Source organism: Prosthecobacter sp. (genome assembly GCF_034366625.1).
GTDB lineage: Bacteria > Verrucomicrobiota > Verrucomicrobiia > Verrucomicrobiales > Verrucomicrobiaceae > Prosthecobacter.
The window spans coordinates 403,701-518,398 of record NZ_JAXMIH010000008.1 but is presented as its reverse complement, the minus strand read 5'-3'; the positions used below and the strand labels follow the sequence as shown (position 1 = coordinate 518,398).

Sequence of the window (114,698 nt, the reverse complement as noted above, 5' to 3'; positions counted from 1 at the left end):
ATCGCCGATCCGATCCGCATGGAAGACGAATTTCTGAACTTGGACAGCCACAGTGCCGTCTGGTGTCCATTCTGCTATGCTATTGCGACGGTCAAAACAGTTGTAGCAAGCGGTGGGATTGAACACATAAAACCTTTCATTAGTGCCATCCAACGTGGCAGGAAGCACCTCTCCTGAAAGCTCGATAATCTCCCCCAGATCGCTCTCCGCCACTTGACGGTCATAGGCCAGACACCCCAAGCTCAGATAATGAAAATTGCCTTTTCGTGTACATGTGGGATCGCGAACATAAAAGGATATGTCACCCCAATCTGGACGCATGTTTTCCAACTGAAAGAGCTTTAGATTCTTCCAGATTTGACGCTGTGTTGGAAGCAATGCCCAACAATTCAAATCAGATGATATGCTATAGATTTTCACAGCCACGAAGATAGTTCCTTCGAAAAATCCTTTTGCAGCTTGGAAGCTCTCTTGTCCAGAACATCTCGGAGTGCTGCGGGCTCGGAGGCCCGCGCTCCGTTCACAGCTTCGACTTCATCCACGAGTAAAAGCTCGCGCCGATCTGGGCGTAGCCGACGGGGTTGGGGTGGACCCCGTTGTTGTTGGGGTAGCCATCGACGGGGTCGAGGTTGAGTTCGGTGGGGACGAGGTGGATGCCGTTTTGTTCGCGGTTGGAGAGGCGCTTGAGCATGAGCTGGACGATGCGGTGCTGGATGCGCTTCCAGCCCCAGCGCGGGTATTTGTCCTGGTAGTTGGCGGTGAAGCCTTCCTGGCGTGAATTCGGCGGCGTGGTCAAACCGACGGAGAGGATGGCTTTGGGCGCGGCTTTATGAAACGCAGCTAGGAGTTTGTCGGCGTTGTCGAGGACGCTGTTGATGGTGGCGTCGGGCTTGGCGGGATCGGCACCGAAGCAGTCGTTGATGCCGAGGAGGAAGGTGACAACATCCGGCGGCTGGTTGTCGCAATGCTCTTTGAAGTAGCGGTTCAAATCGAAGACACCGGTTTTGCCATCCTTGGCTGGGAAGATGAAGGGGCTGGTGGCCTTGCGGGCGAGCGGCCCGGCGGTGACGCCGGGGGCTTCCGGAGTGAATTTGGTGAGGAAGGTGGTCCAGGCCCAGCCGCCATAGCCTTCATGCGCGACGCCGGGCTGCGCGCCTGCGGGTTTGTGCGTGCCGAGCAGGGTGAACTTTGGATTGCCGGGCGTGGCAAGCAGGCGGGCGATCTCGTTCGGGTAAACGGTCGCGTTGGTGAGGCTGTCGCCGAGGATGAGGAGGCGCAGCGGTTTGGTGGAGGCGGATTTGCGCGGCGAGATGTGAAGCGTGGTCTTGCCCTGCTCCAAGATTTTTCCACTGGCGTCTTTGACGGTGATGGCGAGCGGGTGATCGCCGACATCGCGATCCGTGGGTGTGATGGTCCAGCGGCGGGGTTCGTTAGTGCCGAGCTTGCAGGTGAATTCGAAGCGATAGGACTCGGGAGTCTCGGTGAGGACGATGTTGTCGTGGTAGATGCTCATCGGCACGTCCGGCGTGGCATAAACGACGGGCGGGAGGGTGAGCTGGAGATCTCCTGCGGAGACAGAAGCCGTAAAAGCGAGGAAGACGAGACTGAGGAGTCGATTCATGGCCTCCGATTACGGAGTCCCGTGAACGAATCGTTCCATGAAGCGAAGGATGGCGGAGATGGAAAGCTGGCCGCCGGGTGTGGAGGGGAAGTAATCGGTGCCGTGGGTGCCCCAGGGGAGTTCGAGGAAGTGATGATCGTCGCGATCTGCACGCAACTGAGTGAAGCGACGGCTGTGGCCGATACCGACGAGAGAATCGCGTGTGCCGTGGATGAGAAGTGTGGGCAGGCTGTGATGATCGATGAACTCGGTGGCGGAGGCGGTGCGGTAGGCTTCGGGCACTTCATCGGGATCACCGCCCATGTATTGGCGGACAAGCGTGAGTGATTTGAGCAGATCGTTCGGCACGGACCATTCATGCGCGAGGTGCATGTTCGGTGTGCCATACACGGCGATGCAGGCACGGGCGGCGAGTTCCGGCATGCTATAGGCGCAGGCGGTGGCAATCTGCGCCCCTGCGGAACGGCCCATGAGGACGATTCGCTCGGGATCGAGACCGAGTTCGCCAACGTGATCGCGAATCCAGGCCAGAGCGCGGCGTGTGTCCTCGGCCTGTGCAGGCCAGTGATGCTTCGGGGCGAGGCGGTAGCCAAAACTGCACACGACGTAGCCATGTGAAGCGATTTCGGCATTCGCTCCGGCGAATTCACCCGGATCGCCGCTGTCCCAGCCGCCACTATGGGCGATGAGCAGGCAAGGCAGCGGTTTGTCGGCTCCGAGAGGTCGATGAATCACCATGTCGAGCGATGTATCGTCGTCCTGCCAGTAGGTGCGGCGTTCTTGGCGCACTTTGAACCTGCCAAAGTGAAACGGCTGCCACAGACGCAGCCAGGAGAAGTGCAAACTTTGGTCACGAGCGATGCGTGAAGCCTGAAAAGCAGGAATCATCAATACCAGCGCCAGCGGAACGCACAGGCTCATGGCGATGAGGCCAAACGTGCCCTGCATGTTCGATGCGGGAAACAGCAACATGAGAGCCACCAGCGCGAGCCAATGACCGAATTCGAGCGTGACGAGCTGCAGCATCCACTGCCAGCGGGTCGGCGGCTTGATCCAGGCGTTCAGCGCCAACAGGGCGAGGATGAAGAGCGCCGGGAGCATGACGATGCGTGGAGGCGGGCAAGATTGCCCGCGCTACTCAGCCAGCAATCGAGAACACCTCGCGGGCATCAGCGACGCTGCCGGTGAGGGCGGCGGCGGCGACCATGACGGGGCTCATGAGGACAGTACGGCCCGTGGGGCTGCCTTGGCGGCCTTTGAAGTTGCGGTTCGAGGACGAAGCGCAGAGCTGGTCGCCGATGAGCTTGTCGGGATTCATCGCGAGGCACATGGAGCAGCCTGCGCCGCGCCATTCGAAGCCGGCTTCGCTGAAGATTTTGTCGAGGCCTTCCTGACGGGCGAGGACATCGACGATTTGCGATCCCGGAACGGCGATGGCTTTGACGCCAGCGGCGACTTTGCGGCCCTTGATGTACTTCGCCACTTCGCGGAAGTCGCTGAGGCGACCGTTGGTGCAGGAACCGATGAAGGCGACGTCGATCTTGGTGCCCTTGATGGGCTTGCCAGCAGGCAGCTTCATGTAATCGAGCGCGTCCTGGATGGAGATGCGTCCAGGCTCGGTGGTGGCGCTTTCAGGCGTCGGCACGTTTTCGGTGACGGCGATGGCCTGGTCCGGGCTGGTGCCCCAGGTGACGGTGGGCGGCACGTCTTCGGCCTTGATGTTCACGATGTCGTCATACACGGCGTCCGCGTCAGTGGCGACGGCACGCCATTTCTCGACGGTGTCGAGCCATTGATCTCCCTGCGGCGAATACGGGCGGCCTTTAAGGTATTCGAAGGTCTTTTCGTCAGGATTGACGTAACCGCAGCGCGCACCGCCTTCGATGCTCATGTTGCAGACGGTCATGCGCTCTTCCATCGACATCGCGTCGAAGAGGCTGCCGCCGTATTCGTAGGCGTAGCCGATGCCGCCGTTTGCACCGAGGAGGCGGATGATGTGCAGGATCACGTCCTTGGCATAAACGCCGGGGCGAAGCTGGCCGTCCACGTTGATGCGGCGGACCTTCATTTTGCCAAGGGCCATGGTCTGCGTGGCGAGGATGTCGCGCACCTGCGTGGTGCCGATGCCGAGGGCGATGGCACCGAAAGCGCCGTGCGTGGCGGTGTGGCTGTCGCCGCAGGCGATGGTGGTGCCGGGCTGGGTGATGCCTTGCTCAGGACCGACGACGTGAACGATGCCCTGCTTGCCGCTGGCGAGGCTGAAGTAGGTGATGCCGAAGTCCTTGGCGTTCTTGTTCAGTTCCTGGATCATCGCCTCGGCGAGCGGATCGGAAAACGGCGAGACCTGGCTGTCGGTGGGCACGATGTGATCGACCGTGGCAAAGGTGCGGTGCGGGTAGGCGACTTTCAGGTTCAAATCACGCAGCATGCCGAATGCCTGAGGGCTGGTGACCTCATGGACGAGATGCGTGTCGATGAGAAGCTGTGCCTGGCCGTTGGCGAGCGTGCCGACGACGTGCGAGTCCCAGACTTTTTCGAAGAGAGTTTTGCCCATGATGCGTGCGAATTGGAGGTTTGGAGGGCCGCGAGCCTAGCACGCACTGCGGACGGTGCAAGAAAGCCTCTTGGCTTTTGCCGCGAACCTGCCAGCATCCGCGCCCATGAAGTGGCTGAAAATTCTCTATGTGCAGGTGCTAATCGGGATCATTCTGGGCGTGCTGCTGGGGCTTTTTTACCCCGAAACGGGCACGAAGATGCAGCCGCTGGCGGCGATCTTCATCAAGGCGATCAAGATGCTCATCGCGCCGATCATTTTCTGCACCGTGGTCGCGGGCATCGCCAGCATGGGCGATCTGAAACGCGTGGGCCGCGTCGGCTGGAAGGCGCTGGTCTATTTTGAGGTGCTGACGACGCTGGCGCTCATCATCGGCCTGCTGGTGGCCAATATCGCCCAACCCGGCGCGGGCATGCCCTTGGAGGCTTCGGCCAAAGAGACCGCGAAGATCAGTGAGTTCGCCGACAAGGCACATGACACGAGCACCCTCACCTTTGTGATGAACATCGTGCCGAAGACCTTCGTGAGCGCGTTCACGGACGAATCGGTGCTGCCGGCCCTGTTTCTCGCCATTCTCGTCGCCGTGGCGATGTGCCAGATGCAGGAGCGTGGCCAGATCGTGCTGGAACTGCTGCATGCGGTCGGGGAGGTGTTTTTCAAGCTCGTGGCGATGATCACCAAAGTGGCTCCCATCGCGGCCTTCGGCGCCATGGCCTACACGGTCGGGTCAGAAGGCCCGGGCACGCTGGTGAAGCTCGCGAAGGTGCTGGGCTGTGTCTATGTGACCTGTGGGCTGTTTGTTTTCGTGGTGCTGGGCCTGATCTGCCGTTTTTGCGGCTTCAGCCTGTGGAAGGTGCTCGTGTTCATCAAAGACGAGATCCTGCTGGTGCTCGGCACCTCATCTTCCGAGACCGCGCTGCCGCAGCTCATGAAAAAACTCGAAAATGCCGGCTGCGACAAGTCCGTGGTCGGCGTGGTCATTCCTTCCGGCTACTCCTTCAATCTCGACGGCACCTGCATCTACCTCACGCTCGCCGCGTTGTTCGTCGCGCAGGCCACGAACACACCGCTGACGCTCGGGCAGCAGCTCATGCTGCTCGGCGTGCTGCTGCTGACCTCCAAAGGCGCGGCGGGCGTCACGGGCGCGGGCTTCATCACGCTGGTGGCCACGCTTTCCACCATCGACACCGGCATCCCCGTCGCCGGACTGGCGATGCTCATCGGCATCGACCGGTTCATGTCCGAGGCACGCGCCTTGACGAATCTCGTGGGCAACACGGTCGCCACCCTCGTCGTGGCGAAGTGGGAGAGAGGATTTGATGCGGAGAAGGGTGCGATGCTGCTGAGGTGACGGACAACGAATGTGAATCGTCATCAAGAAGGAAACTCGATGCCTGTCAGTGCCCTCAAAAAATCGAAGCCTTGTTCAAACTGGCCAAATTTCCATTGATCCCGCCACCAAAATGCTTTGCGACCGCGTGTCTTGGCATTCCATTCCCGCAGGTATTTGGAAATCGTCTTCTCAGGCACGCCCCAGATGCTGGCCAGCAACGAAGGCTGGCCTAACTCGGGCTTGTCCAGCCCCCACATGGACGGCAGTGGCATGAAGCGATCAATCACCAAGCCGTTTTGATAGAGAAGATATTCCCAGGCCACATGGTCCTGGAAGAGAATCCTCAGCCAAGGATGACTTGAATGGCGTCCAATTTCGGTTTGCAACTCATGATCTTGCCCACGTGCGTTGCCACTGGCCCAGACTGCCACCGAATGAGCGTGGCTGGCTATCAAAATGTCCGCGTCATAGTCAAACTTGCGAGCATTCACCGACAGCCTCCAATCAGGATTGATCTGTGTCAACCGTCCAACGACATCCTGCGCTGTGGTCTTTGGATAGACGGCTATGCTTGAGTTGGACATGATCGCCTGAGCATCTAATCACAAATCAATCTTCATCGGCGGCGGTGGAGCCAGTTTGAGAACGGGGCCGTCATCAGCCGCTTCCACGGCATCAACAGGGATGGCTTTGCGGATCGGAGTGCCGTCGTCGTTCACGGGGCTGGCGCGAGGGACGGCCTGCTCGGCGTTGTAGGGATCCTCGCCGATGATGGTGAGCGCCTTCATGCGCACGGGCTCGACGTGAACCCATTTGGCAGCGTCCGCGATGAGCGGGGCGGAATCAATGCCGCCGACGGGCATCTGGTAGCGGAACTGCTCCATCTCCTTCGGCAGGCCCTCGCCAGTGTGCTGGCTGCAGAAGCCCTCCAGCGGTGTGCCGGGGCGCAGGTACTCAAAGTAGGTGGCGCGCAGGGATTTTTCACGGCCGTCGGGGCCTTTGATTTTCTCGTAGCAGTAATCGGTGGCGCGCTGGTTGCTGCGCTGGCACATCTCGACGCGTTCAGCGGTCTGCGGCGGGGTGATTTCCTGCGGCACGTAGCGGGCGGCGCTGGCGTTCACCATGTCCGTCCACACGGGAAGCACGATGCGGTTGGAGAAAGCGCCAGGGTAGATGGTCTTCTGCTTGTCAAAGCCGGCCCACACGCCGCAGGTGACGCGGGAGGTGTAGCCGAGGAACCAGAGGTCCTTGAACTCGTAGTGCGTGCCAGTTTTGCCGCCGGCCACGAACTCACCGAGCTTGTAGTCGGTGACCGCCGGGCTGCCGGTGCCGCGATGCAGGGCATCAACGAGGCAGGTGTGCGTCTGATACGCCGCGATGGGGTCCATGCTCTGCACACTCTGCAAGGCGGAGTCGGCGATCTGGAAGACGGCCTTTTCGTTGCTGTCGGTGATGCGCTGGATGAGGTTCAGCTTCTGCGGGCGGCTGCCGAGCGTGGGAAAATTGGAGTAGGCCAGGCACATCTCGCTCAACCGTGCCTCGCTCGAACCGAGGAAGGTGGAGGGATAATCGCGCATCTCGGAGGTGATGCCGGCCTTCTGCGCCACCTGCTTGACCATCGGCACGCCCACACGCTCGCCGAGGCGCACGGTGGCGGAGTTGCGGCCATGCACGAGCGCCTCACGGGAACTCATCGGCGCCTGCGACCACTTCGGATCGTCCACCTCCGCGCCCCATTCACCCAAGATGCCGGTCAAACCACCGATCATGACGCGGCGGTTGTCCAGCGGCGCATCTTCCACCTTCGTGCCGGGATAGATGCCTGGGCTGCTGAACGCGGCGGCATAAACGAGTGGTGTGAAGGCCGTGCCTGCCGGGCGCACGCCATCGGTGGCACGGTTAAACTGGCTGTCGCCGAAATCACGCCCGCCTACCATAGCGAGGATGCTGCCGTCCTTGTTGTCGATCATCAAAGCTGCGGCCTGCAAATACTCCGGCATCGGTTTCGGCGTGGCGGGATCGATCTCACCGCGTTTCAGGCGCGCACGGTAGTCGGAGATGATGGCGCGGAATTGCTCGAAGGTCTGATGCTCGTAGCCCTGGCGCTTTTCGAGCTCGGCCATGCGCTTGCTGATCGCGTCCTCGGCGGATTTTTGCAGATCCTGGTCGATGCTGGTGTAGATGCGGAATCCGCCGATGGAGGCACGGTCCTCGCCGACGAGGTCCACCACCTCACGCCGCACAGCATCAAAGACGTAGCTCAGGCGCGGGTCGGTGCTCTGCGGGGCGGTGATGAGCGGCTTGTTTTTGAGCTTCTCGGCCTCCTCCTCGGTGAGCGTGCCCTCGCTGACCATGCGGTCGAGCACGTAGTTGCGCTCCTTGAGCGCACGCTGCGGATGCTTGACGGGCTGGATGTTGTTCGGACTTTTGATCAGGCCGACAATGGTGGCCGACTCCTCGATGGTGAGCTCGTTCACGTCCTTGCCAAAGTAACCGCGTGCCGCCGCCTGCACGCCGTAGAAGTTCGCGCCGAAGAAGATGCGGTTCAGGTAAAGCTCCAGAATCTCCGGCTTCGAGAAGTGCTTTTCAACGCGCTGGGCGATGAAGGCTTCGAGGATCTTCCGCTTGTAGCTCTTTTCCAGGAGCTTGAAGGTCTGGCGCGCGAGCTGCTGCGTGACCGTGCTCGCGCCCTGCGTCACCTCACCGGCCTGAAAGTTCAGCCAGACCGCACGCATGAGGCCGATGTAATCGACGCCGTCGTGCTTGAAGAAGCGCGAGTCCTCCTGCGCCACCAGCGCGTCGATGAAATGCTGCGGCACGTCGGTGATCGGCACCGGGGTGCGGTTCAGCACGTAGAGGCGGGCCATTTCATCGCCATTGCGGTCGAAGATGATGCTGGCAGACTCCAGTTTCTTGAGCTCTTCGAGATCGTATTTTTCCGCATCCCGCCGCAGCGGCGCCACCACCACGCTGTACACGCCAAACGCGGCCACCACGCAGAGCAGTGCAAAGGCCGCCAGCGCGCTGAACCAGCCACGACGGTAAAATGGCAGTTTCAGGCCGGCTTCGCCGCGCCAGTTGCGCTCGGGCTTGGGATCGGGATCATCTCGATACATGGCTGGGGGGAAGAAGTTGGGCAGGCAAACTACCCGCCCTTCACATTTCGCGCCAGTTCTTTCCCGTCCTCCGCATGTCTCCCCTGCCCCAGATTCTCCGCGCCCAGCTTGCCGCCACGCCTGCCGGGAGGCTGCCCTTCGTGCAGATCATGGAGCTGGCGCTCTACCATCCTGAGCATGGCTATTATGGAGCCGGACTACGCCGAATCGGCCGACAGGGCGATTTTTTTACCAGCGTGAGTGTGGGTCCGCTGTTTGGAAAGCTGCTGGCCATGCGGGCGATTCAAGAATGGAAGGAGCAGGACGAACCAGAGAATTTCACCATCATCGAGCAGGGCGCGCATGACGGACAGCTCGCCGAGGACGTTTTGAGTGCCCTTGAGGGCAAATCCATGCGCTACCTCATCGTGGAGCCGAATCCGAAGTATCGTGAAGTGCAGACCAAACGCCTTGGTGACCGCGTACAGTGGGTGGATAATCTCGCCGCGCTGCAAACCGGCCCCAAGCATGCCTTTTTCCTCTGCAACGAGCTGCCTGACGCCTTTCCCGTGCATCTCGTGCGCTGGAACGGCGAGCGCTGGCGCGAGCTTTTCGTTGAAGCCGACGGCACCGAAGCCTTTCGTTTCGTCGCGGGTGATTTTTCCTGCGACGAACTGGCCGAGGAGGCTAAACACCTGCCGCACGATCTCGAAACCGGCCACACACTCGAAATCAATCTCGCCATGCTCACGTGGATCCGTGAACTGGCCCACGCGGCGTTTCGCGGGGCCATCTTCATTGCCGACTACGGCCTCGACGCCGAGGAATTCTTTGCCGACTCACGTGCCAGCGGCACCATCCGCCGCTACTGGCAGCATCACATGGATGGTCATGTGCTGGAAGACCTCGGCGCATGCGATTTGACCACGCACATCAATTTCACTCGCCTGGTCGACGAAGCTACCCGCCACGGCATGAAACAACGTGAATACGACCTCCAAGGCCGCGTGCTGGGCCGCATGGGGCTGACATGGATGGAGAGCCTGCAAGGCAAGGTTCCCGACAGAGCCACCGCAGCCCTCATCCGCCAGTTCAACTCCCTCACGCACCCGGCCATCATGGGCCGTTCGTTCCGCTGCCTGATTTTGGACAAACCATCCGCGCCCTGAAACGTTATGAAGGTTATGCGTATCGGCATCACAGGCGCCACAGGTTTTATCGGCGGGCATCTGGCGCTGCTCGCACAAGGCAGCGGGCATGAAGTGATCGCTTATTCACGCAGGGCAGGTTCGTTTGTCCCGATCTCGCAGGAGACCCTGTATCAGCCGAAAAAAGAGCCGCATGCGCTGCCAGAGACGAGGCTGGACGCGCTGGTGCATCTTTCTGGCGAATCTTTGATGGGGCTGTGGACACATGAGAAACGTGACCGCATCTGGAAAAGCCGTGTGGACTTCACGGAGGCGCTGGTGGCGCATCTGGGAACATGGCAGGTGGAAAACCGGCCCAAGATGCTGGTGTGCGCGTCAGGCGCCGGGTTTTACGGCAACAGCCACGACAAGCCGGTGGATGAGAGTTCGCCGCGTGGTGGCGGTTTCCTGGCCGATGTGTGCGCAGGCTGGGAAAAGGCGGCGCTGCGGGCGGAAGCGCTCGGCATGCGCGTGGTGCTGCTGCGCACGGGCATGGTGCTCGGCCGTGATGGCGGGGCGTTTCCGCTGTTGAAGCGCGTGTTTGGTTTCGGTCTCGGCGGCAGGCTGGGCTCAGGGACGCAATGGATGTCGTGGATTCACGTCGAGGATGCCGTGCAGATCATTTTGAAGGCCATTGAAACTGAAACGGTACGGGGACCGGTGAACCTGTGCGCGCCAGACGAGGTGACGAACGCGGAGTTCACGCAACAACTGGCCGCAGCACTGAAGCGGCCCGCTCTTTTCCACGCACCCGCCTTTGCGCTGCGCCTGCTCCTGCGCGGGATGGCGGATGAGATGCTATTGGGCGGACAGCGAGTGATTCCTCGCGTTGCGACGGAGATGGGCTACGGTTTTGTGCATCCGACTCTCTCCAGCGCGTTCAAGGCGTTGATCTGAGTATACGGTGGTTGATGGTCGTTTACAGTGGTTGACGATTGTCCCAAACCACTGTCAACCATCGTCAACGACCGTAACCAACCGTCAACTTCCCCGTCATGGCATCCCAACAGACCACCATCGGCATCATCTACGATTACGACCAGACGCTCAGCCCGACTTACATGCAGGATGAGACGTTGTTCCCGCACTTCGGGATCAATCCCGGGCAGTTCTGGAAACGCAGCCGCGAGCTGGTCGATACCGAGGGCTACGATGGCGAACTGGCCTATCTGAAGTGTATGCTGGACTACCTGGACATGGACCGGCCCACGAATGAGGATCTGCGGAAGCTGGGCACCAAGCTGCGTTTCTACAAGGGCGTGCCCGAGCTGTTTGACGAGTTGAACAACGTGCTGAACGACCAGCATCGGTTGCTGGGCGTGAAGATCGAGCATTACATCGTCTCCAGCGGCCTGAAGGCCCTGCTGGACGGCAGCGCGCTGGCGCCGTTCGTGAAGCGAATCTTTGGCTGCGAGTTTGGCGAGGACAAAAACGGCCGCATCACCTTCCCCAAGCGCGTGATCAGTCACACGACGAAGACGCAGTACATCTTCCGCATCAACAAAGGCATGCTGGAGCCGCACGAAGATGTGAACGACCACATGGCGCACGAACTGCGGCCCATCCCGTTCCAAAACATGATCTATGTGGGCGACGGGCCGACGGACGTGCCCTGCTTCACGCTGATGAAACGCTACGGCGGTCATGCGGTGGCAGTGTACAACCCTGATGAGACAAACCGCAGCAGCTTCCGCAAATGCTACCAGCTCACCGGGCTGGCGGACCGCGTGAAACACATCGCTCCCGCCGATTACCGCCCCGGCAGCCACCTGCGGCTGCTGCTGGAGGAGATGGTGCTCGACATCGCCGACGGCATCGTACGCAAGAAGCGCCAGGAGATCGAGGACGGCACGGTGTCAGCGCCGCATTTTTGAGTTCAGCTCACCGCAATGCCGCGTGAGCGCATGTCGCGGAACCATTCGACGTATTGGGGCACGCCTTGGGCAATGGTCGTCGTCGGTTTGAAACCGATCAGAGCTTTTGCCTTGCTCACATCCGCGGAGGTGATGGGCACGTCGCCGGGCTGGTCCGGGAGCTGGTTGCAGGTGGCTTTTTTGCCGAGCGCCTGCTCGATGGTGGCGATGAGATCGTTCAGCGAGACGTTTTGCGAACCGCCGAGATTGAAAATTTCGCAGATCGGGCCGGTGCGGTAGTTCAGCGAGCCAATGATGCCATCGACGATGTCGTTGATGAAGGTGTAGTCGCGCCGCGTGGTGCCATCGCCGTATTTGTCGATGGGCTGGCCGTCCTCGATGAGGCGGGTGAACTTGGAAATGGCCAGGTCAGGGCGCTGACGCGGGCCATAGACGGTGAAGAAGCGCAAGCTGACGGTCTTGATGCCGTAGAGGTGGCTGTAGTTCGAGCACATCTGCTCGCCGGCCATCTTCGTCATCGCGTAGGGGCTGATGGTTTGCAGGATGGGGTCGGTCTCGGCGAAGGGAACTTTTTTGTTCACGCCGTAGACGGAGGAACTGCTGGCGGCCACGAAGTGCTTCACCCCCGTGCGACGGGCGGCTTCGAGCAGGTTGAAAGTGCCTTTGATGTTCGTGTCGATGTACAGCTCCGGCTGCTCGATGGAGGGGCGGACGCCGGCACGGGCGGCCAGATGGATGACGGCGTCAAACCGGCCCACGTCGAAGGTTTCGGCGACAAAAAGGGGATCGGTGATGTCTCCTTGGCGAAATTTCACCTTGGGGCCGAGCGCCTTGAGGTTTTCGCGTTTGATGGCGGGATTGTAGTAGTCGTTGAGGCTGTCGATGATGGTGACATGCCCGGCGTCATCACGGAGCAGTCGTTCGACGGTATGGGAGCCGATGAAACCAGCCCCGCCGGTAACAAGAATGTTCATGAGCGCGGATTTACGGGCAATCGACGGACAATTGCAAGACATGAGGAGAAAGGGATTGACGCAAGGGTGCAGATTTCGCTAAATGTGTGCGGAATTCTCAGAATCCCCTTTTTACGTCCCTGAATCATGAGCGAACCCGAAAACACGCCACCACCACCGTCAGGCTCGACGCCCAAGACGGCTGCCGTCCCACTGAAAAAAGAAACCGTGCGCATCACCCTGCGCGGTCGCCCCGGAGCAGGTGTCACCCAGCCGCGTGAGGCCACCTCCCCTGTTTCGCCAGCCACGGGCGGGATTCCAGCGTCCTTGAACACGACCTCGGTGGTTCCCATGATGGCCAAAAAGGCCACGGCCCCAATTCAACTGCCCTCGGCTCCGCTGCCGCCGCCCGCACCCAAGTCAAGCACCTCCCCGGTGAAGCTTCCTGCGCCGCCGATGTCGCCGCCGTCGAAAAAGACCACGTCTGCCATTCCCGTGGCTTCGTCGCCACCCCCGTCGGCACCAGCGCCTTCCGGCTCGATGCCCCCGCCCGCCGCCCGTCCGACCGCACCGCCTATGGCACCCAAGCCACCCGGCGCACCGACGGCACCACGTCCCACCGCACCGCCCATGGCAGGCCTTCCGGCAGCCACCCGCCCTCTCAGCCAAAATCCGGCCGCCCCAGCTCCGCGCACCGAAACCGGAGCCCCCACCGTTCCGTTGCAAAAACCCATGGCTGGCGGACCACGCGCTCCGGGAACAGGCACCGGCCCCATGACCGGCGGCCCAACGGCTCCGCTGCCGAAAGCGACTGTCAAACTGCAGCCTACCCAGGCCATGCAGCGTCCTTCCATCTCCGCACCGCCCAGCGCTCCCGTAAAACGCAGTGCCGCTGCCGACGCGGAGCAATTTTATGAGGAAAAGGATCCCGAGGCAGGCCTGGTGCCGCTGTCGGTGATCTGCTTCCTGCTTTCCGCTGTTCTCATGGTGGTTCAGATGTTCGGGGCGGATGCCGTGAAGTCCGATCCGACCGGTGAATCCCCCATCATGGTGCCTATCTCCAACCAGCAGGGCTGGGAAAGCCGCAACGCCATCACTGGCGTGTGGACCAACAAGTTCAAAGACACCCTGCTGCCGATTCCCTGAAGACAAGGCACCTGATCGAATTTCCATTTCAATCCTTCTCACGTCATGCCTCTCGCCTGGTTAGTTTTCCTCCTCGCCGTCGCCACCTTGGCGCTTAATTTCCTCGCCAAAAGCGGTGGGGCGATGTGATGTCCGTTGCCGGGGAACCTCAAGTTTTCTTGTCTGCTAACAAGCGGTTCTCACGGGCCTTTGGCACAGGCATGGCATCAGTAATAATGTCAGGCGACGCGCGAAGTCACCTGTCATGTGGCTCGATTGAAATTGGGCGTCTCAAGACCCCGAGTTACTTTAGAACCCGGCGTGCTTCATGGGTGACGCTCATGAGGCCATCCGATGGGTATTGAACTGATCTGTCTTTGGGGCAGGCCAAAAGGCTTTCCGCAAGAGACATGAAGACTTGCACTGTCTCCCACAAGCCCTGCTGGTTAGCGATAGCGAATGACTTTGATGTGGCAGGAACGCCGCTACTGCTTGCCGCCGCGACCGGTGGGGTTCGGGTCGATGTCCAGGTCGAAATTGAACTGTGGGAAGTCCTTGAGTGAGAAGGTGAGCAGGATGCCAATATCAGAGGCACCGTTGCGGTTGTCGCGGGCCATCAAGCCGATGGAGGCCACCCAACTGCTGAGGTCACGTGAGAGATTGTAGCTCTGGAACTCCAGCGTGCCGTCGTCCGCCTCGTAGATGTGGTTCATGTTGAAACCGTAATTTTCCGTCAACCGGGCGAAGAACCGCGTGTAAACCAGGCTGCTGTCCCGGAAGAACGGGTGATCGGAGATGAACTGGTGCCCAAACTCCAGGGACGTATATCTGGATGGCAGCCAGATTATGCTGTTATTAATTTCGGTAAAGCTGCCGATACCGCTGCTGATGGGTAGTTGCAGATCGGACTTCACCGTGATCCATGGCACCGGCCGCCAGAAGATTTCATTGTAGAAATTGGAGATGTCTCGACCAAACTCCGGGTCTTTGGCAAACACGTCCACATAGGTGTTCATGCCCGCCAGGGTGTAGGTCTGGCTGTCACCACCCTCGGGCGTTTCGAGAAAGCTGCCATAGCCGCTGCTGGTAATGTAATCACGCTTCGTTTGCAACAGATTGCGAAAGCCCAGGCGTGCCACATTCCATGAGCGCAGGCTGTCCACTGCGGTGAACAGAGAAACGTCGATCGAACGTGGCCGGGTGGTCGGTGAAAGCCTGTCGATGGCGGGCAGTCCGGCGTCTTGTTTGGCATCCAGGTAGGAGTAGTTCAGGTAGGGCTGGAACACATGCCGGAGGCCGTTGATGCCGAGAGATTCCACCTGCATGTCGCTCCACGTTTTGGTGAGCTTGAAGGAGACATCCAGACCGAGATGAACGATGCCACGGGTGAAATTCTGGAGTCCGGTGATGCTCCCATCAATGCTACTATAGCTCGTCACGCCTGCGCCGATGCGTGGTGTCACATTCAGCCAGCCCATGTAAGTCTTGGGATACAGCAATTCGTGATATGTGTGAAAACGGGCGAAGTCCGGTTCCTGCAGCCGGCTTGAAATAACTCCCAGCCCTTGTGTGACATCTGCCGCAGTCAATCCGACGTCCCTTGGCCGTCCAACCAGGCTCAGATAAGAGGCGGTGGCGGTTCCCAGCGGATCGCCAAACACGCCCGGCAATCCACCGAGTCCAAGCGTCTGTAACCGCAGCAGTTCGGCCTGCTCCTGCTTGCCCACCACTTCGTTGTAAAGGCCGGCGGAGATGGTGCCCTGATGGAAAATGCCCGAATGCCACAGCGGCCTCCGGGTAAAATCGACGGAAATCTCAGGCAGACGCGTCGTCGTCCGGTAGAAATTGTTCATCTTGAACTTCGCCATCAGGGTGGCGACGTAGGCCTCGTTGGTATGAACGAGGGATATCAGATTGTCCGGCTCGCGATTGGTGCGGAAGTCGTTGAAGAAGAAGTCCTCGTAAAAATGGATGTCACTGATCTTGTTGAGGTCGAAGTCCAGATACCAAGTGCTCACGTCCGGGCCAGGGAGGTATATGCGGTGCTGAAAATTCACCCGATAGCGCTTTTCATTCACCGGGTAGCGTATGCCACCTGACACATTCGTTGAAGAAGAGCTGTCACCGACCGCATACAGCTTCAGCGTGCCAAAGTTCTGCTGGTTCTGCATGTGACGCAGGGAAATGAAGTCCACGCCACCGCCCACGCCACGCTTGCTGCGCAGGTCAAACTTGTACTTGGCCAGGGTGTGATCACCGTGGATGAAGGAATACTGGGTCAGCAGGAAGGCACCCCAGCGGCTTTGATAACCAGGACTGATCCGGTAGCCCACCTCACTCTGGAGGGACTGCGAAAACTTCGGCAGATAGAAAAACGGCGTGTCCCCGCCATAAACCTTCACATTGTGCAAGACTGCGCTTTCACCCGGGATGACCGTCAAGTCCTTGGCTCCGAGACGAAAATTTGGATTCTGTATGTCATGCGAAGTGAGAGTGACTCCCGTGGCTTCGATCTGGTTCTCCAGTTTGCTCTTTGATTTAAAATCCTCCGCCTTGTAAATGAACATGCCCGATCCAGCAGGCATGCCAGAAATCACATTCTGACCCGACATCTCCCCCGTGATGGAGTTGTAGGTGATGGAATCCCCCCGATAAATCGTTCCCGCACGCCAGATCGTCACACCATCTCGGGCGATCACCTCGCCCGTGGTCTGGTTGTATTGGGCGCTGCCGCTGCGGATTTCAACGTCACCATACACGATATTCACGTCTCCGGTCACGGTGACGATGCCTGTTTCAGGGTCCATCGTGGTCGTCAGGCCGCGAATGTTCAGATCAGTCGTGAGACTGTCGAGGAGGGATTGCCCGCCCGCCGTCCCGGCTGCCGCCAGGACGCAAACAAAGGCCGTCACGCAAAATCTGGGAAAGTTCATAGCACGGGAGGACATCGCCCTGCGGAGGCAGACAATGACAGCCTTTTCAATAGGCTAGTGGTGTCCCGGTGACAAGAAAAAGCCGGACTTTTTTCGCCTTAATCATCCCCCCGGCCACGGCGCACAGGGCAAATGCCTTTTTTGCTCGGTGCCTGCACGAATTCCAGCAGCCGCCGGGCCTTTTCGGGCCATTCCCTCGCCGACGCCCGTTCCACCGCCTGACTCAGGTTCATCCCGCCGCAAAACAGCAGTTGAAACAGTTCCTTGATCGCCCCCCGGTCCTCCGCGCTAAACCCCTGGCGACGCAACCCGATCACATTCAATCCCGTGATCCGGTTCAGAAGCCTCGCACCGCAGCAGTAGTGCGGTATGTCCTTGCTGAACGCTCCATTTCCCTGCACCACGCAGTAATCCCCGATGCGCAGGAACTGGTGAAACACCGCCCCGCCGCCGAGGAACGTGTGACTCCCCACATGAATATGTCCGGCCAGCAAAACGCCATTCGCCAGGATGTTCCGGTCCCCCAGCGCCACGTCATGCGCCAGGTGACAGGTCGCCATGAGGTAATTCTCATCGCCAATACGCGTCACCCCTCCCGACTTGCTGCCGCGATGAATCGTCACATGCTCGCGAATCACATTCTTTTTGCCCAAAACCACGCTGCTCTCCGTGGCGGGATCAAACCCCAGATCCTGCGGTTCCCCGCCGATCACCGCCCCACGCCCGATCCACGTCCCCTCCCCCACCACCACATGCCCCACGAGCTGCGCATGCGCCTCGACTTTACAACCCGCGCCGACCTCGGCCGCGCCGTCGATCACAACGTACGGCCCAATTGCGGCCGTAGGGTCGATTTGCGCACGCGGGTCGATCAAAGCAGTGGGATGAATCATGCGCTGCGATCATGCACGCCGCCTCCGCCGCGATCAATCCCGAGCTTGCGCCATTCTCCCGCAAACTTCCGCTTTGCACAGCGCCGCCCGTTGCGTACTATCGCCGCTCCGCAACGCAGCACCAGGAGAGGTGGTCGAGTGGTTTATGGCTCCAGTCTTGAAAACTGGCGTGGGGTAATTCTCACCGTGGGTTCGAATCCCACCCTCTCCGCGCGAGCTTGTGAGCATCAGAGCAGCCCGCCCCCCGATAGTTCGGGGGTGCTGCATGATCCGCTGCCTTGGTTCGTAATGAGACCCGCCGATGCTGGACCGCCACCTCTTCACCTGCTTTGTCACCGTTCTCACGCTTGCTCCTCATGGAGCGTGGGCCGCCGCGCTCGACCCGAAGGTGCAGTCCTATTTGGAAACGCACTGTCTCAAATGCCACGACGCGGATGTGCAGAAGGGTGACTTCCGCATTGATAATCTCTCTCCCAAGATCGGATTCGAGGACACACCGCAGTGGCTGGAACTGATGGAGCGCATCAACTCCGGCGAGATGCCGCCGAAGAAGGAGAAAGTGAAGCCTACGGCGGAAGAGAGCGCAAAAACGGTCGAGTGGATTTCCGCGCGGATGAAGGAGGGCGAATCAGCCCGCATGGCGGCGCGTGGGCGCGTGAGCTACAACCGTCTGACGCGAGACGAGTATGTGAACACGGTGTGTGATCTCCTCGGCGTGCAGTATGATGCGAATGATCCCGGCGCCTTCCTCGAAGACCCGGAATGGCATGGCTTTGAGCGCATCGGCTCGGTTTTGACGCTTTCGCCCTCGAACATTGAGAAATACCTCGCCGCCGCCGAGACGGTGCTGAACGAGGCTTACCCGGAAATCCCGGACAAAAAGCCTGCCAAGCCGCCCACTCCGTTCGGTGGCAGCAAGCCCGTTCTCTACGAGGAGCAGATTAGCGAGCACCATCGCGAGCGCCTGCGCGAACTCGGCCTGCTGGACAAAGTGCGCTACGACTGCTGGCCGGGCGACATCTTCCGTTACTCCGCGCTGCGTGATCCGCTGCCCGAAGCCGGTGTTTATGAAATCAGCTACACGCTCAGCGGTTTGAAGCCGAAGAACGGCCGCGCACCGCGATTGAAGGTCTATGAGTCGAAACTCGACCGCGTGCTCTTCGAGCAGGACATCGTCGCGGCGGAGGACAAGCCGGTCACGGTGACCTTCCGCGCGCATTTGCCCAAAGGCAGGCCGAACATCGAGGTCTATAATGACGTGCCCGGTCCTTCAAACCTGCCGCGCTCCGGCCGCCATCAGAGCGGCGTGCCGTTTGTGAGCATCAAAGACGGCCGCCTGCCGTGGCAGATCAAGCTCACCGACGAGCAAGGCAATGCGCGTTATCCTTTCCTCATTCTCGACTCCATCTCGTGGAAGGGGCCGATCATCACGGAAGAAGAACAAAGCGTCCGCGCCGCCTACATGCCCGCCACGGAGGACATGGACGAGATTCGTTCCTGTTTCACCAAGCTCGCGCAGAAGGCCTTCCGCCGGCCGGTGAATCCCGAGGAGATCGACGGCTTCGTCGGCATCGTGAAGTCGGAACTGGCCGCGGGTGAAAAATTCCGCGAGGCGGTGAAGGCCGGCATGGCATCCATTTTGTGCGCGAAGAGTTTCCTCTTTCTCACCGAGGGCGATCCGAATGCCAAGCGCCACATGCTGAACGATTGGGAGCTGGCCTCCCGCCTTTCCTACCTGCTCTGGAGCACGATGCCGGACGCGGCGCTTCTGTCTTTGGCTGAAAACGGCAAGCTGCACGACAAGGCCGAGCTTTCCAAACAGGTCGCCCGCATGCTGGCCGATCCGCGCGCCACGCAATTCACCGATTCCTTCGCCAATCAATGGCTGCGCCTGCGTAAAGTCGGCATGTTCCCGCCGGACAAGAAAATCTACCCTGACTACGACGATCATCTGGAGCAGAGCATGATCCGCGAGACGCAGACCTTCTTCCGCGAAGTGGTGCAGAGCGGCCACACGCTGCGCGATCTGCTCAAATCAGACTGGAGCATGATGAACGCCCGCCTCGCCGACTTTTACGGCCTCACCGATGCCAAGGTGGCAGGCGATGAGTTCGTCAAAGTCTCGCTAACTGCCGAAAGCCATCGCGGCGGTCTGCTCACACAGGCGTCAGTTCTTTCGCTCACCAGCGACGGCACGCGGCATCGCCCGGTGCATCGCGGTGTGTGGGTGATGGAATCCATCTTTGGCAAATCACCGCCACCGCCGCCCGCGAACGTCGATCCCATCGCCACGAATCCCGCCGCGCCGAAGGCCACGCTGCGCCAGAAACTAGAAGCGCACATCCACGATGAAAACTGCGCCGCCTGCCATGCGAAGATCGACCCGCTCGGCCTCGCTTTTGAAAACTACGACGCCATCGGCCGCTGGCGCACCGAAGAAGTCACCGATGGCATCGGCGCGAATCCAAAAGTCAGCGCTGTGGGCAAACTGCCCGACGGGCGCGCCTACCAGACTGCCGACGAATTCAAAAACCTCCTCCTCGCCGATCTCGACCGTTTCAACGTCACCTTCATCGAAAAACTCGCCACCTACGGTCTCCGCCGCAGCATGTCCTTTGACGATCACAGCGAGCTGAAAGCCATCGCCGCGGCCAGCAAGTCGAAAGACTACCGCGTGAGAGACATCGTCGAGGCATTCGTTTGTTCCAACCTGTTCCAGAAGCGCTAACTCCATCCCCACTCCCATGAGCAATCTCAATCTTAACAAGTGGCAGATCAGCCGCCGCCAGATGCTGCGCGGACTTGGCGCATCCATTTCACTGCCGTTGCTCGATGCGATGGGGCTGTCTCCGGCGGCTTCACAGGCCAAGCGCAGCGTGTTTCTTTACATCCCGAACGGGGTGAACACACTGACGTGGCAGATTCAGAAGGCGGGCGCGGATTACGAGTTCACTGCGCCGCTCAAGCCGCTGGAAAAACATCGTGCGGACATCACGCCGATCAGCGGGCTGCATCATCCGATGGTCATCGGCAAGCACCACAACTGCGACAAGGTCTGGCTCACTGGCGCAAACGTGCCGGGCGATGGCGGTGCCTTCCGCAACACCGTCTCCGCCGACCAGCTCATGGCCGAGGTGCAGGGCGTCTCCACGCGCTTTTCCTCCCTCGAACTCGCCATCGAAGGGCACTCGCTCGCGTGGTCAAAGGACGGCATCCAGATTCCTGCGGAGCGGAACACGCAGCAGATTTTCAACATGCTCTTCGGCGTCGAAAAAGACAGCAAGGAGACCATCCGCCGCCGTCTCAGCCGCCGCGGCAGCATCCTTGACCTCGTCGCCGACGACGCGAAGCGTGTGAACCACAAGCTCGGCCGCGAAGACCAGAACAAGCTCGACGAATACCTCACCGCCGTCCGCCAGGTCGAGGAGCGCACCAAACGCGCCGACGAATGGCTGAACATCGCCAAACCGCAGCTCGCGCCCGGCGAGATCTCCAAACTCACGCGCAAGCTCAGCATCGCCGAAGCCGGTGAATACTACCGCCTGTTTTACGACCTCATGGTCATGGCCCTGCGCACCGACAGCACGCGCGTCATCACCTGCATGATCGGCAGCGAATCCCACGCCAGCGGCATCCCCGAGATCGGCATCTCGCAGACCCGCCACGGCCTGAGCCATCACAATGGCGACCCCGAGCAGCTCCGCCGCCTCACCCAAACGGACACCTTCCTCATCGAGCAGTTCAGCTACCTCCTCGATCAACTCAAAGCGCAAAAGGAGGGCGACACCTCCATGCTCGACACCACGCAAGTCCTCTGGGGCAGCGGCATGGCCTACGGCCACAGCCACGGCAACGCCAACCTGCCCACCATCATCGCCGGCGGCAAAGCCCTCGGCTACAAGCACGGCACCCACGTCGATTTCAACCTGCCCAAGATCGCGAAATACGACGTCACCAACGCCCAAGGCCACTACCAGCTCTGCAGCCGCCCCATCGACAGCGACGCCCGCATGAGCAACCTCCTCCTCACCATGCTTCAACGCGCCGATGTGAAAGCAGAGAGCTTCCAGGACAGCGTGGGCGTGGTGAAGCAAATCGTGGGGTGAGGTTAATCTGATGATAGTTCAAAAGTCGCGATGTCTCTATCCACTGAAGAACAAAAGAAGACATGCTCGCTATATGGAGCCGCGTTCGATCCACCTTCACCTGACTCTCGGATGGGAGTCGCGATTAGCTCACTGACGAATAATCCCATCTACGGCGTCCGGCATCTTCCTGAGCAAGGAACAAACGGTTGGTATCTTTGGGCGGGTGAGCGGTCTGATGCTGTAGATTTTTTCAAGCTCTCTGCTTCGAGCATATTAACGATTACTGCTCTGTTGCTATTCCCTTCCTCGCCTTGCCACCGGGGTGGGCATTTATAACAGACGGTTCCTATGTCGATGTTTGGTTTGATCAAGAATACCTCAAAACAGATTAAACACCTTCCATGCAATCGCGTTAGTCACCGATTCCGCCGTCATGGAACCGCACTCCTTGCCTCTCTATTTCTTTCCATGCGCTTCCTCTACGCTCTCTGCTTTCTCACCGCAATCCTCCACGCTGAGGACAAACCCAAGTTCCGCACCGATGCCGATGGCCCGGTGAATCCCAACGAGAAGAAGAACTCGAAAGACCCGAACGCCAAACCTGACTGGTTCCAACTCCTCGAAGGCCAGTTCCCGCCGGAGGGTTCTGCACACGCCGTCTCGGGCGAACTCATTCGTGTCGATCACATTGAGCGGCGGTTTCAGATTCGGGTGGATCGGAATGACAGCCAGGATCGCGGGATGTGGGACCTGCCGCTGCCTAGCGTGATGCTGCCGTATGGCTCGATCTGGTATCACGGCGCTCCGGCGGCGATTCAAGACATCCCGCTCGGCACGCATCTGCACGGGCTGTTTTACCTCAAAGGCCCGAACGACGAAGATCCGCCCATGGAAACGTGGTATCGGCGCAAGACGCCCGAGTTCGACTTCCGCCATTGTTTCCGGCTGGAGGACGAGTTCACGCGCCACGCGCGGCAAAAGCAGCTTTGGAAGATCGAAACCGTCGATCTGACCACGATGAAGCTCACCGCATCGCTGCCGGGCGAACCACCGAAGATTTTCGACCTGCTTAGCAGCACGCGCATTTTCGAGGGGAAAGGTTTCGCCGACATCAAGGCGCTCAAACCGGGCCAGCAGGTGCTGTTCAACCTCACCTGGGTCACGCTCTACGGTCCCGGACGCATCACCGACGTGTGGCTCGATGAAACGGCCCGGGCGCTCGCCACCGCGCAGCAACTCGAACGCCATCGCAATCACGTCCGCGAGCGCGGCCTGCCCGGCTGGGTCACATCGGTCGATGACGAGCAGCAATTCGTCACCATCACCTTCTTCGGCAATGTTGATCCGAAGCTCTTCGATGAAGTCGCGATTAAAGATCCGAACGCTCCGCCGCCGAAAGACGGCAGCCCGCCACCTGTCGAGCCGCAAGGAGGTCTCGCTGTCGCACGCGATTCATTGATGGCCTACGATCCGGTCAACGACCGCAAACGCGGCGGCATCCTCGAAGTGAAAAAGATCCCCGTCGAGCTCGGCTCCAGCGGCGTGCAGATCAAACTGAAGATGGACATGATGCTCGAAGGTTATCGCCCGAAGCGCATCGTCCGCTTCTATCCCCCGACCTGGAAAGTGAATGCTCTCCCGAAGGAAGAGGAGTTTTTCGGCCGGGAATAATCTATCTCCACTCATCGCCATGAAGCTTCTTTTTGCGACTCTCATCATCTTCTCCGCCGTTTGCCCCGCCGCTGACACACCGCCAGCCAAACCCGCGCTCAAAATCACTCCCGGCAAAGTCATCATCCCATTCGACCGCATGCAGCGGCCATGGGGCGAGCTGATCAGCCTCGATCTCGCCACGCGCACCGGCAAATTCCGTCGCGAGAGCAACGACGAGGTCGTCAGCTTCACCGTCATGCCCTACGCCGAGCTGCTGCATCACGCGACGCTGGGCGATTTGCAGGACTTCCGCGTCGGCGAACGAGCGATCTTCCGCCTGCATGAAAACGACAAGGGCGAGTGGGTGTGGCTCACCTACATCCAGGACGAGATGAACATGATGAACGGCCACAAAGAATACTTCTATGTGGACCAAATCGACGCCGCTGCCGGCAAACTCACCTGCACCTGGGCGAACTTCGACCAGAGCTTCTTGCGCGAGAAAAACATCCTCATCGAAACCGATAAGGACACCCGCTACTGGAAAGCCGGCCTGCCTGCCAAGTTCAGCGACGTTAAAATTGGCGACAAACTGCGCACCAAGACCCAAGGCATCGGCAAAGGCAAAACCCGCATGGCCTGGGAGATCTTCCTCGATGACGACAGCCTGCTCAAATTCCAAACCGAGCAGAAGGCCGTTCACGCCAAACGCATTCTCGAAGAAGGCGCACCGGGCTACGTCGATGAATCCAGCGGCACCAAACTCGTCCTCACGCTGTTCAACGAAGGCGAGGAGCAGATCAAACGCCTCAAGCAGGGCACCAGTGTCCGCATCGCGCCCGCTGGCATTGATCGCAAGCCCACCGCCGATCCCATCTCCGGCAAAGTCACTCTGCTCGGCAAAAATGGCCGCCAGACTCAGGTGACGCTCGAACTGGCTGCCAGCAGCGAAAAATTCCAACCCACAGGCATCGTCAGGCTCTGGGTGGCAGACAAGTGAAGGCCTTCATTCATTTTTCCGCAGGCTGCTCCACCGCAGCCAGATTGATGCCAAACAAAGCCGACAGATCAGCTCCAGCCAGATCACCCGCATTGGCGGACAAATCGGTGATCGTGGCGTTGCTCGCATTCGAGAGCAGGTCCGCTTGATCCACCCCGCGCAAGGTAAACAATAGTTCCGGCTTCGTGTCCAACAACACGCCCACGCCATAGAGCACGGCGGACACATGCTTGCACATATCGGCAAAGTCGGGGCATGAGCAGTTGAAGCGAATCTCCTTCGGTTTCGGGAATAAACCGTCCTCTCGATCGGTGAGCATCTTCATCAGGCCATCACCGAGCTTCCCGGCCAGCAGGTCCAGCATCGAGCCCACCTGCCCGGCGGCTTTGCGCACAATCTCCTGCCAGCACTCAGCATCCAGCGGCTGAATGATCACGCTCGTCTCATACAGCTCCGCCCCCGCCACCTCGGCACACACCTTGCCTGGCTCGATCTCCAGATTGTACACCTTGCCCTGACGCAAATAACTCCGCCCACGCGGCAAGCGCGACTCATAAACCTGATACGATTCCAGATTACGGCACCACGCCTGCCCCCAGAACGTCGCGCACAGCTTCTTCGACCCCGACGGCACCGCCAGCGCCTCCAAGCGCTCGCCACGCTTCACCCGCTTCGCGATTTCTTGCTCCAGCCGGTCTTTGCGCTCCTGCGCCTCTTCGTAGTCCCAGGACATGAGCGGCGGTTTACACGATGACCGCGTTCACATCCAGCGAAACGAAGCTGATCAGTTCATCGGCGCTCATATTGGTCAGCAGAGACTCCGCGCTGCCGTCATCGCTGATCAGATCATTCGCCAGACGCATCTTCTCCTCGATCAACGCATCAATGCGCTCCTCAATGGTGCCCTGGCAGACGAATTTGTGGACGAAGACGTTTTTCTTTTGGCCGATGCGGAAGGCGCGGTCGGTGGCCTGGTTTTCGACGGCGGGGTTCCACCAGCGGTCGAAGTGGATGACGTGGCTGGCGGCAGTGAGGTTGAGGCCGGTGCCGCCGGCTTTGACGCTGATGACCATGAAGGGCGGGCCGCCGGGCTGCTGGAAGGACTCGACAAGCTCGGGGCGCTTCTTCACGCTGGTGCCGCCATGCAGGATGAGACCTTCGCGGCCAAACACGGTGGCGAGGAAGCGGGCGAGCGGATCGCAGGTTTCCGCAAACTGCGTGAAGATGAGCGCGCGTTCGCGGCGTTCGGCGAGTTCGCTGCAAATCTCCGCGAGGCGGGTGAATTTGCCGCTGTCCTCAGGGTGCCACGCGCCATCGCCGTTCCAATGGCTGGGGTGATTGCAGATCTGTTTGAACTTGAGCAGGAAGCCGAGCACGAGGCCCTGGCGCTTGATCGGCTCCATGTCTTTGTCGGCGAGCATCTTCGCGAGTTGATCGACGAGCTTGGCGTAAATCGTCGCCTGGCGCTTGGTGAGGCCGCAGAAGGCCTTCGTTTCGATCTTGTCGGGCAGATCGGTGATGATGCTTTTGTCCGTCTTCATCCGGCGCAGAATGTACGGCTTCACGAGCCGCCGCAGCGGTGCGAAACCTTCGCTGCTTTTCGCGCAGCGCTTCACGGCATCGGCAAAGGCACCTGAACCACCGAGCAAGCCTGGATTGAGGAAGTCGAACAGGCTCCAGAGATCGCCGGGGCGGTTTTCGACGGGCGTGCCCGTCAAGGCGATGCGGGTGGTGGCTTGCAGGCGCTTCACGGCCTTCGTGCTGGCGCTGCCGGGATTTTTGATGGCCTGCGCTTCATCGAGAATGACGACGCTCCATGGATGCGACTGCCACGCTTCGGTGCGTTGGAGGAATTGATAGGTCGTGAGCATCGCATCGAAGCCGCGCAAGGCCTCGGTGGTGTGCTTCACCGCGAGATCGAGCTGCTCGCGTGAGGTTTGGGATGGATGCGCGATGAAGAGCTTCAAATCGGGCGCGAACTTCGCGACCTCGGCCTTCCAGTTTCCAACGAGGGAGGCGGGCACCACAAGCAGCGCCGGGTGGGGCGGCTGGTCCTCCAGCCGCCGCGTGAGGCCGGAGGATGCGCGCATGTTCCCCGGCAAACTCGAAGCCCGCTCGGACTCCGACGGCGCTTCGGGGACGAAGCGCCCTACCTTCCTCGCCAGCAGCAGCGCGATCACCTGGATCGTCTTCCCCAAACCCATGTCATCGGCAAGGCAGGCACCGAGACCGAGGCGTGTCATGAATTGCAGCCACGCGAAACCTTTGAGCTGATACGGACGCAGCGTGGCACACAGATTCGGCGGCGGAGCCGCTTCAGATGGATCACGCATCTGATCGAGCAGTTGCGCGAGGTTCTTGCCCGCGACGATGTCGCTCCAGTCATGCACCATCTCGGTGCTTTCCTCTTCCACCGCCAGTTGACGTGGATCGAAGCCCGCGAGGAGCCGCATGCCGTCGAGAAAGCCAATGCCGCCTTCGCCCGTCGCGTTCTGGACTTTTTTCCAATGATCCATGACCTGCTGCAATTGCGCGCCATCGACTTCGATCCATTTGCCGCGCAGTGACACGAGGCCGGTGTCGGCGCTGAGCAGTTTTTCCCATTCAGCTTCGGTCAGCGGCTCGCCTTCGAGGCTGGCGGCCATTTTGAAGCTCAGCAGCGTCCCGGCATGCAACGAGGTTTTCTTCGGCGCGTCAATCGTCACCGACACCGCAGGCCGCGGGCCTTTGCCACTGCGCCACCAGTCTGGCAGCTTCATGACGATGCCGCTTTCCTGAAACACCGCCGTCTCCCGCAACACACGAAAGGCCTCCTGCGGCGACATGGCCATCGGTTGAAACAAGCGCCGCGTCTCCAGCCACTCACGCAACAGCTTCGATTTCTCCGCTGCGATGCGCACGGGCTCCAGCAGCGCATTCAACGCGGTTTGGTCCTTCTGCCCGGTATAGAGCTGCAAGGCACGCGCCAGTGGCAGATGCTGCGGCTGGCCGCTGGCGCTGAGCTTCTCGGTGAAGGTGGCGAGGAAGGCGAAAGGTCGTTGCGTGTCGGTTTTGTTCTCCGCGAGATGAAACGTCACGCGTCCGACGACATGCCAGGCCGGGCATTCCTCTTTCAGCCAAGCCTCCACGCCATTCGTGGCGACTTGGGCGATGTGATTGGCCAAATCGAGCCACCAACGCTCCAGAACTTCCGGCGTCAGGTATTCCGCACCTGCAAATGGCGGGGCTGATGCGATGAAGTCCTCACGCTCTGCAACCGACGGCACCATCGTTGTCAGCGAGTCCTTCGTCTGGCACAGCCGTGTGAAAAACTGCTGCGCAAACTCCCGCAGCCAGCGCCATGGCAGATCCAGCTCCGTCGTGAGTAATTCGGTGCTCAAGAGGCAAAATACCGCGCCTGGCGGTCCTGCTGCGGCGATTTTTCTCTCCACCGCGCTCTGCGCCTCACCCTCAGTGGTGAGGATGCCTTCGGGAGTGAGGACGGGGGCGAGCATGTGGCTTGTTTTGGACGAATTTTGAACGTCCGGCAACCTGCAGACGCCTTTGCCGCCGAAATAATCCCTCAGCGCCTTTGTCAAAGCCCGCAGTCCGTGCTACCGCTCCGGTTCGCCCGCCGCTGACCGGCGCGCGACTCAACCCCGCGCATGACCAGCCTCATTTCCGATCTCCCCGTTCTTCTCCGCCCGTTCGATGAACGCACACGTCAGGAGGCGGAACGCCTCGTGGACGATGATGCCGTGATCGGACTGGAACTGCTGCCCGATGAAATGATGGCGGAAGTGCGCCTTGATGACCGTGCCGCCCAGGTGCGCTGGCTGCGCGGTGAGCACGGCTGGCATGGCGAGACGGACGTGGATGACGACGAGGCCCTGGAAAACCTCGCCCTGTGTGCCACCCTCGTGGCAATCCGCCGCCGCGAGGCACGCGGCACGCTGCCGCAGACTCCGGTGGAGGAGGAGGACTTCGAGCAGAACCTGGCCACCAAGCTCGGCCGCCAGCTCACACCCGACGAGGAGAACTACCTCAGCAAGCTGGAGAAACGCTACGAGCGCGTGCGGCTGACGGGGAAAATTTTCGATCAGGATCTCGTGCGTCTGCATCCGAAATGGGCAATTCAGAGCCTCGAACCTGCCGCCCTCTGGCCGGAAGCGCCTAAAAACCTAAACGAGTTCTGGAACTACATCGCGCTCGCCCTGGCGGACAAAGGTCTCGCTCCGCCCGTCTTCCTGCGCGGCATGGCCGACATCGACGGCACGCGCGAAGCGCTGCGCGAATGGCGTCACGCCAGCACCGTGCCGACCTGGCGCAAGCGCATCCGCGACTTCATCGACGCCCGGCATGAGGCTGACCGTTCCAAGCCCCAGCCGTCACGCGACTGCGATTTCCGCCTGCTCGTCACCGTGAATGATGTGCGCCTGCAAATCCGCCTTGGAGGAGAAACGCCCTCGCCATTCACGAATGTGGATGCAGCACTGCTCGACACACTGCGCCATGAGCATCGTGACGGACGCATCGTCACCTCAGGACCAGCGGAACTGCTGCTCGTCTCCTGCTTTGCGCAGAGCGAAGAGGACTGGAACGACACGTTCCGCCTGGAATCGAAACATCACGCCCAATGGCTTGCCACGCTGTTTCAGCAGCCGGCACTGAACGACCGCCTCGTCACCTTGGATGAAGCGCCGTTTCAACAGGTGGCGGAACCGCTGCGCTGGGCCTCGAAGCTCGGCAAGGACGGCCTCACGCTCGCTTTACAGCTCGAAACGGCGGATGGCACTCCCGCTCCGCTACCACTGCGCATTTTGCGCGGTGTGAAGACCTGGTATCTGAGCTCGGACACGCTGTTTCACGGTCCCGTCTGGCTCCACGATGAATCGCGCATCGACGCCGGCATCACGCTGCCGCTGGAGGCGCTCGCCACTCCGGAAGGCATCGCCTTCATGCGCGAGATCGTGATCGCGGTGCCGGATTCGATCCAAGGCCGTGTGCAGCATGAGGATCTGCGCGTCAAAATCACCGCCGCCTGCATTGCGAAGGTGCCGCACTCCAGCGGAGCTGAATTTGTCACCTTCAAGGCCGAGGCGGTCGATGGTGAAGGCCGCGTACGCGAGACCCTGCGCATCTCCGGCTGGCAGCCGGTGGATGAAAAAAAAACGACTGACACCAGCGATGCCATCATCTGCCGCGACCGCCGAGCGCTGCGTGACACCGAGGCACTGATGAACCAGCTCCGCCGCACCTGGGATGGTGAAAGCGACGGCTGGCGTGTGCGCATGGCGAAGGATTTTCCCGAGGTTTTTCATCAATGGGCCGCACAATTGCCAGGCAACGTCAGCCTGAACGCCGACGAACAGCTTCAGACCATTCTCGCCGATCCGCTCATCGCCCGCGTGCGGCTGGAGGCCACGCAGGCTGGCAGCATCGACTGGCTGGACCTGAAACTCGTGTTCGACATCGAAGGCGCGGATTTGAAGCCCGCCGACATCCGCCGTCTCATCGCCGCGAAGGGCGATTTCGTGCGCCTCGCCGATGGTTCCTGGCGTCGCGTGAAGCTCGAGCTCAGCGAGGAGCAGCAGCAGTTGCTCGACCGCCTCGGCATCGACCTCGACGAGCACAGCGACGAAACACACCGCCTGCACTGGCGTCAGCTCGCGCAGGAAAATGCGGCTGAAATCGTCAATCCGAAAGCCTGGGGCAAAATCGTCGAACGCATGGAAGAGGCAAAGCTCGATATGCGCCCCCCGGTGCCCGAAGAGTTGCAGGTCACGCTACGGCCCTATCAGGTCGAGGGTTACCACTTCCTGACCTACCTCACCACGAACCGTTTCGGCGGCATCCTGGCCGACGACATGGGCCTGGGCAAGACCTTGCAGAGCATCGCGTGGGTGCTGTGGCTGCGCTCACGCAAAAAACCCGACAGTCCGCATCTGCCCGTGCTCGTCGTGTGCCCGAAGTCCGTGCTGGACGTCTGGGCGCTGGAGTTCAAAAAAGGCTCCCCTGACCTGCGCGTGCTCGTGCTGCATGACCGCGACATGTTCGATCTCAACCTGGTGCAGACGCAGATTGACGTGCTGGTGATCAACTACGCACAGATGCGCAACGCCATCGAGGAACTCGGTGCCATCCGCTGGCTCGCGGCGATTCTCGATGAAGGCCAGCAGATTAAAAATCCCGACTCCAAGGCCGCGAAGGCCGCACGCCTGCTCCGTGCCGACAACCGCCTCGTTTTGACCGGCACACCGCTGGAAAACCGTCTGCTCGACCTGTGGAGCCTCATGACCTTCGCCACGCCCGGTGCGCTGGGCGAACGCGGCTACTTCCACCGCCATTTCGACCGCCGCAAAGACCCTCGAGCCTCCGAGCGCCTCGCCGCGCGCCTGCGGCCGTTCCTGCTGCGCCGCACGAAGGGCCAGGTGGCCCGCGACCTGCCCTCACGCAGCGAGGAAAACATGCTCTGCGAAATGAGCGGTCGTCAGGCTGAGCTCTACAAAGAGGAACTCGCCCGCGCCCAACACCTCGTGCTCAGCAGTTCAGGCTTCGACATGGTGAACCGCCGCCGCTTTGCCATCCTTCAAGCACTGACGCGCCTGCGGCAGATCTGCTGCCATCCCGGCCTCATCGACAAAACCGCCGAAAACGAGGAAAGCGCGAAGCTCACCGCCACGCTCGAACTCATCCAGGAACTCAACGCTGAAGGTCACAAGGTGCTGCTCTTCAGCCAGTTCGTTTCGATGCTCAAAATCATCCGCACGAAGCTCGATGAGATGAAGCTGCCCTACCACTGGCTCACCGGTGCCAGTGTGGATCGTGCCGGCATTGTCCGCGGCTTCCAAGAGGATGAAAACGCCAGCGTGTTCCTGCTTTCCCTCAAAGCCGGCGGCAGCGGCCTCAATCTCACCGCCGCCTCGTATGTCATCCTCTACGATCCATGGTGGAACCCCGCCGTCGAGAACCAGGCCATCGACCGCGCCCACCGCATCGGCCAGACCCAGCCCGTCATGGCCTACCGCATGCTCACCCGTAGCACCATCGAGGAGAAGATCATGACCCTGCAGCACAAAAAGAACCTCATGGTCAACAACGTCCTAGGCGAAGGCGGCTTCACCCAACTCCTGCAGAAGGAGGACTTCGACTTCCTCTTCGACATCGAGGCGGAGCGGGGCGCGTGAAGTGGCAAGATCACCAGTTGCCGCTCTTCATGCTGCGTGCATACTCCGCGCACTCCGTGCGCACGCTCCTGTAGCTCAACGGTTAGAGCAGGGGACTCATAATCCCTTGGTTGCGGGTTCGAGTCCCACCGGGAGCACTCATTGCAATTCAATGAGTTACGCACAGTTCAGCACGCACATAAAAAAGTGTGCTTGGACACTTCTTGGACACTTTTTCACCGCAGCCCGGCTTTCCTGCCACTGCGGGGCGCTGCGCAGATCGGGCCGGAACGCCACGCCAGAAACGACATTGCCACGCGCCAGCCCGCCTAGAATCAAGGATTGTGGCATTGTGGCGAATCAACCCCTTGGTTCCCCGCCCACGCCGCTGTTACAGCCTGCCTGAACGGGTTCCCCTTCAATAGTTCTCAGATAGCCATCCTCATCACCACTTTGCCACAAACCAAGCAAATACAAGGCTTCCAGAGTGGCAATGCGTGGCGAAGCTGGCAAAGCCAGCGGTGCAAGCGAGTGTCACAAAGGGAAGTTTTGCCCGGCTTCGATCTCACGAAGGGACGGAACTTTCCCGGCAGTGTCTCAAAGGGCAAAAGTGGGGACGTTTGCGGGGCAAAAGTGCCAAAAGTTTTTTTTGGGGGTCTCGTGAAAAACGGGTGAGGGACGATATACCCGCATGGGCATGGGCCAGAGGGTAAAAGATTCCTTACCGGGGGAGGGGTGGGGTAGCCTGCCAGCCGTGGCGTGCCTGCCTGCTGTGATGCGCCATTCTTTATTCATCAGGGGCGCGGGGAGACGCCACGACACGCGCACAGCTCAAGCCTCGATTGCAAACACCGTCACAGAGTAGCGAGAGCACTTGCTGCTATCCGGTGCCTTCTTGAACTCACAGCGGCGGCTGTGCTCATCCGTGAATTGCCAGCCGCGAAGATGCTTCCGCTTCACATAATGACCAAAGGCACGGTTCGCGTCCTTCGCTTCTGGCAGCATGTCATCAAGCAGATCGTTCTCTCGTGCCACGTCGATACACTCGCTCACTTCAAAGGTTTTCGTCTGGCCTGATTCCACGTCTGCCGCCAGCTTCACGAAGAACGAACGCCATGCCTCGCCTTGATCGTCCATCCCCATCAGCGGCTTGGCGAAGGGATTGCCAAAGTGGCTGCATAGCAGGATGCCGCCGATGATCGCTTCCCACTCAGGGCAGCGCGTTTGCGTGGCAGGCAGGCGGGCGCACTCGTTCAGCTCACTCCACCAGTTCACGAGTGACCACAGGGCCGCGAGGAACTGCTTGCGTGACTCGGGCGCGTTCAGCTTCTTCAACGTCATGGGCCGCTTGTATTTGCGGCCAAGAGCTTCCATCGAAAGGTAAAGATCAACGCACAGCAGGCGGCTTTCCAAGTCACCGATGGCCCGCGCTCCATTGCCGGTCATCACCACAACGCGCCGGTTCTCCGCGCTGCCGCTCTTGTTCCCGCCAAGCACTCGATAGCTGTAACGTGGCAGCGTGATGAACCGCGCCAGATGGCCGGAGAACAGTTTCCCATCCACGTTATCAAGGAACAAGTAGCGCCCGCCCTCATGCGCGGCGGTGTCCAGCACCTTCTCAAAGGCTTCCTCGTTTCGCTTGTAGCCTTTGCCGTCCACCATTCCGAATACGGGAGCGAGCGCACATTGCGCCAGCGTGCTCTTGCCAATGCCGCGCTGATTGCCGGTGTAAAAGAAGCCCATGCGCTCCATCTCAGGCGGGAACATCTCCAGACAGTAGCCAGTCAGCATGCAGGCCAGATGCGCGCAAAAGCTCCGCTTCAAACTCAGCTCGCCTTCTTCCGCCCATGCGCATTCATCGTGCATTTGCAGGAGCCACGAACGCGCCGCGCCGCCATCCATGCCGGTATCGTAAGGCAGCAGATCAACGGTCAAGATGCCGCTCCGCTCGTGATAGCCAGGCGGCAGCAGTTCCACCTTGGTTTGCTCATCATTCGCCCACACTGGCAGACGCACCTTGTTTACCCCGTTCAGCTTCCGCAGTTGCTTGTGAAAGACACGATTGGCGAGGATGCCTTGCGCCGTGTCCCGGCTCATGCTCATGGCCTTGAACTCGCCATCATTCGGTTTTCCGACAACGGCGTATTCTTCCAGCCATGAGCGAAACGTCACCGCGTCCATTTCCTCGATCTCGCCCGTGGCTTCATCCACCAGCACCAGCCGCCCGTTCATCAGGAACAACGGCTTGTCATGCAGCAGGCCGCCAATGTGCCGCGCCAGCTCTGACAGCGGCAAGGTGATGTCCACTTTCGGCGCGGTGCGGTCATCACTGGCAGGCACGCCCGCCACTTCATGAATCACGCGCATTCTGTCCGATGGTGGCAGTTCCGGCTTTTTCTTGGCGGGCTTTTTGGGAGGTGCGTTCACTTGATGAAATCGAGTATGGCCGCGTCAATCGGCGGGCGCGGGTTGAGGTAGATGAGGCGTTGCAGCGCAGGCCGCTCGTAGCGTTGCAGACTGCCATCCTTGGCGCGTTTGCCGTGTCGCAGACAGCCAGGGAGGCGGGAGAGGCGAACGGCGCTCATGGCCGCGCCATCAGCTCCCAGTGAGCACAGCAGCGGCAGCAGTTCATCCCGCCGCGCATCCCATTCCAGCTTTCCGCCTGCATCCAATCTCACGAGCGCATGCAGCGAACGCCCGCCGCTTGTGTAGATGGCCGCGATGGGCAGCGGCAACACGAGCAAGGCGCGAAGCCACAGCGCATCCGGTGCGGAGTCTGATTCAAGCAGCAGGTAGCGCCAGCTCGCCACGCACTCGCCATGCCTCCGGCCCCATCGTGGCAAACCGTTCGCCGTGTGAACGTGTGCATTGATGCGCCACTCTCCGCACACGGGATTCGTGAGGAACCAAACGCCCTCCGCAGCTCCATCCGGCAAGGCAGACGCCACCGGCTCAACGCCACGCTCACGCGCCAGACGCAAGCCACCAGCCCCCGCATGCCAAACGAAATCCCCCTGCGATAGCTGCGAGGTGAACACCAGCACACGTTCACCGGCATCATACAGCGCATCCATGAAGGTTCCCGCCGTGGCAATGCCCTGCTCATGCGCAGGCGGCACGGGAACGGGTGAACGCTCCGCCAGCCAGTCACACGACACCGCCCGCCCGCACAGAGACGCCACGCGCTGCAATGCCGCCGGATCATACGGCGGGCGCTTTGGCCCGCGTGGCGGCACTGGCAGCGGTGCCACGGCTCCCAAAGGTGAAGGATGCGGACAGCCGTTCCCCCCGCTCTCTGCCGCGCCAATGCGCCGCCGCAAATCAGCATTGAAGGCGTCCACCTCCGCAGCGCAGGAATCATGCACGCACTTGCCCGACGGTGCGCCATCAAGCCAGACTTTGAAATCACGGCGGCCATCTCGATTCGAGTGCTTCGCCTTGCCGGGACACGGCGCGTAACCGTCCGCATCCAGCGCACCGCCAAGCAGGCTCTCCGCGATGCGCTGCCGCAAGGCCAGATCAATCATGCCCGGCATCCTCCCCGAAAAGCACACGGTCAAAGGCGGCAAAATCGGCCGCATTTCCACCCATCACCCGCGCCAGTTCTTCTTCGGAGCCAGGCAGCGCATCCAGACGCCGCGCTTTCCTCCGCAGGATAGCAGCAAACGCCTTCATCCATGCTGGCGAGGGAAAGACGCACATCAGCGGCAGCAAGCGCAGAAAGCCTGTTCCGTGCTCTTTGAGGGCAGGCTCATCAAAGCGCCCCACCGCTGTCTCCAGATGCTCCGCCAGCTCCAGACAGGCAGACGCCAGCGCGTCTTTGTCCTGCATGATCTCCGCGATGGAAACGCCCGCGCTCATGGCCGCGCCTCCCCCGGTTTCCATGCCTCGATTGCCAGCCAGTCCACCGAATCAGGAGCCTGCCAGCCACAGTCAAAGAGCACGTTGGCTTTGGAATCATCTTCCATCCGCAGCAGTTCCGCTTTCACCAACTCAGGGCAGACGATGGCAAGGGCGCGAGGATACAGCAGTCTGAAATCATTGTTCCCCTCGCACTCAGGAAAATGGAACTTGGCCGCGTTCGTGATGATGTCCCCACCAATGGGCCGCTTGTCTTTTTGCTGAATCTTCCAGCGCATCAGGGACACCATCAGCACCAGCTTTTGCCAGTTGTTCGGGCGTGCATCGCAAAAGAACTCAATCAGCAGGCCGCGTGCGTCGTCATCACTCACAGCCTCGCAGGCTTTGATTTCCTTGCTTCCGTCGCCGGCGAAATTCAAACGCGCCCGCTCAAGCGAGGAAAGAGCGCGGCCCTCATCACGCGGCAGATTCAAAGGCAGTTCACCATCAGGATTCGTGTTCATGATGCGGCATCCGGTTAAACAAGTGCCTCCGCCTCAAGCCTCTCGATTTCCTCGATTGGAATCCTCACGAGCGTTGGCGAATACACGCGCACTTTGAAACGTCCATCAGCTCGCCAGCGTCGCAATGTGACGGCAGAGATGGAGAGGCGTTCAGCGGCTTGCCGGTAGGACAAGCCGCGTGGTTTGGATGCGATAGGGGGCGGTGATGTTTGAGCGTCTTTCATGACGCTTGATGCATCCCCCAAACGCGTCCGCGCTGTAAGGGGACAAGGCCACGATTTCGGAGCCTCAAAAGGTGGGGTTCACGCCTTGACTTCCGGCATTTTTCCCTCTGGCAGCAGGAGCTTTGCCCACTCGCGCCAAGCCTTGCGCAGTTTCTCTTTTGGACTTTTGCCACCAGCGTTCAGAAATTCGGAATACTCCCCGCCGGGTTTGAATGCCGGGTGGTTGTTCAAGTCTCCGCCCGCTGCATCCTCTAAAACCTTCCACGAAATGCACATCCACTTTTCCACTGTATCAGATGTGAAGGCAGGCAGGCGGATGATCTCCAATTCCAGCGGGTGAATCCATCCGTGCTCTTCATCTTGTAGAAACGTCCACTCGCTCCATTGACGGCGGCGGACATCCATCCAGCCCCAGAGCTTTTGCACCATCATGTTTTGCGGCGAACTCGCCCGCATTTTCCGGTTTCCCTGTCCACCCTTCATCAGCAACGGATGATAACGCCCCTGCTCATTCTCCACACACAGCCTTATCATTTCGGCATGGCATTCCGGCATCAAGGAAATCAAGCCGGGCATGTCCGGTGATGCCCATGCTTTGCGCTTCACTGCGGGAAACTTTGCTCTCAGCATGTCCACAAAACGCAGCGTGAGAAATCGCGTGCTGTCGAAGAAATAGCGCTGACTCACTTCATCGCCATTCATGGCGCTTAGAAAGAGCCATTGCGCCAAGTGCTCTATTGCAGAGGCAACCCATGCACCTCTGATTTTATCCATCCTCTCTCGCGTCGATTTGAGCATCATGAAATCCGTTTCAATCACCTGCTTCATCAGGTCATCCAAAGACTGCGGTTTCGGAAAATTCGTGGCATCACCGGGAAGCCAGAATTTTTGATAGCGGAAGAATGGATTTTCACCGGCCCGCTTTTTCCTATCCGGCTTCTTTGGCGTTGGCGGCTTGGCTTTCATGGCGTCATCCCTTCACCTTTTCTTTGTTGGAGATTCGATGCTTCAACTTCACTGACACAGTGACAGCACCGCCAATCAATCCGTGCTCCCTGAAAGAGAAATATTCCCCGGTGCCATCGCCAACAATGATGTGATCCATCAACTCAACGCCCATCGTCTCGCCTGCCTCTCTCACGCGGCGAGTGAGGCGGCGGTCAGTGTCGCTTGGCGTGACACAGCCAGAAGGATGATTGTGCATCAGGATGAACGAGTAGGCGGCACAAATGATCAAGGGCCGCATCACCTCACGCGGCCCGCAGTATGCCCCGTTCAAGTCACCCATCGAAACGAGATGCCATCCTTTCGCGTTTAGCTTTATGTCCAGCGCCACAACAACAACGTGCTCTTTGTCGGCATGGATGAAGGGGCTTGGCGCTATCACATCTCGCCAATAAGCCGCGTAGCTCGCCGGTTTGTCCGGCACTGCGACAGGTGGGCATTCTGACACCTTCGCGATTTGGAAATGCCCAAGCATCGGCAATTTCACCGAAGGCATGCGTGCTGCTCTTGATTGCATCATGCTCTTTTGCGTTTGGTGTTCGCTGGCTTGGCCTGCTTCACAGGCACGGGAAAGGCTGTCACGTTGGAGACAGTCACAGGCGCGGAGAGAAGCCCGCCAAGCCCGACTGTGACGCGCTGTTTCTTGTCCAGATAGTGCGCACTCGTTATGCCGATGTCCGCATGGCGGAGAAAGCGCGAGGCGGCAAAGATGCCGTGCTTGTCCGCCACCATTGAACCGGCCTCCTTCCGCAGCTCGTGCAACGCCTTCTTGGCCGTGATGCCCTTGGCCTTCAACCAAGCCGCCAGCGCGTCAAAGGTGCGCTTGGCGCGGTAGTGGTAATGCAGCACGTTCGCCAGCGGTGCCACGGCTGAACGCAGCACAAAGACGCCATCCCCATCCAGCGCACGCCAGCCGCGAAGCATCGCCACAACCTCCGCGTCCAGTTCAATGCTGCCCTTGCTGGCCTCGCACTTTGCTTGGAAGTGCTCATGATCTTCGATGCGCAGCAGTCCCGCCGCGAAGTCCACCGAATCCCATCGCAGCTTGTCTGCCTCATTCTTCCGCAGGCCCGCGAACATCAGCAGCACGAAGGCTTTCCACGCTTCCACGTTCGCAGGCACGCCGCCAAGCTCGGTGCGTGCTGCTTCGATCAATGCGGGCGTGTCGATTTTCGATTCATAGCGCATCGAAGCCCGCTCAAAGAACTCGACACCGGCAAAGGGATTCGGCGGCAGCACCAGCGCACCGTTCAGGAACTTGAGCACCTTGGACGAAAACAGAGACTTGGCTTTCCTCAGCGTGCTGTTGATCGTGGTTTTCGTGGCCCGCTGCATGGCCGGATTTCCGCCCGCATCTTTGAGCCGCGCCAGCCGCCAGCCTTGAATGCTCTCCGGCGTGAGGATGGACAGCGGCAGAGCGTCCACTTTCTCGCGCCACTTGTCCGCACCGCCTGAACGGCCATCCCATTTCGCCGCGTCATCACGAGGCAGGCCCGCCACATCCGCCGCGAGACGCCGCAAGCACTTGGAATACTCCCACACGGTCAAAGGCCGCGCTGCCGACACCGCCCGCACGGCTTCCACGAACTCGCCCACGCTCGCCGCCTTTGGAGTCAGCACGGCCTTGGGCTTCCATTGCAGCAGCACCGCATCCCATCCCTCGCCTACAAGCTGGCGGTAGATGTCCGCCGCTTTCTGTGCCGCTGCCGCCTGATTCGGCGTGCGCAGATTGAGCGTTTCCCGCCGTCCAGCATGCGCCAGCTTCATGCACCAATCCGCCACCTCCCGGCGCTCGTCTCCACGCATGTAAGCACTGCGGAAAAGCCGTGTGCGCCAGTAGCGGGAATCCGTTTTGCCGAATCCGTGGCCTCTGGCGGCCTTCTCTGCGGAGTGTCCAAGCACAGCCTGCTTGGACACTTCTTGGACACTTTTTGCGTTCATGGCAGGCGGTGGTTTGATGATCCTTGATAACGTGAATGACGCTGGAAGCCTTGATTTATCAAGGATTGGCGCTCTCAGACGCTATCATGCCTCATCAGGTAAAATCAGGCAAGGGGAGAACTCATAATCCCTTGGTTGCGGGTTCGAATCCCACCGGGAGCACTTTTTGCGCCTGACTGCCTAAAGCCCTCTTGCGGGCCGCTGTCCTATGAAAACAAGTGTGGCACCAACTCAACTGGAACAATCCGAGACGGCCCATGGTACTTGGAAGCCCGAACTGGGAAAAGTAGTCGGAGGCGCTGTGGATGGAAGTTTCTTAAACTCATACTCATCACCCAAGTGCCGGATGTTGCTTATGAGCCACGCCATGCGAGTCCCAGATTGCGAGGGGCATCTCAAAGAATCAAAGTCAGTTCATGATATCACCAGCAGAGATATTAAGATCGGTTTGAGCGAGATGGAGCATGTCCTCATGGACTTGAAACAAGTGGCATATTTTCATCCTGATGATGGAGTGGCTCAATTTGCACAGGTCGTGCTGGCAGATGTTGCAGCTCTGGTTCTGCGAACGTGGCCTGCTGATGCCGCGAAATCAGTGCAGCCCACTTTTGACAACCTTTATGTCATGAAGGGTGGTGCGTTCAGGCTTCGTTGGGACAGGCAGCACAAAACCGGCCGTCGCAAACCTGGAGATCGTAAACGCGATTTTCTTTATTGGCTACTCTTCTACAGAGTGTGGCCACTTTACCAAACATGTTCGCATGATGTTCTTGAAGATGTCTGCGGTCTTCGATCCGTCGATTTTAACGACGTCCACCGCTCGCTTTACGACGCGGACGTTGTCCGCAATCTTCGTGCATTTTACCAGTCTGTCCCGAACTTGATCTCTGACTGTCAAAAGAGTCCGAAGGATGCCTTTTCCCTAAAGTGGAGATCACTTCTGCTTCATTTCGATTTATTTTGGAAAACGGTCATTGATCCCTGCATCTTCGAAGGACAGCCATCGGTTTGGGAGGAAACAACCAAAGGCGCCTTCAACGGCTCAAAAGCGCCATCCAAACATCGTCCACAACTCAAACGACTCCTTCTTGAAATGTTAAGGGGCAGCATTCCAGACATCGTGGTGAAAACTTCCGTGGATAGCTAGCCAACTAAAGCAGGTCAGAACCCTGACTTTGAGTCTTGGCTGTGCGTCATGTGGCTCATGAGCACAAAGGCTACTTCACACTTGCCACCCTTAACGCCTCCCGTTAACATGGGAGCACCACGATGCATGATCCGTTCCTTTGCCTGCGACGATACCGCCCGGCTGTTCCGGCTGGAGAAAGTCCGTGCTTTTCCGCCGGACATCCAGCGCACTGCTCTGCGGAAACTCGCCCAGCTTCATGCCGTCACGGAGCTGCTCCAACTTCGCGTTCCGCCTGGCAACCGGCTGGAAGCCCTCAAGGGCGACCGCAAAGGACAGCACTCCATCCGCATCAACGATCAGTGGCGTGTCTGCTTCCACTGGGAGTCGGACGGGCCGCACGATGTTGAAATCGTGGACTACCATTGACCACCAGACGCCATGAAGAAACACGCCCCCATCCATCCCGGTGAAGTGCTCCGCGAGGATTTCCTCGTGCCTCTTGGCCTGTCCGAATACCGCCTTGCGAATGACATTGGTGTTCCGCCCCGCCGCATCAATGAGATCGTGAAGGGCAGACGTGCCATCACCGCCGACACTGCCCTGCGGCTTTCCCGTTATTTCCAGTGGCCTGCGGAAGTCTGGCTCAATCTGCAAACCAGCTATGACCGCCAGGTGACCGAGGCTGAGATGCGCCCCGTGCTGGAGCGGATCAAACCCTGCGCAAAGGCCGCTTGATCCACTTTAGATGGCGCACCCGGCAGGGATCGAACCTGCGACCAGCCGATTAGAAATCGGCTGCTCTATCCACTGAGCTACGGGTGCCTCACGAAACGTGCGCGATCATAAATCCGTCTGCGGCATGAGCAAGGGCGCAGATCACTCGGGATGCAGACCGAACATTTGCAGCACGACGCGGAACATGTCGCCGAACTTCGTGCGATACGGCCGTGCGGGATGCAGAATGGCCCAATCGCGGAGTCGGCCGATCTCCGCGAGGCTTTTCGACGGGTGGATGAGCACGGCGAAGCCGGCGTATTCGAGCAACGGGAGGTCGGCGGCGCTGTCGGAGTAGCTCCAGCAGGTGGAGCGCTCCTTTTCGGTCAGCTCGGCAACGCCGGGCACTCCTTCCTCCATCGCGACGATCTTGGCCTCGTGCTTGTTGTTGCCAGTGACGAGCCGGGGCATGCCGGGAAATTTCGCGCCTATCTCAAACTGCGTGGCGACGCAGTAATCGAAGCCGAGGGCATGGGCGATCTCGTGAGCGTAAAAGTCCGGGCTGGCGGTGTTCAGCACCAAAACGCGGTGCTGGTGCTTGTGGCGGAGGATTTCCGCCCGGAGATCGGGGTAGGCCCATTTCGGCACGCAGACCTCGGCAAACTCATGCGCGTACTTCGCCAACCGGTCGCGCGGCATGCCGCGCAGGTAGCTCAAGAAGGCACGTTTGGCTGTGGCGGTGCTGGCGAGGCCGCAGGCGCGTGCCAGGGCCACGGGAACGAACAGCCCGTGCAGAAAAACACGCCACGGCTCGCGTCGGAGCACGAAATTGCAGAACAACGCCTGCGTGTCGAAGGGCAGCAGGGTGTGGTCGAGGTCGAAGAAGGCGAACGAGCGGGCGGGCATGCGCGGCGGAGCCTAGCGCCGCGTTTCCATCTGGCAAAAGATTCCCAGCCTTGACGGATGCAGGGGCGGACGGCAGTGTGCGCGCCCTTTCCCCCAAAGTCCCCATGGCCCAAGAAACCACCCTCATCCTGCTCAAACCCGACTGCGTCGAACGCGGCATCAATGGCGAAGTCCTCAAGCGTTTCGAAGACGAAGGCTTCCGCATCCGTGGCTGCAAGATGATCCAGCTCACCGACGCGCTGCTCAAGGAGCACTACGCCCACATCGCCGACCGTCCGTTCTTTCCCACCGTCGCCGAATTCATGAAAAGCAAGCCGGTGATCGCCATCGTCCTTGGTGGCGAAAACGTGATCGCCCATGTGCGCGACCTCCTCGGCCCCACCGACTCCAAAGCAGCGCCGGCAGGCACCATCCGCGGCGATTTCGGCACGGACAAGATGACCAACGTCGTCCACGCCTCCGACTCCCCTGAGGCCGCCGCTCTCGAAATCGAGCGGTTCTTCCATCACGGCGAGATTTTCAGCTATTGAGGTGGCTCATCGTTCCGCTACACTCGCGGCGATCTTCCCCCATGCCGATGTGGTGAAATGGTAAACACAGCAGACTTAAAATCTGCTGGGAGGCAACTCCCTTGCCGGTTCGAGTCCGGCCATCGGCACTTTGATCATCAATGGTTGATGACGTCATGCGGGCGATGGCCAGCAAATCCACGTGATCAACATCCCCCAAGATGGCATCCAACCTGACACTGGATTTGGTGCCGTGATGCCGCTTTTGAAGTGGTTAAACATCGACGATTCCTTCCTCCCACTGACCATCGCCCTCAATGACTGGCCGCCAAGTTGAACCGTTGCGAGAGAAACATTGAAGGCCGTTGGAAGCAACCTCCGCACAAAAAGAAGAAGAGCTTGGGTTTGCGAAACTTGCTTCAACGAGCTGCTCTGGTTGTCGCCTTGGTGCGCTCGCCATTGCCTGCACTGTTTTGAAATGCAACTCCACCAGCAAACCATGTGTCTTGGGTTGAGAACTGTGGCGCATTTCGCACACTATTTGTCGTGGATATCAGGGTGTGGCATTCGTTACACTGCCGCATGAAGATTTTCTCCGGTTTGCTTCCCCTTCTTCTCATCTCGAATGCTGGCTTCGCCGATGATTCGACCAAAATTGCCGATTTGCTGGCCAAAGGCGGCACGGTGACGATTCCGGCGGGCGATTACCAACTTGAGGGCGTCAAGCCGCTGCCGCTGGCCTCAAACATGACCGTCTTTGCGCATGGGGCACGGTTCATTCTGCCAAAGGCGCTGCCGGACAAAGCGCGGGCCGTGTTGTTCGCGGGCGAAAACATCACGCACTTCGCGTGGCATGGTGGGGAGTTCATCGGGCAGGTGTTTGATCCGGCACAGCAAGAAAACACCTGGGAGCCGAATGCGAACACGAAGGGCATCGAGATCACGACGACAAAACCCGGCGGCACGCATGACATCCTGTTTCGCGATGTGAAGTCGAGCGGCATTGCCGGGGCAGTGATTGGTGTGCATGGGCAGGCGGGGAAGAAAAGCGAGAGCGAGGTGATCACGTATGCGGAGCGTGTGGCAGTGGAAAGCTGCACGTTGCTACGCAGCGGCAAGTTCATGTGGGACTACGGCTACCTCTGGCAGATCATGACCTTCCCAGAGGCCTACGAGCCATGGGAGGTGGAGCGGGCGAGAAAGTATTTCCGCACCGATTTGATGCGAGAGGTAGCGATGCAAGACGGCGATGACCGCGTGAAGCTCGACAACACCGTCAAACCCATCGCCGTGAGCCAGAGCGACGAGCCGAAGGAAGCGCTGACGTTTCTTGGCACGAATTTGCCTAAAAACATCGTCCGTGGCCGCCAATACTTCGTCGTTGAGGCCACGCCCGAGTTCATCAAGATCGCCAATCAGCCGCAGGGCGCACCGATTCGATTTGAAGGCAGCAGCGGCGCGGAAGCGACGCTCGCACACAATATTTCTGCCACCTACCTGTCGGCGTATGCGCCCACCGGCAGCGGGCCGGGCAAAGGAGCCTTTGACATAGTGGCGGCACGCGATGTGCGCGTCACTGGCTGCCAGCTCAGTGCTATTGGAGACACGATGCACATTCAACGCTGCCAAAACATCGTCTTCGCGAACAACCACATCCTCGGCAGCCGCATGGGCGCGTTCTTCCTGGCCGAGTTCTGCCAGAACGCCACGATCACCGGCAATCTCGTCGATGGCACGAACGGCAGCCGTGTGGTGAGCGTCGAGAAGAGCTGCACCGATGTCACCATGACCGGCAACACCTTCCGCAACGGCGGACGCGGTGCGTGGATCAACCAGCCGGTCAATTTCATCATGACCGGCAATGTCTTCATCAACAACACGACCAAGAACGAAGCCGACATGCGCCGCGGCCGCATCGCCTACCGCACCGCGCAGCCCGGGCAGTTTCCGGAACTCTACTTCACGATCTACGAACCTGGAGCCACCTACGGTCCCGTCATCGTCCGCGACAACATCTTCATCCTCGGCAACTCCGCGCCCGACGAAGCCGTCACCTTCGCCCCGAACGGCCACGACCTGCAATTCACCGGCAACACATTTCAAACCAAACCGGTGAGCATCGTCGTCGATCCAAGCTGCACGAATGCGCATATCGAAGCCAACCAAGGTGCAAAAACGATCCGCAAGCCCGTGGATTTCAATCACGGACGGCGTTGATTCATCCATTCGTCCAGCCATCATGGCTCGGTACATTCTCGCTCTTCCCAATCTTATGACTCGTCGCTCCTGGTCCCACTGCCTCGCCTGGTTTCTCGCCCTTGTTCTTCTGGACACAAATTGTGTTCATGCAGACCAATTCGTTCTCTTCGATGTCACTTTCACCTTCACCAAGGCCGATGCCGACAACAGCACGCCAAGCAAATCGCACTACTACGTCAAAGGCGACCGGCTCAACGTCGAGCGCCCGAAGGATTGGACCGCGCCCGTCGATTACCGCAATGGCTCCGTGCATGTGCGTCTCGAAGTCCTCGACAAACCTGCCGGCAGCCAGCCCACGACATGGAGCGTGTGCTACATCCCGAACAAAGGCCAGAACCACGGCTATGGCTGCATCGGCACGGGTGCGTATTCAAAGACGGGCGTGATCGAGAAAGACCTCTCGATGACCACCTTCTGGCAGAACAACGACATCATCTGGAGCCAGGGCATCAAGGAGATGCACCTCGTGCTCAAGGACGACAAAAACCTCCACGCCAACAAGCGCCCTGATCCCGAGAAGTTCTTCCCGACGAAGGTGCGCATGACGCTGATCCAGGTGTCGAAAGGGGCGAAGTATGATCCGAAGCTTGTGCCCGCCCTTTCGAGCAGCACCAAGCCCTGACTACTTCACCGTCGGCAGGATCACGCGTGAGGCGTGTTTGGCGTCATGCCAGATGGTGTTGATCGCGGCGATGCCGGGTTCGGTGACGAAGTGGGTGATCGGACTGCCGGTCTGTGTGTTGGGCTCGAAATACGGCGCGCCGGTGCTGGCGATGGTGATGCGCACTTGGTGCCCTTGGTTGAAGATGATGCTCACCCAGCCGATGTCCCACGCGAGCTTCGTCAACTCGCCTGGCACGAGCAGTTTCTGATGATCGAAGCCCTCGTGATAGCGGGCACGCAGCGGGTAATCGACCAACAGGATGGAGCGGCCATCGGGATACACATCCGTCACGCGCAAGACGAAGTCGGTGTCCTTCGCCGTCGAGGACACGAAGACCTCGGCTTTGATGCGGCCGGTGACTTCGAGCGGCTCGGTCAGCACATCGCTCGTCCAAGTGCGCACCTCGGCCTGCTCTTCAAACGCGCGTGCATCCCTGGCTCCGGGGAAACCAATGGCGTTGAGAATCATCGGGCGTGTGGGATCGCTCGCATACGAAGTGCTGGCGCTTGGGGCGGAGGGCTTGCTGGGGGCCAGTTTGCCATCGGGTTGCAGGAACCAATCCGCTGCCGTGCTCGCAGGCGGGAAGTCTTTGGCCTCGCGCCAGACATTGCCAGGAGCACCGGCCTCACCGCACGCGCCCATGACGTAGTATTTCACCGGCGTGTCTTTCTCGATGCCGTTGTCCTCGCCTTTGAGGTAGTGATTGAACCACTTCGTCATGTGCGGATACACATCGAAGAAGGCGTTCTCCGGGAACACCAGTTCGCCGATCTTGTTCGACTTCGGATAGCCGCCGTGCAGCCAGGGGCCGATGATGAGCTGCTGCTGACCGCGTGAATTGGGGCCGCCTTTCTGGTTACGCCCGATGAAACTCGCCACACTGCCCTGGCACATGAAGTCAAACCAACTGCCGATGGTGAAGCAGGGGTAGTTCATCTTGTCGAAATGCAGCGAGGCGTCTTCGTCCTTCCAGAAGTCATCATAATCCGGGTGCTGGTCCCACTCGCGCAGCATCGCTTCGTTGTCCTTGATGTCGCGTGCCACCGCGCCGCCCTTGATGAAGCGCTGCGGCTTCGTCGCACCGCCGATGCGATAGCCTTCGTGATACAGGCTCAAACCGGTGTCCGTCATGTATTGCGCGACCAGATGCGGAGGCTGGGTCACCGCGAGATAGTTCTGCGCGTAGCCTGCCTGCGATCCGCCATAGGTTCCAATTTTGCCCGTACACCAGGGCTGCGCCGCGAGCCACTCGCACACGTCATAGCCATCACGCAGCTCACCCCATTGCAGTCCGCGGTAGCCGCGATACACGCCCTCGCTCAGATGCGTACCGCGGTAGTTCACCAGCGCGATGACGAAGCCGCCCTCGGCAAACTTGGCGGCTGCTTTGCGTGATCCAGCGCTAGAGATGTCGCCGTAGCGCTGCTCGAAAATCGCGGGCCACTTCTGGTTGCCCTTCGGAAAGAACACATAGGCCGACAGGCGCTTGCCATCACGCATCGGAATCATGATGTGCTCCTCGCGCACACTGCCAAAATCGAGCTTGGGGAGGTCGGCGGCGAGGATGGAGCCATGAACAGCAAGACACGATAAGAGCAGGAGAAAGCGCATGAGAGCGATACGGCGACGCAAGAGAATGCCTTGCTGCCGTTAACGATAACTTCGGCTTCATCATCGGTTGAAAGGATGAGCATCAAGGCACCGACTGCCATGGATGAAACGAAGAAACCTGCTCGTCACCCTTGCCGGCTTGCCTGCCGCCGCTTCTCTGCCGCTCAGTGGCGCAGCATCGCGCACCACGGGACGCGAATTAGACAATCCGTATGCCGAGGTGGACTGGGACACCTGGGAATGCCTGCATTCGATGTCCCATCAGCACCAGGGGCAGACCGATGCTTCGCGTAATGGCTTTTTGGAGATGGGCTACCGGCATCTCGCCTTCAGCAACTACTACCCCTCGGCTCCCACCTACCCGCTGCCCGCCGACTATCTGGCCAAGCATCCCGACGTGATCGCCGCGCCAAACGCGGAGCATCATTCGTTCCCCGATGCCGGGCTGCATTTCAACGCGCTCGGCAGCCTGCTGGCCACCGGTTACGGCAGCAGTGTCAGCGCCAAGGAATGCGCGATCTCGCCCATCGTGCATCGCTTTGAAAAGCTCGAAATCTTCAACACCGAACGGCCCTGGCTCGGTGTGTATCGGTTGGATGTGCGGCTCTCCGCATCCGAAGGCAAACCCACCGCTAGGCTGACGGTCGAAGGTGCTCATGAGTGTGGCTTCCGCGAAGGATTTAGTGACAAAGGCCCCATCCTCGAGCGGGAACTGCCACCGGGCAATCACACCCTCTACCTGCGCACCACCGCAGCGAGCATTGAAACCAAACTCGTGTTCGACACGGCCGCGCTCAGCGTCACCCAGTATCGCTTGATGCAAGGGGCCAACCGCCCGTGGCGCGATGTCTTCCGCGCTGCGCTCGATGGCGAAATGATCGATGGCAAACGCAGCGGCGGCCTGCTGCATGGCGAAGGTGGCGGCCTCACTCTGAATCATCCCACCGGCAAGCTGGCTGACTATGCGCCGATGCTCGACTTCGATCCGCGCGTGCTCGGCATTGAGGTGTGGAACCAGCTCACCTCTGGGTTCGGCTCCAGTCGCGGCTTCTACGATCACAGCGGTGAGCCGAACCTTCATTTCTACCAGCTCTGGGATGACATCCTGCGCACCGGCCGCCGCTGCTGGGGCTTTTTCGTCAAAGATCACAACACCTTCGGTCGCGGACGTAACGTGCTTCTCGTGCCGAAGCTCTCCGCGCTACCTCCAGCCGAGCGCGAGGCCGCCGCGCTATGTGCGTATCGCAAAGGAGCCTTCTTCGGCTCCGTCGCCTCGCTCGCAGCGAGTGAGAATGCCGAAGTCGTCACACCGTATGATCGCAGCGACTTACGCTTCAGCCGCATCATCACACATGACGACAAACTTCAAGTCACCGTCGCTGGTAACGATCCCGCCAAACGGCCCAACGTGCAGATTCGCTTCGTTACCGATCAAGGCATCGCCAGCATCGTGGATAGCGCTGAAGCCGAGTTCCCGCTGAAGCGTGACGCCAGCGGCCAACTCGTAGCTCAATTCGTCCGTGTGGAGGCCTTTGCGTATCCAGAAACGCATCTGCAAGGCGAACCCCTCACCGCCGAAAAACTACGTGGCATGAACGTCCACGACATCTCGCTCCTCCACGATCAGAAAGCCCTGCGCGGCCCAGCCTTTGCCAGCACCGACCCCGCGCTTCGCACACCGATTCCCATCGTGGACATGATCTTCTCCCAGCCGCTGCGGCGCGTGTGAGTCACCGCACTGTCTCCAGCATCTCCAACGCTCTCGCGGTGATCTTCACGGAGGCCTCGCGTTCGACGCGGTTGGTGCCGAGCCAAGTTTCGTAGCCGCCGAGGTCGTGGTGCCGGGGCGTGGGCAGGTAACCGTTGCTGCCATTGGCGAGTTCGATGGTGAAGGTGTCTGCAAAAGGGCTGCGGGCTTTGATTTCGAGACCGATCTCGGTGAAGACCTCGAAAGGGATGGACGCGATGCCGAGCTCGCCGATGCGGAAGGCCTGGATGACTGCCTGAATGGTGTCGGGCTTCGCATCGCGTGCGGCGAGTGTGCGCTCGGCGTAAGGCTTCTCCAGGCGGTGCGTGGCTTCCGCGTCTTTTGGTTTGGCGAGCACGCCTTCGGCCCACTGGATCATTTCGGGAGTCGGACGGCGCACGGCGAGTTCCAGATCGCTCGCGGCGGCTTTCAAAGGCACCCAGTCCTGATGCTTCAGCGTCTGGTGAACGCGCAGCACCTCCTGCGCGAGGTCGTTGGCGACGAGTTTGATCTTCTCATACGGCTCGCGCTTCACGGCGGGAGTTTTGCCGCTGTAGTCGTTGTTGTTCACGTCTCCGCAGGGACCATTCGCCAGGATGCCGACGCAGGGTGCGCCGACCTTTTCTTCGATGCGGCGACAGAACTCGCCGAAGTAATCCGCCGACAGATCCTCTTTGTTCACACCGCCGACGTAATGCAGCCAGTAGTTCGCCATGAGCGCGATCTGGCGTCCGTCTGTCGCTTGCACTGAGAGGCAATAGACCTCGGGATTTTTCGGTCCGGCAGGTCCAGCGAGTCGTGAGCGCAGCAGGCTGCTCGGATTCATCACCGCGCGATCTTTGCCGCCGAATGGGTTGTCGTTCGTGACGCCTTCTTTGAGCAGCCAGCGGCGATTGAAGACATGCTGCGGCACCTTGCCCGAGCCCCACGCGATTCGTGCAGGCTCCAGATTGTTCAGCGCGCGGCGTACGCCATCCGCGACGCGGGAGATGATGAAGCTGCGGTAATCGAGCGACGAATCCTTGTTCGTGATGGCCGAGACGCTGGAATGCGTGTGCGTGCCGGAGAACATCATGTTCGACACCGGGATGCCCGTGGCTGCCTCGACCTTTTTCTTCGCCTCGTCCCAGACATCACGCCCGAGCGAGATCGTGTCCGCCACGGCAAAGGCGAGCTTGGTGGTGCCATCATCAAGCACAAGGCAGCGCACATGCAGCTCATCATGCACATGCGCCGCGATGGGACGCGGCGCGAAGTTCCCAACGATCTCCATGCCCAGCGGCGGTGTGATGTTGCTGGTGGCCGCGCCTGCTTTGAAGACTTTTCCCTGCGCTGAAACAGCATGAGGCAGGCTGATAAGAGCGAAGCAGAGGATGAATGGCACGGCGATTTTCATGAGTGTTTCAAGAAACGCCGCCCGAGGACGATTTTCACCATTCAAGCTCCAGGCATGAACAGAGGAGCCCAATGCGTATCCCCTTCACCATGAAGACAACCACCCGACGCCAATTTCTCCTCGGCAGCACTGCTTGGGCCGCGACACATGCCTTGCGTGCCGCTGATGCACCGAAGCTCAAAGCGGCCATCATCGGCCACACCGGCGCGGGGGATTACGGCCATGGCATTGAGCGCATCTTTGCAGGACTGCCGAATGTGAGTGTCGTCGCCGTCGCTGATCCGAACGATGCCGGTCGCGCGAAAGCAAAAGCTGCCTGTGGCGCGGCGCGAGACTATGCCGACTACAGTGCGATGCTGGGCAAGGAAAAGCCGGACCTCGTCGCCATCGGCCCACGCTGGGCCACGGAACATCATGCGATGTCGATGGCGGCGCTGGAAGCCGGCGCGCATCTCTATTTGGAGAAGCCTTTCACCATCACGCTGGCAGAGGCGGATGACATCGTGCAACTCGCAAAGGGAAAACAGCGTCGCGTGGCGGTGGCGCATGTCACTCGCATGGCACCAGCCGTGCTGCGATTGGAGAAAGCGCTGCGAGAAGGACTCATCGGTGATGTGTTGGAGATTCACACCGTGGGCAAGATGGGTTCTCGCGCGGGCGGTCAGGACATGATGGTGCTCGGATTGCACGTCTTCGATCTCGCGAGGTTGTTCGGTGGCGAGGTGCAATGGTGTCAGGCGCGCATGAGGCATCAGGGCAAGGTGCCGACCATCGCCGATGCCAAGGAATCACCGTCGGACAAAGTCGGACCCGTGGTTGGCGACGACATCTTTGCGAGTTTCGCGATGGATTCAGGCGTGAATGTCACCTTTCGCAGTCGAGTCGGCTTGGAAAAGGCCGCAGGGCCGTTCGGCATGGAGATCATCGGCACGCGCGGCATCGTGCGTCTCAATTCAGGATTCGCGCCAGGCATCTCGTTGCTTAAGGAGCCCAATCGCGCGGCGACTACCCGTGCTGAGAACTGGCAGGACTGGACCGGTGGCGTCGATCCAGCCACTGAGACCACTTATGAAGGTCTCACCGGCTACGATGCCTCGCATCGCCGAGTGGTGCGCGATTGGTTGAACGCCATTGATGAAAAACGCGAACCGCTCGGCTCCGGTGAACGCGCCATGAAGGCCATCGAGATGGCTCATGGCGTCTTCCAGGCCGGCATCACGGGAGCGCGTGTGGAATTCCCGCTCGTTAAGCGCACGCATCCGCTGGTGGCGTGAGCGTTGTCAAAGCGGCTTCGCCGTCAAAGGCCAAGAGCGTCAAGAAGGGCAAAAAGCACGATACTTGACCAATCCTTGACCAGTTTGACGGTTTCTACCCGATCTTCGGCAACTCAAATCCCTTCCGGTGCTCGCGACCGATGAGCACATTCGCCGTCGCATCGTCGAAGGTCTCCGTCTTCGCGTCGAAGCGCAGCTTCTTGCCGGTGCGCCAGGCGATGTTGCCCGCGTGGCACATCACGGTGCTGATGTGGCCGGAGTAGATCTCTTGATTGAGCGACTCGCGCTTCCGGCTGCGCACCGCATCGAGGAAGTTCCGCACATGCGCCGTCTGGCCGACATCGCTGCTGCCTTCCTTCATGATCTTCCCGTCTGGGTCGTAGGCCTTCCAGGAAGTGTTCGTGAGTTGCAGCCAGCCGTTTTCGCCATAGATCACCGCGCCTTCGCCCGCGCCGAAGAGCTTCGACTTGGACCAGAGGCGCATCTCGTATTGGATGATGTGGCCGGGGTAGTCATACGTCACCATCTGCGTGTCCGGCCACTGCTGATCATCATCGAAGAAGAACTTCCCGCCGGAAGCGCTGATCGCCTCGGGGAATGTATCCAGCCCCATCACATAGCGGCAGTAGTCGATGCGATGCACGCCGTCGTTGCCGAGATCGCCCGTGCCGTAATCGAACATCCAGCGCCATGCACCTTCCACGATGGTCTGGTTGTAAACGCGCTCCGGCGATGGCCCCTGCCACAGGTTGTAGTCGATGCCCGGAGGCGGCGTGCCATCCGCCACCAGCTTCACCGCGCCTGACCGCCCGGTTTCCCACGCACGACCTGTGATCACCTTTCCGAGTGCGCCGCTCTTCACAAACTCACGCGCCTCATGCAGAAACTTCGCGCTGCGGATCTGCGTGCCCATCTGCACCATGCGATCCTTCTTGCGAGCTGCTGCCACCGCTACCTTGCCTTCCTGGATGTTGTGGCTCGCCGGCTTCTCGACATACACATCCTTCCCCGCCAGGCAGCCCTCGATGGTCAAAAGCGCATGCCAATGATCCGGCGTCGCCACCATGAAAGCATCAATCGACGGATCGCTCAGCAGCTCACGGTAGTCCTTCACCAGCTTCGGCATCTTCCCCGTCTTCGCCTTCACCTCCGCGCCGCGCTGCGAGAGCACCGCCTCGCGCACATCGCACAGATGCGTCACCTCGCAGTCCGGCTCGGCGATGAAGCTGTGCATCACCGAGTTCCCGCGTCCGCGAATGCCGATGCAGGCCACGGAGATCTTGTCATTTGGCGCTGCGATCACGGACGATGCGGCAGAAACTGCGGCAAACGCACCGGTGGATTTCAAAAAGGCACGTCGAGTGGGAAGTGAAGCGTTCATGGTCGGATGGTTTTGTTCAGCAAGCATTACGCTGACAGGAATCATGGGCTTGCCGCGCGGGGCAACGACTTTTCCGACAAGATCGCGGTCACTCTTGTTCGGTTCATTCAAATGGCGGGCGATTCGATGGTCTGGCCGCTTCTGCAACCGCCCTTGCTTGGTTGCCCTTCTTCGGTAATTTTCAGCATGCCACAAACCGACGAACAAACCCTTTCACTCTGGCGCGAGCAATGCCGCCGCCAGATGAAGCGCCCGCTCAGCGCCCGGCTGAAATATGGCTTCGTGCGGGTCAGCAACCGCGAGCACGTCAACCGCTCCTTCGCCACCATGGGCGAGTATCGGGCTTGGTGTGAGCAGCATCAGCCCTCCTATCTCGGCTATGGACGAGCCCAATCGACAGCCCAAGTTTGAACTCGCCCAGGCTCGAGAGTTGGCAGAGGCCCTCGCACAGCACGGTGCCGACTACCTCTTCCTGGGCAAGGCGGGTGCCATCCTGCTTGGCTATCCAGGCACCACCCTCGATCTGGACCTCTTTGCGCCGAAGGACGCCGACAACGCTCGTCGCTGCATCGCCGCCCTGCGCGAACTCGGCTTTCATCTCGACGAGGAGACTGAGAAGGCACTGCTAACCGGCAAAGACTTCGTGCAAATCAAAGACGGCCCTTTCGACGTGGACATCATTCATGCACCCGACGGCATCGAATCTTTCAGTGCCGCGAAATCCCGTCGCGTGATGGAAGACATCTTTCCCATCGCCAACCTGCGCGACATCATCGCCAGCAAGAAGGCATCGAATCGCCGCAAGGATCTCGTGGACATGGAGCTGCTAGAGGAGTTCGCCCGAGAATACGCGGCCATGAATGCAAAACCTTTGTCCTCCGCTTTCGATCAGGCAATGAAGCGCAGCGGTAGTGACGCATGATGCCCAATCACGTTTACCTCGCGCACCACGAGGCGGATGAACTCCATCAGACACTCTACGGTCTCGGCCAGTGCTTGCTGAAGATGTCCCTGCTGCCTCCCTTGCGACGATGCGATGGGCGAACTGCTCCGATAGGCTTGAGTGCTGGAGAAGGTACGATTTCCTGTTGTGTCGAGGACAGCTCACGCCAACCCCCTTAGCGGTGCCTTGCTGTCTGCGGTGCGCTCGATTTGCGCTCCTGCATTGCGCAGCATCGCCAGATGGAGATCAGCGAAGGCTTCGCCGCGGTAGCGTACATGGCGGCCGCCGCGGATCATGCCGTTGCCGCCGCCGGCGAGCAGCAGGGGCAGGTCGTCCCGATTGTGCAGCCGACCCCAGGTCAGGCCGCTGCCGTAAACGACCTGGCAGTGGTCGAGCACGGTGCCTTCGCCCTCGGGCAAAGCGGCGAGCTGCTGGAGCATGCGAACGAAGATTTCGACGTAGGCTTGATCGATGCGTTGCAGCTTGTCGAGCTTGTCGCGGCCTTCGGCGGTGCGTGGATCGAGATGGGCGAGGCCATGATGATGTTCACGGATGCCGATCTCATTCCAACTGGCGCGCCCCGGTTCATTGTTCAGCATGAAGGTGGAAACACGGGTCGTGTCGGTGCGCAGCGCGAGCACCAGCAGGTCGGTTAGCAGGTGGGTATGCTCCAGGTAGTCGGGCGGCACGCCTGATGGCAGTTTGATCTCGGGAGGGTTCTCCAATTGATGACGGGAGGCAAACTCGATCCGGCGTTCGATGGAGCGAACGGCTTCGAAGTATTCGTCGATCTTCTCCTTGTCGATGCCGCCCAACTGGCTGCTGAGCCGTTTCGCGTCCTCGCGCACGGCATCGAGAATGCTAGTGCGATACACATCGGCCTTGGGGTCGGCGAAGAGGCGGTTGTAGATGTCCTGCGGGTTGAATTCCTTGCCCATCGGCGATGCTGGGCCGCGCCAGGAGATGTTGGTCTCGTGCATGCTGCGGCTGTCAGAATCGCAGCCGAGTTCCAGCGATGGCAGTCGCGTGTCCTTGCCGACTTGATTGGCGATAAGCTGGTCCACCGAAATGTCGGTGCAGTAGCCGCCGCGATCCTTGTCATTCAGAGGCGCACTGCTGAGCCATGGGGCGGTGCCGAGAGGATGGCCGTTGGCGCCGACCTCGCCATGCCGCGCATTCAGGCCGCTCAAGACCAGCACATGCTGCCGCACGGGTGCGAGCGCGGCGAGCGTCTTGCCCGGCTGATAATCCGCGCCTTCGGTCTTTGGCAGCCATTCATCGTGATTCACACCGCCCGGCACAAACATGAAGACGGAGCGCAGGGGTGCCTCCTTCGCCGGGGCAGCCATGATCTCAAGCCATGGCAGCGCGAGCATGGAACCAGCGCCGCGCAGCAACGTGCGGCGGGAGAGAGTGCGTTTGCGAAGAATGTTCATGTCACAAGGTGTCCGGGTTGGTTTTCAGATGGCGGAAGGGATAACTCTTCACGATCTCCGTGATGAGCGTCGAGAAGCGATAACCATCCGCCTCGGCTTTCTTCACGATGCCCTGGATGGTGGCGATGTCGTAGTGCTGCACTGGCCGGCCGAGCGCGTAGGTGAAGAGGTGCTCGGTCAGACAGCGGACGAATTCGTTCCGTTTGGGGCCGCGCAGCATGTCCTTGAGACCGATGGGACCGTTGAACTTCGTTCCGTCCTTCAATGTGCCGGAGGGATCGATTGCCGCTTTGCCTTCGGTGTCGCGCCACACGCCGATCGCGTCGTAATTTTCCAGCGCAAGCCCGGGAGGATCGAGCCGCGTATGGCATGAGGCGCATGCCGCGTCGGTGCGATGCTGCGCAAGTTTTTCACGGATGGGCAGGCCGCCTTGCACCACAGGGGTGGCATCGAGATTCGGAACGTTCGGCAAGGGCGGCGGCGGCTCCTGACCCAGCACTGCCTCCAGCAGCCACTTGCCGCGTTTGACCGGATTCGTGTGCGTGGGATTCGAGTTCACCATCAAAGTGGCCCCGGCGGTGATGATCCCGCCGCGACGACGGTCCGTGATGGGATAGCGCAGCCATTCCGCGCTGCCCGGTTTCCCGACGCCTGTGTAAGGACGGTTCTCGATGCCATACACGTTGCACAACGTGAGGTTCAGCCAGGTGAAGTCAGGATCGACGAGATCGAGCACGCTGCGATCCTCCGCCATCACGGTCGCGAACAGCAGCAGGATTTCGGACGCGAGCGCTTCATTGAAATTCTTCAGGCGGTTATTGAACGCGCCGAGCACGGACGGATCCGGCGCGTGGCTGCTGATGTTTTGAATGCGCAGCCATTGCATGCTGAAATCACGAATGAACTCCTCCGCGCGCGAGTCACGCAGCATTCTGCGCGCCTGTGCGGCGAGCGCCTCGGGATCGCTTAGCTTTCCTTCATCCGCTGCGTAAGCCAGATCGCGGTCAGGAATCGTGTCCCAAAGGAAATAGGAGAGCCGCGCGGCCAGTTCGTGATCCGTCAGCGGCCTCACGCCGTTCTTTTCCTCACTCACGACACCTGTTTCGAGACGGAACAGGAATTGTGGGGCCACCAGGATGGCGCGCATCGCCACCGCCATCGCTTTCGTGCGATCTTCGCCGTTCTTGATCGCCAGATCGTAAAAGCCCGTGTAGCGCGCCAGTTCCTTTTCATCCGACGGACGACGAAAAGCATGTTTCAAGGCTTCCGCGATTATCCACCGATCCATTTCCATCGGATCGCCTCCACGCTGTTGCTGGCGGCCCGTGCGACGGTAAAACGCCTGCTGGATGTCCTCGCGCGCGGTGAGCTTTTCCGCCGCGTCGAGATACTTCTCCATCAGGAAGGGCGGCAGGTTCAGCGACTCCGCCATCGAATCGAAGCCATGGGTCGCTGGATCGGGCGGCAAATGGACGAGCGGCTCCTGAAACTGCCGGTGCAGGACAAAGCGCACCATCTCCGGCATCCCGCCGCCCTTGCGCTGTGGATCGTAAAACGTCACCCGCCGCTGAACGCCAAACAAATCCGCCACCGTGGCATTGTATTGCCTCGCCGTGAGCCGGCGCGGCGGCACATGCCCGGGGTCAGGCGCGCCACCTTCCATCGGTCGCGCCAGCATCTGCTCGATCCAGTCTGTCAACGCCAGCCGCTGGTCTTCGCCGGGCTGCTCTTCGTCCGGCGGCGGCATCTCGCGATTGTGCAGCATTTCCCAGACACGCCTCCACACCTTGCGCTCCGCGAGCACGGACGCTTCGGTCCCAAACCGCGCCAGATTTAACTCTCCCTCCATTTTCTTCTCGTTGTGGCAATCGAGGCAGTAGGTCTTGAGCGCGGGTTGCAATGACTTTGAAAAGTCCTGCGCCCTCGCGCTGGCGGCACAGGCGAACAGCAGAATGGCGATGCGTTTCATGATCAGATTGGATGGAAAGCGTTACACCCTCTTCATCTCCAATCCGGTCAGCGTTCCTGTGCTCGTGCCGAACTTGTCGGTTTCGATGCTCAGACGTTGGAGCATGTTGACGTAGACGTTGCACAAGGGCGGCGGATTGTTGGCATCAAAGGGCAGATGCTGGCCGTGCTGGAAGCCGCCGCCGGCGAGCAGGACGGGAAGGTTCTTGGTGGAGTGGCTGCTGCCGTCACCGAGATTGCTGCCGAGGAAGACGGTGGTGCGGTCGAGCAGGTTGGAGTCAGCTTCCTGCGATTGCTTGAGCTTCGTGAGCAGGTCGCGCACGGTCTTCATGGTTTCCTTCTCGACGATCCTGAGCTGCGCGAGCTTTCCAGGGTCTTTGCCGTGATGCGAGAGATCGTGGTGGCCGAGCGACACGCCTTCGATGGGCGGCGCGAAGGTGGAACCGGCGAGCATGATGGTGATGAGCCGCGTGGAATCGGTCTGGAGCGCGAGATGAGTGAGATCAAAGAGCAGTTTGGTGCGGCCGATGAGGTCGGCGGCATTGGGGATGTCCTTGGGCGGTTCGACGTTGACCTTGGGCTTCGGTTTCTTCGCCCAGCTCTCATCGTTGACCATGCGCTGCTCGAGTTCGCGGACGCTGGTGAGGTATTCGTCGAGCTTGCCGCGGTCTTCGCTGCCGAGATTGGTGCGCAGGGACTTCGCCTGATCGCGGACATCATCGAGAATGCTGCGGCCGTCTTCGAGACGGCGCAGTTGGTCCTGCACATCATCAGCGCGACCTTCGAGGAACAGGCGAGCGAAAACTTTGGAAGGCGAATTATCGGCAGGAATCAAGGCGCCCGTTCGAGTCCAGGACAGGCCACCAGAGCCTTCACCTGACAAAGCGAGGCTCGGAAACCGTGTCTGCGTGCCGATGTGATCGGCGGCGAATTGATCGAGGGAGATCGCGTTGCGAAATCCCGGCCTGCCTGCGCCCGGCGCACCCGTGAGGAAGCTAGCAGATGCCTGATGCGCGAAGCTCGAACCCATGCCCGCATGAGCCAGCCCGGAGATGACCGTGAACTCATCGCGGAAGTCCCTCAGAATGTCGAGATAAGGCGAAAGCACATAGTCCTTGCCAGATTGTGTGGGGAAGAAGTTATCGGGATGCAGCCCGAGTGGTGCGCAGATGCAGATCATACGACACGGCGGATGCGTCGCAGCAGCGTTGCGCTTCGTGTCATCAGCGAAGATGTCGAGCCATGGCAACGCGAGTGAGATGCCCGTGGATCGAATGAAGTGGCGGCGGTGAATGTTCATGGATGATTCTGGGTTAACCAATCGCTACTTGCTCTGAAACAGGGGGCTCTGCGCGACCTCGTGGATCAACGCTTTGAAGCCGTAGTTCTTGTCGCGGAGCCGGGTGACGATGGTCTCGATCTGCGGCTTGTCAGCGTGTGTCGGTGCTGCGCCAGTGCCGTAGGCGAGGAGCTTTTCGGCGAGGTTGCGGGCGAGCTGGTCTTTGTCTTCGAGGATGAGCCTCTTGTATTCGACGATGTTTTGGAAACGTCGTCCGTCGGGCAGAGCATCGCCGGGGTCCACCGCAGGGCCAGGGCGAACCCGACGACCTTGAGCATCTTTTTCGCCGCCGTTGGTGAGGGCCCGGTAGTGATCGCGCCAACCGCCGATGACGTCGAAGCTCTCGAGCGCGAAGCCGGGCGGATCGATCTTGCTGTGGCAGGTGGCGCAGCTTTCGACCTTGCGATGCTTCGCGAGTTGCTCACGAATCGTGGTGGCACCACGAATGTCGGGCTCGATGGCTTCCACGTCTGCAGGCGGTTTCGGCGGTGGCGTGCCGAGGATGCGCTCCAACACCCAGGAGCCGCGAATGATCGGCGAGGTGGTGGTGCCGTTGGCGGTGACCTTCAAGATGCTCCCCATCGTGAGCAGCCCACCACGATGACTGCCTGGAGGCAGCGCGACCTTGCGCATTTCCATGCCTTCGATGCCGGGGATGCCGTAATGCTTCGCGAGGCGGGCATTGAGGAAGGTGAGGTCGGAACTGACAAAGTTCGTGAGCGGCAGGTCATTCTTCAACACTTCGTCGAAGAACAGCGAGGTCTCTTTGATCATCGCCGTCTTGAGGATGTCGTCATACTCGGGGTAGAGCGTGCGATCAGGCAAGGTGGCGTCGATGGCGCGGAGGCTGAGCCATTGGCCGGTGAAGTTTGTGTTGAATGCCTTGGCCTTGGGATCGTTCAGCAGGCGCTCGACTTGTGCGCGCAACACCTCCGCTTCGTGAAGCTTGTTCGCTGCAGCGAGCTTCAAGAGCGTCTCGTCGGGCATCGAACTCCACAGGAAATACGAGAGGCGGCTGGCGAGTGCGAAGTCATCGAGCTTGGGCCCTTTCTCACGGAGGAAGAGGAAATCGGGCGAAACCAGCACGCCTTTGAGACCGACACGCATGGCTTGCTCGAAGGTGTAGCCTTGTTCCAGCCTGGATTTCACGCGAGCGAGGAAGGGCTTGATGTCGTCATCGGTCACGTTGCGACGAAACGCCCGTCGTGCGAACTCGCGCAGGATGCGCTCGGCATCGACCATCGGCTGCTGCGAGACGACTTCGAAGCGTTCGGGTGCGACGCGCTCTTGTTTCAGGTCGCCAAAGATCGCCTTGTGACTCGGCGGTGGCCAGGACTCCAGCAGCGGCCCTTCGACATCGACCCACTGGATAACGAGTCCCGGCCCCTTGTATTTGTCGGCACCGACTTTCTCCACCGCCGGTGGCAGCGCCGGCAGGCCTGTGGCAAGGATGCGGATGCGGTTCTCGGGTTCCAGTTGCTCGGTGAACTCGATCACCGTCGGTTTGTCGGCAGGCACGGCGAAGTAGTTGATGAGATGCTCCTCGGTCACTTCTTTGAGCGTGCCAGCGGTGACGCGGAAGGTAATGGGCTTGCCCTCGCTCTGAAAGCCGTAGCCGGAGATGCGGAAGCGATACTTGCCGCGCACATGGCTGCGGAAGTTCCACATCGTGACGCGGATGTTCGCCGACTCCCACGCCGCGAAGATGGCGACGCCATCGGGGATGTGCCGGTAAACACTGCCCTTGGCTTTCACGGAGCGTTCCTCCCTGATGTCGAAACGCTTCTTCAAGATCCACGGCTGCGGCTCGTTCGCGATGGCCTCATCGAGGACGCGATCCGCCGCATCGAGGTAGCTGCGCATGAGATACGACGAGGTGTGCAGCAGCTCGGCGTTGTTATCGAAACCGTTCGTCGAGGTGTCCGGCGGCAGCAGATCGGACAAATCAACCTCCACGCCGAGCAGATCGCGCACCGTGTTCGCATACTCGGCCCGATTCAGCCGCCGCATCACCACACGCCCCTCAGTTTCACGCCGGGCGTTCTCCGCCGATGCCGAGCGCGTGCTGATCCACTCCATCACGCTGTGCAGTTCCTTTTCAGGTGGGCGTGGTTTCTCCTTCGGCGGCATCTCACCATTCTTGAGCTGCTCCAGCACGGCCAGCCAATGCTCGCGGTTCTTCTTGTCGGTGAAATCGTCCGACAGACTTGCGACGGCAAAACGGCCTTTGGGTTTCGTACCGGAGTGGCACTTCTCGCAATGTTGGGCAAACAAAGCCTGCGCGGGAGTCTGCGCCTCCGCCGCCATGAACTGCGGGATGCTGAAAACGGTTCCCATGACGAATACGCTCAGCCACGACATCGAACATGGCCGGTGTCTTGCGGAGTGATGGCGGATCTGGCTCGGAGACATATGCCCAACAGCCAATACAGCCGACGCCCATCACTTCGTTCGATTGTGACACGCTTTTTGGCCTGTCCTCATGCCACCCGTTCGCAACTCTTCACTCTCGCGCCATCGGTGGTCGCAGCCCACTTCACCCGCCAGCCCGCGATCTCCGTCGCATATTCACGATCTGAATCGTCATGGTAAGCCGGTTGCGGCTGCTGAGCGAGGGATTGGACGATGATCACCCGTACGTCGTCAGGTGCGAGGCTTACACACTCCCAGATCACCGGAACCTGTGGCGGTGGAGTGTCCGCGAAGCCGCTGTGGGCCTCGGGAATCGAATCCGCATAACGCACATACGGTTTGATGTCGAAAATGGGTGTCCCATCGACCAGATCGACGCCGGACACTAACAATCGCGGTGCCAGGTCGCCTTCCAGTTCCACGCGATCCAGCTTCACCACACTCAAGGTCAGTCGGTTTGGTCGGAACGGCGAACGTGTGGCAAACACGCCGCGTTTCTCGTTCCCACCGAGTTTCGGTGGGCGCACGGTGAGTGAGGTCGGCTCGTCGTTCACCAGATGAAACTGCGTGATGAGCCAGAGGTGGCTGAACTCTTCAATGCCACGCACTGCTTCGATGCGCCGATACGCCGGCTCAAACTCGATCACACCCCACGCACTCGGCACCAGCCCGGACTGCCGCGGTACGCCGAACTTGTCGGTGTAGCAGGTGCGCAACGTGGCGATGACGTTCAGTGATGGCATGGGCGTGAATGGGTTCTTCTCACGCGACTATACGCCATGTCAGCTCGATGCTCATGCCCAGCGGTAGTGGTGTTACGGGGCCTGCGGGTGTTTCAAGGATCGGCGTTTGTGAAGGCGTCTTTTCCATCTGGAAACACTGTGATGATGCCGGGAAGCCATAGAAAACGGGGCCGTTGAGGCAGAGAAAGCGCTCGAAGAGGGCCTGGCCTTCGCTGGTGCCTAGATCGACGCCTGCTTCTTCAAAGGCCATCGCATAAAGCTGAGGAGCACAGCCGCCGGTGAAGCAACCGGCTGCGCAGCCACAGGCCGTCGCCTTCGTCGTGTGCGGAGCGCTGTCCGTGCCGGCGAAGAACTTGGTTTGGCCTGCGGTCGTCACCGCTTGTCGCAGCGCGGCGCGATCATCTTGGAACTTCACGATGGGCAGGCAGTAGAGGTGATACTTCAGCCCCTGAATCAGATGCCCTAGCGTATAAAGCAGGTGCTGCGGGGTGATCGTGGCCCCGAAATGCTCCGGTGCCGCCGCCACAAACTCCGCCGCCGTGCGCGTGGTGATGTGCTCGCACACGATGCGCAATTTCGGATACGCTGCGAGCAGTCGCGGCATCCGCTCCGTGTAGAACCGCGTCTCCGCATTCTGCTGTGCGTCGATGTAGTCCGGCCCGGTCAGTGCGTGCTGCTCGCCATGAATGCAGAGAACGATGCCGCACTCCTCCATGGCGCGGAATACCTCGCCACCGATGAGGTCATCCATCGGCATGCCATGCTCCGAGTTAGTGGTGCCATGCGGCGGGTAGTATTTGCAGGCGCGTAGCAGGCCCGATGCTGCGCCTTCGCGAATCATCGCCGCCGTGGTCTGCCGCGTGAGGTAAAGCGGGACGATGAGCTGCTCAAAGGCCTCCGCCCCCGCCGCACGCAGCTCCGCCGAGTAGCTCTCGATGCTCCAGCCATCGCTTTGAGCCGCACCCGAGACCCGCGACACTGGCGGCTGCGTATTCGGCATCGCCAAAGCGCCTGCACAGCCCATGTCGAGATGCGCTTTGACATACGAAGCCATCGCCGGGCCTTGGCGGAAATGCGTGTGAAGGTCGAACCACTTGGGAAGCGTGAGGGTCATGCTTTCCTGTTAGCGTGGGGAGATGAAAGCGGCAAGAGGGGAGAGGAACCCCTCGCCTCCACGTCCTTGATTTCCCTGCCATTCAGGCAGAAGAAGCCGCACACCTCAAATCCAGCCCACCCATGATCTCAAACCCACTCTCCCGCCGCCATTTCCTCGGCACAGCTCTCGCCACCGCCACTGGCCTCACCCTTCCTCGATTCGCTTCGGCTGCGGAGAAGCCGAACTCCGTTTTCAACGGCGTGCGCATCGGCTGCATCACCTACAGCTACCGCAGCATGGCGAAGACGGCGGAGGAGACGCTGAAGGCGTTGCTTGATGACGGCCTCAGCGAGACGGAACTCATGGGCGGACCGATCCAGGACTTCGCCGGCATCAAAGGCAAGGCCACGGACGCGGAGCGTGAGCAGCAGCTCGCAAAGTGCCGTGAACTTAGGAAGATGTACAACGACGCGGGCGTGAACATTCACATCCACAAGATGGGCTTCGGTCAGTCGAATGAGGAGATCGAGTTCAGCTTCCTCGTGGCCAAGGCGCTGGGCTGCACCGGCGTCACCACCGAGCGCAATGCCATCCTTGCCGCGCGTGTCGCGCCGTTTGCGGACAAGCACAAGATCTGGGTCGGCTTTCACAACCACACGAACAACCTGCCAGAGATGGACAAGTTCGACTCCATCCTGGACCTCGGCCAATACATCGGTTTCAACCTCGACATCGGCCACTACGTCGCCGGGACGAAGGGCAAGTCGCCGATTCCCGTGCTGGAGAAGTATCACAGCCGCATCACGAACCTCCACCTCAAGGACCGCACTGCCGACGGCGGCAACGTGGCCTGGGGCCAAGGCCAGACACCGATCAAGGAAGTGCTGCAGTTGATGAAGAAAGAGAAGTGGACCTTCCCAGCCGAGATCGAGCTCGAATACAAGATCCCCGAAGGCTCCGACGCCGTGAAGGAAGTGGCGAAGTGCGTGCAGTATTGCAAAGAGGCGCTGGCGTGAGGGGATTGAGAGAGGAGCGCGGACACTCCTGTCCGCCTCTTCATTGTCGCGGCTTCGCCGCCATTTGAATGAAGCGGGCAAGAGTGCCCGCACTCCTCTCAATCAGCTTCGCTCCCAAAGCACAAAACCCGTCTTCAAACCGGCTTTCGCCGGATTCTCGCGAATGTAGGCCTTCACGGTGTTGAAGTGCTCGGGACTGCGGATGAGGCGGTCGAAGTAATCGGGCTGCCAAAAGGGATTCAGGGCGCTGAGGCCGGTTTTGTGGATGAGACGGCTCGAAACGCCTTTCCAGCCTTGGAGTGTGTCGGGGAGGGATTCGCCGTCGCGGAGCGTGAAGAGGACGTGGACGTGATTGGGCATGATGACGTAGCTCCAGAGGTCGTAGCGTTGGCCGTCGAAGTGATGGCCGTCGAAGTGATGGAGGCGGTCGGCGACGATTTGGGCGAGGCCTAGATCACGCAAGACGCAGGAACCGTGCGCGACGTCGAGGTGTTCGTCGAGCTTGTCGGAGAACTGGCCGTGGTAGCAGGCTTCGGTGATGTCGTCCCACGGCGGCGGATTCGCGGCGAGGAAGGCCTCGCGGGCGCGAAGCCAGTCATCGAGAAGTTCACGCGGCAGCGAGTCGGCGAGGCGGAAAGTGACGAAGATCGCCACCTCGCCTTGCTGCCAATGGGGCAGCTTGTGGGCCGTCTTTTCGATGTCCCCTCGCGGATCGAAGAACTTCATGATTCATGCTAATCGAGGGGAGCGCGGGCACTCTTGCCCGCAATGTTGCAATGGCGGCGAAGCCGCGAAGCGAAGAGGCGGACAGGAGTGTCCGCGCTCCTATCACGCGAAGGCCTCGCTTTCGTGAATGAACTTTTCGACGTCTTGAGTCGGACCGCCCCAATTGACAGGCCCCAACCGTTCTTCAGCAGCCTTTTCAAGTCGCTTCGATAAGCCCATTCTACTGGCAAATATTTGTTTGGGTCTCCTCCCAGCGTGGATACCCAGCACACCGAGGTTCAATTCATCAAATCCAAAGCCAAGAAAGAGGGCCTTCTTTTTGGAAGCTATGAGGTCTCCGAGATTGTCATTCGCTTCTGCCCTAGGAGGGATAAGTTTGATGAACGGAGTCGAGTTTTCAAAGTAGTTTGGTTCACCGTATTCGACGCAACCATCTCCATGCCCTAGTTTGCCGAGAGATCCATAGACGTGATGGATTCGGATTTTGGCGAGCACCTCCTTCTGCCGAGTTGGGTATGCTGCCTTGGATGCTCGTCGGACGTATTCCTCCAAGGACCGGTCATAATTGAAGGTTACGATCTCCAATGGTGCTGAATCGCTTGTGATGGTGGGGATGAGCACATCATTCCAGAATGCCCTATACCACCCGCTGCTGAGTGTGCTTTGCCTTTCGCACAACAACAGAATTAGAGCGATGTAGTGTCTTGCCATCGTCTCGGAGTTCGGATGAAGGAACGCGAACCGATCAATCGAGTAGATCTCGGATTCGCGAAACTGCTTCTGCAACTGAATGAAAAACGGATGGTGGGGAGCCTCCTTTGTGGGCACAAAACACGCTTCAAGGAACTTTTGCCACGAACCAACTGGTTCGCGTAGCATGTCGTTGTATTTGAGCTTGGCGAATGCGTCCGGAAGTTCCCCATTTATCATCAGCCCAAGTTCTGAAGCGGTCGGAAAGCCATAAGGCTTACTGGCACCTGCACCGAGGATTAGGACTGTGTCTTGGTTCGCCATTTCAAATCACTTACTTGTGATACTCCTGCAAAGCCCGCACCTGCACCTCGCTGCCTTGCAGTGACTTGATCGCACGCAGCGCGGCATCGGCTCCACGCAGCGTGGTCATGATGGGGATGCGGTTCTGCATGGCGGCGGTGCGGATCTTCACCTCATCCTCACGCGGGTTCTTGCCGCTGGGGGTGTTGATGACGAGGGCCATGTCCTTGTTCTTCATCAGGTCGATGACGTTGGGGCGCTGGCCGCTGGCGAGTTTGGGGAGGATGTTCACGGGGATGCCGGCTTCGCTGATGACGCTGCCGGTGCCGCTGGTGGCGTAGAGGGTGAAGCCGAGGTCGGCGTAGCCTTTGGCGATGCGGACGACGTTGGGGCGGTCGGTTTCTTTGACGCTGATGAAGACGTTGCCCTTGGTGGGCAGGGTGCCGCCGGCGGCCATCTGGCTCTTGGCGAAGGCCATGCCGAGGTCGTAGTCGATGCCCATGACTTCGCCGGTGCTCTTCATCTCGGGGCCGAGGATGATGTCCACGCCGGTGAACTTGCTGAAGGGGAAGACGGCTTCTTTGACGCTGTGATGCTTCGGAATGACTTCTTCGGTGAAACCGAGTTCCTTCAAGGTTTTGCCGGCCATGATCTTGGCGGCGAGTTTGGGCAGTGGGACGCCGATGGCTTTGCTGACGAAGGGCGCGGTGCGGGAGGCGCGGGGATTGACTTCGATGACATACAAGTCGTCGCCTTTGACGGCGAGCTGCATGTTCATCAAACCGCGGACGTTGAGGGCCTTGGCGAGCTTTTTGGCGGCGTCGCGGATGCGGTCCTGCATCGAGTTGCTGAGGCTGAAGGGCGGGATGACGCAGGCGCTGTCGCCGGAGTGGATGCCGGCTTCTTCGATGTGCTCCATGATGGCCCCGATGACGGTGGTCTCGCCGTCGCTGATGCAATCGACATCGACCTCGGTGGCGTCTTCGAGGAAGCGGTCCACGAGCACGGGGCGGTCGGGCGTGGCCTCGACGGCGTTCTTCATGTAGTGGGTGAGTTCGGCGTCGCTATAGACGATCTGCATGGCGCGGCCGCCGAGCACGAAGCTGGGGCGCACGAGGCTGGGGTAACCAATGCGCGCGGTGATGGCGAGGGCCTCCTCCAACGAGGTGGCGGTGCCGCTTTCGGCCTGGTGCAAACCGAGGTCGTCGAGCAGCTTGGCGAACATCTTGCGGTCTTCGGCGAGTTCGATGTTCTTCGGCGAGGTGCCGATGATGCGGACGCCGTTTTCTTCGAGGCCTTTGGCGAGATTGAGCGGGGTCTGGCCGCCGAACTGGACGATGACGCCGAGCACCTGGTCGTGGCGGTTTTCGCGCTCGTAGATGTTGAGCACGTCTTCGAGGGTGAGGGGCTCAAAGTAGAGCTTGTCGGAGGTGTCGTAGTCGGTGGAGACGGTCTCGGGGTTGGAGTTGACCATGATGGTCTCGTAGCCCAGCTCGCGCAGGGCGAAGCTGGCATGGACGCAGCAGTAGTCGAACTCGATGCCCTGGCCGATGCGGTTCGGGCCGCCACCGAGGATCATGACTTTTTTGCGGTCGTTGTCGCGCACTTCGTCCTCGATGCCGTAGGTGGAGTAGTAGTAAGGCGTGAAGGCCTCGAACTCGGCGGCGCAGGTGTCCACGAGGCGGTAGGTGGGGATGATGCCGAGAGCTTTGCGTGCGGCGCGGACAGTTGATTCCGACACTTCTGTTTGAGCGGCGATCTGACGATCTGAGAATCCGAGCTTTTTAATGCGACGAACACTTGCGGCGCATTCATCTTTGTGAGTTCCGAAGGCTGGATTCGCAGCCATCATTTCTGCATCACCATGACATGCGAAGTTCGATTCTTCGCGATAGATCATGGACGATTCGACGACAATCTCCTCAATCTGCCGCAAGAACCAGCGATCAATCTTGGTGAGCGAGAAGACCTTCTCCACATCCCAGCCCTTCGCGAAGGCCTGGCCGAGGAAGAAGATGCGCTCGGCGTTTGGCACCGTGAGCTTGGTGGTGAGGGTTTCGTCATCGACTTCCTTGTCGGCACCATCGCCGATGAGGCCGAAGCGTTTGATCTCCAGGCTGCGCAGGGCCTTTTGCAGGCTCTCTTTGAAAGTGCGGCCGATGGCCATGGCCTCGCCGACGGATTTCATCTGCGTGGTGAGCGTTTCATTGGCACCGGGGAATTTCTCGAAGGTGAAACGCGGGATCTTGGTGACGACGTAGTCGATGGTGGGCTCGAATGCGGCGGGCGTGTGGCGCGTGATGTCGTTCTTCAACTCGTCGAGCGTGTAGCCGACGGCGAGCTTGGCGGCGATCTTCGCGATGGGGAATCCGGTGGCCTTCGACGCGAGCGCGGAGCTGCGGCTGACGCGCGGATTCATCTCGATGACGATCATGCGGCCCGTGTCGGGATGCACTGCGAACTGGATGTTTGATCCACCCGTCTCCACACCGATCTCGCGGATGCAGGCGAAGGAAAAGTCGCGCATGATTTGGTATTCGCGATCCGTGAGCGTCTGGATCGGTGCCACGGTGATCGAGTCGCCGGTGTGCACGCCCATGGGGTCGAGATTCTCGATGGAGCAGATGATGACGCAGTTGTCCGCCTTGTCGCGGATGACCTCCATCTCGAACTCCTTCCAGCCGAGCAACGACTCCTCGATGAGCACTTCCGTCACGGGCGAGAGATCGAGTCCGCTGGCCGTGATGGTTTCAAACTCCTCCTTGTTGTAAGCGATGCCGCCGCCGGTGCCGCCGAGCGTGTAGGCGGGGCGGATGATGAGAGGCATGGTGCCGATCTGCTCCGCAATGGCGCGGGCTTCTTCAATCGTGTGAGCCACGCCGGACTGCGGCAGGTCGAGGCCGATCTTGAGCATGGCGTTCTTGAACTTGAGCCGGTCCTCACCTTTCTCGATGGCCTCCGCATTCGCGCCAATCATGCGCACGCCATGTTTGGTCAGCGTGCCAGCATTCCACAGCGACATGGCGCAATTCAGCGCCGTCTGGCCGCCGAGCGTCGGCAGCAGCGCATCTGGCTTCTCGATCATGATGATCTTCTCGACGATCTCGGGATTGATCGGCTCGATGTAGGTCCGATACGCGAACTCCGGGTCCGTCATGATGGTGGCCGGATTGGAATTGATGAGCACCACCTGATAGCCTTCCTCACGCAGAGCCTTGCAGGCCTGGACGCCGGAGTAGTCGAACTCACAGCCCTGGCCGATGACGATGGGGCCGGAACCGATGACGAGGATGGTTTTGATGGTGGTGTCTTTGGGCATGGGGGTGGATAAAAGCTGAAAGCTGAAATTTGGAAAACTGAAATGGGAAGCGTCGTCGTGGGCGCTTTCAGGGGGCCGGGGAGAGGAATCGGGTGGATTCGCCGCGCTTGGCGGGCCGGAAAGCGCGGCATCTTGCACAGTCGTGGGGGTGCGTCAAATGCGGGGGCGCAAAAGCCGCGAAATTGCCTCCGGAAGGCGACATGCAGAGATCTCCGCCCTCGTTTTGCGGCAAGCGGCTCAATTGACCGTGATCTTGACGCCAATGTCCCTGTAGGCGGCGATGATCTCCTGCGCGATTTGTGAATAACCGCGTTCATCGAGCAGGAGGTGCAGATGTTTGAAGGGGGCGGTCTCGCCCTTCATGTCCGGCGGTGGAAAGCTGGTGGGATAGCTGAAGCGGCCGTCGGGGAAGCGTTTGACGCGGGGATCTTTGAAAAAAGTGCGCAGCGCCTCGACCTCGCCATACACGGCGTCCATGAACTTGATGAAACGCGTGCCCTGCTTGTCTCCATCTTTTTTGACGCCGTCGAGATGGCAGAAGAAATAGACGAGCAGCGCGGAGCGGAAATAGAGCTCGCCCATCTTCTTGTTGGAAGTATCGGCGATGCCGGACCAGGTGGCGCGGTTCATCGTCATGTGCGTCTCCAGATTGCCGATGTCGATGGCGTAGCCGCGCTTCTGCATTTCCTGGATGTGGTCGCGGATGCCGGTCTTGTGGGCCTCGGCGCGGAATTTGCCGGCGTTGTAGGGCAGCATCTCGGTGTATTCCGCAGTGCCTTCGATGACCCACACGGGCAGGAAGGTGAGGTAGTCGTCCATCACCTGATGGGTGATCTCGTGGATGAGGGTGCCGCCGTCGTAATCAGCGTCCTTGGCGTAGGTCTTGCCGAGAAGCTTGAGGCCAATGCTGGGAAAAGGGACTTTGAAGATTTTCTCGCCGCTCATGTACACGCCGCCGGAGTTTTCGGGACCGCCTGCGTCCTTGTAGTCCTGGCGCGTTTCATACAGCGCGGCCTGATAGCGCTCCATGCCTTCCGGCGGCCTGCAAACAACGCCCCAAGGCAACGAGGAGACGAGCGTCCTCGTGGCCTCGAAGGTTCGCGCGACTTCCTTCATCACACTGCCGGCCAGCTTGGCCTGCGAGGTGAACTCGAAAGCCTCGGAACGATACACGCACTTCCGTGCGACAGGATTCTCCTCGACGATCTGGATCTCGATGGATTTCGTCGGCACAGCGACATTTTCCGGCCAGGTGCGCTTCTCCAGTGGGAGGCGGTTCAACGAAGCGGCGGCAACAGCCGGTGTGGCGCCTTGGGCGGTCGATGGAGCGGGTGCGGGAGCCAGGCTCTTCACGAACGCCTGGTCCTCGGCGCTGAGACGTGCGAGCGGGATTTGATGCTCTTTGCCATCCGCCACCTTCAAAATGACGCCGTCGGCCGTGGCGCTGACGAAGGATGCCTGGATGATGCGGCCCTGCGCGTCCTTCCACGGGCGCAAAGCGGCATCCTGCGCGAGTGCGCCAAGTGCAAAGAAGGCTGTCGCGATGAAGAGGCTGCGGTTTGCGGGCTTCATGGTGAGCGTGAATATCACGAAGCGGGAATTTAGGCAAGACGGCTCTGCATTTCATGCCAGAATCCTACGCGTGGCCCGTGTCCTGCTTGGCAAACAGGCGGCGCAGGCTTTTTGTGCTCTGATTTTCCGATGGCATCCCTTTCCCCCAGCCCACCCCGCGCCCTGCTGCATGTCTTCAACCGCTACCTCTTCAAAGGTGGCGAGGAGATGATCGTGGACAAAATCCACACCGACCTCTCCACCCTGCATGACATGACGTGGTGCCGGTTCGACAGCGCGGAGTGGACCGGCGAGCAGGCACCTTCACCATGGCGGCAGGCGACGCGGCTGTTTTACAATCAAGAGGCACGTGGTCGTTTTGAATCGGCTCTGGACACGAGCGGCGCAGGCGCGGCGGTTTTTCACAACGTCCACCCGGTCGGATCTCCCTCGCTGTATCATGCTGCTATGAAACGTGGACTGCCGGTGGTGCAGTTTCTGCATAACTTCCGGCCATTCTCCGTCGGCGGCACGCTGCATGCCAATGGCAAGCTGATACCCGACGCGCTCTACGGCAGTCATTGGAGGGAAGTGCGCGCCGGAGCGTGGCAGAACTCCGTCGTCAAGAGCGCCTTGTTTGCCGTGATGCTGAAGGCTCTGCAACACAGCGGCTGGCTGAAAAGCGTGAAGGCCTGGATTGCGGTGTCGGATTTCATGCGGCAGAAGCTCGTCGCCGCCGGAGCGCTGCCTGCGCAGCGTGTGCATACGCTGCGTCATGCCTGGAATGCCCTGCCGCAGCCGCCTGTGGTCGAAGACGCGGGCTACTACCTGTTTCTCGGGCGGCTGGTCGAAACCAAGGGCGTCATCCCGCTGCTCGACACGTGGGACGCGCTGCGTGCGCAGTTCGGCAAAAACACGCCGCTGCTGCATCTCGCGGGTGAAGGCCCGCTCGATGACGCCGTGCAGCAACGCGTGCGCACGAACCCCTACATCGGCCAGCTCGGCCACATTTCTGGCGAAACAAAACGCGAGGCCTTGCGGCGCTGCCGGGCGGTCATTGTGCCCTCCACGTGGTGGGAGCCGCTGGGGCTCGTGGTGTACGAGGCGTATGACTTTGGCAAACCCGTGCTCGCCGCCAAAACAGGAGGCCTGGGGGAGATCGTGCAGCATGGCGTCACCGGTTTGCAGCACGAGCCGGGCGATGTGCCCGGCCTCGTGAATGATGTGCTGGCGATGGAAGCCACGCCGGGCACCGCACGCCTCGTCATCGGCCGTGCCGGACGCCAGTGGCTGCTGCGTGAAGCAAGCACGCAGGCATGGCTGAAGCGCTTTGAGGAGATTCTGGCAGAGGCGGTGGAGGGAAGTTGACGGTGGTTTACCGTTGTTGACGATGGTTGACAGTGGTTTTTCCAAACCGGCACGGCGACGGCTTCCAACGCATATGTGACGACGAGCCTCTGATTCCGGCAAACCATCGTCAACCATCGTCAACCATCGTCAACCACTGCAAACTCCCCTCACCGCATGATCGTCACCCGCGAACCCACGGGCGCATGCTGGTAGATCGTTTCCGCCATGTCTCGCGGCAGGCGGATGCAACCATGAGAGGCCGGGGAACCAGGACGGGGAATCACCCCCGCATGCAAGCCGACTCCGTAGCCCGTGATGCGCATCCAGTACGGCATCTGCGCTCCAACGAAGCGGCCTCCTGGCGGAATGCGTGAAACGCCCGCCGTCGCGTTGCTGTTCACCACGTTGCCATGGCGATCCACGATCATGCCATAGCGGTTCGAGCGTTTGTCCGCGATTTTTTCCATGATGCGGAAAGTGCCTGTCGGAGTCGCGAAGCCACTGCGGCCCGTCGCCACATACGTCCAGCCGACATTCTGGCCGCTTTTGAACAGATAGGCCTTCTGCTCGCTGAGATCGATGTTCACGCTCAATGGCCCGGGCCTGCCGCTTCCATGCCAGACATACATCGACGACTGCGAGGCAAATGGCGGCAATATCAGCAGCGGACGTCTCACGACCTCAAAGCGTGAGGAAAACAGCGGAAACTGCGGCAGTTCGCACTGGCTCAGCAAGAGCATACCGACAGCAGTGATTGTGAGGCGGATGGCTTTCATGGCGGATGCGATTGTAGGAGCACAACCCGCGCCCATGCAACCCATCAACTAGAGCCAGTGCAGCGAATTTCGTTTCACTGGTTTTGCTGATTCCAATAAATCTTAACATTCTTGCTACGACGGCCGGCGCTAATGATCTCCAAGTCGCGATCTCCATCCAAATCAGCACACACCGCGTCTTCACAGGCCATGCCTCCGTCATCGATGAAAGCCTCCTGCCAGCCGTTGCCGTCCTCTTTCGTCGTCCAGAACAGTTTCACCGCCACCTTGCCGATCTTCTGCTGCGCCCGCCAGCCGACGACGATCTGGCGGTTGTTCAAGCCGAGCAAATCATGCGTGGCGATGGCGTGGCCATCGACGAGCTGATCACTGAGCACATGACGCTGCCAAGTGCCGTTTTTCGGACCGTCAGCAGGTGGTGTGTAGATCACGAGTTTGTCACCATGCATCGGCTCAATCGTCGTCACATACGGCTGACCGCCCGCGAAGGCCCCGTAACGCACCTCGCCCGCGCCTTGCAGCTCCGTTGAATCCTTCGGGTGCTTTGCGATCCACTGCTCCTTCCAGCCGTTGTCGGTTTGATCCAGCCGCACCACGCCCTCCCGGCCACAGAGCAGCAGACTCTCTGCCTCGGTGCCCGGCGCCGGGATGATGTCGAGATTGTGTGTCTTGTGCATCGTGCCCTGCACCAGCGTCGTGTTCCACTCCTTGCGCGGATCTTCCGGCATGTGGTAGGCCAGCACGCGCACACCGGCACCCTCGGCGTTCTTGTCATTGCCACGGCCATGCAACGGCACCACCACGAGATCATAGCGCCCTGCCCTGTTGCGCACCCATTTCATGCGATGCGTCACCGGCTCATGCGCCAGTTTCACCGGCTCCCACTTCTGTGTGCGGTCTGCTGGCGGGATCAAATAAAACACCGCGCCGCTGCCCGTCGTGTCGCCCGGATTCCACTCCGCGCCCACGGCGATCTCGCATTTCCCGTCGCCATCAATGTCACGCGCCGCAATGCACACATGATCCTTTTCTGTGAGCTTTTCGGCGATGACATGCTTCTTCCACGTCGGATTTTCATACCAGACGATCATATTGCTGTCTGCCAGCAAGATGTCCGTCTGCCGGTCGCCATTCACATCCGCCACGGCCAGCCCGTAGCCGATGCCGACCGCGTTATCGATCTCCTGTGCTTTAAAATTGGGTGTCTGCGCCTGCACAGCGGCTGCGGCGACGAGGGAGGCAAGGAGGAACGTGATTTTCATGCGGAGCGCAGCCTAGGCTGGACCTCCACAACGAATCAAGCCCGCAAAATCACACCGCCTCGACTTTCCGTCGCCACCGCATGCCCAGCGCCACGCTCCACTGATACTTCCGCGCATGCTCGCGGATCAGGAACGGCATGTCGCAGGTCTTCGAGAGATCAAAATGCGGCTCCAGCAGTGACGTGAGCCATTCCCGCGTCGAGCCCTGCGGCCAGTTGCCACGCGGCGTGAATTCTTCCAGCCAGGTACATGGCGTCGTCAGCAAAAGCTGCCCGCCCGGCTTCACGAGGCTCGGCAGACGCTTGATCAGCTTCAACGGATCAGTCAAACGGCACAGCAAATTCGCCGCATGCACGATGTCAAAGTCGCCAAGATCGCTGCGCAGGTTCATCGCGTCACCTTGCTCGAAACGCACACGATCCCGCCGCAGATTCTCCGGCACACGCGCCACCAGTGCTGTCCTCGCGCTGCCTTCATCCACACGCTCGTAATTCATGCTGCCATCACGCGCCATCACCGCCGCCGCATCAACAAAACTCTGCGAGTAATCCATGCCGAGCACGCTCACGCCAAAATTCGCCAGCTCAAAGCTCGACCGCCCCACCGCGCAGCCGAGATCCAGCGCCACCGCCTCACACGGTGTGCGCGGCAGATCGATCAGCTCCATCACCGTGCGCACCGGAAACCCCAGCGCCTCACGCGGCCCGTTTTCCCACGGCAGCACTTCCGCAGGCTGGCCGTAATGAAACAGCAGGTATTCGTCGAGCAGACGCCGGGTTTCGTAGATGTTCATCAGGCGTGACTCTTATTCCGCCGCCAGTGCGTCCAGCAAGTATTTCGACGGCTGGAAGTGCTCGTTGAGGACGGTGATCTGGCCATCGCGGAACATGCGCGTCTGCTTGATGTCGAAGTTCGGCGTCTTGTGGGGCGCAAAGAGAATGTCGTCGTGCGTGGCGTTTTGATGACGCTTGAACTGCGCAGGTGTGATGTGTCCACCAAGGTGGTCGTCGCGACCCGTGGCAAGATGGCAGGTGCCGAGCACTTTTTCGTCCTGGATGTCTGCGCCGGACACGGGAAGCACCTGCGTGCCGAAGCCAAGCTCGCCCAGCACGCCGGTCATCGGATCGTCGGCCAGTTTGGCGTTGTGTTCGTCGATGGTGCTCTGTTTGCCTGCGATGAGTTCGGCTTTGATGATGCAACCGCCGGTGACGGTGAGCTTGCCGAGCGTGCCGTCCTCGTATTTGAGCGGAAAGGTGCCTTCCGCACCGGTGGGCACGAAATAGACCTCACCCGCAGGCAGGTTCGCGATGTCGGGTGTGTCACCCTGGCAGAGACCGTGGCTCTTCTGCGCTTCCTGGCGGTTCAATTCGAGACGCACGGTCATGTCGGGACCGTTTTCGACGGTGAAGTCGATCTCGACCCAATCCGCGCGCGTCATCGCAAGTCGCAGCTTCTCCGCATCGACACTGACCTCCTCATAATCGACGGCGAGACCCGAATTGAGGATGACATCGTTCACGCCATGCAGCGTCGCACCACGAAAGCCATACTGCTTCGCAAAGGCCGTCAGCGGCGCGGTGGCACTGAAGGTGGAGATGCAGAGGATGATGTCGTAGTTCGGGTAGATGTCGCGTTCGAGGCTTAGCTCCTTGCCGCTCATATCAACGCAGAGATCGGGCAGATCGAGATTGCTGCCAGTCGTCTGCGTGTAGGCATACATTTCACCGCCTTTGAGCGCCAATTCATCTGCAACACCGTCTTTGAGGCCCTGATAGAAGTGATCATGCGCGCGCTTCTGGATCGCTCGGGCCGGATTCTTCAAGAACGCGTAATCCTTCGCCTCGGCGAGATCAGGCAGGTCGATGAGGATGCAGATTTTACGGCCAAAGGTCGGCTTGAACACGGTGCCGAGCAGACGTGCGAGATCGAACTTGGGGAACTGGCGGCCTTTGGCCGAGGACTGAATGGTTGACATGGGAGCGGCGATCATAGGCATTTGAGAGTGTGAGGCAATTACGGCCTGCATATTCATGCCGGACGCCACAAATCATCCCCATGTTCCAAATTGATCCCACAGCAGTTTGATCACCATGGCGAAGACGACGGTGATGAAAATGACACGAATGAACGGTGAGCCATGCCGGATCGCCATCGAAGCTCCGAGACGCCCGCCGATAAGCTGTCCGGCGATCATGGCGAAGGCGATGGGGTAATGCACGCGGTCTGAAATCACAAACACAAGCAGCGAGGCCATGTTGCTCGTGAGATTGACCACCTTCGTGAACGCGGTGGCTCGTGTGAGTTCCAGGCCGAGCAGTGAGATGCAGGCCATCGTCCAAAACGTGCCGGTGCCGGGACCAAAGAAGCCATCGTAAAAGCCCAGCACGCTTCCTGCGAGACAAGCGAAGGCCACCAAGCTCAATCTCGCTTTTGCGGCGGTCCTCCCGAGGCCAGGACTGAGCAACACATACACCGCGATGCCGAGCAACATCCACGGCACGATCTTTTTGAGCACCTCGTTGCTCACCTGCGTGACCGTCCAGGTGCCGAGGCAGGCGAACACAAACGTGACAAGCACCGTGAGCCGCACCTGAGGCCACGAAACCAATCCGGCCTTCGCATACTTCCTTACCGCCATCAGCGTGCCCCAGGTGGACTGCATCTTGTTCGTGCCCAATGCCATCTGCGGCGGCAATCCGGCCCATAACAAAGCCGGCACCGAGATCAAACCGCCACCACCCGCGATGGCGTCGATGAACCCGGCGCTGAGTCCGGCAAGGAACAAGAGTGTGATGACCTCCCAGCTCATGATTTGCGGCCGAGGATGCGATCCAGTGAGTCGGAGGTCTGCCAGATGAGCGCCTCGGGGTAATGGGCATACGGATGGAAGTATTCGAAGGTCAGGAAGCCCTTGTAGCCTGTCTCTGCGAGCGCGTCGGTGACGGCGGGCCAGTTCGTGGTGCCGTCGAGCAACGGGCGGAAGGTTTCGAGACTGAAATCGGTCCCTTTTTTGGTGAACTCCTTCAGGTGGACGTTCTTCGTGCGGTTGCCGAGCACCTTGGCCCAATGCTCGGGGAACTGGAACATGCTGATGTTCCCCGTGTCAAAATGCACGCGCACATGCTCGCTGCCGACACCATCCACAAAGGCATTCATCTCCATTGGCGTCATGAGATAACCGTTGAAGAAGATGTTTTCGATGTTGAGGCAGACCTTCAGTTTCGCGGCCTGCTTTTCGAGCTGGCCCACAGCCTCGCGGGCACGCTGGTCGCACACATCATTCGCCACCGGCTCGTGATCCGTGCGCCACGGGATGTGAACGGCACCCGGCACAACTAGCACGTTCTCCACACCGAGGTCATGCGCGCATTGCGCGATCTTTCCAGCCAGCTCCATGCCCTGCGCACGCTTGGCGGGATCGTTGCTCGTCAGCGGATACGGCCAGAAGAGGAAGGAGCAGAGTCCGCTGATCTGGATGCCGATCTCATCGGCCATCTTGCGTATTTTGACATAATCCGCCGTGCCGTGTTTCGGTGAGAGATCGTTGTCGAGGTCGTAGTTCAGCTCGATGCCGTCGAATCCGGCGTCTCTCGCGAGTTGCAGGCACTCGCGCAGCGTCATGCGCTCGGGATACGGAAAGGCCCAGAGGTTGATCGACTTGAGCATGTCGTATTTCTTCGTCGATCCACGCCTTGCATCCGGGACTGCGGGTTGAACAGCCTTTGCAGGCTCAAAGGCGAGCGTGGAAAGACCGACCGAGGCGATGGTGGCCTTGAGAGCATCACGACGGGAAAGGGAGTCGGTGGGCGGATTCATGGCGAGGATGCAATCAGAATGCGCGGAGGCTGGCAAGAGCATTCAATTCCGCGCAAGCGTCCTGGAGTGCGCCGGCCCTCCGGCGCTTTCGCATGGCGCTGGGCTGTCGAAAAGCTCCAGAGGGCTGGAGCACTCCAAAACGCTGCCGCGTCCAACGGAACACTTGCCTTCCGCACCACGTTTTGGAGAATCACCGGCCATGAAGCGCTTTTTGTTCCTGCTTTCCCCTATCCTGCTCACCGCCGCCGAATCGGGTGCTCCCGTCGGCAAGTTTCAGCAGCTTGATCCCTCGATTCCAACGCCTTCGGCGCAGCGGAACGCTTCGGGAGCGCCGGGGACGGGATATTGGCAGAACAGGGCAGACTATGACATCAACGTGGAGCTGGATGATGTGAAGCGCACGATCACCGCCGAGGCGACGGTGACGTATCATAACGCGTCGCCGGACGCGCTGGAGTATCTGTGGGTGCAGCTTGATCAAAATTATCTATCTCATAACGCGGACTCGCGGGCCGCGCCGAACACGAAGCGTGGGATTGATCCATCAAAGATCACCTACTCGGCGCTCGACCGCCTGCTGACTTATGAGACCTACGATGGCGAGATGAAAATCAGCAAACTCACCGATGCGCAGGGCGCGGCGTTGCCGCATTCGATTGTGAAAACGATGCTGCGGCTTGATCTGCCTCAGTCACTGGCGGCAGGGGCGGATTTTGTGTTCAAGATCGCGTGGAGTTATCCGATCAATGACTGCAAGCACATCAACGCGCGCACGGGCTACGAGTTCTTCAAAGAGGACGGCAACTGCATCTACACCATCGCGCAGTGGTTCCCGCGCATGGCGGCCTACACGGACTACGCGGGCTGGATCAACAAGCAGTTCCTGGGCACGGGCGAGTTCACGCTCGAATTTGGCGACTACACCGTGCGCCTCACCGTGCCGGACGATCATCTCGTGGCGGCGACGGGCGCTTTGCAGAATGCGGAAGGTGTTTTGACTGAAACACAGCGTGAGCGGCTCAAGCAGGCGCAGGGTGAGACGAAGAAGCCAATGTTCATCGTCACGCCGGAGGAAGCGAAGGCGGCTGAGAAAAGCAAGCCTAAGGGCAAGAAGACCTGGGTGTTCAAGGCGGACAACGTGCGTGACTTTGCCTTCGCCTCGTCGCGCAAATTCGCGTGGGATGCGATGGCCGTAGAAGGCGCGAGTGTGAATGGCAAGCCGGTGATGGCGATGTCGCTTTACCCGAAGGAAGGCATGCCGCTGTGGGACAAGTATTCGACGCATGCCATCGCACACACGATCCAGGTCTATTCGCGCTACACCTTCGCGTATCCGTATCCCGTCGCGTGGTCGGTGAATGGACCCGTGGGCGGCATGGAATACCCGATGATCTGCTTCAATGGGCCACGACCTGAGAAAGACGGCACCTATCCGGAGAAAACGAAGTATGCGCTCATCGGTGTCGTGATTCATGAGGTGGGGCACAATTACTTCCCGATGATCGTGAACAGCGACGAGCGGCAGTGGACGTGGATGGACGAGGGGCTGAATTCGTTCGTGGAATACCTCACGGAGGAGGAATGGGAGAACGACTGGAAGCATCGCCGCAATGAGCGTGGCATGGTCGATTACATGCGCACGACGGACCGTGTGCCAGTGATGACGAACTCGGAGTCCATCGCCGATCTCGGCCCGAACGCCTACGGCCAGCCCACCGTGGCCCTGAACATCCTGCGCGAGCACATTCTGGGCCGCGAGGCCTTCGATCACGCGTTCAAAACCTATGCGAAGCGCTGGATGTTCAAGCGGCCCACGCCGAGCGATTTCTTCCGCACGCTGGAGGATGCCAGCGGTGTCGATCTCGACTGGTTCTGGCGCGGCTGGTTTTACAGCGTCGATCACGTCGATGTGGCCGTCGATGAAGTGAAGTGGCTGCAGCTCGACACACGCGATCCCGCCATCGAGAAGAAGAAAAAGAAGCAGGAGGAGGACGAACTGCCGAAAACCACCACGCGCGAACGCAACTACCCGCTCTCGAAGCGCGTGGATCGTTATCCCGAGCTGAAGGACTTCTACGACAGCTTCGACAAGACCACCGTGCTGCCGAGCGAGAAGAAGAAGTTCGAGACGCTCATCAAAGATCTCAACGAGGAGGAGATCGATCCGAAGCTGCTGCAAACGAAGCATAACTTTTACGCCATCAAGCTGCGTAACGTTGGCGGGATCGTCACACCGGTGATTCTGAAGGTCGAATACACCGACGGCAGCACCGAGGAAATCAAGCTGCCCGCCGAAATCTGGCGCTTTAACACGGACAAGTCCTCCAAGCTGCTCTTCACGAAGAAGGAGCTGAAATCCGTCACCTTCGACCCGCGCCAGGAACTCGTGGACACCGATGTGGAAAACAACTTCTGGCCCCGCCGCCCCGTGAAAAGCAAATTCCAGCTCTTCAAGGAGGACAAGGCCCCGAATCCGATGCGTGAGCTGACAAAGCCGGAGAAGAAAGACGACGAGAAGAAGGTCGAGCCGAAGAAGTAACCGGAGCGCGGGCCTCCGAGCCCGCAGCGCTCCCGCAATCCCCCAACCCATGGCAGACCGAAAAACAGCCCTTTGCATGCTGCGGACTAAAAGTCCGCGCTCCTGGGCCGTCTTGCTGTTCGCATTCGTCACCAGTCTTCACGCGCACTCGCTCCATCAATCCACTGCCGAGGCGGAATACAATCCGACGACGAAAAGGCTCGAAGTCAGCCTCACCGTCTTCGTCAACGACCTCGAACTCGCCCTCATCCGCCAGAGCGAGCGCGAGATGCGCCTCGACAAAACGCCCGTCGCCGAAATCGACGCTCAAATCCAGGCCTACCTCGCCAAAACCTTCGTGGTGACGGATGCAGTAGGTAAAGTGGCCAAGATCGAGTGGGTGGGGCGTGAGTTGGATGCCGAGAGTGCGAAGAGCGGTGATCCGGCGGTGACGGTGTTTTTCGAAATCGCGCTTCCGGGAGGTTTGAAAGGCGCTTCGCTACGAAATGAAATTTTCGACGGGCTTTTTGAGGATCAGTTGAATTTGCTGCTAATACAAAACGGGGCAGAAAAAATGCAGATGCGTTTCAGACGCGGCGATGGGGCGAAGATTATGCGCGATTAATGAGTGCCTTATGAGCGATCGCCACGTTCTGGATTCATCTCTTTCACTAGAGCATTGAGGAAATCTAAATGCTCTGCGTCATCGAACCAGCCGGACTCTTGCCAATCTTGAGGTAGATGAGAGCGGACAACTGCAATCGTCATTCTGGCCTTAATTAACGCGTCCATACGTCGGGCACCATTTTTGCTGCCTTTCTTTGAAAACTTCTCAAAGAGCGCCAATGCAGCCGAAAGCTCCTTCTCGGCATCCTTTATGTGGCGAAGGATAGCCGCCATGTTCTGTTTAGGATCGTTCATAAACTTGTTACCGTTGTTAAAACTTAACCAAAGAACGGAGCAAGCACGTTTCTTGCGACTTTGAGAGCTTTCATGCGGCCTTCGAGGGTTTTGCCGAAGGTGTCGTCTTCGACTTCGATGCAGAGGGGGCCGTCGTAGCCGATGCGCATGAGTTCGGCCATGAACTGGGGCCAGTTGATGTCGCCGTAGCCGGGGATTCTGGGCTGGTGCCACTTGAGGGGGAAGTCGAAGCGGCCGACTTCGTTGAGGGCGGCGTGGTTGATCTTCACATCCTTGGCGTGGAGGTGGAAGAGCTTGGATTTGAACTCGGCGAGCGGGCTGAGCGGGTCCATGCCTTGGAGGATGAAGTGGCTGGGGTCGTAGTTGAGGCCGAAGTTGGGTGAATCGATGTCGTTGAAGGCTCGGCGCCAGATTTGTGGCGTGGTGAGGAGGTTTTTGCCTCCGGGCCATTCGTCGCGGGTGAAGGACATGGGGCAGTTTTCGATGCCGATCATCACGCCGTGGTCTTCGGCGTGCTGGATGATGGGTTTCCAGATTTTGAGGAAGCGCGGCCAGTTTTCATCGACGGTCTGGGTCCAGTCGCGACCGACGAAGCCGTTGACGTTTTTGAGGCTGAGCTTGGGAGCGGCGGCGATGACTTTTTTGAAGTGGGCGACGGCGACGCGGGAGGTTTCGGCGTCGGGATCGAGCATGTTCGGGTAGTAGCCGAGGGCGCTGATGCTGACACCTTGATCCTGGCACTGGCCGAGGATGTTCTGAGCCTTGGTTTTCGACAGTGAGGTGACGTCGATGTGCGTGACACCGGCGTATTTGCGCTCGGCCTTGCCGAGGGGCCAGCACATGACCTCGACGGTGGAGAAGCCTTCGTGGCGGGCGAAGTTGAGGACGTTGTCGAACGAAAGTTCGGGGAGGATGGCGGTGACGAAGCCGAGTTTCATGACGGGCAAGGTCAAGGAGTAGTCAAGAAGGTCAAGTGGTGGTCAAGAGTTGTGACGGGCACCGCCTTGACAACTCTTGACCTTCTTGACGACGTAGTCTTGACCTGCTCCTCACTTCGCTTCGCCGGCGGCCAGGGCGGCGATGTCGCGGCTGCTGGTGAGGACTTTGTCCACGAGGCCGTATTCGGCGGCCTGGGCGGCGGACATGTAGTTGTCGCGGTCGGCGTCGCGCTCGATCTGCTCGACGGATTTTCCGGTGTGGAAAGCGAGGATGCGGTTGAGGCGCTTCTTGAGGTTGAACATGTATTCGACGGTGCGCTCGACATCGCTGGCGGTGCCGCGGGCGCCACCGGAGACCTGATGGATCATGATGTCGCTGTTGGGCAGGGCGTAGCGCTTGCCTTTGGTGCCTGCGGCGAGCAAAACGGCTCCCATGGAGGCGACGAGGCCGATGCTGTAGGTGCAGACATCGCAGGTGAGGAACTGCATGGTGTCGTAGATGGCGAGACCGGCGGTGACGCTGCCGCCGGGGCTGTTGACGTAGATGTTGATGTCCTTCTTCGGATCCTGCATCTGGAGGAAGAGAAGCTGGGCGATGATGATGGAGGCCATCGTGTCATTGATCTCGCCACCGAGGAAGATGATGCGGTCCTTGAGCAGGCGGGAGTAGATGTCATACGCACGCTCTCCGCGTCCTTCGGACTCGATGACGGTGGGGACCATGTAGCTGGCGTGCGGGGCGATGGAGGTGGGGAAATCGGATGTCATGGGCGTGGAATGAAGAGGTTGGGGGGCGGCTTGTCAAACAGGGGAGGGAAATGATGAATGACGAATGCAGAATGACCGAATCATGCCTGCGGGGTGCTGGCGAGCTTCAAACCTACGATTCCGGCGACGATCAGGACGATACAAACGATGCGGGCGGCGGTGCGGGGCTCGTCAAAGACGAAGATGCCGATCAAGGCGGTGCCGACGGCTCCGATGCCGGTCCAGATGGCGTAGGACGTGCCGAGGGGCAGCGAACGCAGCGCGAGCGAGAGAAAGAAGAAGCTGGCGATCATGAGCAGCGCGGTGATCACACTCGGCCAAAGGCGCGTCCAGCCATCCGTCTGCTTCAAACCGATGGCCCAGGCGACTTCGAGGAGTCCGGCGATGATGAGGTGGAACCAGGGCATGAGCTTGGAGCGTGATCAGGAGACCTTGGCCGCGCGCTGCTTGCGGCGGGCGGTGACGTCGTCCCGCTTGATGCGGACGCGGGAGGCATCGGCGTTCTTGCCCTGGGCGAGGAGTTCCTTTTCCAAAACGGAGAGCACCTCGATGTAGCGGTCGTAGAGCGGCAGGGACAAGGCGTCTTTTTGAACCGAGTAGTTTTTCTCCGCGCTGCGATAGGTGGTACGGAGCTTTACCACCGAGCTGTGCAGGCCGGAGGGGTCGATGGACGGCATTAACTTGTGCGTGGTGAAACGCTGCTTCTCCTCACGCAGGGCGATGGCCTCATCGAGCCTGCCAGCCTTGCTCGCATCCTGCATGGCACGGTCGAGCGCCGCCACGTAACCTGTGCCCAGCGTGGCGAGTTGATCGGTAAAGACCGTGTTCACATCGCGCTCGAAGGCGGTTTGAAACTGTGACTCCAGCACGGCGAGGCGGTCGGAGATGCCACTGGAGGCTGGAACCGCTGGCGTGGCCGTTTTGGGCGTCGTCATTGACGGTTTGGGCGCCGGAGTGCTGACACTGCTGGAGGAAGATGGACGCGTGGTCGTGGAGGTGCTGGAAGTCGCCGCTGGTGGTGACATGGAGGGCGGCGGCAAACGCTCGGGAGTTGTGGGGGTGGAAGGAGCAGAACTCGTCGTGGAGGCTGATGACTCAAAAGGGTTGTTACCCGCCGCGACCGTGTCCGCCGTGACGGGAGCAACCTCCTGCCCCTGCGGCTGGTTTTTTTGCAGAATGAACCAGCCGCCAAAACCCAGCATCGCCACTGCGGCGATGACATAAGGCATGGTCGAAGACTGCTGCGGTGATGACACTGGCAGCGGGGGCTCAAATTCCGGCGCAGGCCGACGTTGCGGCGCTGAAGCCGGATTGCGGGACGAGGGCACCACCGTGCGGCCGGGCGCCTGAGCCGGCATCTGCTGCTTGGGCAACGCGGCGCTGGATTGCTGGCCAGGTTCCGCACGCGGCGTGGTCAGGATCACATCCAGCGCCATGCGCAGTTCGTGACTGCTTTGATAACGCTCCTCACGATCGTGCTCCAAGGCGCGGCGGATGATGGCGTCGAAGCGTGGATCAATGCTCTGAAACTTCTGCGACGGCATTTTGAACATGCCGCGCGGAATGTCGCCGGTGAGCATCTGATACAGCATGACCCCGACGGCATAGATGTCCGCACGTCCGTCCACTTCACTACCGAGCGTGAGCGTTTCGGGAGCCACATAATCCGGCGTGCCCATCGCCATGCCGGTTTGCGTGAGGCCGGAGTTCAGCGCGTTGTTGGTGAGCTTGGCCAGGCCGAAGTCGGCGACTTTGACGCGACCCTCCATGTCGATGAGCACATTGGACGGCTTGATGTCGCGATGCACGATGCCCTGCTTGTGCGCGTAGCCGAGCGCGTCGCACAGATGGGCGGTGACGGCCAGCGCATGCTCCGGCGGCAGGCGCCCCTCGCGGGCGATCATGCGCTGCACGTCGGTGCCATCGACGAACTCCATGACGAAGTAGAGCTGGCCGTCGGTGGTGCGGCCGAAATCATACACACTGACGATGGCAGGGTGATTCATCCTCCCCATGAGCTTCGCCTCGTTTTTAAAGCGCTCGGCAAAAGCAACGTCCTGCTGCTCGATGGCCGGTGGGAGCAGCTTGATCGCCACCGGACGCTCCAGACTGAGCTGCACGCCTTTGTACACCGCACCCATGCCGCCGCGGCCGATCAGCATCTGCACCTCATACTGAGGCAGCATGAGCTGCAACTCCTCCGGCGCAGGCGGTTCCCAGCGCCAGCCACCACCGGTGGTTTTCGGTGGCGGCAGAGGGTTCGATGGATCATTCATGGCGAATTGGCAAAAACGCAGGACGGAACAGCAAAAACTCCACCAGTCCTACGAGAAGTTGCCAAGAAGCACAAGCATTGAGACGCGGAAACACGCGATGGGTTGATTTCTGTGACAGCCTCGACTAACTCCGCGCCGCATGAATGAAAGTTTGAAAATCTTGAGTGGTTCCGCACATCCAACGCTGTCGAAGGCGATTGCAGAAAACCTGAATATGGAGCTGTGTGCGGCCGAGCTGACCACCTTCCCGGACGGCGAGACCTTTGTGCAAATCCATGAGAACATCCGCGGTGGTGATGTTTTCATCGTGCAGCCGACCTGCCCGCCGACCAATCAGAACCTGATGGAGCTGCTCATCATGGTGGATGCCGTGCGCCGCGCCAGCGCCGCGCGCATCACCGCCGTGCTGCCATTTTTTGGTTATGCCCGCCAGGACCGCAAGGACCGCCCGCGCGTGCCTATCACCGCGAAGCTCGTGGCAAACCTGCTGGTGGCGGCGGGGGTGAACCGCGTGCTCACCGTCGATCTGCATGCCGGTCAGATTCAGGGCTTCTTCGACATTCCGGTGGATCATCTGTATGCCGCGCCCATTTTGATGAAGACGATCCGTGAGCGTGAGATCAGCGATCTCGTGGTCGTTTCGCCCGATGTGGGTGGCATCAAGATGACCCACGCCTTTGCCAAAGCACTCAAGGCACCAATGGCCATCGTCGCAAAAAACCGTGTCAGTGCCGAGGAGGTCGAGGCTCACAGCGTCATCGGCGATGTGGCGGGCAAAAACGTCCTGCTGGTCGATGACCTGACCGAAACCGCCGGAACCCTCACCGCCGCCGCCGACCTGCTGCTGAAGCATGGAGCGAAAACGATCTACGCGGGCGTCTCCCACGCCGTGCTGGGTGAAAAAGGCCGCGCCCGGATCGCCAAATCACCCATTGTCGAGCTGCTGGCCACGAACTCCACCCCCCAGGCGACCGGGGAGAAAGTCACCGCGCTGGACATCGCCCCCCTGCTGGCCCAGGCCATCGCCCGCATCCACGGCAATGAGTCCGTGACATCCCTGTTTGACACACGGGGGTAGGCGTGTATTCTCCGCGCCCTTTTTCCAAATCTTATCCCTCCGAAGAGGAACACCGACCATGGCCAAAATTCTCGATCTCCAAGCAGAAGTACGCACCGTTTCCGGAACAGGTGCTGTAAAGCGCATGCGCAAAGCTGGCAACATCCCCGCCGCTCTCTATGGCAGCAAGGTGAAGCCCTCCAACATCCAGGTGCATGGCAAGACCTTCTCGAAGCTGCTCGAAGGCAGCGCCTCGGACAACATCCTCGTCTCCCTGAAGATCGCCGGCATTGCGGAAGACCAGCTCGCCCTCGTTCAGGAAGTGCAGCACGACTACCTGCGTGGTGGCATCCTGCATGTCGATTTCCACGCTGTGGCTGCCGATGAAGAGATTCACGCCAACGTCCCCGTCGTCATCGTGGGCGAAGCCAAGGGCCAGAAGCATGGCGGTCTTGTCGAAGCCATCCATCACGAGATCGAGGTGCGCTGCCTGCCGAAGGATCTTCCGGAAAGCATCCAGATCGACGTTTCCAATCTCGAAATCGACCAAGGCATCCACATTCGCGAAATCAACTTCCCAGAAGGCGTCACCTGCCGTCTCGGTGCTGATGTCGTCATCGTCATGTGCGAAGAGCCGAAGGTGGAGGTCGAGCCCGAGCCAGTTGCCGCCGCTGCTCCTGCCGCTGGTGCTGCCCCCGCAGCCGGCGCCGCTCCTGCCGCCGGTGCCGCTGCTCCTGCCGCTGGCGCCAAGCCCGCCGCTGGTGCCGCCGCTGCCAAGCCTGCCGCCAAGAAATAATCCCCGCACCTTTCCCACGATGTGGCTTCCGGCGCGGACCCAACGAGCAGCAGCGGCCTAAATGCGCCGCGCCTCATTGTCGGCCTCGGCAATCCTGGCGAAACCTACCGCGACACCCGCCACAACATCGGATTTATGGTGCTGGACGAAATCGCACGACGCTTGGGAGCCGCCTTCCGCGAGGAAAAGCGCTGGACCGGGCTCGTCGCGAAATTCAGCGGCGGTCATTTGCTCAAGCCGTTCACGTTCATGAACGAAAGCGGCCGTTCCGCCCAGGCTGTCGGCCATTTCTACAAGGTCGCGCCCGCTCAAACACTCGTTGTTTACGACGATGTCGATCTGCCCCTCGGCCGCATGCGTTTCCGCACCGGCGGCTCCGCGGCCGGTCACAACGGCATCCGCTCCCTCATTTCCTCTCTCGGCAGCGAGGATTTTCCACGCTTGAAGGTCGGCATCGCCCCGGCCGACGGTCGTCCTGCCGGTGAACGCATGGTCGGCCATGTGCTGGGCAAATTTCGTGCTGAAGAGCAGCCCGAGCTGCAAAACGTCATCCAGCGAGCCGCTGATGCCGTGCTATCCGCAGTTGAACGCGGCCTGGACAGCGCCATGAATGTCTTCAACCGACAACCCGAATCTTAAACCCCGCAACCCGCACCACCTATGAACCGCAAATACGAGGCACTCATCGTGCTCGACACCAAAGGCAAAGAAGAAACCGTTGACTCCCTCGTCAGCACCATCAGCAAGGACATGGAAAAGTCCGGCCTGAAGCTCGAGCAGATCGACAACATGGGCAAACGCAAGTTCCCCTTCAACCCGCGCCACGTTGAGGCCGGTCACTTCGTGAACATCCAGTTCACTGGCGAGCCTGCCGCCGTGGACAGCCTGCGCGCCAAGCTGAAGCTCAATGAAAACGTCTATCAGCAGTACTACCTGAAGCGCAGCGCCTAGTCCGCCGCGTCTGTTTTCCTCATCACCCCGGTTCCGCTTTCACGAGCGGCCGGGGTTTTGTTTTGCCGGTCTTGATCAGGCGTCCAAACCAAACGCCGTATGCACGACGCGGGCGGCGTTTTCGATTTCGATTTCGTCCACGATGACGGCGGTCTTGATCTCGCTGGTGGAGATCATCTGAATGTTGATCTTCGCATCCGCGAGGGCCTTGAACATCTTGGCGGCGACGCCGCTGTGGCTGCGCATGCCGATGCCGACGACGCTGAGCTTGGCGATGCTGCTCTGGGTACGGAGCTGGGCCTTGTCACCGAGGCCGGGAAGCACTGCCTTAAGGGCGGCTTCGGCCTTGGCAAGATCTGCTGCGCTGAGAGTGAAGGAGATGTCGGTGATGCCATCGAAGCTGACGTTCTGCACGATCATGTCGATGATCACGTTCGCGCTGGCGATGGCTCCGAAGATGGCGGCGCTGATGCCGGGGCGGTCGGCGACGTCGTCGATGGTGACCTTGGCCTGGTTGCGCTCGAGGCTCACGCCGCGGACGACGACCGATTCCATGCCGGGGGTTTCTTCTTTCACGATGGTTCCAGGGTTGTGGTTCATGCTGTTGCGCACTTCAAAGCGCACACCAAATTTGTTGGCAAACTCGACACTGCGGCTCTGCATCACCTTGGAGCCGGAGGAGGCCATTTCGAGCATCTCCTCGTAGCTGATCTCGGGGATCTTCTGCGCGGTCTTCACCACGCGCGGATCGCATGTATAGACACCATCGACATCGGTGTAGATCTGGCAGAGGTCGGCCTTGATGGCCGCGGCCATGGCGATGGCGGTCAAATCACTGCCGCCACGGCCCAGCGTGGTGATTTCGCCGCTGGCGGTCTCGCCCTGGAAACCGGCGAGCATAACGATGTTGCCTTCATCGAGCATCTTCTTCACCGCGTCCGGCGTGATGTTGACGATACGGGCTTTCGTATGGACGCGGTCGGTGGAAATGCCAGCCTGTGCGCCGGTGAGGGACACCGCCTTGCCGCCGAGGGCATTGATGGCCATGGCGGTGAGGGCAATGGTGGTCTGCTCGCCGGTGGCGAGGAGTACATCCATCTCACGCTCGACCGGTTCACGTTCGGGGGAGACTTCCCGGGCCAGCTTAATGAGGTTGTCCGTCACGCCCGACATGGCGGAGACGACAGCGACGACCTGATTGCCCGCGCGCTGCGTTTCCAGGATGCGACGTGCGCAATTGCGAATGCGCTCGGGATTGCCGACGGAGGTGCCGCCGTATTTCTGGACGATGAGGGCCATGCTGGGGTTGGGGAAAGGGCGCGGAAAATGGCACGCCGGGCCGTGGGCGCAAGCCTGATGTTCTCCCCGCTGCATTGCCCAACGATCCGCCTGTTTTGTGATAGTCGTGGCACCCAAGCCGCCGTCAGGTGCGAACCGGGTCTGCACGCCTCTCTGAGCTGCGCAGCAAAGCTGGTGTGAACTTCACGCCTTGCGTGAGCGGCGGAACATCAGCAAACCGACGCCCAGCATGCCGAGCAGGGTGCGGGAGGGTTCTGGCACGGCCTGGACGAGGAAGCCGCGCAACTCGCCACCGCCATTGTTCACCGTATGGATGTTGATGTAATACTTGCCGTTCAAGAGGTCCGTCTCCTGCGCCCCAGAGAGTGCCGTGAGAGTCTGGGTGATCGTGCCACCGGTGGTTGCATTACTGGAGCGAGTCAGATTGAACAGAACCCCGGCAGTCTCGGTAAAGCCGTTGCCATTGTTGTTAGTAGTCGGTCCGTGGAGATGGGAGTTGTTGGACAAGCTGGACAGGTCCGTGAAGCCTTGGGAGCTGCCCCAGCCAACGTTGATGGTCAGCAGGTTGGTCACGTCATCATAGCTGATGCCCCCGCCGATTTCTCCGCCTGTGCCGCCTGCCGGGCTGCCAGGCTCACTGGTGTTGAGCAGCCCGACACCGCCGGTGCCCTGGAGGTCAAACAGGATGGTCGATGCGGACAAAGAACCTGCGGCGGCGAGGGAAAACGCGGCCATGCACACGAGGAAGAGATGTTTCATAGGCTTGCCGGGAGTGAATTCCCTCCATTTAAATCAAAAACCCTGGTGGTTGTCGATGTTCCTTTGGAGATATTTCAGGTTCCAGGACAAAGTCGATGCTGACATCCGGGACGCGATTTTGCATAATCATAGCTGCCGTGAGCACGCCCGATTTGCCGCATTCCAGACCCCGGTTTGGCATCCTGAAACGATTTTCACTCGTCGCATTTGTGCTGTTCCTGGTATTCGTCGGGAGCAGGCCGCTGTGGCAGGTGGTGGCGGAGTGGCGCGTGCGGCATCATCTCGAGCACGCTCGCAGCGCCATGACTCTGAGCGCGTGGGTGCCGGCGGCGGCGGCACTCGCAGACGCACGCGGCATCCTGCCGGCGCATGCGGAGGTGCTGCGGATGACGGCCACCTTTCTCGATGAGACCAACAGCGACCCGCATCTGCTGTTGCAGACGCTGCGGCAGCTCGAGCAGGCAGGCCATGCCGAAGAAGGTGATGCGCTCATGCACATCCGCGCCCTGATTGCGGCGCAGCGGCATGAGGAGGCGCGGAAGGAGTTTGAGACGCTCAAACCGGTGCAGCGAGGCCTGCCGGACGCGCTGCTCATCGAGGCACGGCTGTTGCGCGATGAGGGAAATGAAAAGGCGGCCCATGAAAGAGCCCTCCGCGCCCATGCCATGCGGCCAGACGATGCAGATGCGGCACTGGCGCTGGCGATCTCACAATCCTGGAACACGCCGTATGAAGTACAGTCTGCGGCCATCAAACGCCTCTGGAACATGGCGGAAGGGCACACGCCGGCGGCACTCGGTGCCATCCAGCACCTCGCCAGCCAGCCGTACGTCACCTTGCCGCAGGCGGAGCGGTTGCTGCTGCTGGCGGAGGCACATGCGCTCTGCCGGCCGGCGACACGGCTCGCCACCGTCTCCGCCATCCTGCGCAAGGCACCGGAGCGTCGAGCGGCGATGCTGGATGCAGAAGTGGCGCGCTATCGCGGCAGCAAGATCGGCGATCTCACACAAGCGGCCTTTTGGCTGGCTGCGGAGACGGAGCATGGCCGCCTGCTGGAGATATGCCCGCTGCGCCTGGCGTTGGAGTCGCAGGATCTGTTTCCCATCGTGGCGCTGTCACTGGCGCAGCAGCAGAAGTGGCAGGAACTGCGCCGGCTGCTCACGGAGGAGCGTGTGCCTGCAGCGAAAGTGCGCATCAACGTGTGGCTGGCCTGGGCGGATGGCTTCCTCCAGCCAGACTTGAAAAACGCACGGCTCCAGCTCGAGTCCGCCATCACGCAGGCGAGGAAGACCACCAACCGTGAGGTCATCATGTCTGCAGCGCATGTGGCGGAGATTCATGGCATGTGGGATCTGGCGCTGGAGTGCTACGCTTTCTGCGCAGTCTCCGGCACGGGGACGGAACTGCCGCTGCTGGAAAAGGCCTTCGTGATAGCCCGGCAGCAGGCGGATGCGCACGGCATGCTCGTCATCGCACACCGGTTGCATGAGGTGCGGCCCACCAGCGCGGTGTTTGCCGAGCGTGTCAGCTACCTCGGTCTCTTGCTAGGGTTGGAAATGGAAGCCATTTTACCGCTGCTAAAACCCGGTGCGCAGGCCGGCTCGCCCTCCATGCGGGCACTGCTCGCCGCCCTCGCTGCGCATCGCTTTCAGGATGTGGCCGCCGTGCGGGCGGCACTCGTCGGCGTGACGGAACCAGCCATTTTTCAGCCCGGTGAACGCGCCGTCTATGCTGGACTGCTCGCCCTCACCGGCCAGACCGCCGCCGGTTTTCAAATCGCGGAAAAAATCCCGGAGCCCCTGCTGCTCGAAGCCGAGAAACGCTTCTGGAAGCTCGCGAAGTGATGCAGACAGAGTTTGCAGGATAAAGCCTCGGCACCCAGGTGAGGTCAGATGTGAAGCTGTCGCTGCTCCTGAACGCTCAATTCCCGCCATTGACCAGGTTTGAGACCCAAATCAGCCAGTGTCAGCCCGCCGATGCTCACGCGGACGAGGCGCAGCGTGGGAAAGCCGACGGCAGCGGTCATGCGGCGAACCTGGCGGTTTTTACCTTCGGTGAGGGTGAGTTCGAGCCAGGAGGTGGGGATGTTTTTGCGGAAACGGATGGGCGGATCGCGCGGCGGATGCGCGGGTTCGGTGTCGATACGTGTTGCTTTACAGGGAAGCGTGCGGAACTCCTTCAAATCGACGCCGGAACGGAGTTGGCGCAGTGCTTCGTCGCTGATCTCGCCATCCACTTGCGCGTGATAGGTGCGCGGGTGGGCGTGGCGGGGATTGAGGAGGCGGTCATTCCAGTGCGCCTCGTCGCTGAGCAGCAGTAGGCCTTCAGAATCGCGATCCAGGCGGCCGATGGCATACACATGCGGCGGGAAGTCGAACTCAGCCAACGTGCGGTGCGAGGGATGCTCCTGCGTGAACTGGGAGAGCACGTCGAAGGGCTTGTAGAAGGCGAGCAGCATTATTTTTGCTTCAACGCTTCAAGCTTTTGCTCCAACTCCTCACGGCGTTCCTGATACTTCGAGCGATGTGCCTCGTGATTCACACTGCCGATCAGCGCTGAACCCGCCATCACGAGGCCGAAGATGCCCATGCCCACGGGCACGATGGTGAACATGCCCGCACCTGCGGAGGAGAATCCCGAGGCCATGAGGAAGCAGACCACGGCAAAGAAGAGTCCAAACGCGGCCCCGACGATGCCTCCGGCAAGACCACCACCGCCCTTTTTCGATGTCGGCACCTGCTCCAGCCCCATCTCGCGATCCAGTTTCTCGATCTCATTCTGCACAGTGATGACTTCGAGGCTCCCGGCCATCTTGCCGGTGTTCTCGGCGATCTTCGCGACCTCTTCAGTGAAGACCGAAGAGTCGGTGCGTTTCACCTCCAGACTGCTCTGGCAGAACTGGCAGGTGACGAAGCGGGTGTCCTCGGCCACCTGAAGCGGGGCACCGCAGTGGTTGCAACGGACGGAGAGCGTTTCCATGCCGCGAGGCTAACGGGCACGCTGAAGATTTTCAAGGGTGGTTCCAAAACGCATCACATCTTCCAATGCGAGCCGCTTCTGCTCGAATTCCTCCTCGGTCATGCGGCGCGGAACGGCGTGCGGCTTGTCGAAGACCAGCGTGACCTTGGCAAAGGGCAGCGGCAGGAGGAACTCATCCCAGGTCTTGAACTGAATGAAGTGGCTGTAATGCAGATGCACGGGGATGATCGGCACGCCGGTGAGCTGCGCCAGCTTCACGATGCCGGGCTGCACGCGATGCAGCGGACCACGCGGACCGTCGGGTGTGATGCCGATCTCGTAGCCTTCGTTGGATTTCTTGGCCAGCGCGATGAGGGCGCTCATGCCTTTCTCAGGCTTGGAACTCGATCCGCGCTCGGCTTCGATGCCAAAACTCTCACAGATGTCGGCGATGATCTGCCCGTCGCCGCTGGGGCTGGTCAAAATGGTGCCGGGGACATGGGCGAACCACTTGTGGTGCAGCCACGGGATGAGAAACATGCGGTTATGCCAAAAGGACCAGATCCAGCCACGACGTGAGGCATCGAAGACACCCGCATCATCGCGAATTTCCCAACGCAAAGTCACGCCAATGCCGCGCATGATCCATGCGATGATTTTTCCGGCGGACTTGATGCGGATTTTGGCCATGTGGCGTGCATCCTTGGCGCGATCCGTCCGCACATCAACCCGGCGATGCTGCCGAGGTCGATTTCATCAGTTCGATGACCGATTTGCCCGCTTCCCGCCGAAAATCGACGCGGTCGAAGATTTCGCTGATGACGTGCAGGCCGAGACCGCCGATGCGCTGGCCGGTGGAGGGCGGAGCGACCAGTTTTTGAAAGTCCTCGTTGGTGATGCCTTCACCGTGGTGCTCGATGAGGATGCGAATCGAACCCGCGTCTGATTCGATGCGGCAACAGGCGGGGCGCTCGCTGCTGGTGGTGCAGTAGGCGTATTTGCAGATGTTGCTCATCACTTCATCGCAACCGAGCACAATGAGGCCGGTGAGGTCATCGCGGATGCCGTGGTAAGCGGCCCAGGCCTCGATGAACTCGCGTACAAGGCGCAGGGTGTCGGGATGGCAGGAGAGAGCGAGTTCGGATGGCGGCGGCGGGGAGTGATCCGTGATCGTCAAAACAGTGGCATCGTCCTGGTAGTTCGCGCCATGAGCAAAGGTTCGCCATTGCTCGACGAGGTGGCTCAGGAAGTCGTCGCCGCCGTTGGTGTGCTGCAAAGCGGCAGCGAATGCCTTGTCTTCAAAATATTCGCCCGCGCTGTTTTGCACTTCGAGGATGCCATCGGTGAAAAGCATCCAGTGGCGGCCGGTGCTCAAAGGCAGCGCGTATTCCTCATAACGTGCGGCGCATGAGATGCCCAGCGGCGCGTTGCCAGGAGCAGGAACTTCCTTCCACGCCTTGCCATCATGCACCTGTGCGCCTGGCAGTCCGGCGCAGCAGAGCCGCACGCGGCGTGTTTTCGGGCAGACCAGCATGGCATTGATGGCGATGAAGCGACCCGCCTTCATCACGCCGCACAGACGTTTGTTCAGCGTCGTCATCCACTCGGCTAGATTCATCGAGACACACAGATGCGCGGTGGAGGCGATCAGGGTAGTGCCGCGGGCCATGTCGAGCGCGGCTGCTAATCCTTTGCCACACACGTCGCCAACGCCGAGGAGGATTTTACCATCGTCAATCTCATGCCAGAAATAGAAATCGCCGCCGACCTCGCTCGCCGGCTCATAAAAACTCTCCACGGCGATGTGATCTAGGCGGACCTGTGGTGCTGGCAGAAAGGAGTTTTGGATCTCCTTCGCGAGCGAGAGCTGCTGACGGTTTTCGGCCTCCTGGATGGCCTTTTTCTGTGATTCGAGCCGCAGCAACGTCACGGCGATGAGGCTGCCAAAGGTTTCAAACATCTCGACATCCTGCGCATTGAAGCCGGCGCCATGATTCGGATTGATGGCCTGCATCACACCAAGGCAGTGATCACCATCCAACAGCGGGATGGTGAGCATCGCCCGTGTGACGAGGTCGGATTTGTCCGAAGACGGGCGGAAATGCCGGGGATCGCTGAGCGCGTCCTCGATGTTGACGATTTTTTTCGTCGCATAGACATCCCCGGCGATCCCCTTCCCTTTCGGCACGCGGACGTCCATGGTGTTGATGGGATCAAGCGTCGAGCGAATGAGCAGATCCTCGTTCGGGCCGTCCGGCAGAAGGATGGAGCACACCTCGCAGTCCATGACCTCACGCGACTGTTTGAGGATGTGGTCCACGAGCTCCACGAGATCGTGTGTGCTGCTCAAACGGCGCGCCACGTCGATCAGCACGTTCTGGCGTGAGGCGATGGGCTGTGGGTTACTCACGGCGTTTGAAGAATTCGAGGATGCCTTTTTTCTTTTCCTCCGGGCTGGCGCTTTCAGGAGGCATGGGGATGCCGCCCGTGGGTGGAGCAGGCTTTGCGCCGGATTCGAGTTCTTTGATACGCACGGGGTAGGGAGTCTGGCTGCGGCGCATGTGCTCGATGATCTGCTCCTTGGTGGGCACTTCGTTCTCCTTGCTGCCGAAGATCAGGCGGCTGGGCTTTTCGGCGAGCGTTCCGGTGATGTACTCGCCCCAGATGACAAGGGCGTTCATCTCCTCGACCAGCGTGTTGATCTTCCGCATCGTGGTGTCGAGATGCTTTTCCAAACCGGGACCCGAGGCCTTTTCACCACCAGCGAGCAAGTTGTGCAGCTCGCTGGTGATTTCCTCGATGCGCACCTTCAATCCGGGATTGCCGCCAGGAGTTCCGGCGATGGTTTGATTCAGCTCCTTCGAGAAACCTTCCAGGTTTGCGAGGATCGCATCCGCACGGTTCGCGAGACCTTTGTCCGCCGCGCCTTTCGGACCTTTGACGAGTTCCTGGATGCCGTTGGCGGTTTCTTCGAGCTTGTCGGCCACGGTGTTGAGCTTCTGGCCGAAGCCGGGTGTTTTGCCGTCACCGGCAAAGACGGTTTTCAGCTCCTGCGTGAAGGACTCGATGTTGGCGAGCGAGTTGGTGATTTTCTTGGAAGCATCGCCTTTGCCAAGCGGATCGGTGATCTTTTTGATGTCGGCGGTGATCGACTTGATGTTGGCGATGATGACATCGCCGCCAGGCAGCATCATTTCCAGCATGCTGCCGAGGCTGGAGGAGGTGAGCTTCACGCCATCAGCCAGCTGGCCGCCGTCATCATCCTCGCGCACTAGACCGATGTGTTTTTCGCCGAGCATGGATTCGGCGCTGATCAAGACGTTCACATGCGCAGGAACCGGCGTCTTTTCAAAGATGGCGATGTGAACGCGCACAGGACGATGTGAAACCAGACGGTCGGCGGGAGTAAGGTGCTCGATGCGCTCCACGATGCCGACTTTCGCGCCTGAGTAGAGCACGTTCGAGTTGCGGTGCAGGCCGGTCACATCCTCGAAATCCACGGAGAAGCGCATATGCGGCTTGCGCCATGGATCGCCGGAAATGGAGAACATCAGAGCCCCGAGCAACACCAGGGAACAAAGGATGACCAGGGTGGCCACTGTGGCGTCGTGCTTGTTTTTCATGGTGTGGAGAAAGTCAGTTTTTTCCGAGGAGCATTTCGCGATACAGCAGCTCGCCAGAGTCGTCGGTGCCGTCGCCTTCGGGATCGCCGTTGATGAACTGCTGTACGGCGGGATTGGGGCTCGCCTTGATCTCCGCCGGCGTGCCTGCGGCGATGATGCGGCCCTGATTCGGGCCGGTGCCGAGCATGACGATGCGCGTGCCGATGCGGAAGACGCTGTTCATGTCATGAGTGACGACGACGACCGTGGCGCCGATCTTCTGCGTGAGGCGCTGCGTGAGTTCATCGACCACAGCGGTCATGATGGGGTCGAGTCCGGCGGTCGGTTCGTCGCTGAACACGAGCGGCGGGTCCAAGGCGAGCGCCCGGGCAAGTGCGGCGCGTTTTTTCATGCCACCACTGATCTCGGAGGGCTTTTTGTGGCCGTGACCGGTCAATCCGACCTGCTCCAGCTTCATTTTGACCACGGTGTCGATCAATCCGGCATCGAGCTGGGTGTGCTCGATCAACGGCAGCGCCACATTTTCCGCGACGGTGAGGGATTGCAGCAACGCGCCGGATTGAAACAGCATGCCGTAGCGCCCGCGCAGTTTTTGCAGCGCCTCAGCGCGCATCGTGGTGATCTCCTGGCCGAAAACCTTGATGCTGCCGGAGGTGGGCTTCTCGGTGCCGATGAGATGACGCAGCAGCGTGCTTTTGCCGCAACCGCTGCCGCCCATGATGACGAAGGTGTCACCGGCATACACTTTGAAACTCACGCCATCGAGCACCTTCTGCGTGCCAAAATGCCGCACCAGCGAATCGACCTCGATGATCGGCTCGCCAACGATGGAAGCTGGTGTGGAAGACGGCATCAGAAGAAGAACAAGGCGGTGAGCACGGCGTTGGCGATGAAGACGCTCAGCAGCGAGACCACGACCGAACGTGTGGTGGCGAGTCCCACGCCTTCGGCACCACCGGAGACGTTCAAACCGATGCTGCAGGCGATGGTGACGACCAGCACGCCAAACACGCCGCTTTTGAGCAGGCCGATGCCGACATCCCGCAGTTCCACGTATTGCAGCGCATGGCTCACGTAGAAGGCGGTGGACATGTGCAGCGAGAAATGACTGATCAACCAGCCGCCGGCGAGGCCGACGTAAATGCTGAACACCGTCAGCAGCGGCATCATGATCACCATCGCGAGGAAGCGCGGCACGATGAGCCAGGACATCGGCGGTATGGCCATGACTTCGAGCGCCTCGATTTCCTCGGACACTTTCATGGTGCCGAGTTCGGCAGTGACGGAAGATCCGCTGCGGCCGATGACGATCACCGCCGTGACGAGCGGCGCGAGTTCGCGGATGAGGCTGGATGAAACCAGCCCCGGCACATAAACCGTGGCGCCGAGCTTTGCGAGTTGCGCGGCGGACTGCATCGCCAGCACGACACCGATGGTCAGCGCCGTGAGCGCCGACATCGGCACCGCATGCACGCCGATGCGGACGATTTGAGCGAAGGTGTGGCCGATACGCCACGGTTTGCCGCGAAACGGGGCCGCAAAGAGCCAGTAGAGAAGGCTGCCGCACAATGCGAAGTATTGGCGGAATGCTTCGATCATGCGCGGTGGTGGGAAAGGCTTAACGCTTGCTGGTCAGATCGGTGGCGTTCAGCGCGTCATCGACTGTGGGCAGGTGTGTGATGAAATCACCAAGGCGCACGATCTTGAACGAGGCCTCCACACGTCCGTGGATGCCGGTGAGCGCAAACTCGCTGCCCACACCGCTGGCATGCTGGAAATACTCGACCACCACGGCCCAAACGGGAGTGTTCACAAACGTGACCTTCGCAAAGTCGATGATCAGCCGCTTCGCCTTCGCCTTCATCTGCTCGCGCACGAGTTTCTGAAACTCAGGCACCGTTGCGAGATCGGCGTCGCCCTCCAGTTCGATGACAACAGCGTTTGGGTGAGTGCGAAGAGTGGGTTTCATGGAAGCGGGTCAAACTGGTCAAGAGGTCAAGGAAGTGTCAAAGCCAGCCGGTCTGATTGAGGCGTCCGGTCAGTTCCATCTGCTTTTCGAGCTGCACGGCATACAACGCGGCGTTTTCGGCGTTGGGTTTGCAGCGGGTGGATTCATCGAGGGTGACGAGTTTGGCGCAGAGCTTGTCATAGCTGACACGTTCGCTGCCGCCTTGGTTTGCATGAGCATACGCGGCCTGGATGGCTCCGCCGAGAGCGGCACCTTCGCTGGTGCTGAGCGTGACGACCTCGGCGTTGAAGCAGTCGGCGGCGATCTGACGCCATACGGCGCTCTTGCTGCCGCCGCCGGTGAGACGGATCTCGGTGGGATTCATGCCGAGGTCACGAAAACGCTTCAAACCATAGGCCAGACCGAGCGTGGCGCCTTCGACGGCCGCGCGGGCGATGTTCACGGGAGCCATGTTCGTCGGGCGCAGGCCGTGGATGACGCCGCTGCCGTTGGGCAGGTTCGGCGTGCGTTCGCCATTGAGGTAGGGCAGGAACATCACGCCGTCAGCTCCGGCAGGCGCGGATTTCACGGCGGCTTCTAGCTGCCGCAGATCCCAGCGGAACATCTCGCGCACCTGTTCGGTGACGACGGTGACATTCATCGTGCAAACGAGAGGCAGCCACTGATCGGTGCTGTCGCAAAACGCGGCGACTTCGCCCTGCCCATCGACGACGGGTGATGCGGCGACGCCATAGAGCGTGCCGCTGGTGCCGAAGCTGGCGGTGACGACGCCGGGCTTGATGTTACCGGTGCCGATCGCGCCCATCATGTTGTCGCCACCACCGGCGCTGATGATCACATCGTAGCTGAGACCCCACTGGCCGGCCAGCTCCTTGCGGAGCGTGCCATGCACGGCCTTCGAGGAACCGAGCGGTGGCAGCATCGTCCGCACACTCGGATCAATGTAGTCGCAGATTTCATAACACCACTCGCGGGTGTTCACATTGAGGATGCCCATGCCGGAGGCGTCGCCGTATTCCATGCGCTTCACTCCACTCAGCCAGAAGTTGATGTAATCGTGCGGCAGCAGGATGGTCTTCGTCTTCGCGAAGTTCTCCGGCTCGTTCTGCTTCAGCCATAGCAGCTTCGGAATCGTGTAGCCCGGGAGCATGGCATTGCCCGCGAGCGCGATCACGCCCGGCTGACCGCCAAAATGATGCGCGATCTCCTCACACTGCGCCTGCGTGGAGGTGTCGCACCACAGTTTGGCCGCGCGCACCGGCTTGTCATCCGCACCGAGTGCCACGAGGCCATGCTGCTGCCCGCTGACGCCGATGCCGGCGATCTTTGCCTTGTCCTTGCCGATCTGCTCCAGGCACTGCCTCACGCAGGCATCCACGGCGTCGAGCCATGACTGCGGATCTTGTTCGAGATGACCCGGCGGCAGTCCTTCAATCAAATCATAGCTGCTATGGCCCGAAGCAATGATTTTGCCCGTGTCGAGGTCGAGGACGATGGCCTTGCTGCTCTGCGTGCCGCTGTCGATGCCGAGGAAATACATAAATCGAAAGTGAGAGTGAGAAGATTGGGGATGGGAGGGAGGTTTTCGGCCAATTGGTTTCAAGTTCCAAGCTCAAAGTTTCAAGCGGCAGCAGCCGACCCGCTCTGCGCCTCCGCATACAACCGCATCACAGATTCCTTGGTCAGGACGATGAGAGTGAAGACGCCGAGCACGGTGCCGAAGGGAAAGCACAGGCAGTTCAGGCCGGCGACGACGATCGAGAAGGTGCGGTTCACACGACGGTGAATGAAACGCCCTGACATCAGCGTGGCCACACCACCCAGCACGATCATGACACCGAAGAAAAGATAGAACCACTGCATGAGGTGCATGAACTCGGCCGGATTGAAGGGCGGCGGCTCCTTGGCATTTTCCCACATCTTGGGATTCGCGAACACGGTGTTCATGATCGCGTAGTGCAGCAGCAGGAAGGCGATGCCAAAGAGGGACAGGCCAGAGACGACGTAGTGGCAGATCGCGAGCGTGCGCAGGTGCTCGGCGTCCTTGCTGGGAATGGGCGGTGGTTGCATGGCGGGGAGATGTGCTGGTTCGCGTGGAGTCTGCGAAAAATCAGCGTGGGCTTCAATCTCAATCGTTCCCGGTCTCAATCCTTCGACTGGATGTTCCCCGACTTGCGGATAGCCCGCATGAGACGCCAGCCGAGGTAAAGCGAGATCATGTAGCCCAGCGCACCGAAAACAGAGACACCGTAGAGCAGCGGCGGCGCCTCACGGCTCCACAGCTCGCTGGAACCGAGAAACACGGCCGCTGTGAGGATGCCGAGCACCAGGCGGTTCACGATGGGATCGAGATGACGGTGATCAAGATGGACGGTCAGTGATCCATCGCGAAAACGGGCCAGCAGATCGGTCAGATCACGTGGCAGGGCGGTGAGCAGGCGGTCCCACACGCGAAAGGTGCGCCGTGCGCGTTTGGCGATGCGGCCCGGCGAGAAACGCCGCAGCATCAGACGCGAGCAATACGGCTGCATCAGCTCGGCAAGGCTCACGTCCGGGCTGAAACGGCGCGAGGTGCCTTCCAGCACGATAAGGGTTTTCAACAGCAGCGCCAGCGTCGGGGGCAGGACGATGTGATGGCTGCGGATGATCTCCACAAGATTGCTCAAGGCCGCGCCCACATGAACTTCGTTCAGCGGATGGCCTGTGTAGTCGGCCATGAACTCCTGGAGGTCGGCGCGGAGTTTTTCACGCGCGCAGTCAGGCGGCACGGCGCCGAGACGCAACACCTGCTCGGACACGAGTTCGGAATCATTTTCCACGATGCCCATCAGCAGCGCCTCGACTTCATCACGCAGGTCTTCGTCAATGCGCCCCACCATGCCGCAGTCGATGACGCCGACGATGTTGCCCGGCAGCAGGATGAGGTTACCTGGATGCGGATCGGCGTGGTAGAAGCCGTCGCGGAAGACCATTTCGAGATACATGTTGGCTCCGCGTTTGGCGAACTCGCCCAAGTCCTCGCCGGACTGCTTCAGCGTTTCAATATCCACGCCGATGATGCCTTCCAGATGCTCCATTGTCACAACTTGATGCGAGCAAAAAGCGCTGAACACCTCCGGGATGCACACGGTCGGGTCATCGGCGAAGTTGCGGCCAAACTCCTCCTGATTCTGCCGCTCGTAGGTGAAATCGAGCTCGCGCAGCAGCGTGCGGCGGAACTGGCGCACCACCGCCAGCGGCTGGTAGGCACGCAGGGCCGGCGAATGCTTCTCCAGCAGCTCTGCGAGGGCCTGGACGATCTCCAGATCTGTCGCAGCCTGCTCGGCCACCCCTGCACGGCGCACTTTGACCACCACGCTTTGCCCGGTGTGCAGCAACGCCGCATGTACCTGCGCCACCGAGGCGGCGGCGAGCGGTTCCTCCTCGAAACTGGCAAAGAGCTGCTCAATCGTCTGTCCGAGCTCCTTCTCAATCGTCTCACGTGCCACGTTAGCGGCATCGGGCGGCACGTTGGATTGCAATTGGGAGAGCTCCTCCGTCAGCTCCGGTCCCAGCAGGTCCGCACGGGTGCTGAGCATCTGGCCCAACTTGATGAAGGTGGTGCCCAGCTCTGTCAGCGCCATGCGCGCGCGGGCCGCCTGCGTCACTCCCTCGGTGAGCGACTGTCCGTCCGCGCTTTTCAGCCGGTCCTGCAGCCAGGCGTATTTGAACCCGCCAAAAAGATCGGCGAGCCCGTACTTTCCCAGCACGGCGGCGATTTCCGCGATGCGTTTTGCATAACGTTCGAGTCGGGCCAGTGCGTCGATCTTCATGATTCCTGCCATTCTCTGCGGGAACGAGTGGCTGACAAGATGGTTCGCAGCCTTAGCTCACTGTTTGCCCAAGACCCGGCGCAGCCGCGCCAGCGTGCTCGCCTGCCGTTTCTTCGTCAGCGCACATTCCCAGAGACGCAGCACCGTCCAGCCGGCCTTGCGTAGTTCGCGGGTCACGAGGAGATCGCGCTTTTGATTCCGTTCGATCTTGGCGTCCCAGAACTTCCGGTTCTGCTTCGGACGCGTCGCATGCCTTGGGCAGGCGTGCCAGAAACAGCCATCGACAAACACTGCCACCCGTTCGCGCCGAAACACAAAATCCGGCCGCACCTTGAACCTCTTGATCTTTGAGGCCTTGACCGACAACGAAAGCTGCCGCCTCCACCCTGTGATCCCCGCCTCCCGCATCCATTTCACCAGCCGCAGCTCCGTCGCCGCGTTGCCATGTGAGCGGATGCAGCTCATCACCTCGCTGCGCTTGGCTTTGGTGAAGACATCCGGCATGGGGCGGAAGGCAGTCTGCGGATTCGTGCGGCCAAGGGCGGTCAGCTCTTCTTGGACTTTGATTTGGGCGGGGCGGACTTGGTGGCGACCGGCTTCGATGCTGGCGGCGTGCTGCCGGTGCCCGGACTGCGAACACGCTCGGACTTCATCGGGATGGGGGCGAGGCGGACGGACTCAACCTGGACGATGCGGGGTGCGGAGATGAACGCGGCGATCTGTTCAGTTTCCAGTCCACCACCAAGGGCGCGTGCTTCGAGCGTGCCCGTCTGCAAATCACGCAGAGGGGCGATCTTTGCCTGGAGTTCAGCGAGTTCACGCCGGGCAGTTTCGATCTGGCGGGTGAGATCCGCGTGCTGGGCGGCTTGTTCCGGTTCCGGAGCAGACTTGGGCGCGTCTCCTTTGGCAGTCTTCCGCGCGGCGATTTGAGGTCCTCCTCCCTGGTCGGCGTTGGTCTGCACGTCCCGATAGCGCTGCTCAACGGCGGCAAGACGTTGTCTGGCATCAGCAAGTTGCTGCTTCGTGTCAGCGAGTTCCTGGCACTGCTGCTCGATTTCAGCACGCCGCGTCTTGGTTTCCTCGAGTCTCCGGTTTTCAGCGGCGAGTTCGGTGCTGCGGGCAGCGAGATCTTTTTCACGAGCGGCCAGGTCGGCCTGCGCACGGAGCAGCGAGCCTTCGGCGGCAGCGTTGCCCTGCTCCAAGGTCATGAGAAGGGATTCGAGATCTTTGACGGCGGCCTCGGCGCGCTGCTGCTTGGCGCCAAGCGCGGTACTGGCGGTGGCAAGCGTGGCGTGCTTGGCCTCCTCCTCCTGAATGCGTGTCTCATGCTCGATGATCTGCTGGCGCAGAGAGTTCAGCACCGCCTCGTCCTGCTCGCACTCATCACGCACCTGCTTGAGGTGGTCACGCGCCTGATCCCTTTGCACGGTGAGATCTTCGATCTCCTGCTGGGCGGCGGCGGCTTCGGCGGCAAGTTGCCGGAGCAATGTCGTTTTTTCCTGATGCTGGTCTGCCAGAAGCTGCGTGGCAGCAGATTGTTTCTCATGCTGGCTGGAAAGCGTCTGGATGGCCTCGATCCATTCGTGGTGGGCGGATTCGGCCTGCTGCACGGCGGTCCTCAGCGGAGAAAGCTGTTCTTCCTCGGCGCGGAGTGATTCGATGCGGGCGAGGTGCAGGGCGCGTTCCTTTTCAGCACGTTTCTCCCAGTCGCGCAGTTCATTTTCAATGGCATCCACCTCGGCTTTCAGGCGTTCTTTCTCCGCTTCCAGTTGAGCGATTGTTTCCGCGTCTGCAGCGTCGGGCGATGGAGTTGCAGGCGTGCTCTCTGGTGGTGCGGAAACCTGCGTCGTGGATGTGTCCAGATCCTCCAGATCAAGCCGCGCGGTCAGCGGACCGAAGGCGAGATTGTCGCCATGAAGGAGAGTACAGCTCAGCTTGCGCTCCCCGTTGACGAAGGTGCCGGCGCCGGACTTCAAATCGAAGACCTGGATGCTGCCATCCGCGTTCTGCAGCAGCTCGGCATGCTGCATCGAGATGCGTTCGTCGTCCACCACGACGTCATTGTCCTCGGCACGACCAATGGTGATGCGTTCCGTGAGGGGAACCACCACTTCCTGTCCGTCTTCGAGAACAAAGGTGAGTTTTGCCATGGGGGAGTTTTTACCGCTGGTAACCGCGCCAGCAATGACGATTACGAGCGTGGAATCAATCAGGCTTTTGTTTCGTTCGTGAAATGATGCAGGGAACGGTCGTGGCGGCGTGCTGTGGAGCATCACTCCTTCGTCTTCTTCATCACGCGGTCGAGGGCGGCTTCGTAGTTTTTAAGTTCGGTCTGGGCGAGGTCCGCCTGCTGTCGCAGGCTGCTGCGCTGGCGCTCGGCTTCGGTGATGTCGGCGCGCATTTCGGCGAGCTTTCGCTCCATGTCGGCGAGTCTTTCACGCCGCTTTTCCTCCTCGGCCTGGGAGGCTTCCATATTGCGCAGCAACGCGTGGTGGCGCTCCTCTTCCTGGCGAATTTTGCTTTCAAGGTGCCGGCTTTGCTCGCGCATCATGGCATCGGCGGCGGGGCTGGGGCGCGGGTGCGTTTCATGACGGGTGCGTTCGAGGCGCAGTTGCTCGAGACGGGACTCCTCGCGCTGCACGCTTTCGCGCAGGTGAGTGAGGCGCGACCGAAGCGTCGTTTCCTGCGCAGTGCCGGGAAGCAGTACACTGCCGGTGGCCGTACGAGGCCTGTCGGTTTTCACCGGGACGGCAGGGCGTGCGTTGGAGCGGGACGCTTCGGGCACACCGGCGCGCGCCTGGGTGCGTGCGGTGGTGATAAGGTCGAGGAGTCCGGACTTTTCTTTTTCGATCTCGTGCCAAAGCTCTCGCGCCTCGGGAGAATCCTGCGGCAGGGTGGCGAGGCGCGCATAAAGCTGATCCATGGCCTCCTTCCACTCGCGCAACGGAGTGAGCTTGGAGACGAGATCCGCCAGATCGCTGCGGGAGGCCTCGATGTTGGAGGTGAGCTGCTGTTCCTGCGTGGCGTGCTCCTTTTCCGCCTCGGCGGCGAGCTGGCGAACCTCCTCAAAACGCGCGCGTTCGCTGCGTTCGGACGCGGCGAGTTTGGAGAGTTCGGCGCGCAGGTCTTTCTCACGTGCGTGCAAGACTTCGATGCGGCCCTTCGCCGCACCTTCCTCGCCTTCAAGACCTTTGATGGAGGATTTCAAGCAGACGATCTGCGACTCGGAGGCCTTGATGGCGGCCCGCACCTCCGCGAGCTGTTTCTCGGCGGCCGCAAGCTGTTGCCTCACTCCGGCGAGTTTTTGCTCAGTGCCGGCGAGATCCTGGCATTGCTGCTCGATTTCAGCCCGACGCGTCTTCGTTTCATCCAGGTGTTGCGTTTCGGCGGCAAGCTCGGCGCTGCGGGTGGCGAGATCCTTTTCGCATGCGGCGAGTTCGCCCTGAATGCGATGCAGGGACTCCTCCGTGTGTTGCCGGGTGGCGAGGGCCTCGCCAGTGGCGGCGGAAGCCTGCCGGTGGTCTTCCTGCAACGCGGCGATGCGAAACTCGAGATCCTTGAGCAAGGCCTCGGAGCGCTGCTGCTCTTGAACGAGCGCAGCAATGGCGGCGGTGAGCGCGGCCTGGGTTGCCTCAGATTCACGGCAGCGGGCAAGGGCCTGCACGAGCCGCTCCTCCGTGCCGCTGAGTTCCTTGATGTGCGCTTCGGTCTGGGCGCGGCGCTGGGAAAGCTGATCGAGCTTTTTTTCCGCCCCCTTCACCTGGTCCACGCGAGCTTCGGCGAGTTCTCTGCTTTCCTGGCAGCGTTCTTCAAGTTCGGCGAGCTGCCCGCGCAAACCGTCGAGGATGGTCTCGTCACGCGCACACTCGGTGCGGACCTGCTGGAGATGGGCGAGCGTCTGATCTCTGTGCGTGGCGAGAGTTTCGAGCTCACGTCTTGCGGTGGCCTCGTCATCAGCGAGAAGCTGCAAATCAGCGGCTTTCTGGTCATGCTGGACCGCAAGGCGTTGCAAGGTGGCAATTCTCTCATCGTGCTGGACGGAAAGGGCCTTGATGGCCTTGAGCCACTCGTCATGCGCCGCTTCGGCCTGCTCCACCGCGGCCTTCATGGGGACAAGGCGTTCTTCGGCAGAACGCAGGGTCTCCACGCGGCTGTTGTGCATGTTGCGTTCTTTTTCGGCACGCTGCTGCCAGTCGCCAAACTCCTTCTGCGCTGCGGCAATCTCGGTCTGAAGCCGCGCTTTGGTCTCCTCCAGCACGCCTCGCTCCTCTTCGGAGCGTTCCTGCCAGTCCCGCAGTTCCTTCTGCACGGCGTCCACCTCGGCCTGCAGCCGCGTTTTCGTCTCCTCCAGCATGTCGGCGGCTTCCTGCTGCTCGGCCTGCCGCCGTGCCAGGATCTCTTCTGCGGGAAGGGCGGTTGCCCGGTCCGCAGCGAGGTCTTTGCCAGCACCCTTGCCTTTTTTGCGTGCTCCGATTTTGCCACCTTTCACCAGTTTGCCGGGCGCGGGCGGCGACTTGGCACCATTGCCGTTGGCGGCGTGCTCTTCGAGATCGAGGACGGCGGTCAGCGGCCCGAAGGCCAGCCGGTCACCATGGGTGATAGTGTGGCTGCGCACGCGCTCGCCATTGACGAAAGTGCCGGCGGTGGAGTTCGAATCAAAGACCTGAATGCTGCCGTCCGCGTTGAGCACCACTTCGGCATGGCGCTTCGAGATGCGGTCGTCATCGACGACCACATCATTGTCTTCCGCCCGACCAAGGGTGACACGCTCCGCGAGGGGAACCACGATTTCCTGGCCATCTTCGAGTACAAAGGTGAGTTTTGCCATGTGCGCGTTTAAGGATCCTGGCTGCGGGAGTCGGGCATCAAACTCGATTTCCCGCGCCGAATCAATCACACATTTGCTGCGAAGCTGTCATCTCGCGAGATGACGAAATGATCTGCCTAGGGCTTGTGCTCAAATCAGAAGCAGGCAGGATGGCCGCATTCCCATGCATTCCGAAGCCGAAGCCCGCCTCTCCAAACGCTGCCCCGTCATGCGCCGCCTGATCAAGGCGCACGGTCCGTGCGCACTTGCGCCGCAAAAACGCTCGCCCTACGAAGCGCTGGTCAGCGCCGTGGTGCACCAGCAGCTTCATGCGAATGCTGCGGAGGCGATCCTGCGCCGCTTCAAGGCGCTGTTCCCGAAAACGCGCTTCCCCAAGCCGGAACAGGTGATCGACACGGACGACACCACGCTTCGCGGCTGCGGATTCTCCATGGGCAAACTGCTCGCCATCCGTGACATCGCGGCGAAGACACTCGGCGGCCAGATTCCCACGCGTGCGGTCGCCACGAAGCTCAGTGACGAGGAACTGATCGCCCGCCTCGTTGAAGTGCGCGGTGTGGGCCGCTGGACGGTGGAGATGCTGCTCATCTTCACCCTCGGCAGGCCGGACGTGTTTCCCAGCGACGACTTCGGCGTTCGCAACGGCTGGCGCATCGCCAAGAAGCTCGATGAGATGCCCAAGCCGAAAGACTTCCGCCTGCTGGCCGAGCGCTGGCAGCCGCACCGCACACTGGCCGCGTGGTATCTGTGGCGGGCGGCGGATGCGGGGAAGTAGCCGCAATGGGACCACTTAAACGCCTCGCTTCTTGCCTCACGCACGCGTATGGGCGTGCAATGCCCTTTAAAGCCCTCGGTCTCGATCCCCACATTCTCCAAGCCATTCAAGAAGCCGGTTACACGGAACCCACGCCGATCCAGTCGGCGGCCATTCCGGTGGTCATCGCGGGCGGGGACGTGATCGGCATCGCGCAGACCGGCACGGGCAAGACCGCAGCCTTCACGCTACCGATCCTCACGCGCCTGACGGCGCATCCAGTGCCGCAGGGTCAGCGCCGCCGCACTCGTGTGCTCGTGCTCGCGCCCACACGCGAACTCGTGGCGCAGATCGAGGAAAACGTGCTGGCCTACGCGCGGCACCTGCCGCTGAAGATTGCGAAGGTTTATGGCGGCGTCGGCGAAAAGCCGCAGAAGGACGCCCTGCGCGCCGGCAGCGACATCGTTGTCGCCTGCCCTGGCCGTTTGCTCGATTTGATGGGGCAGGGCTGCGCGGATTTTTCGCAGCTCGAATATCTCGTGCTCGATGAAGCTGACCGCATGCTCGACATGGGCTTCCTGCCCGACATCCGCCGCATCCTCCAGCAACTGCCGAAGAAGCGCCAGACGCTGATGTTCTCCGCCACACTGTCGAAGGAAATCGAAAGCCTCACGCATGAGTTCCAGCGCGCGCCGAAGATCGTGCAGATCGGCAAACGCGCCAATCCGGCCGAAACGGTGACGCAGCTCGTCTATGAAGTGCATAAGCACCTCAAAATGCCGCTGCTCTCGCATCTGCTTGAGGATGACAAACTGCAGATGGTGCTCGTCTTCAGCCGCACGAAGCACGGTGCGGACAAGATCGCCAAAAAGCTCGAACAAACCGGCGTGAAGTGCGCCACGCTGCATGCCAATCGTTCGCAAAACCAGCGCCTGCGTGCGTTGGACGACTTCAAAACCGGCAAGGTGCGTGTTTTGGTCGCCACCGACATCGCCGCACGCGGCATCGACGTGGACGGCATCTCGCACGTCGTGAATTTCGATTTCCCGCACATCGTCGAGGATTACGTCCATCGCATTGGCCGCACCGGCCGTGCGCACGCGATTGGCGACGCGATCAGCTTTGTTTCCCCGGATGAACAGGACGACGTGCGCAAACTGGAGCGCTTCATCAACCGCGGCCTCGTGCGCAAGAAGGCCGAAGGCTTCAACTACAACGCCGCCCCGCAGCCAATGAGCGATGACCGGCCCGAACGCCGCAATCAGCGCTCCTTCCAGCCTCGCCAACAACAAGGACGGGGTGGTCAGGGTGGCGGCCGTGGTGGTCAAGGCGGCCAGGGTGGCGAGCGTCGCGATTCGCGTGGCCCCTCCGCACGTCCGAATGATTCACGCCGTCCTTCTTCCAATCCACCGCCGTCCAGGCCGCAAAGCGTGGTGCAGACCCAGGCGGCCGAGCGCGGCTTGTGGAAGCGGCTGACGGGCAGGGCTTGATGCGGAAAGATGGCTGCAAGGCGGACGATGTATGGTAAACTCCCCCGCATGAAACTCACCGCCGTCTTCAAACAAGTCCCCGAAGGCTATATCGCCTGGGTCGAGGAGCTGCCCGGAGCCAACACGCAGGGTGCCACGCTCGATGAAGCACGCGCCAATCTGCCCGAAGCGGTCGAGATGGTGCTGGAAGCGAACCGCCTGCTCGCTGAGGAGGCATTGGCGGGCGAAATCGTGAGTCGTGAACCGTTTGCCTTCGCGCTGGCATGAAGCTGCGTGACTTGATCACGCATTTGAACCGCCACGGCGCGGAGTTCATGCGCGAAGGCGGCAACCACTCTGTCTATGTGCATCGCGGCAATCGCAAATCGACCTCCGTGCCACGGCATCGTGAGATCAACGACTTCCTGTGCCGCAAGATCTGCAAGGATCTGGACATTCCGCCGCCGTAGCTTCGCCTACTTCCGCAAGCTCGGCTCCTTGAGCTTCTCGATCAGATACTGCCGCACGTCGGCATGCTTCACGTCGGTTGCGCCCGGATAAACCAGTTCATGCTCAATGCCGAGGCTCTTGAGCTTCTCCGCCAGTCCCACGCCGAAGTTTGCCGAGTGCACCGGGTTTTTCTCCGGCTTCCCAAACGCAGGCGGCGTGTCGTAGAACAGATAAACTGGCGGATCATCCGCGCTGACGAGCGCATACGGCGAATACTCCGCGATCCATGGCGTGATGGTGTCCCGCTTCGCGAGGAACTCATCGAACGGCGTCAGTTTCTTTGCCACATCACCTCGAAAGCCGAACGCATGTGGCCCATAGGTGTTGTTGGGCGTCCACTCGATCATCTGCCGTGGGTCGAGCGATGTCTGCGCACGCGTGACCGCCGCGCACCACAACCGTGTGGATTCGCGCGCGACCGGATCGTCGCTCTGCGGATCGGCCATGTCGGGATGAAACGCGAGCCAGAGCGCGCTGCACGCCCCCGCCGAACTGCCACTCGCGCCGATGCGTTCCTTGTCGATGTTCCACTCGGCGGCCTTCGTGCGCACGAACTGCAACGCCCGCGCCGCGTCATGCAGCGGTCCCTTCACCGGCGGCACCACCTTGTCCGCCTCCGCCTGCGGGAGCAGCCGATAGTTGATCGACACGACCGAAATGCCGGCGGGCAGATACTGCCCCGCATTGTTGAAGCCCGCCTTGTCCCCGTTCAACCACCCGCCGCCATGAATGAAAAACACCAGCGGCGTCGGTTGGCCCGACTTGGCCTGGTAGAAATCCAACTTCTGCGATTCGTGCGGGCCGTAGGCGACATTCGCGAGCGTCGGCTTCGGTGCTTCGGCGGCGAGTGGGTATCCGCAGCACAGGCCGAGCGACGCAAGGGTGATCGTAACGACGGTTTTCATCTGCATGTTTGGTATTTGGAAATCGGAATGCCAACCATCATCCGAGCGGATTCGGGCCGCTTGCTCTCCTCTAACTTTTTACGCGTGTAAGTTTTCGCCCGCCTTCGATTGATGCCTGCCAAAGCTCGGCATGTGGGTAACACTCATGAACGAGTTTGGTCAGAGCGGCTCGGTGATCACCCGAAGTACATGCACCAAAAGTGACTCCAACTAGTTCTGTCGGAAGAAAACCATAGTCAGAATGATCTCCAATTTCGCATTGTAGCTTCCATGAAGCGACTCTCCACTCTTTCTCGGCTTCCCAGTCCGTGGTTTTGGTGTGTGTGCATTCTTCGATGATTCTAGCCACAGCAAAATCGATGTTGTAGAGCATCAGCCCAGCAAGCCCCTCGGGGGTGTTCACGTGCAATGGATCGTCCGTATATTTCACGGGTCTCGCCATGAGCCAAACGCTGTCGAGTTGATCTATACAAGCGAACTCAAGACACGCGCCTTTATGACCATCAGAATATCGGTCCCACATAGATGAGGAGTCCCAACGCTCAGAGAAACAGAGAATTCTTTGTTCGCCATACATCAGCCTCCACTGCTCCCGCATGTTGTTAAAAGCTTGGCTTCCTGTTCCTGCCTCAAGCAACCCAACTTGATTTAAGAGCCCACTTTTCTCAGCATCGGATGCCATGGAGAAGGCTGCCAGCAACGCTTTTGTCATTGCTGTGTGGTGTTCTGGGAAAGGCAGATCGGGGTTTGCGATCAAGGATTCGATCTTACTGAGGATTGCACTGTGGAGCCGACCGGAGTCAATTCCATCAAACAGTTCCTTGGGAACGTCGAACGGATCATTAAAAAGTGCTGGCATGCTCCATCGGAGCTTTCTAGTCGAAAGAATAATCTTCGCCGTGTCCGCAGACACATATTTGAAGAATGACTTGTGATCGTGAAGGCGGTTGCTGTTCATTCTCTGTGCAGATGGCCACCATTAAAAAGGCGGGATCTCTGCATTCTACAACCTCTACTTCCCAATAAACCACCCCTTCGCGAGCGGACTCGTGGCGAAGAACTCCAGCAGCAGCTTCGCCACTTTTTCGCGACCGCTATTGCTGGGATGCACGCCGTCGCCGGAGAAGTCGTCTTTGACATACTTCAAATCATCGAGCTTGCGGCCTTTCTCGCCCTCGGCCCAGAGGTAGGGGCCCCAGAGCAGCAGGGGTGATTTGGCGGAGGTGAGCGCTTCATCCCCGCTGATCTGCTTCTGAATGAGATGGCGCACGGCGAAGGCGCCTTCATAGGCATACGGCTCGGGATTGAGGCCGCCGGTGGCGTTGCCGGCCCAGATGCGGCTGCCGAGGTAGGCGATGCGAAGGTTGGGGAAACGCTTTTTCGCATTCTGCAGCACGATGGTGGTGTCGGCTTCGAGTTTGGCGAGGTGCTCGGTCTTGGAACCGCTGGGGCCGACGTTTGCCAGCTTCACCCAGGCCACCTGCACCTGCTGCGGCGTGACTTCGGCGTTTTGAATGCGCTTCATCGCCTCCTGCCACGGCCGCGCCTCCTCCGGCACCCACTGCGCCATGGCCTGGCCGCCTTGCGCGCAATCGACAATGGTGAGCTTGCCCGATTTGCGTGCGTCCTCGTCGGCGATGCGCTTGAAGAACGAGAACTCCTGCGTGGCGTTCGACATGCTGATGGAAACGAGCACGATCTTGCCGCTGTCGGACGGCTTGCCCTCGGCATCGAGCGGTTTGATCTGTGCTAGCGCATCGGCGGCGGCTTTCTGGAGCGCTTCCGGCGGTTCGTTGCTGCCCTTGCCATAGAGGCCGCCGTCTTCGCCCTCATAATTGTCGTCGGCAGTCATGTCGCTGAGCGGCTTGAGCGATTCCGCTGCCTTGCGCTGGTTCCCGGTGCCACCACCGCCTCCACCACGATTGCCGCCGCGTTTGCGGGCTTCCAAGGCTTTGTCGAGATACTTCTGGTCTTCCTCGTTGAGCTTCTCGCCACGTTGCGAACGCTGGAAAAGCTGCTGCGCCTTCGGCCAGTCGATGCCATCGGCTCCGGGGCTGGCGGGCTGGCCCTGGGAACCAGGCCCCTGACCTTTGGCGAGCGCCGCACGCGCTTTGTCGAGGTAGGTCTTTTCGTCCGGCGTGAGCGTTTCACCGGCACCGTCGCGCTGGTGGAGTTGTTTGGCCTTGTCCCAGTCGATGGGGACGTCGGTGGTCTGGCCGAACAACGAAAGCGCGCCGAGGAACAGCGCGGCGAAGGCGGGGAGGCGGGCTGGAATCTTCATGGTGAGGCGTTGAAACACCGCCGCGCTGGTTTGGATGCGCCGCAGGTTTGAACCGATGAAACAAGTGACCCTCTGGAAGCTCACATGAAATATCGTTCATCCATGATCCAACGGACTCCGACTGACCTGCAAGAGCGCCATGCGGCTTTTCGTCTTGTGTTGCGCTCTCCAACCCGTCACGCTGAAAATCATGTCCCGCTTCCTCTCCCTGCTTCTCCCGCTGCTCGCCGCGTCCTCTCTTCATGCCGAACTCACCGCAGAGCAACAGCAGGTGCCGTTGGAGCAATCGCCCACAGACGCCAAGGCCGCGAAGATCGTGCTCATTGCCGGCACGCCGAGCAACAAACCCGGACAGCATGAATACTTCGCCGGTTGTGCGCTCTTGATGGAATGGCTGAAGGCCGTGCCCGGTGTCGCACCCGTGATGGTGGCCGAAGGCTGGCCGAAAAACGAAGCGGTGCTCGATGGCGCGCGCAGCGTGCTGCTGTTCATGGACGGCGGCGACAAGCACTCCTTCCTCGAACCCGCCCGCTGGGCGAAGATGCAATCTCTCGCGAAGGCAGGAACGGGCTTCGTCCTTTTGCATCAAGGTGTCGATTGCAAGCCGGACCGTGCCGCCGACTTCAAGGCCATGTTTGGTGCCGCGTTTCAGAGCGACATCGGCTGCCGTGGCCATTGGGATGTCGATTTCACCAGCATCCCCACGCATCCCATCAACAGCGGCGTGAAGCCCTTCCCGCTGCTCAAAGACGGCTGGCTCTACAATCTCCACTTCGCTGAAAAAGGCGTCACACATCTGCTGCAATGCGCAATGCCCGACAGCAGCCGCAAAAACGATGCCGCCAAAGCCAATGCAGGCCGTGCCGAGACTGTGGCATGGAGTTACGACCGCCCCGATGGTGGCCGCAGTTTCGGCTTCACCGGCTGCGACCTTCACGCGAACTGGGCCGAGGGCAATCAACGCCGCCTGCTGCTCAACGGCATCCTCTGGAGCGCCAAACTCGACGTGCCTTCGAGCGGTGTTTCATCCGAAACCACGCCGGAACAGATCGCGAAGAACTGGGATCGCAAAATCTTCACGCCGAAGGCGAAGCAGGCTGCTGCAACGAAGTAGTCTCCCATGTCCACCGCCAACAGCACCCGCCGCGTTGTCATCGCGAGTTTCATCGGCACCACCATCGAGTGGTATGATTTTTTCCTCTACGGCACGGCCTCGGCGCTGGTGTTTAACAAGCTGTTCTTCCCGAACTTCGACCCGCTCGCCGGCACGATGGCGGCCTTTGCGACATACGCGGTCGGATTCTTCGCGCGGCCGGTCGGTGGCATCGTGTTCGGGCATTTTGGCGACAAGATCGGCCGTAAATCCATGCTGGTGACGACGCTCATGCTCATGGGCGTGGCGACGGTATTGATCGGCCTGCTGCCGACATACTCGCAGATCGGTGTCTGGGCCCCCATCCTGCTCGTGCTTCTGCGTTTTGTTCAAGGCTTCGGTGTCGGCGGCGAGTGGGGCGGTGCGGTGCTGATGGCCGTGGAGCACGGAGCTCAAGGTCGCCGCGGCTTTTATGCGAGCTGGGTGCAGGCCGGTGTGCCGGTGGGACTGCTGCTGGCCAATGCGGTCTTCATGCTCGCCTCGTCGATGGATGAAAAAGCCTTTCTCTCCTGGGGCTGGCGCGTGCCATTTTTGCTCGGCGTGCTGTTGCTCGGTGTCGGCATGTTCATTCGTTTGAAGATCATTGAGAGCCCGGTCTTCACGCAGGCCAAAACCGAAGATGCAGGCCCGAAGGTGCCGATCCTGGCCGTGCTGCGCGATCATCCGCGCAACGTGCTGCTCGCCATGGGCGCACGCTTCGCCGAGAACGCCTTCTTCTATATCTTCACCGTGCTCGTGCTCAGCTACGGCTCGCAGCAGCTCGGCATGCCGAAGGTCACGCTGCTCAACGCCGTGCTCATCGGCTCCGCCGTGCAGTTGGTCGTCATCC

General features: G+C 60.3%; 97 protein-coding genes and 4 tRNA genes (2 of these 101 cut by a window edge). 38 read left to right on the top strand and 63 right to left on the bottom strand.

What is annotated here, in order from left to right:
* The 4 genes from U1A53_RS10565 to leuC form a co-directional block, all read right to left on the bottom strand.
* Positions 1 to 426: the 5' portion of a hypothetical protein gene (locus U1A53_RS10565; protein WP_322280710.1), read on the bottom strand. It extends 153 nt beyond the left edge of the window; only the first 426 of its 579 coding nucleotides appear in the window; its start codon is at positions 424 to 426; the stop codon falls past the left edge of the window.
* Between the two features lie 94 nt (positions 427 to 520).
* Positions 521 to 1,621 (bottom strand): SGNH/GDSL hydrolase family protein, encoded by a 1,101-nt coding sequence (locus tag U1A53_RS10560; RefSeq protein ID WP_322280709.1) that lies wholly within the window; start codon positions 1,619 to 1,621, stop codon positions 521 to 523.
* 9 nt (positions 1,622 to 1,630) lie between these two features.
* Positions 1,631 to 2,722, bottom strand: a complete 1,092-nt coding sequence (locus tag U1A53_RS10555) for an alpha/beta hydrolase (RefSeq protein ID WP_322280707.1) — start codon at positions 2,720 to 2,722, stop codon at positions 1,631 to 1,633.
* 37 nt (positions 2,723 to 2,759) lie between these two features.
* Positions 2,760 to 4,175, bottom strand: a complete 1,416-nt coding sequence (gene leuC, locus U1A53_RS10550) for a 3-isopropylmalate dehydratase large subunit (protein ID WP_322280706.1) — start codon at positions 4,173 to 4,175, stop codon at positions 2,760 to 2,762.
* 106 nt (positions 4,176 to 4,281) lie between these two features.
* Here leuC and dctA point away from each other — a divergent pair, with 106 nt between their 5' ends.
* Complete coding sequence (dctA, locus tag U1A53_RS10545; protein WP_322280705.1) at positions 4,282 to 5,526, top strand: C4-dicarboxylate transporter DctA; 1,245 nt, start codon at positions 4,282 to 4,284, stop codon at positions 5,524 to 5,526.
* Positions 5,527 to 5,549: 23 nt separating this feature from the next.
* Here dctA and U1A53_RS10540 read toward each other — a convergent pair whose 3' ends face one another.
* On the bottom strand, positions 5,550 to 6,092 hold the full coding sequence (locus U1A53_RS10540; protein ID WP_322280703.1) for a hypothetical protein: 543 nt from the start codon (positions 6,090 to 6,092) through the stop codon (positions 5,550 to 5,552).
* 18 nt (positions 6,093 to 6,110) lie between these two features.
* Positions 6,111 to 8,624 carry a transglycosylase domain-containing protein gene (locus U1A53_RS10535; protein ID WP_322280701.1) on the bottom strand — a complete coding sequence of 838 codons (2,514 nt, stop codon included), beginning with the start codon at positions 8,622 to 8,624 and terminating at the stop codon, positions 6,111 to 6,113.
* Between the two features lie 74 nt (positions 8,625 to 8,698).
* On the opposite strand from U1A53_RS10535, the gene U1A53_RS10530 reads away from it, so the two are divergent.
* The 3 genes from U1A53_RS10530 (at position 8,699) to U1A53_RS10520 (ending at position 11,664) form a co-directional block, all read left to right on the top strand.
* Positions 8,699 to 9,772 carry an SAM-dependent methyltransferase gene (locus tag U1A53_RS10530; protein WP_322280699.1) on the top strand — a complete coding sequence of 358 codons (1,074 nt, stop codon included), beginning with the start codon at positions 8,699 to 8,701 and terminating at the stop codon, positions 9,770 to 9,772.
* 6 nt (positions 9,773 to 9,778) lie between these two features.
* On the top strand, positions 9,779 to 10,687 hold the full coding sequence (locus U1A53_RS10525) for a TIGR01777 family oxidoreductase (protein ID WP_322280698.1): 909 nt from the start codon (positions 9,779 to 9,781) through the stop codon (positions 10,685 to 10,687).
* A 98-nt stretch (positions 10,688 to 10,785) separates the two neighbouring features.
* Positions 10,786 to 11,664 (top strand): HAD family hydrolase, encoded by an 879-nt coding sequence (locus U1A53_RS10520; RefSeq protein WP_322280695.1) that lies wholly within the window; start codon positions 10,786 to 10,788, stop codon positions 11,662 to 11,664.
* 2 nt (positions 11,665 to 11,666) lie between these two features.
* Here the strand turns inward: U1A53_RS10520 and U1A53_RS10515 are convergent, their stop codons facing one another.
* Positions 11,667 to 12,638: an SDR family NAD(P)-dependent oxidoreductase gene (locus U1A53_RS10515; RefSeq protein WP_322280693.1), complete on the bottom strand. Its 972-nt coding sequence runs from the start codon at positions 12,636 to 12,638 to the stop codon at positions 11,667 to 11,669.
* A gap of 126 nt (positions 12,639 to 12,764) precedes the next feature.
* On the opposite strand from U1A53_RS10515, the gene U1A53_RS10510 reads away from it, so the two are divergent.
* Positions 12,765 to 13,763, top strand: coding sequence for a hypothetical protein (locus U1A53_RS10510; RefSeq protein WP_322280692.1), 999 nt, complete (start codon positions 12,765 to 12,767; stop codon positions 13,761 to 13,763).
* Between the two features lie 464 nt (positions 13,764 to 14,227).
* On the opposite strand, the gene lptD is transcribed toward U1A53_RS10510, so the two are convergent.
* Positions 14,228 to 16,675: an LPS assembly protein LptD gene (lptD, locus tag U1A53_RS10505; RefSeq protein ID WP_322280691.1), complete on the bottom strand. Its 2,448-nt coding sequence runs from the start codon at positions 16,673 to 16,675 to the stop codon at positions 14,228 to 14,230.
* A 98-nt stretch (positions 16,676 to 16,773) separates the two neighbouring features.
* Entirely contained in the window at positions 16,774 to 17,568 is a 795-nt protein-coding gene (gene lpxA / locus U1A53_RS10500) for an acyl-ACP--UDP-N-acetylglucosamine O-acyltransferase (protein ID WP_322280689.1), read from the bottom strand.
* 124 nt (positions 17,569 to 17,692) lie between these two features.
* Between lpxA and U1A53_RS10495 the strand changes: the two genes are divergently transcribed.
* The 5 genes from U1A53_RS10495 (at position 17,693) to U1A53_RS10475 (ending at position 24,309) form a co-directional block, all read left to right on the top strand.
* A tRNA-Ser gene (locus U1A53_RS10495) sits at positions 17,693 to 17,779 on the top strand.
* 90 nt (positions 17,780 to 17,869) lie between these two features.
* Entirely contained in the window at positions 17,870 to 20,296 is a 2,427-nt protein-coding gene (locus tag U1A53_RS10490) for a DUF1592 domain-containing protein (RefSeq protein ID WP_322280687.1), read from the top strand.
* Between the two features lie 16 nt (positions 20,297 to 20,312).
* On the top strand, positions 20,313 to 21,674 hold the full coding sequence (locus tag U1A53_RS10485) for a DUF1552 domain-containing protein (protein WP_322280686.1): 1,362 nt from the start codon (positions 20,313 to 20,315) through the stop codon (positions 21,672 to 21,674).
* A gap of 450 nt (positions 21,675 to 22,124) precedes the next feature.
* Positions 22,125 to 23,327: a hypothetical protein gene (locus U1A53_RS10480; protein ID WP_322280684.1), complete on the top strand. Its 1,203-nt coding sequence runs from the start codon at positions 22,125 to 22,127 to the stop codon at positions 23,325 to 23,327.
* 19 nt (positions 23,328 to 23,346) lie between these two features.
* Positions 23,347 to 24,309, top strand: coding sequence for a hypothetical protein (locus U1A53_RS10475; protein ID WP_322280683.1), 963 nt, complete (start codon positions 23,347 to 23,349; stop codon positions 24,307 to 24,309).
* Between the two features lie 10 nt (positions 24,310 to 24,319).
* On the opposite strand, the gene U1A53_RS10470 is transcribed toward U1A53_RS10475, so the two are convergent.
* Positions 24,320 to 25,042: an SWIM zinc finger family protein gene (locus U1A53_RS10470; RefSeq protein WP_322280681.1), complete on the bottom strand. Its 723-nt coding sequence runs from the start codon at positions 25,040 to 25,042 to the stop codon at positions 24,320 to 24,322.
* 10 nt (positions 25,043 to 25,052) lie between these two features.
* A complete protein-coding gene (locus tag U1A53_RS10465; RefSeq protein ID WP_322280680.1) occupies positions 25,053 to 27,803 on the bottom strand; it encodes a DEAD/DEAH box helicase in 2,751 nt (916 codons plus the stop codon).
* Between the two features lie 150 nt (positions 27,804 to 27,953).
* On the opposite strand from U1A53_RS10465, the gene U1A53_RS10460 reads away from it, so the two are divergent.
* Both U1A53_RS10460 and U1A53_RS10455 read left to right on the top strand, forming a co-directional pair.
* Positions 27,954 to 31,475 carry a DEAD/DEAH box helicase gene (locus tag U1A53_RS10460; protein WP_322280678.1) on the top strand — a complete coding sequence of 1,174 codons (3,522 nt, stop codon included), beginning with the start codon at positions 27,954 to 27,956 and terminating at the stop codon, positions 31,473 to 31,475.
* Positions 31,476 to 31,539: 64 nt separating this feature from the next.
* Positions 31,540 to 31,612 (top strand) — tRNA-Ile (locus U1A53_RS10455).
* 673 nt (positions 31,613 to 32,285) lie between these two features.
* Here U1A53_RS10455 and U1A53_RS10450 read toward each other — a convergent pair.
* The 7 genes from U1A53_RS10450 to U1A53_RS10420 form a co-directional block, all read right to left on the bottom strand.
* Positions 32,286 to 33,881 carry a hypothetical protein gene (locus U1A53_RS10450; RefSeq protein ID WP_322280677.1) on the bottom strand — a complete coding sequence of 532 codons (1,596 nt, stop codon included), beginning with the start codon at positions 33,879 to 33,881 and terminating at the stop codon, positions 32,286 to 32,288.
* Positions 33,878 to 34,981 (bottom strand): hypothetical protein, encoded by a 1,104-nt coding sequence (locus U1A53_RS10445; protein WP_322280675.1) that lies wholly within the window; start codon positions 34,979 to 34,981, stop codon positions 33,878 to 33,880. Before U1A53_RS10445 ends, U1A53_RS10450 begins: the two co-directional genes overlap by 4 nt.
* Positions 34,974 to 35,339 carry a hypothetical protein gene (locus tag U1A53_RS10440; protein WP_322280673.1) on the bottom strand — a complete coding sequence of 122 codons (366 nt, stop codon included), beginning with the start codon at positions 35,337 to 35,339 and terminating at the stop codon, positions 34,974 to 34,976. The genes U1A53_RS10445 and U1A53_RS10440 overlap by 8 nt, the downstream gene beginning before the upstream one ends.
* Positions 35,312 to 35,818 carry a hypothetical protein gene (locus U1A53_RS10435; RefSeq protein ID WP_322280671.1) on the bottom strand — a complete coding sequence of 169 codons (507 nt, stop codon included), beginning with the start codon at positions 35,816 to 35,818 and terminating at the stop codon, positions 35,312 to 35,314. The genes U1A53_RS10440 and U1A53_RS10435 overlap by 28 nt, the downstream gene beginning before the upstream one ends.
* A gap of 302 nt (positions 35,819 to 36,120) precedes the next feature.
* Positions 36,121 to 37,008, bottom strand: a complete 888-nt coding sequence (locus tag U1A53_RS10430) for a hypothetical protein (RefSeq protein ID WP_322280670.1) — start codon at positions 37,006 to 37,008, stop codon at positions 36,121 to 36,123.
* Between the two features lie 4 nt (positions 37,009 to 37,012).
* A complete protein-coding gene (locus U1A53_RS10425) occupies positions 37,013 to 37,543 on the bottom strand; it encodes a JAB domain-containing protein (RefSeq protein WP_322280668.1) in 531 nt (176 codons plus the stop codon).
* Positions 37,544 to 37,563: 20 nt separating this feature from the next.
* Entirely contained in the window at positions 37,564 to 38,988 is a 1,425-nt protein-coding gene (locus tag U1A53_RS10420; RefSeq protein WP_322280666.1) for a tyrosine-type recombinase/integrase, read from the bottom strand.
* A 208-nt stretch (positions 38,989 to 39,196) separates the two neighbouring features.
* On the opposite strand from U1A53_RS10420, the gene U1A53_RS10415 reads away from it, so the two are divergent.
* The 3 genes from U1A53_RS10415 to U1A53_RS10405 all read left to right on the top strand — a co-directional run bounded on the left by U1A53_RS10415 (position 39,197) and on the right by U1A53_RS10405 (position 40,852).
* Positions 39,197 to 40,135: a hypothetical protein gene (locus U1A53_RS10415; protein ID WP_322280665.1), complete on the top strand. Its 939-nt coding sequence runs from the start codon at positions 39,197 to 39,199 to the stop codon at positions 40,133 to 40,135.
* 126 nt (positions 40,136 to 40,261) lie between these two features.
* Complete coding sequence (locus U1A53_RS10410; RefSeq protein WP_322280664.1) at positions 40,262 to 40,543, top strand: type II toxin-antitoxin system RelE/ParE family toxin; 282 nt, start codon at positions 40,262 to 40,264, stop codon at positions 40,541 to 40,543.
* Positions 40,544 to 40,555: 12 nt separating this feature from the next.
* Entirely contained in the window at positions 40,556 to 40,852 is a 297-nt protein-coding gene (locus U1A53_RS10405) for a HigA family addiction module antitoxin (protein WP_322280663.1), read from the top strand.
* 11 nt (positions 40,853 to 40,863) lie between these two features.
* Here U1A53_RS10405 and U1A53_RS10400 read toward each other — a convergent pair.
* Both U1A53_RS10400 and U1A53_RS10395 read right to left on the bottom strand, forming a co-directional pair.
* Positions 40,864 to 40,939, bottom strand: a tRNA-Arg gene (locus U1A53_RS10400).
* A 54-nt stretch (positions 40,940 to 40,993) separates the two neighbouring features.
* Complete coding sequence (locus U1A53_RS10395) at positions 40,994 to 41,737, bottom strand: HAD family hydrolase (protein ID WP_322280661.1); 744 nt, start codon at positions 41,735 to 41,737, stop codon at positions 40,994 to 40,996.
* A 104-nt stretch (positions 41,738 to 41,841) separates the two neighbouring features.
* Between U1A53_RS10395 and ndk the strand changes: the two genes are divergently transcribed.
* The 4 genes from ndk to U1A53_RS10375 all read left to right on the top strand — a co-directional run bounded on the left by ndk (position 41,842) and on the right by U1A53_RS10375 (position 45,127).
* The gene (gene ndk, locus U1A53_RS10390; protein ID WP_322280660.1) at positions 41,842 to 42,267 is read left to right on the top strand and encodes a nucleoside-diphosphate kinase; all 426 of its coding nucleotides are present in this window, start codon (positions 41,842 to 41,844) and stop codon (positions 42,265 to 42,267) included.
* A gap of 43 nt (positions 42,268 to 42,310) precedes the next feature.
* Positions 42,311 to 42,395 (top strand) — tRNA-Leu (locus U1A53_RS10385).
* A 433-nt stretch (positions 42,396 to 42,828) separates the two neighbouring features.
* Positions 42,829 to 44,463, top strand: coding sequence for a right-handed parallel beta-helix repeat-containing protein (locus U1A53_RS10380; RefSeq protein WP_322280659.1), 1,635 nt, complete (start codon positions 42,829 to 42,831; stop codon positions 44,461 to 44,463).
* A 55-nt stretch (positions 44,464 to 44,518) separates the two neighbouring features.
* Positions 44,519 to 45,127, top strand: coding sequence for a hypothetical protein (locus U1A53_RS10375; protein ID WP_322280658.1), 609 nt, complete (start codon positions 44,519 to 44,521; stop codon positions 45,125 to 45,127).
* On the opposite strand, the gene U1A53_RS10370 is transcribed toward U1A53_RS10375, so the two are convergent.
* Positions 45,128 to 46,780 carry a CocE/NonD family hydrolase gene (locus U1A53_RS10370; RefSeq protein WP_322280656.1) on the bottom strand — a complete coding sequence of 551 codons (1,653 nt, stop codon included), beginning with the start codon at positions 46,778 to 46,780 and terminating at the stop codon, positions 45,128 to 45,130.
* Positions 46,781 to 46,883: 103 nt separating this feature from the next.
* Between U1A53_RS10370 and U1A53_RS10365 the strand changes: the two genes are divergently transcribed.
* Positions 46,884 to 48,509, top strand: a complete 1,626-nt coding sequence (locus U1A53_RS10365) for a hypothetical protein (protein WP_322280654.1) — start codon at positions 46,884 to 46,886, stop codon at positions 48,507 to 48,509.
* 1 nt (position 48,510) lies between these two features.
* Here the strand turns inward: U1A53_RS10365 and U1A53_RS10360 are convergent, their stop codons facing one another.
* Positions 48,511 to 49,923, bottom strand: coding sequence for a hypothetical protein (locus U1A53_RS10360; protein ID WP_322280653.1), 1,413 nt, complete (start codon positions 49,921 to 49,923; stop codon positions 48,511 to 48,513).
* An 89-nt stretch (positions 49,924 to 50,012) separates the two neighbouring features.
* On the opposite strand from U1A53_RS10360, the gene U1A53_RS10355 reads away from it, so the two are divergent.
* A complete protein-coding gene (locus tag U1A53_RS10355; RefSeq protein WP_322280650.1) occupies positions 50,013 to 51,197 on the top strand; it encodes a Gfo/Idh/MocA family oxidoreductase in 1,185 nt (394 codons plus the stop codon).
* Between the two features lie 94 nt (positions 51,198 to 51,291).
* Here U1A53_RS10355 and U1A53_RS10350 read toward each other — a convergent pair whose 3' ends face one another.
* Positions 51,292 to 52,578, bottom strand: coding sequence for a Gfo/Idh/MocA family oxidoreductase (locus U1A53_RS10350; RefSeq protein WP_322280649.1), 1,287 nt, complete (start codon positions 52,576 to 52,578; stop codon positions 51,292 to 51,294).
* Between the two features lie 6 nt (positions 52,579 to 52,584).
* On the opposite strand from U1A53_RS10350, the gene U1A53_RS10345 reads away from it, so the two are divergent.
* Both U1A53_RS10345 and U1A53_RS10340 read left to right on the top strand, forming a co-directional pair.
* Positions 52,585 to 52,989 carry a hypothetical protein gene (locus U1A53_RS10345; protein WP_322280647.1) on the top strand — a complete coding sequence of 135 codons (405 nt, stop codon included), beginning with the start codon at positions 52,585 to 52,587 and terminating at the stop codon, positions 52,987 to 52,989.
* Positions 52,958 to 53,500 carry a hypothetical protein gene (locus tag U1A53_RS10340; RefSeq protein WP_322280645.1) on the top strand — a complete coding sequence of 181 codons (543 nt, stop codon included), beginning with the start codon at positions 52,958 to 52,960 and terminating at the stop codon, positions 53,498 to 53,500. Before U1A53_RS10345 ends, U1A53_RS10340 begins: the two co-directional genes overlap by 32 nt.
* A 182-nt stretch (positions 53,501 to 53,682) precedes the next feature.
* Here U1A53_RS10340 and U1A53_RS10335 read toward each other — a convergent pair whose 3' ends face one another.
* The 6 genes from U1A53_RS10335 to U1A53_RS10310 all read right to left on the bottom strand — a co-directional run bounded on the left by U1A53_RS10335 (position 53,683) and on the right by U1A53_RS10310 (position 62,533).
* Entirely contained in the window at positions 53,683 to 54,957 is a 1,275-nt protein-coding gene (locus U1A53_RS10335) for a DUF1552 domain-containing protein (RefSeq protein ID WP_322280643.1), read from the bottom strand.
* A gap of 1 nt (position 54,958) precedes the next feature.
* Positions 54,959 to 56,926 carry a DUF1592 domain-containing protein gene (locus U1A53_RS10330; RefSeq protein ID WP_322280642.1) on the bottom strand — a complete coding sequence of 656 codons (1,968 nt, stop codon included), beginning with the start codon at positions 56,924 to 56,926 and terminating at the stop codon, positions 54,959 to 54,961.
* 21 nt (positions 56,927 to 56,947) lie between these two features.
* Positions 56,948 to 58,225, bottom strand: a complete 1,278-nt coding sequence (locus U1A53_RS10325) for a DUF1552 domain-containing protein (protein WP_322280641.1) — start codon at positions 58,223 to 58,225, stop codon at positions 56,948 to 56,950.
* Between the two features lie 24 nt (positions 58,226 to 58,249).
* Positions 58,250 to 60,601 (bottom strand): DUF1592 domain-containing protein, encoded by a 2,352-nt coding sequence (locus U1A53_RS10320; protein ID WP_322280639.1) that lies wholly within the window; start codon positions 60,599 to 60,601, stop codon positions 58,250 to 58,252.
* A 143-nt stretch (positions 60,602 to 60,744) separates the two neighbouring features.
* Complete coding sequence (gene tsaA / locus U1A53_RS10315) at positions 60,745 to 61,419, bottom strand: tRNA (N6-threonylcarbamoyladenosine(37)-N6)-methyltransferase TrmO (protein WP_322280637.1); 675 nt, start codon at positions 61,417 to 61,419, stop codon at positions 60,745 to 60,747.
* Between the two features lie 19 nt (positions 61,420 to 61,438).
* The gene (locus U1A53_RS10310) at positions 61,439 to 62,533 is read right to left on the bottom strand and encodes a hypothetical protein (protein WP_322280635.1); all 1,095 of its coding nucleotides are present in this window, start codon (positions 62,531 to 62,533) and stop codon (positions 61,439 to 61,441) included.
* 122 nt (positions 62,534 to 62,655) lie between these two features.
* Between U1A53_RS10310 and U1A53_RS10305 the strand changes: the two genes are divergently transcribed.
* Positions 62,656 to 63,531: a sugar phosphate isomerase/epimerase gene (locus U1A53_RS10305; RefSeq protein WP_322280633.1), complete on the top strand. Its 876-nt coding sequence runs from the start codon at positions 62,656 to 62,658 to the stop codon at positions 63,529 to 63,531.
* A 102-nt stretch (positions 63,532 to 63,633) separates the two neighbouring features.
* Here the strand turns inward: U1A53_RS10305 and U1A53_RS10300 are convergent, their stop codons facing one another.
* From U1A53_RS10300 to U1A53_RS10285, 4 genes are all read right to left on the bottom strand, one after another.
* Entirely contained in the window at positions 63,634 to 64,257 is a 624-nt protein-coding gene (locus tag U1A53_RS10300) for a transposase (RefSeq protein ID WP_322280631.1), read from the bottom strand.
* 102 nt (positions 64,258 to 64,359) lie between these two features.
* Complete coding sequence (locus tag U1A53_RS10295) at positions 64,360 to 65,271, bottom strand: hypothetical protein (RefSeq protein ID WP_322280629.1); 912 nt, start codon at positions 65,269 to 65,271, stop codon at positions 64,360 to 64,362.
* Positions 65,272 to 65,281: 10 nt separating this feature from the next.
* Complete coding sequence (carB, locus tag U1A53_RS10290; RefSeq protein WP_322280627.1) at positions 65,282 to 68,569, bottom strand: carbamoyl-phosphate synthase large subunit; 3,288 nt, start codon at positions 68,567 to 68,569, stop codon at positions 65,282 to 65,284.
* Between the two features lie 237 nt (positions 68,570 to 68,806).
* Positions 68,807 to 70,141: a hypothetical protein gene (locus U1A53_RS10285; RefSeq protein ID WP_322280625.1), complete on the bottom strand. Its 1,335-nt coding sequence runs from the start codon at positions 70,139 to 70,141 to the stop codon at positions 68,807 to 68,809.
* A gap of 129 nt (positions 70,142 to 70,270) precedes the next feature.
* Here U1A53_RS10285 and U1A53_RS10280 point away from each other — a divergent pair, with 129 nt between their 5' ends.
* Positions 70,271 to 71,488, top strand: coding sequence for a glycosyltransferase family 4 protein (locus U1A53_RS10280; protein ID WP_322280623.1), 1,218 nt, complete (start codon positions 70,271 to 70,273; stop codon positions 71,486 to 71,488).
* Positions 71,489 to 71,637: 149 nt separating this feature from the next.
* Here U1A53_RS10280 and U1A53_RS10275 read toward each other — a convergent pair whose 3' ends face one another.
* From U1A53_RS10275 to U1A53_RS10250, 6 genes are all read right to left on the bottom strand, one after another.
* Positions 71,638 to 72,246, bottom strand: a complete 609-nt coding sequence (locus U1A53_RS10275) for a L,D-transpeptidase (RefSeq protein ID WP_322280621.1) — start codon at positions 72,244 to 72,246, stop codon at positions 71,638 to 71,640.
* A 74-nt stretch (positions 72,247 to 72,320) separates the two neighbouring features.
* On the bottom strand, positions 72,321 to 73,508 hold the full coding sequence (locus U1A53_RS10270) for an FG-GAP and VCBS repeat-containing protein (protein ID WP_322280618.1): 1,188 nt from the start codon (positions 73,506 to 73,508) through the stop codon (positions 72,321 to 72,323).
* 49 nt (positions 73,509 to 73,557) lie between these two features.
* Entirely contained in the window at positions 73,558 to 74,301 is a 744-nt protein-coding gene (locus U1A53_RS10265) for a putative 4-mercaptohistidine N1-methyltransferase (protein WP_322280616.1), read from the bottom strand.
* A gap of 12 nt (positions 74,302 to 74,313) precedes the next feature.
* Complete coding sequence (locus tag U1A53_RS10260; protein WP_322280614.1) at positions 74,314 to 75,483, bottom strand: hypothetical protein; 1,170 nt, start codon at positions 75,481 to 75,483, stop codon at positions 74,314 to 74,316.
* Positions 75,484 to 75,555: 72 nt separating this feature from the next.
* Positions 75,556 to 76,317, bottom strand: coding sequence for a TSUP family transporter (locus tag U1A53_RS10255; protein ID WP_322280612.1), 762 nt, complete (start codon positions 76,315 to 76,317; stop codon positions 75,556 to 75,558).
* Positions 76,314 to 77,324 carry a sugar phosphate isomerase/epimerase family protein gene (locus U1A53_RS10250; RefSeq protein ID WP_322280611.1) on the bottom strand — a complete coding sequence of 337 codons (1,011 nt, stop codon included), beginning with the start codon at positions 77,322 to 77,324 and terminating at the stop codon, positions 76,314 to 76,316. The genes U1A53_RS10255 and U1A53_RS10250 overlap by 4 nt, the downstream gene beginning before the upstream one ends.
* A 199-nt stretch (positions 77,325 to 77,523) precedes the next feature.
* Between U1A53_RS10250 and U1A53_RS10245 the strand changes: the two genes are divergently transcribed.
* Positions 77,524 to 79,863, top strand: a complete 2,340-nt coding sequence (locus tag U1A53_RS10245; protein ID WP_322280610.1) for a M1 family metallopeptidase — start codon at positions 77,524 to 77,526, stop codon at positions 79,861 to 79,863.
* 49 nt (positions 79,864 to 79,912) lie between these two features.
* On the top strand, positions 79,913 to 80,467 hold the full coding sequence (locus U1A53_RS10240; protein ID WP_322280608.1) for a DUF6702 family protein: 555 nt from the start codon (positions 79,913 to 79,915) through the stop codon (positions 80,465 to 80,467).
* A gap of 8 nt (positions 80,468 to 80,475) precedes the next feature.
* On the opposite strand, the gene U1A53_RS10235 is transcribed toward U1A53_RS10240, so the two are convergent.
* From U1A53_RS10235 to U1A53_RS10215, 5 genes are all read right to left on the bottom strand, one after another.
* Positions 80,476 to 80,763, bottom strand: coding sequence for a hypothetical protein (locus U1A53_RS10235; protein ID WP_322280606.1), 288 nt, complete (start codon positions 80,761 to 80,763; stop codon positions 80,476 to 80,478).
* A gap of 23 nt (positions 80,764 to 80,786) precedes the next feature.
* A complete protein-coding gene (locus U1A53_RS10230; protein ID WP_322280604.1) occupies positions 80,787 to 81,701 on the bottom strand; it encodes a sugar phosphate isomerase/epimerase family protein in 915 nt (304 codons plus the stop codon).
* Positions 81,702 to 81,812: 111 nt separating this feature from the next.
* Complete coding sequence (locus U1A53_RS10225) at positions 81,813 to 82,469, bottom strand: ATP-dependent Clp protease proteolytic subunit (RefSeq protein WP_322280602.1); 657 nt, start codon at positions 82,467 to 82,469, stop codon at positions 81,813 to 81,815.
* A gap of 80 nt (positions 82,470 to 82,549) precedes the next feature.
* Positions 82,550 to 82,876, bottom strand: coding sequence for a quaternary ammonium compound efflux SMR transporter SugE (sugE, locus tag U1A53_RS10220; protein WP_322280600.1), 327 nt, complete (start codon positions 82,874 to 82,876; stop codon positions 82,550 to 82,552).
* Positions 82,877 to 82,891: 15 nt separating this feature from the next.
* Positions 82,892 to 84,745, bottom strand: coding sequence for a protein kinase (locus U1A53_RS10215; protein WP_322280598.1), 1,854 nt, complete (start codon positions 84,743 to 84,745; stop codon positions 82,892 to 82,894).
* A 139-nt stretch (positions 84,746 to 84,884) separates the two neighbouring features.
* Here U1A53_RS10215 and U1A53_RS10210 point away from each other — a divergent pair, with 139 nt between their 5' ends.
* Genes U1A53_RS10210 through rpsF form a run of 4 tightly spaced genes read left to right on the top strand, consistent with a single transcriptional unit; the run spans position 84,885 to position 87,549 of the window.
* Entirely contained in the window at positions 84,885 to 85,823 is a 939-nt protein-coding gene (locus U1A53_RS10210; RefSeq protein ID WP_322280596.1) for a ribose-phosphate pyrophosphokinase, read from the top strand.
* A 58-nt stretch (positions 85,824 to 85,881) separates the two neighbouring features.
* Complete coding sequence (locus U1A53_RS10205; protein ID WP_322280595.1) at positions 85,882 to 86,598, top strand: 50S ribosomal protein L25; 717 nt, start codon at positions 85,882 to 85,884, stop codon at positions 86,596 to 86,598.
* A 21-nt stretch (positions 86,599 to 86,619) separates the two neighbouring features.
* On the top strand, positions 86,620 to 87,237 hold the full coding sequence (gene pth / locus U1A53_RS10200) for an aminoacyl-tRNA hydrolase (RefSeq protein WP_322280593.1): 618 nt from the start codon (positions 86,620 to 86,622) through the stop codon (positions 87,235 to 87,237).
* 21 nt (positions 87,238 to 87,258) lie between these two features.
* Positions 87,259 to 87,549 carry a 30S ribosomal protein S6 gene (gene rpsF / locus U1A53_RS10195; RefSeq protein ID WP_322280592.1) on the top strand — a complete coding sequence of 97 codons (291 nt, stop codon included), beginning with the start codon at positions 87,259 to 87,261 and terminating at the stop codon, positions 87,547 to 87,549.
* A gap of 75 nt (positions 87,550 to 87,624) precedes the next feature.
* Here the strand turns inward: rpsF and U1A53_RS10190 are convergent, their stop codons facing one another.
* Positions 87,625 to 88,848: an aspartate kinase gene (locus U1A53_RS10190; protein WP_322280590.1), complete on the bottom strand. Its 1,224-nt coding sequence runs from the start codon at positions 88,846 to 88,848 to the stop codon at positions 87,625 to 87,627.
* A gap of 183 nt (positions 88,849 to 89,031) precedes the next feature.
* Entirely contained in the window at positions 89,032 to 89,607 is a 576-nt protein-coding gene (locus tag U1A53_RS10185) for a CHRD domain-containing protein (protein ID WP_322280588.1), read from the bottom strand.
* A 137-nt stretch (positions 89,608 to 89,744) separates the two neighbouring features.
* On the opposite strand from U1A53_RS10185, the gene U1A53_RS10180 reads away from it, so the two are divergent.
* Positions 89,745 to 91,451, top strand: coding sequence for a hypothetical protein (locus U1A53_RS10180; RefSeq protein ID WP_322280586.1), 1,707 nt, complete (start codon positions 89,745 to 89,747; stop codon positions 91,449 to 91,451).
* A 44-nt stretch (positions 91,452 to 91,495) separates the two neighbouring features.
* Here U1A53_RS10180 and U1A53_RS10175 read toward each other — a convergent pair whose 3' ends face one another.
* The 14 genes from U1A53_RS10175 to U1A53_RS10110 form a co-directional block, all read right to left on the bottom strand.
* Positions 91,496 to 92,065, bottom strand: a complete 570-nt coding sequence (locus U1A53_RS10175; RefSeq protein ID WP_322280584.1) for a pseudouridine synthase — start codon at positions 92,063 to 92,065, stop codon at positions 91,496 to 91,498.
* Positions 92,065 to 92,586: a hypothetical protein gene (locus U1A53_RS10170; RefSeq protein WP_322280582.1), complete on the bottom strand. Its 522-nt coding sequence runs from the start codon at positions 92,584 to 92,586 to the stop codon at positions 92,065 to 92,067. The genes U1A53_RS10175 and U1A53_RS10170 overlap by 1 nt, the downstream gene beginning before the upstream one ends.
* 9 nt (positions 92,587 to 92,595) lie before the next feature.
* Positions 92,596 to 93,255 (bottom strand): lysophospholipid acyltransferase family protein, encoded by a 660-nt coding sequence (locus U1A53_RS10165; protein ID WP_322280581.1) that lies wholly within the window; start codon positions 93,253 to 93,255, stop codon positions 92,596 to 92,598.
* A gap of 34 nt (positions 93,256 to 93,289) precedes the next feature.
* Entirely contained in the window at positions 93,290 to 94,975 is a 1,686-nt protein-coding gene (locus tag U1A53_RS10160; RefSeq protein ID WP_322280580.1) for a SpoIIE family protein phosphatase, read from the bottom strand.
* A complete protein-coding gene (locus U1A53_RS10155; protein ID WP_322280578.1) occupies positions 94,968 to 96,188 on the bottom strand; it encodes an MlaD family protein in 1,221 nt (406 codons plus the stop codon). The genes U1A53_RS10160 and U1A53_RS10155 overlap by 8 nt, the downstream gene beginning before the upstream one ends.
* A 13-nt stretch (positions 96,189 to 96,201) precedes the next feature.
* Positions 96,202 to 97,041, bottom strand: a complete 840-nt coding sequence (locus U1A53_RS10150) for an ATP-binding cassette domain-containing protein (protein WP_322280576.1) — start codon at positions 97,039 to 97,041, stop codon at positions 96,202 to 96,204.
* A complete protein-coding gene (locus U1A53_RS10145) occupies positions 97,041 to 97,787 on the bottom strand; it encodes an ABC transporter permease (RefSeq protein WP_322280574.1) in 747 nt (248 codons plus the stop codon). The genes U1A53_RS10150 and U1A53_RS10145 overlap by 1 nt, the downstream gene beginning before the upstream one ends.
* Positions 97,788 to 97,806: 19 nt before the next feature.
* A complete protein-coding gene (locus tag U1A53_RS10140; RefSeq protein WP_322280573.1) occupies positions 97,807 to 98,157 on the bottom strand; it encodes an STAS domain-containing protein in 351 nt (116 codons plus the stop codon).
* 37 nt (positions 98,158 to 98,194) lie between these two features.
* Complete coding sequence (gene xylB, locus U1A53_RS10135) at positions 98,195 to 99,697, bottom strand: xylulokinase (RefSeq protein WP_322280572.1); 1,503 nt, start codon at positions 99,695 to 99,697, stop codon at positions 98,195 to 98,197.
* 80 nt (positions 99,698 to 99,777) lie between these two features.
* On the bottom strand, positions 99,778 to 100,227 hold the full coding sequence (locus tag U1A53_RS10130) for a hypothetical protein (protein ID WP_322280571.1): 450 nt from the start codon (positions 100,225 to 100,227) through the stop codon (positions 99,778 to 99,780).
* 74 nt (positions 100,228 to 100,301) lie between these two features.
* Positions 100,302 to 101,969, bottom strand: a complete 1,668-nt coding sequence (locus U1A53_RS10125; RefSeq protein ID WP_322280570.1) for an AarF/UbiB family protein — start codon at positions 101,967 to 101,969, stop codon at positions 100,302 to 100,304.
* A gap of 57 nt (positions 101,970 to 102,026) precedes the next feature.
* The gene (locus U1A53_RS10120; RefSeq protein WP_322280569.1) at positions 102,027 to 102,473 is read right to left on the bottom strand and encodes a very short patch repair endonuclease; all 447 of its coding nucleotides are present in this window, start codon (positions 102,471 to 102,473) and stop codon (positions 102,027 to 102,029) included.
* A gap of 41 nt (positions 102,474 to 102,514) precedes the next feature.
* Positions 102,515 to 104,119, bottom strand: coding sequence for an FHA domain-containing protein (locus U1A53_RS10115; RefSeq protein ID WP_322280568.1), 1,605 nt, complete (start codon positions 104,117 to 104,119; stop codon positions 102,515 to 102,517).
* A 122-nt stretch (positions 104,120 to 104,241) separates the two neighbouring features.
* On the bottom strand, positions 104,242 to 106,797 hold the full coding sequence (locus U1A53_RS10110) for an FHA domain-containing protein (protein ID WP_322280566.1): 2,556 nt from the start codon (positions 106,795 to 106,797) through the stop codon (positions 104,242 to 104,244).
* A 163-nt stretch (positions 106,798 to 106,960) separates the two neighbouring features.
* On the opposite strand from U1A53_RS10110, the gene U1A53_RS10105 reads away from it, so the two are divergent.
* The 4 genes from U1A53_RS10105 to U1A53_RS10090 are packed head-to-tail and all read left to right on the top strand — an operon-like array spanning position 106,961 to position 109,490.
* Positions 106,961 to 107,572, top strand: coding sequence for a hypothetical protein (locus U1A53_RS10105; RefSeq protein WP_322280564.1), 612 nt, complete (start codon positions 106,961 to 106,963; stop codon positions 107,570 to 107,572).
* Between the two features lie 59 nt (positions 107,573 to 107,631).
* Entirely contained in the window at positions 107,632 to 109,041 is a 1,410-nt protein-coding gene (locus U1A53_RS10100) for a DEAD/DEAH box helicase (protein ID WP_322280562.1), read from the top strand.
* A gap of 48 nt (positions 109,042 to 109,089) precedes the next feature.
* Positions 109,090 to 109,308 carry a type II toxin-antitoxin system HicB family antitoxin gene (locus U1A53_RS10095; protein WP_322280560.1) on the top strand — a complete coding sequence of 73 codons (219 nt, stop codon included), beginning with the start codon at positions 109,090 to 109,092 and terminating at the stop codon, positions 109,306 to 109,308.
* Positions 109,305 to 109,490, top strand: coding sequence for a type II toxin-antitoxin system HicA family toxin (locus tag U1A53_RS10090; protein ID WP_322280559.1), 186 nt, complete (start codon positions 109,305 to 109,307; stop codon positions 109,488 to 109,490). Before U1A53_RS10095 ends, U1A53_RS10090 begins: the two co-directional genes overlap by 4 nt.
* Positions 109,491 to 109,496: 6 nt before the next feature.
* On the opposite strand, the gene U1A53_RS10085 is transcribed toward U1A53_RS10090, so the two are convergent.
* The 3 genes from U1A53_RS10085 to U1A53_RS10075 all read right to left on the bottom strand — a co-directional run bounded on the left by U1A53_RS10085 (position 109,497) and on the right by U1A53_RS10075 (position 112,716).
* A complete protein-coding gene (locus U1A53_RS10085; protein WP_322280558.1) occupies positions 109,497 to 110,435 on the bottom strand; it encodes an alpha/beta hydrolase in 939 nt (312 codons plus the stop codon).
* A 70-nt stretch (positions 110,436 to 110,505) separates the two neighbouring features.
* Positions 110,506 to 111,393 (bottom strand): DUF2971 domain-containing protein, encoded by an 888-nt coding sequence (locus U1A53_RS10080; RefSeq protein ID WP_322280557.1) that lies wholly within the window; start codon positions 111,391 to 111,393, stop codon positions 110,506 to 110,508.
* Between the two features lie 54 nt (positions 111,394 to 111,447).
* A complete protein-coding gene (locus U1A53_RS10075) occupies positions 111,448 to 112,716 on the bottom strand; it encodes a hypothetical protein (RefSeq protein WP_322280555.1) in 1,269 nt (422 codons plus the stop codon).
* Positions 112,717 to 112,906: 190 nt separating this feature from the next.
* Here U1A53_RS10075 and U1A53_RS10070 point away from each other — a divergent pair, with 190 nt between their 5' ends.
* Positions 112,907 to 113,830, top strand: a complete 924-nt coding sequence (locus U1A53_RS10070) for a ThuA domain-containing protein (protein ID WP_322280554.1) — start codon at positions 112,907 to 112,909, stop codon at positions 113,828 to 113,830.
* Between the two features lie 6 nt (positions 113,831 to 113,836).
* Positions 113,837 to 114,698, top strand: the 5' portion of a protein-coding gene (locus U1A53_RS10065) for an MFS transporter (RefSeq protein WP_322280553.1). It continues 410 nt past the right edge of the window; only the first 862 of its 1,272 coding nucleotides appear in the window; its start codon is at positions 113,837 to 113,839; its stop codon lies off the right edge, out of view.

What these genes read in the sequence shown, in the direction of transcription:
- U1A53_RS10245 (WP_322280610.1), top strand. Translation starts at nt 77,524, where the DNA reads ATGAAGCGCTTTTTGTTCCTGCTTTCCCCTATCCTGCTCACCGCCGCC.
- U1A53_RS10070 (WP_322280554.1), top strand. Translation starts at nt 112,907, where the DNA reads ATGTCCCGCTTCCTCTCCCTGCTTCTCCCGCTGCTCGCCGCGTCCTCT.
- U1A53_RS10440 (WP_322280673.1), bottom strand. Translation starts at nt 35,339, where the DNA reads ATGGAAACCGGGGGAGGCGCGGCCATGAGCGCGGGCGTTTCCATCGCG.
- U1A53_RS10480 (WP_322280684.1), top strand. Translation starts at nt 22,125, where the DNA reads ATGCGCTTCCTCTACGCTCTCTGCTTTCTCACCGCAATCCTCCACGCT.
- U1A53_RS10555 (WP_322280707.1), bottom strand. Translation starts at nt 2,722, where the DNA reads ATGCTCCCGGCGCTCTTCATCCTCGCCCTGTTGGCGCTGAACGCCTGG.
- U1A53_RS10435 (WP_322280671.1), bottom strand. Translation starts at nt 35,818, where the DNA reads ATGAACACGAATCCTGATGGTGAACTGCCTTTGAATCTGCCGCGTGAT.
- U1A53_RS10395 (WP_322280661.1), bottom strand. Translation starts at nt 41,737, where the DNA reads ATGCCCGCCCGCTCGTTCGCCTTCTTCGACCTCGACCACACCCTGCTG.
- U1A53_RS10085 (WP_322280558.1), bottom strand. Translation starts at nt 110,435, where the DNA reads ATGAAAACCGTCGTTACGATCACCCTTGCGTCGCTCGGCCTGTGCTGC.
- U1A53_RS10185 (WP_322280588.1), bottom strand. Translation starts at nt 89,607, where the DNA reads ATGAAACATCTCTTCCTCGTGTGCATGGCCGCGTTTTCCCTCGCCGCC.
- lpxA (WP_322280689.1), bottom strand. Translation starts at nt 17,568, where the DNA reads ATGATTCATCCCACTGCTTTGATCGACCCGCGTGCGCAAATCGACCCT.
- carB (WP_322280627.1), bottom strand. Translation starts at nt 68,569, where the DNA reads ATGCCCAAAGACACCACCATCAAAACCATCCTCGTCATCGGTTCCGGC.
- U1A53_RS10250 (WP_322280611.1), bottom strand. Translation starts at nt 77,324, where the DNA reads ATGAATCCGCCCACCGACTCCCTTTCCCGTCGTGATGCTCTCAAGGCC.
- U1A53_RS10325 (WP_322280641.1), bottom strand. Translation starts at nt 58,225, where the DNA reads ATGAACATTCACCGCCGCCACTTCATTCGATCCACGGGCATCTCACTC.
- U1A53_RS10375 (WP_322280658.1), top strand. Translation starts at nt 44,519, where the DNA reads ATGACTCGTCGCTCCTGGTCCCACTGCCTCGCCTGGTTTCTCGCCCTT.
- U1A53_RS10265 (WP_322280616.1), bottom strand. Translation starts at nt 74,301, where the DNA reads ATGAACATCTACGAAACCCGGCGTCTGCTCGACGAATACCTGCTGTTT.
- U1A53_RS10095 (WP_322280560.1), top strand. Translation starts at nt 109,090, where the DNA reads ATGAAACTCACCGCCGTCTTCAAACAAGTCCCCGAAGGCTATATCGCC.
- U1A53_RS10445 (WP_322280675.1), bottom strand. Translation starts at nt 34,981, where the DNA reads ATGATTGATCTGGCCTTGCGGCAGCGCATCGCGGAGAGCCTGCTTGGC.
- U1A53_RS10305 (WP_322280633.1), top strand. Translation starts at nt 62,656, where the DNA reads ATGATCTCAAACCCACTCTCCCGCCGCCATTTCCTCGGCACAGCTCTC.
- U1A53_RS10105 (WP_322280564.1), top strand. Translation starts at nt 106,961, where the DNA reads ATGCATTCCGAAGCCGAAGCCCGCCTCTCCAAACGCTGCCCCGTCATG.
- U1A53_RS10270 (WP_322280618.1), bottom strand. Translation starts at nt 73,508, where the DNA reads ATGAAAATCACGTTCCTCCTTGCCTCCCTCGTCGCCGCAGCCGCTGTG.
- U1A53_RS10285 (WP_322280625.1), bottom strand. Translation starts at nt 70,141, where the DNA reads ATGAAGCCCGCAAACCGCAGCCTCTTCATCGCGACAGCCTTCTTTGCA.
- U1A53_RS10490 (WP_322280687.1), top strand. Translation starts at nt 17,870, where the DNA reads ATGCTGGACCGCCACCTCTTCACCTGCTTTGTCACCGTTCTCACGCTT.
- U1A53_RS10110 (WP_322280566.1), bottom strand. Translation starts at nt 106,797, where the DNA reads ATGGCAAAACTCACCTTTGTACTCGAAGATGGCCAGGAAATCGTGGTT.
- U1A53_RS10075 (WP_322280555.1), bottom strand. Translation starts at nt 112,716, where the DNA reads ATGAAGATTCCAGCCCGCCTCCCCGCCTTCGCCGCGCTGTTCCTCGGC.
- dctA (WP_322280705.1), top strand. Translation starts at nt 4,282, where the DNA reads ATGAAGTGGCTGAAAATTCTCTATGTGCAGGTGCTAATCGGGATCATT.
- U1A53_RS10425 (WP_322280668.1), bottom strand. Translation starts at nt 37,543, where the DNA reads ATGCCTTCGGTGAAATTGCCGATGCTTGGGCATTTCCAAATCGCGAAG.
- U1A53_RS10165 (WP_322280581.1), bottom strand. Translation starts at nt 93,255, where the DNA reads ATGGCCAAAATCCGCATCAAGTCCGCCGGAAAAATCATCGCATGGATC.
- U1A53_RS10355 (WP_322280650.1), top strand. Translation starts at nt 50,013, where the DNA reads ATGAAGACAACCACCCGACGCCAATTTCTCCTCGGCAGCACTGCTTGG.
- ndk (WP_322280660.1), top strand. Translation starts at nt 41,842, where the DNA reads ATGGCCCAAGAAACCACCCTCATCCTGCTCAAACCCGACTGCGTCGAA.
- U1A53_RS10470 (WP_322280681.1), bottom strand. Translation starts at nt 25,042, where the DNA reads ATGTCCTGGGACTACGAAGAGGCGCAGGAGCGCAAAGACCGGCTGGAG.
- U1A53_RS10485 (WP_322280686.1), top strand. Translation starts at nt 20,313, where the DNA reads ATGAGCAATCTCAATCTTAACAAGTGGCAGATCAGCCGCCGCCAGATG.
- lptD (WP_322280691.1), bottom strand. Translation starts at nt 16,675, where the DNA reads ATGAACTTTCCCAGATTTTGCGTGACGGCCTTTGTTTGCGTCCTGGCG.
- U1A53_RS10125 (WP_322280570.1), bottom strand. Translation starts at nt 101,969, where the DNA reads ATGAAGATCGACGCACTGGCCCGACTCGAACGTTATGCAAAACGCATC.
- U1A53_RS10365 (WP_322280654.1), top strand. Translation starts at nt 46,884, where the DNA reads ATGAAACGAAGAAACCTGCTCGTCACCCTTGCCGGCTTGCCTGCCGCC.
- leuC (WP_322280706.1), bottom strand. Translation starts at nt 4,175, where the DNA reads ATGGGCAAAACTCTCTTCGAAAAAGTCTGGGACTCGCACGTCGTCGGC.
- U1A53_RS10340 (WP_322280645.1), top strand. Translation starts at nt 52,958, where the DNA reads ATGGACGAGCCCAATCGACAGCCCAAGTTTGAACTCGCCCAGGCTCGA.
- rpsF (WP_322280592.1), top strand. Translation starts at nt 87,259, where the DNA reads ATGAACCGCAAATACGAGGCACTCATCGTGCTCGACACCAAAGGCAAA.
- U1A53_RS10150 (WP_322280576.1), bottom strand. Translation starts at nt 97,041, where the DNA reads ATGCCGTCTTCCACACCAGCTTCCATCGTTGGCGAGCCGATCATCGAG.
- U1A53_RS10430 (WP_322280670.1), bottom strand. Translation starts at nt 37,008, where the DNA reads ATGAAAGCCAAGCCGCCAACGCCAAAGAAGCCGGATAGGAAAAAGCGG.
- U1A53_RS10530 (WP_322280699.1), top strand. Translation starts at nt 8,699, where the DNA reads ATGTCTCCCCTGCCCCAGATTCTCCGCGCCCAGCTTGCCGCCACGCCT.
- sugE (WP_322280600.1), bottom strand. Translation starts at nt 82,876, where the DNA reads ATGCCCTGGTTCCACCTCATCATCGCCGGACTCCTCGAAGTCGCCTGG.
- U1A53_RS10510 (WP_322280692.1), top strand. Translation starts at nt 12,765, where the DNA reads ATGAGCGAACCCGAAAACACGCCACCACCACCGTCAGGCTCGACGCCC.
- U1A53_RS10080 (WP_322280557.1), bottom strand. Translation starts at nt 111,393, where the DNA reads ATGAACAGCAACCGCCTTCACGATCACAAGTCATTCTTCAAATATGTG.
- U1A53_RS10225 (WP_322280602.1), bottom strand. Translation starts at nt 82,469, where the DNA reads ATGACATCCGATTTCCCCACCTCCATCGCCCCGCACGCCAGCTACATG.
- U1A53_RS10535 (WP_322280701.1), bottom strand. Translation starts at nt 8,624, where the DNA reads ATGTATCGAGATGATCCCGATCCCAAGCCCGAGCGCAACTGGCGCGGC.
- U1A53_RS10235 (WP_322280606.1), bottom strand. Translation starts at nt 80,763, where the DNA reads ATGAACGATCCTAAACAGAACATGGCGGCTATCCTTCGCCACATAAAG.
- U1A53_RS10525 (WP_322280698.1), top strand. Translation starts at nt 9,779, where the DNA reads ATGAAGGTTATGCGTATCGGCATCACAGGCGCCACAGGTTTTATCGGC.
- U1A53_RS10170 (WP_322280582.1), bottom strand. Translation starts at nt 92,586, where the DNA reads ATGGAAACGCTCTCCGTCCGTTGCAACCACTGCGGTGCCCCGCTTCAG.
- U1A53_RS10300 (WP_322280631.1), bottom strand. Translation starts at nt 64,257, where the DNA reads ATGAAGTTCTTCGATCCGCGAGGGGACATCGAAAAGACGGCCCACAAG.
- U1A53_RS10205 (WP_322280595.1), top strand. Translation starts at nt 85,882, where the DNA reads ATGGCCAAAATTCTCGATCTCCAAGCAGAAGTACGCACCGTTTCCGGA.
- xylB (WP_322280572.1), bottom strand. Translation starts at nt 99,697, where the DNA reads ATGTATTTCCTCGGCATCGACAGCGGCACGCAGAGCAGCAAGGCCATC.
- U1A53_RS10350 (WP_322280649.1), bottom strand. Translation starts at nt 52,578, where the DNA reads ATGAACGCTTCACTTCCCACTCGACGTGCCTTTTTGAAATCCACCGGT.
- U1A53_RS10155 (WP_322280578.1), bottom strand. Translation starts at nt 96,188, where the DNA reads ATGAAAAACAAGCACGACGCCACAGTGGCCACCCTGGTCATCCTTTGT.
- U1A53_RS10230 (WP_322280604.1), bottom strand. Translation starts at nt 81,701, where the DNA reads ATGAAACTCGGCTTCGTCACCGCCATCCTCCCCGAACTTTCGTTCGAC.
- U1A53_RS10280 (WP_322280623.1), top strand. Translation starts at nt 70,271, where the DNA reads ATGGCATCCCTTTCCCCCAGCCCACCCCGCGCCCTGCTGCATGTCTTC.
- U1A53_RS10380 (WP_322280659.1), top strand. Translation starts at nt 42,829, where the DNA reads ATGAAGATTTTCTCCGGTTTGCTTCCCCTTCTTCTCATCTCGAATGCT.
- U1A53_RS10120 (WP_322280569.1), bottom strand. Translation starts at nt 102,473, where the DNA reads ATGCCGGATGTCTTCACCAAAGCCAAGCGCAGCGAGGTGATGAGCTGC.
- U1A53_RS10210 (WP_322280596.1), top strand. Translation starts at nt 84,885, where the DNA reads ATGAATGAAAGTTTGAAAATCTTGAGTGGTTCCGCACATCCAACGCTG.
- U1A53_RS10090 (WP_322280559.1), top strand. Translation starts at nt 109,305, where the DNA reads ATGAAGCTGCGTGACTTGATCACGCATTTGAACCGCCACGGCGCGGAG.
- U1A53_RS10175 (WP_322280584.1), bottom strand. Translation starts at nt 92,065, where the DNA reads ATGCTGCTCGCCTTCTACAAGCCCTTCGACGTGCTCTCCCAGTTCACG.
- U1A53_RS10420 (WP_322280666.1), bottom strand. Translation starts at nt 38,988, where the DNA reads ATGAACGCAAAAAGTGTCCAAGAAGTGTCCAAGCAGGCTGTGCTTGGA.
- U1A53_RS10560 (WP_322280709.1), bottom strand. Translation starts at nt 1,621, where the DNA reads ATGAATCGACTCCTCAGTCTCGTCTTCCTCGCTTTTACGGCTTCTGTC.
- U1A53_RS10260 (WP_322280614.1), bottom strand. Translation starts at nt 75,483, where the DNA reads ATGTCAACCATTCAGTCCTCGGCCAAAGGCCGCCAGTTCCCCAAGTTC.
- U1A53_RS10295 (WP_322280629.1), bottom strand. Translation starts at nt 65,271, where the DNA reads ATGGCGAACCAAGACACAGTCCTAATCCTCGGTGCAGGTGCCAGTAAG.
- U1A53_RS10410 (WP_322280664.1), top strand. Translation starts at nt 40,262, where the DNA reads ATGATCCGTTCCTTTGCCTGCGACGATACCGCCCGGCTGTTCCGGCTG.
- U1A53_RS10515 (WP_322280693.1), bottom strand. Translation starts at nt 12,638, where the DNA reads ATGAACATTCTTGTTACCGGCGGGGCTGGTTTCATCGGCTCCCATACC.
- U1A53_RS10460 (WP_322280678.1), top strand. Translation starts at nt 27,954, where the DNA reads ATGACCAGCCTCATTTCCGATCTCCCCGTTCTTCTCCGCCCGTTCGAT.
- U1A53_RS10320 (WP_322280639.1), bottom strand. Translation starts at nt 60,601, where the DNA reads ATGGGAACCGTTTTCAGCATCCCGCAGTTCATGGCGGCGGAGGCGCAG.
- U1A53_RS10240 (WP_322280608.1), top strand. Translation starts at nt 79,913, where the DNA reads ATGGCAGACCGAAAAACAGCCCTTTGCATGCTGCGGACTAAAAGTCCG.
- tsaA (WP_322280637.1), bottom strand. Translation starts at nt 61,419, where the DNA reads ATGCCATCACTGAACGTCATCGCCACGTTGCGCACCTGCTACACCGAC.
- U1A53_RS10140 (WP_322280573.1), bottom strand. Translation starts at nt 98,157, where the DNA reads ATGAAACCCACTCTTCGCACTCACCCAAACGCTGTTGTCATCGAACTG.
- U1A53_RS10130 (WP_322280571.1), bottom strand. Translation starts at nt 100,227, where the DNA reads ATGCAACCACCGCCCATTCCCAGCAAGGACGCCGAGCACCTGCGCACG.
- U1A53_RS10360 (WP_322280653.1), bottom strand. Translation starts at nt 49,923, where the DNA reads ATGAAAATCGCCGTGCCATTCATCCTCTGCTTCGCTCTTATCAGCCTG.
- U1A53_RS10190 (WP_322280590.1), bottom strand. Translation starts at nt 88,848, where the DNA reads ATGGCCCTCATCGTCCAGAAATACGGCGGCACCTCCGTCGGCAATCCC.
- U1A53_RS10370 (WP_322280656.1), bottom strand. Translation starts at nt 46,780, where the DNA reads ATGCGCTTTCTCCTGCTCTTATCGTGTCTTGCTGTTCATGGCTCCATC.
- U1A53_RS10215 (WP_322280598.1), bottom strand. Translation starts at nt 84,745, where the DNA reads ATGAATGATCCATCGAACCCTCTGCCGCCACCGAAAACCACCGGTGGT.
- U1A53_RS10335 (WP_322280643.1), bottom strand. Translation starts at nt 54,957, where the DNA reads ATGAACATTCTTCGCAAACGCACTCTCTCCCGCCGCACGTTGCTGCGC.
- U1A53_RS10405 (WP_322280663.1), top strand. Translation starts at nt 40,556, where the DNA reads ATGAAGAAACACGCCCCCATCCATCCCGGTGAAGTGCTCCGCGAGGAT.
- U1A53_RS10540 (WP_322280703.1), bottom strand. Translation starts at nt 6,092, where the DNA reads ATGTCCAACTCAAGCATAGCCGTCTATCCAAAGACCACAGCGCAGGAT.
- U1A53_RS10275 (WP_322280621.1), bottom strand. Translation starts at nt 72,246, where the DNA reads ATGAAAGCCATCCGCCTCACAATCACTGCTGTCGGTATGCTCTTGCTG.
- U1A53_RS10475 (WP_322280683.1), top strand. Translation starts at nt 23,347, where the DNA reads ATGAAGCTTCTTTTTGCGACTCTCATCATCTTCTCCGCCGTTTGCCCC.
- U1A53_RS10145 (WP_322280574.1), bottom strand. Translation starts at nt 97,787, where the DNA reads ATGATCGAAGCATTCCGCCAATACTTCGCATTGTGCGGCAGCCTTCTC.
- U1A53_RS10520 (WP_322280695.1), top strand. Translation starts at nt 10,786, where the DNA reads ATGGCATCCCAACAGACCACCATCGGCATCATCTACGATTACGACCAG.
- U1A53_RS10465 (WP_322280680.1), bottom strand. Translation starts at nt 27,803, where the DNA reads ATGCTCGCCCCCGTCCTCACTCCCGAAGGCATCCTCACCACTGAGGGT.
- U1A53_RS10310 (WP_322280635.1), bottom strand. Translation starts at nt 62,533, where the DNA reads ATGACCCTCACGCTTCCCAAGTGGTTCGACCTTCACACGCATTTCCGC.
- U1A53_RS10330 (WP_322280642.1), bottom strand. Translation starts at nt 56,926, where the DNA reads ATGAAACGCATCGCCATTCTGCTGTTCGCCTGTGCCGCCAGCGCGAGG.
- U1A53_RS10345 (WP_322280647.1), top strand. Translation starts at nt 52,585, where the DNA reads ATGGTTTTGTTCAGCAAGCATTACGCTGACAGGAATCATGGGCTTGCC.
- U1A53_RS10255 (WP_322280612.1), bottom strand. Translation starts at nt 76,317, where the DNA reads ATGAGCTGGGAGGTCATCACACTCTTGTTCCTTGCCGGACTCAGCGCC.
- U1A53_RS10415 (WP_322280665.1), top strand. Translation starts at nt 39,197, where the DNA reads ATGAAAACAAGTGTGGCACCAACTCAACTGGAACAATCCGAGACGGCC.
- U1A53_RS10115 (WP_322280568.1), bottom strand. Translation starts at nt 104,119, where the DNA reads ATGGCAAAACTCACCTTTGTTCTCGAAGACGGACAGGAAGTGGTGGTT.
- U1A53_RS10100 (WP_322280562.1), top strand. Translation starts at nt 107,632, where the DNA reads ATGCCCTTTAAAGCCCTCGGTCTCGATCCCCACATTCTCCAAGCCATT.